Annotated in this window: 108 protein-coding genes and 1 other RNA gene (2 of these 109 cut by a window edge); 41 read left to right on the forward strand and 68 right to left on the reverse strand. The window is 60.6% G+C overall.

Annotation, left to right across the window (positions count from 1 at the left end):
* A protein-coding gene (locus tag CKW29_RS13560; RefSeq protein ID WP_095145969.1) for a DUF6436 domain-containing protein crosses the window boundary here: on the forward strand, window positions 1-532 show its 3' portion. The gene continues 47 nt to the left of window position 1, outside the view; only the last 532 of its 579 coding nucleotides appear in the window; its start codon lies beyond the left edge, outside the window; the stop codon is at window positions 530-532.
* Window positions 533-635: 103 nt separating this feature from the next.
* Window positions 636-3047 (forward strand): penicillin acylase family protein, encoded by a 2412-nt coding sequence (locus tag CKW29_RS13565; protein WP_095148650.1) that lies wholly within the window; start codon window positions 636-638, stop codon window positions 3045-3047.
* Between the two features lie 101 nt (window positions 3048-3148).
* Here the strand turns inward: CKW29_RS13565 and CKW29_RS13570 are convergent, their stop codons facing one another.
* The 8 genes from CKW29_RS13570 to CKW29_RS13605 all read right to left on the reverse strand — a co-directional run bounded on the left by CKW29_RS13570 (window position 3149) and on the right by CKW29_RS13605 (window position 12343).
* Window positions 3149-4039: an ABC transporter permease subunit gene (locus CKW29_RS13570; protein WP_095081811.1), complete on the reverse strand. Its 891-nt coding sequence runs from the start codon at window positions 4037-4039 to the stop codon at window positions 3149-3151.
* Window positions 4036-4956: an ABC transporter permease subunit gene (locus CKW29_RS13575; protein ID WP_095145965.1), complete on the reverse strand. Its 921-nt coding sequence runs from the start codon at window positions 4954-4956 to the stop codon at window positions 4036-4038. The genes CKW29_RS13570 and CKW29_RS13575 overlap by 4 nt, the downstream gene beginning before the upstream one ends.
* Entirely contained in the window at window positions 4953-6095 is a 1143-nt protein-coding gene (locus CKW29_RS13580; RefSeq protein ID WP_095145963.1) for an ABC transporter ATP-binding protein, read from the reverse strand. The genes CKW29_RS13575 and CKW29_RS13580 overlap by 4 nt, the downstream gene beginning before the upstream one ends.
* A 74-nt stretch (window positions 6096-6169) precedes the next feature.
* Window positions 6170-7264 carry a polyamine ABC transporter substrate-binding protein gene (locus CKW29_RS13585; RefSeq protein ID WP_095148651.1) on the reverse strand — a complete coding sequence of 365 codons (1095 nt, stop codon included), beginning with the start codon at window positions 7262-7264 and terminating at the stop codon, window positions 6170-6172.
* Between the two features lie 187 nt (window positions 7265-7451).
* A complete protein-coding gene (locus CKW29_RS13590; RefSeq protein ID WP_095145959.1) occupies window positions 7452-8564 on the reverse strand; it encodes a polyamine ABC transporter substrate-binding protein in 1113 nt (370 codons plus the stop codon).
* A gap of 172 nt (window positions 8565-8736) precedes the next feature.
* Window positions 8737-10101: an aspartate aminotransferase family protein gene (locus CKW29_RS13595; protein ID WP_095148652.1), complete on the reverse strand. Its 1365-nt coding sequence runs from the start codon at window positions 10099-10101 to the stop codon at window positions 8737-8739.
* 53 nt (window positions 10102-10154) lie between these two features.
* Complete coding sequence (locus CKW29_RS13600) at window positions 10155-11513, reverse strand: glutamine synthetase family protein (protein ID WP_095145956.1); 1359 nt, start codon at window positions 11511-11513, stop codon at window positions 10155-10157.
* Between the two features lie 38 nt (window positions 11514-11551).
* Window positions 11552-12343: a gamma-glutamyl-gamma-aminobutyrate hydrolase family protein gene (locus CKW29_RS13605; protein WP_095148653.1), complete on the reverse strand. Its 792-nt coding sequence runs from the start codon at window positions 12341-12343 to the stop codon at window positions 11552-11554.
* Window positions 12344-12621: 278 nt separating this feature from the next.
* Between CKW29_RS13605 and CKW29_RS13610 the strand changes: the two genes are divergently transcribed.
* The 3 genes from CKW29_RS13610 (at window position 12622) to CKW29_RS13620 (ending at window position 15687) form a co-directional block, all read left to right on the forward strand.
* Complete coding sequence (locus CKW29_RS13610) at window positions 12622-13998, forward strand: glutamine synthetase family protein (RefSeq protein WP_095148654.1); 1377 nt, start codon at window positions 12622-12624, stop codon at window positions 13996-13998.
* Between the two features lie 206 nt (window positions 13999-14204).
* Window positions 14205-14957 (forward strand): carbonic anhydrase, encoded by a 753-nt coding sequence (locus CKW29_RS13615; RefSeq protein WP_095148655.1) that lies wholly within the window; start codon window positions 14205-14207, stop codon window positions 14955-14957.
* A 91-nt stretch (window positions 14958-15048) separates the two neighbouring features.
* On the forward strand, window positions 15049-15687 hold the full coding sequence (locus tag CKW29_RS13620; RefSeq protein ID WP_095148656.1) for a TetR/AcrR family transcriptional regulator: 639 nt from the start codon (window positions 15049-15051) through the stop codon (window positions 15685-15687).
* A gap of 197 nt (window positions 15688-15884) precedes the next feature.
* Here the strand turns inward: CKW29_RS13620 and CKW29_RS13625 are convergent, their stop codons facing one another.
* The 10 genes from CKW29_RS13625 to argE all read right to left on the reverse strand — a co-directional run bounded on the left by CKW29_RS13625 (window position 15885) and on the right by argE (window position 26290).
* Entirely contained in the window at window positions 15885-16100 is a 216-nt protein-coding gene (locus CKW29_RS13625; protein ID WP_003213899.1) for a molybdopterin-binding protein, read from the reverse strand.
* Window positions 16101-16134: 34 nt separating this feature from the next.
* Complete coding sequence (gene ssuB, locus CKW29_RS13630) at window positions 16135-16941, reverse strand: aliphatic sulfonates ABC transporter ATP-binding protein (RefSeq protein WP_095148657.1); 807 nt, start codon at window positions 16939-16941, stop codon at window positions 16135-16137.
* Complete coding sequence (gene ssuC / locus CKW29_RS13635) at window positions 16938-17726, reverse strand: aliphatic sulfonate ABC transporter permease SsuC (RefSeq protein ID WP_095148658.1); 789 nt, start codon at window positions 17724-17726, stop codon at window positions 16938-16940. The genes ssuB and ssuC overlap by 4 nt, the downstream gene beginning before the upstream one ends.
* Before the next feature lie 8 nt (window positions 17727-17734).
* Window positions 17735-18883 (reverse strand): FMNH2-dependent alkanesulfonate monooxygenase, encoded by a 1149-nt coding sequence (gene ssuD, locus CKW29_RS13640; RefSeq protein WP_095148659.1) that lies wholly within the window; start codon window positions 18881-18883, stop codon window positions 17735-17737.
* A 25-nt stretch (window positions 18884-18908) separates the two neighbouring features.
* Window positions 18909-19874: a sulfonate ABC transporter substrate-binding protein gene (locus CKW29_RS13645; protein ID WP_095148660.1), complete on the reverse strand. Its 966-nt coding sequence runs from the start codon at window positions 19872-19874 to the stop codon at window positions 18909-18911.
* Between the two features lie 91 nt (window positions 19875-19965).
* Window positions 19966-20559, reverse strand: coding sequence for an NADPH-dependent FMN reductase (gene ssuE, locus CKW29_RS13650; RefSeq protein WP_095148661.1), 594 nt, complete (start codon window positions 20557-20559; stop codon window positions 19966-19968).
* Window positions 20560-20915: 356 nt separating this feature from the next.
* A complete protein-coding gene (locus tag CKW29_RS13655; protein ID WP_095148662.1) occupies window positions 20916-21554 on the reverse strand; it encodes a peroxiredoxin in 639 nt (212 codons plus the stop codon).
* A gap of 284 nt (window positions 21555-21838) precedes the next feature.
* Complete coding sequence (locus CKW29_RS13660) at window positions 21839-23212, reverse strand: OprD family porin (RefSeq protein ID WP_095148663.1); 1374 nt, start codon at window positions 23210-23212, stop codon at window positions 21839-21841.
* Window positions 23213-23708: 496 nt separating this feature from the next.
* Window positions 23709-25007 (reverse strand): amino-acid N-acetyltransferase, encoded by a 1299-nt coding sequence (argA, locus tag CKW29_RS13665; protein ID WP_095148664.1) that lies wholly within the window; start codon window positions 25005-25007, stop codon window positions 23709-23711.
* A 134-nt stretch (window positions 25008-25141) separates the two neighbouring features.
* Entirely contained in the window at window positions 25142-26290 is a 1149-nt protein-coding gene (gene argE, locus CKW29_RS13670; RefSeq protein WP_095148665.1) for an acetylornithine deacetylase, read from the reverse strand.
* A gap of 156 nt (window positions 26291-26446) precedes the next feature.
* On the opposite strand from argE, the gene CKW29_RS13675 reads away from it, so the two are divergent.
* Window positions 26447-27814: an inorganic triphosphatase gene (locus CKW29_RS13675; protein ID WP_095145935.1), complete on the forward strand. Its 1368-nt coding sequence runs from the start codon at window positions 26447-26449 to the stop codon at window positions 27812-27814.
* A 52-nt stretch (window positions 27815-27866) separates the two neighbouring features.
* Here the strand turns inward: CKW29_RS13675 and CKW29_RS13680 are convergent, their stop codons facing one another.
* Window positions 27867-28337, reverse strand: coding sequence for an Lrp/AsnC family transcriptional regulator (locus CKW29_RS13680; protein WP_095081839.1), 471 nt, complete (start codon window positions 28335-28337; stop codon window positions 27867-27869).
* Window positions 28338-28462: 125 nt separating this feature from the next.
* On the opposite strand from CKW29_RS13680, the gene CKW29_RS13685 reads away from it, so the two are divergent.
* The 5 genes from CKW29_RS13685 to CKW29_RS13705 all read left to right on the forward strand — a co-directional run bounded on the left by CKW29_RS13685 (window position 28463) and on the right by CKW29_RS13705 (window position 32559).
* On the forward strand, window positions 28463-28801 hold the full coding sequence (locus CKW29_RS13685; protein ID WP_095148666.1) for a hypothetical protein: 339 nt from the start codon (window positions 28463-28465) through the stop codon (window positions 28799-28801).
* A 141-nt stretch (window positions 28802-28942) separates the two neighbouring features.
* Window positions 28943-30724, forward strand: coding sequence for a GspE/PulE family protein (locus CKW29_RS13690; RefSeq protein ID WP_095148667.1), 1782 nt, complete (start codon window positions 28943-28945; stop codon window positions 30722-30724).
* 70 nt (window positions 30725-30794) lie between these two features.
* Window positions 30795-31715, forward strand: a complete 921-nt coding sequence (locus CKW29_RS13695; RefSeq protein WP_095145929.1) for an SPFH domain-containing protein — start codon at window positions 30795-30797, stop codon at window positions 31713-31715.
* Between the two features lie 10 nt (window positions 31716-31725).
* Window positions 31726-32175, forward strand: a complete 450-nt coding sequence (locus CKW29_RS13700) for an NfeD family protein (protein WP_095145927.1) — start codon at window positions 31726-31728, stop codon at window positions 32173-32175.
* 66 nt (window positions 32176-32241) lie between these two features.
* Window positions 32242-32559, forward strand: coding sequence for a DUF2388 domain-containing protein (locus tag CKW29_RS13705; RefSeq protein ID WP_095145925.1), 318 nt, complete (start codon window positions 32242-32244; stop codon window positions 32557-32559).
* Between the two features lie 127 nt (window positions 32560-32686).
* Here the strand turns inward: CKW29_RS13705 and gcvP are convergent, their stop codons facing one another.
* Window positions 32687-35560, reverse strand: coding sequence for an aminomethyl-transferring glycine dehydrogenase (gene gcvP / locus CKW29_RS13710; RefSeq protein WP_095145923.1), 2874 nt, complete (start codon window positions 35558-35560; stop codon window positions 32687-32689).
* Window positions 35561-35714: 154 nt separating this feature from the next.
* Here gcvP and CKW29_RS13715 point away from each other — a divergent pair, with 154 nt between their 5' ends.
* The 3 genes from CKW29_RS13715 (at window position 35715) to CKW29_RS13725 (ending at window position 38822) form a co-directional block, all read left to right on the forward strand.
* On the forward strand, window positions 35715-36857 hold the full coding sequence (locus CKW29_RS13715) for a DegT/DnrJ/EryC1/StrS aminotransferase family protein (protein WP_095145921.1): 1143 nt from the start codon (window positions 35715-35717) through the stop codon (window positions 36855-36857).
* A gap of 370 nt (window positions 36858-37227) precedes the next feature.
* Window positions 37228-37914, forward strand: coding sequence for a hypothetical protein (locus tag CKW29_RS13720; protein ID WP_095148668.1), 687 nt, complete (start codon window positions 37228-37230; stop codon window positions 37912-37914).
* A gap of 206 nt (window positions 37915-38120) precedes the next feature.
* Window positions 38121-38822: a hypothetical protein gene (locus CKW29_RS13725; RefSeq protein ID WP_095148669.1), complete on the forward strand. Its 702-nt coding sequence runs from the start codon at window positions 38121-38123 to the stop codon at window positions 38820-38822.
* Between the two features lie 112 nt (window positions 38823-38934).
* Here CKW29_RS13725 and gcvH read toward each other — a convergent pair whose 3' ends face one another.
* The 8 genes from gcvH to CKW29_RS13765 all read right to left on the reverse strand — a co-directional run bounded on the left by gcvH (window position 38935) and on the right by CKW29_RS13765 (window position 47929).
* Window positions 38935-39318, reverse strand: coding sequence for a glycine cleavage system protein GcvH (gene gcvH, locus CKW29_RS13730; RefSeq protein ID WP_095145915.1), 384 nt, complete (start codon window positions 39316-39318; stop codon window positions 38935-38937).
* Window positions 39319-39367: 49 nt separating this feature from the next.
* Entirely contained in the window at window positions 39368-40450 is a 1083-nt protein-coding gene (gcvT, locus tag CKW29_RS13735; RefSeq protein WP_095148670.1) for a glycine cleavage system aminomethyltransferase GcvT, read from the reverse strand.
* 155 nt (window positions 40451-40605) lie between these two features.
* Window positions 40606-42222, reverse strand: a complete 1617-nt coding sequence (locus tag CKW29_RS13740) for an iron ABC transporter permease (protein ID WP_095145911.1) — start codon at window positions 42220-42222, stop codon at window positions 40606-40608.
* A 199-nt stretch (window positions 42223-42421) separates the two neighbouring features.
* Window positions 42422-43423, reverse strand: coding sequence for an extracellular solute-binding protein (locus CKW29_RS13745; RefSeq protein WP_095145909.1), 1002 nt, complete (start codon window positions 43421-43423; stop codon window positions 42422-42424).
* A gap of 131 nt (window positions 43424-43554) precedes the next feature.
* Window positions 43555-44772 (reverse strand): 2-octaprenyl-3-methyl-6-methoxy-1,4-benzoquinol hydroxylase, encoded by a 1218-nt coding sequence (locus CKW29_RS13750; protein WP_176465330.1) that lies wholly within the window; start codon window positions 44770-44772, stop codon window positions 43555-43557.
* A gap of 55 nt (window positions 44773-44827) precedes the next feature.
* On the reverse strand, window positions 44828-46015 hold the full coding sequence (ubiH, locus tag CKW29_RS13755; RefSeq protein WP_095145906.1) for a 2-octaprenyl-6-methoxyphenyl hydroxylase: 1188 nt from the start codon (window positions 46013-46015) through the stop codon (window positions 44828-44830).
* Window positions 46012-47346, reverse strand: a complete 1335-nt coding sequence (gene pepP / locus CKW29_RS13760) for a Xaa-Pro aminopeptidase (protein ID WP_095148671.1) — start codon at window positions 47344-47346, stop codon at window positions 46012-46014. Before pepP ends, ubiH begins: the two co-directional genes overlap by 4 nt.
* 28 nt (window positions 47347-47374) lie before the next feature.
* Window positions 47375-47929, reverse strand: coding sequence for a YecA family protein (locus tag CKW29_RS13765; protein ID WP_095145902.1), 555 nt, complete (start codon window positions 47927-47929; stop codon window positions 47375-47377).
* Window positions 47930-48056: 127 nt separating this feature from the next.
* Between CKW29_RS13765 and CKW29_RS13770 the strand changes: the two genes are divergently transcribed.
* The 4 genes from CKW29_RS13770 (at window position 48057) to CKW29_RS13785 (ending at window position 49515) form a co-directional block, all read left to right on the forward strand.
* Window positions 48057-48266 carry a TIGR02449 family protein gene (locus tag CKW29_RS13770; protein ID WP_007982902.1) on the forward strand — a complete coding sequence of 70 codons (210 nt, stop codon included), beginning with the start codon at window positions 48057-48059 and terminating at the stop codon, window positions 48264-48266.
* A complete protein-coding gene (locus tag CKW29_RS13775; RefSeq protein ID WP_095081860.1) occupies window positions 48263-48580 on the forward strand; it encodes a cell division protein ZapA in 318 nt (105 codons plus the stop codon). The genes CKW29_RS13770 and CKW29_RS13775 overlap by 4 nt, the downstream gene beginning before the upstream one ends.
* Window positions 48581-48610: 30 nt before the next feature.
* Window positions 48611-48789, forward strand: a non-coding RNA gene (ssrS, locus tag CKW29_RS13780) — 6S RNA.
* Between the two features lie 87 nt (window positions 48790-48876).
* On the forward strand, window positions 48877-49515 hold the full coding sequence (locus CKW29_RS13785) for a 5-formyltetrahydrofolate cyclo-ligase (RefSeq protein WP_095146165.1): 639 nt from the start codon (window positions 48877-48879) through the stop codon (window positions 49513-49515).
* A 3-nt stretch (window positions 49516-49518) separates the two neighbouring features.
* On the opposite strand, the gene CKW29_RS25795 is transcribed toward CKW29_RS13785, so the two are convergent.
* Complete coding sequence (locus tag CKW29_RS25795; RefSeq protein WP_095148672.1) at window positions 49519-49665, reverse strand: hypothetical protein; 147 nt, start codon at window positions 49663-49665, stop codon at window positions 49519-49521.
* Window positions 49666-49862: 197 nt separating this feature from the next.
* Between CKW29_RS25795 and CKW29_RS13795 the strand changes: the two genes are divergently transcribed.
* Window positions 49863-50315 (forward strand): EVE domain-containing protein, encoded by a 453-nt coding sequence (locus CKW29_RS13795; protein ID WP_095145898.1) that lies wholly within the window; start codon window positions 49863-49865, stop codon window positions 50313-50315.
* A gap of 46 nt (window positions 50316-50361) precedes the next feature.
* On the opposite strand, the gene CKW29_RS13800 is transcribed toward CKW29_RS13795, so the two are convergent.
* Window positions 50362-50769: a flagellar basal body-associated protein FliL gene (locus tag CKW29_RS13800; protein ID WP_095145896.1), complete on the reverse strand. Its 408-nt coding sequence runs from the start codon at window positions 50767-50769 to the stop codon at window positions 50362-50364.
* Window positions 50770-50927: 158 nt separating this feature from the next.
* On the opposite strand from CKW29_RS13800, the gene CKW29_RS13805 reads away from it, so the two are divergent.
* Window positions 50928-51905: an NADPH:quinone oxidoreductase family protein gene (locus CKW29_RS13805; RefSeq protein ID WP_095145894.1), complete on the forward strand. Its 978-nt coding sequence runs from the start codon at window positions 50928-50930 to the stop codon at window positions 51903-51905.
* A gap of 58 nt (window positions 51906-51963) precedes the next feature.
* Here CKW29_RS13805 and CKW29_RS13810 read toward each other — a convergent pair whose 3' ends face one another.
* Window positions 51964-52578, reverse strand: a complete 615-nt coding sequence (locus CKW29_RS13810; protein ID WP_095145893.1) for an energy transducer TonB — start codon at window positions 52576-52578, stop codon at window positions 51964-51966.
* 326 nt (window positions 52579-52904) lie between these two features.
* Between CKW29_RS13810 and glpT the strand changes: the two genes are divergently transcribed.
* The gene (gene glpT, locus CKW29_RS13815; protein ID WP_095145891.1) at window positions 52905-54254 is read left to right on the forward strand and encodes a glycerol-3-phosphate transporter; all 1350 of its coding nucleotides are present in this window, start codon (window positions 52905-52907) and stop codon (window positions 54252-54254) included.
* Here glpT and CKW29_RS13820 read toward each other — a convergent pair.
* From CKW29_RS13820 to trxA, 5 genes are all read right to left on the reverse strand, one after another.
* Window positions 54230-54898: a gamma-glutamylcyclotransferase gene (locus CKW29_RS13820; protein ID WP_095148673.1), complete on the reverse strand. Its 669-nt coding sequence runs from the start codon at window positions 54896-54898 to the stop codon at window positions 54230-54232. The genes glpT and CKW29_RS13820 overlap by 25 nt on opposite strands.
* Window positions 54899-55131: 233 nt before the next feature.
* Window positions 55132-56100 carry a CDP-6-deoxy-delta-3,4-glucoseen reductase gene (locus CKW29_RS13825; protein WP_095145888.1) on the reverse strand — a complete coding sequence of 323 codons (969 nt, stop codon included), beginning with the start codon at window positions 56098-56100 and terminating at the stop codon, window positions 55132-55134.
* The gene (gene ubiD, locus CKW29_RS13830; protein WP_095081871.1) at window positions 56100-57566 is read right to left on the reverse strand and encodes a 4-hydroxy-3-polyprenylbenzoate decarboxylase; all 1467 of its coding nucleotides are present in this window, start codon (window positions 57564-57566) and stop codon (window positions 56100-56102) included. Before ubiD ends, CKW29_RS13825 begins: the two co-directional genes overlap by 1 nt.
* Before the next feature lie 143 nt (window positions 57567-57709).
* Complete coding sequence (rho, locus tag CKW29_RS13835) at window positions 57710-58969, reverse strand: transcription termination factor Rho (RefSeq protein WP_095145886.1); 1260 nt, start codon at window positions 58967-58969, stop codon at window positions 57710-57712.
* Between the two features lie 247 nt (window positions 58970-59216).
* Window positions 59217-59546: a thioredoxin TrxA gene (gene trxA / locus CKW29_RS13840; RefSeq protein WP_003206727.1), complete on the reverse strand. Its 330-nt coding sequence runs from the start codon at window positions 59544-59546 to the stop codon at window positions 59217-59219.
* A 243-nt stretch (window positions 59547-59789) separates the two neighbouring features.
* Here trxA and ppx point away from each other — a divergent pair, with 243 nt between their 5' ends.
* A complete protein-coding gene (gene ppx, locus CKW29_RS13845) occupies window positions 59790-61292 on the forward strand; it encodes an exopolyphosphatase (protein WP_095148674.1) in 1503 nt (500 codons plus the stop codon).
* Between the two features lie 54 nt (window positions 61293-61346).
* Here ppx and ppk1 read toward each other — a convergent pair whose 3' ends face one another.
* Both ppk1 and hemB read right to left on the reverse strand, forming a co-directional pair.
* Entirely contained in the window at window positions 61347-63572 is a 2226-nt protein-coding gene (gene ppk1, locus CKW29_RS13850; protein ID WP_095145882.1) for a polyphosphate kinase 1, read from the reverse strand.
* Window positions 63573-63590: 18 nt separating this feature from the next.
* The gene (gene hemB / locus CKW29_RS13855) at window positions 63591-64604 is read right to left on the reverse strand and encodes a porphobilinogen synthase (protein ID WP_095145880.1); all 1014 of its coding nucleotides are present in this window, start codon (window positions 64602-64604) and stop codon (window positions 63591-63593) included.
* A gap of 207 nt (window positions 64605-64811) precedes the next feature.
* Between hemB and CKW29_RS13860 the strand changes: the two genes are divergently transcribed.
* A complete protein-coding gene (locus tag CKW29_RS13860; RefSeq protein WP_095081876.1) occupies window positions 64812-65444 on the forward strand; it encodes a DedA family protein in 633 nt (210 codons plus the stop codon).
* On the opposite strand, the gene CKW29_RS13865 is transcribed toward CKW29_RS13860, so the two are convergent.
* Window positions 65425-66660: a sterol desaturase family protein gene (locus tag CKW29_RS13865; RefSeq protein WP_095148675.1), complete on the reverse strand. Its 1236-nt coding sequence runs from the start codon at window positions 66658-66660 to the stop codon at window positions 65425-65427. The genes CKW29_RS13860 and CKW29_RS13865 overlap by 20 nt on opposite strands.
* A 115-nt stretch (window positions 66661-66775) precedes the next feature.
* Here CKW29_RS13865 and elbB point away from each other — a divergent pair, with 115 nt between their 5' ends.
* Entirely contained in the window at window positions 66776-67444 is a 669-nt protein-coding gene (gene elbB, locus CKW29_RS13870) for an isoprenoid biosynthesis glyoxalase ElbB (RefSeq protein WP_095145876.1), read from the forward strand.
* Between the two features lie 144 nt (window positions 67445-67588).
* Here the strand turns inward: elbB and CKW29_RS13875 are convergent, their stop codons facing one another.
* From CKW29_RS13875 to CKW29_RS13895, 5 genes are all read right to left on the reverse strand, one after another.
* Complete coding sequence (locus CKW29_RS13875) at window positions 67589-68044, reverse strand: YaiI/YqxD family protein (protein ID WP_095148676.1); 456 nt, start codon at window positions 68042-68044, stop codon at window positions 67589-67591.
* A 130-nt stretch (window positions 68045-68174) separates the two neighbouring features.
* On the reverse strand, window positions 68175-70073 hold the full coding sequence (locus CKW29_RS13880; RefSeq protein WP_095148677.1) for an FTR1 family protein: 1899 nt from the start codon (window positions 70071-70073) through the stop codon (window positions 68175-68177).
* Window positions 70074-70221: 148 nt separating this feature from the next.
* Window positions 70222-70854, reverse strand: coding sequence for a LysE family transporter (locus tag CKW29_RS13885; protein ID WP_095145870.1), 633 nt, complete (start codon window positions 70852-70854; stop codon window positions 70222-70224).
* Between the two features lie 115 nt (window positions 70855-70969).
* Window positions 70970-71551: a mechanosensitive ion channel family protein gene (locus CKW29_RS13890; protein WP_095081887.1), complete on the reverse strand. Its 582-nt coding sequence runs from the start codon at window positions 71549-71551 to the stop codon at window positions 70970-70972.
* The gene (locus CKW29_RS13895; protein ID WP_095148678.1) at window positions 71551-73461 is read right to left on the reverse strand and encodes an ATP-binding cassette domain-containing protein; all 1911 of its coding nucleotides are present in this window, start codon (window positions 73459-73461) and stop codon (window positions 71551-71553) included. Before CKW29_RS13895 ends, CKW29_RS13890 begins: the two co-directional genes overlap by 1 nt.
* Before the next feature lie 50 nt (window positions 73462-73511).
* Between CKW29_RS13895 and CKW29_RS13900 the strand changes: the two genes are divergently transcribed.
* Window positions 73512-73976 carry a TIGR02444 family protein gene (locus CKW29_RS13900; protein WP_095145864.1) on the forward strand — a complete coding sequence of 155 codons (465 nt, stop codon included), beginning with the start codon at window positions 73512-73514 and terminating at the stop codon, window positions 73974-73976.
* On the opposite strand, the gene CKW29_RS13905 is transcribed toward CKW29_RS13900, so the two are convergent.
* A complete protein-coding gene (locus CKW29_RS13905) occupies window positions 73973-74932 on the reverse strand; it encodes an AlgP family protein (protein WP_095148679.1) in 960 nt (319 codons plus the stop codon). The genes CKW29_RS13900 and CKW29_RS13905 overlap by 4 nt on opposite strands.
* Window positions 74933-75124: 192 nt before the next feature.
* On the opposite strand from CKW29_RS13905, the gene CKW29_RS13910 reads away from it, so the two are divergent.
* A complete protein-coding gene (locus tag CKW29_RS13910) occupies window positions 75125-75790 on the forward strand; it encodes an FKBP-type peptidyl-prolyl cis-trans isomerase (RefSeq protein ID WP_095148680.1) in 666 nt (221 codons plus the stop codon).
* Between the two features lie 66 nt (window positions 75791-75856).
* Here CKW29_RS13910 and rsd read toward each other — a convergent pair whose 3' ends face one another.
* From rsd to CKW29_RS13945, 7 genes are all read right to left on the reverse strand, one after another.
* Window positions 75857-76315 (reverse strand): sigma D regulator, encoded by a 459-nt coding sequence (rsd, locus tag CKW29_RS13915; RefSeq protein ID WP_095145859.1) that lies wholly within the window; start codon window positions 76313-76315, stop codon window positions 75857-75859.
* Window positions 76316-76493: 178 nt separating this feature from the next.
* The gene (locus tag CKW29_RS13920) at window positions 76494-77045 is read right to left on the reverse strand and encodes a disulfide bond formation protein B (protein ID WP_095148681.1); all 552 of its coding nucleotides are present in this window, start codon (window positions 77043-77045) and stop codon (window positions 76494-76496) included.
* A gap of 229 nt (window positions 77046-77274) precedes the next feature.
* A complete protein-coding gene (locus CKW29_RS13925) occupies window positions 77275-78513 on the reverse strand; it encodes a heme biosynthesis protein HemY (RefSeq protein WP_095148682.1) in 1239 nt (412 codons plus the stop codon).
* Window positions 78510-79649 (reverse strand): uroporphyrinogen-III C-methyltransferase, encoded by a 1140-nt coding sequence (locus tag CKW29_RS13930; protein WP_095148683.1) that lies wholly within the window; start codon window positions 79647-79649, stop codon window positions 78510-78512. Before CKW29_RS13930 ends, CKW29_RS13925 begins: the two co-directional genes overlap by 4 nt.
* A gap of 16 nt (window positions 79650-79665) precedes the next feature.
* Entirely contained in the window at window positions 79666-80430 is a 765-nt protein-coding gene (locus CKW29_RS13935; protein ID WP_095145851.1) for a uroporphyrinogen-III synthase, read from the reverse strand.
* Window positions 80427-81368, reverse strand: coding sequence for a hydroxymethylbilane synthase (gene hemC / locus CKW29_RS13940; protein WP_095145849.1), 942 nt, complete (start codon window positions 81366-81368; stop codon window positions 80427-80429). Before hemC ends, CKW29_RS13935 begins: the two co-directional genes overlap by 4 nt.
* Before the next feature lie 137 nt (window positions 81369-81505).
* Complete coding sequence (locus CKW29_RS13945; protein WP_095148684.1) at window positions 81506-82252, reverse strand: LytTR family DNA-binding domain-containing protein; 747 nt, start codon at window positions 82250-82252, stop codon at window positions 81506-81508.
* A gap of 477 nt (window positions 82253-82729) precedes the next feature.
* Between CKW29_RS13945 and argH the strand changes: the two genes are divergently transcribed.
* Window positions 82730-84124, forward strand: coding sequence for an argininosuccinate lyase (gene argH, locus CKW29_RS13950; protein WP_095145837.1), 1395 nt, complete (start codon window positions 82730-82732; stop codon window positions 84122-84124).
* Window positions 84125-84190: 66 nt separating this feature from the next.
* On the opposite strand, the gene CKW29_RS13955 is transcribed toward argH, so the two are convergent.
* Window positions 84191-84850, reverse strand: a complete 660-nt coding sequence (locus tag CKW29_RS13955; RefSeq protein WP_095145835.1) for a glutathione S-transferase family protein — start codon at window positions 84848-84850, stop codon at window positions 84191-84193.
* A gap of 126 nt (window positions 84851-84976) precedes the next feature.
* Between CKW29_RS13955 and CKW29_RS13960 the strand changes: the two genes are divergently transcribed.
* The 3 genes from CKW29_RS13960 (at window position 84977) to CKW29_RS13970 (ending at window position 88733) form a co-directional block, all read left to right on the forward strand.
* The gene (locus CKW29_RS13960) at window positions 84977-85276 is read left to right on the forward strand and encodes a hypothetical protein (protein ID WP_095145833.1); all 300 of its coding nucleotides are present in this window, start codon (window positions 84977-84979) and stop codon (window positions 85274-85276) included.
* A gap of 178 nt (window positions 85277-85454) precedes the next feature.
* Window positions 85455-85700, forward strand: coding sequence for a TIGR02647 family protein (locus CKW29_RS13965; RefSeq protein WP_095145831.1), 246 nt, complete (start codon window positions 85455-85457; stop codon window positions 85698-85700).
* A gap of 183 nt (window positions 85701-85883) precedes the next feature.
* Window positions 85884-88733, forward strand: coding sequence for a class I adenylate cyclase (locus tag CKW29_RS13970; protein WP_095148685.1), 2850 nt, complete (start codon window positions 85884-85886; stop codon window positions 88731-88733).
* A gap of 7 nt (window positions 88734-88740) precedes the next feature.
* Here the strand turns inward: CKW29_RS13970 and rnk are convergent, their stop codons facing one another.
* The 3 genes from rnk to cyaY form a co-directional block, all read right to left on the reverse strand.
* Window positions 88741-89151, reverse strand: a complete 411-nt coding sequence (gene rnk / locus CKW29_RS13975) for a nucleoside diphosphate kinase regulator (RefSeq protein WP_095081924.1) — start codon at window positions 89149-89151, stop codon at window positions 88741-88743.
* Window positions 89152-89302: 151 nt separating this feature from the next.
* On the reverse strand, window positions 89303-89521 hold the full coding sequence (locus tag CKW29_RS13980) for a DUF1289 domain-containing protein (protein ID WP_095145828.1): 219 nt from the start codon (window positions 89519-89521) through the stop codon (window positions 89303-89305).
* Between the two features lie 4 nt (window positions 89522-89525).
* The gene (gene cyaY, locus CKW29_RS13985) at window positions 89526-89858 is read right to left on the reverse strand and encodes an iron donor protein CyaY (RefSeq protein WP_095081928.1); all 333 of its coding nucleotides are present in this window, start codon (window positions 89856-89858) and stop codon (window positions 89526-89528) included.
* Window positions 89859-90098: 240 nt separating this feature from the next.
* Between cyaY and CKW29_RS13990 the strand changes: the two genes are divergently transcribed.
* The 6 genes from CKW29_RS13990 to CKW29_RS14015 are packed head-to-tail and all read left to right on the forward strand — an operon-like array spanning window position 90099 to window position 94721.
* Window positions 90099-90287 carry a lipoprotein gene (locus tag CKW29_RS13990; RefSeq protein WP_095145827.1) on the forward strand — a complete coding sequence of 63 codons (189 nt, stop codon included), beginning with the start codon at window positions 90099-90101 and terminating at the stop codon, window positions 90285-90287.
* A 9-nt stretch (window positions 90288-90296) separates the two neighbouring features.
* Window positions 90297-91544: a diaminopimelate decarboxylase gene (gene lysA / locus CKW29_RS13995; RefSeq protein ID WP_095145825.1), complete on the forward strand. Its 1248-nt coding sequence runs from the start codon at window positions 90297-90299 to the stop codon at window positions 91542-91544.
* Window positions 91545-91548: 4 nt separating this feature from the next.
* Window positions 91549-92379, forward strand: coding sequence for a diaminopimelate epimerase (gene dapF / locus CKW29_RS14000; protein WP_095145823.1), 831 nt, complete (start codon window positions 91549-91551; stop codon window positions 92377-92379).
* A gap of 13 nt (window positions 92380-92392) precedes the next feature.
* Window positions 92393-93112: a DUF484 family protein gene (locus CKW29_RS14005; protein ID WP_095145821.1), complete on the forward strand. Its 720-nt coding sequence runs from the start codon at window positions 92393-92395 to the stop codon at window positions 93110-93112.
* 2 nt (window positions 93113-93114) lie between these two features.
* Window positions 93115-94014, forward strand: coding sequence for a tyrosine recombinase XerC (gene xerC / locus CKW29_RS14010; RefSeq protein WP_095145819.1), 900 nt, complete (start codon window positions 93115-93117; stop codon window positions 94012-94014).
* The gene (locus CKW29_RS14015; protein WP_095148686.1) at window positions 94011-94721 is read left to right on the forward strand and encodes an HAD family hydrolase; all 711 of its coding nucleotides are present in this window, start codon (window positions 94011-94013) and stop codon (window positions 94719-94721) included. The genes xerC and CKW29_RS14015 overlap by 4 nt, the downstream gene beginning before the upstream one ends.
* Before the next feature lie 234 nt (window positions 94722-94955).
* Here the strand turns inward: CKW29_RS14015 and CKW29_RS14020 are convergent, their stop codons facing one another.
* The 5 genes from CKW29_RS14020 to glnK form a co-directional block, all read right to left on the reverse strand.
* A complete protein-coding gene (locus CKW29_RS14020) occupies window positions 94956-95996 on the reverse strand; it encodes an RHS repeat-associated core domain-containing protein (protein WP_095148687.1) in 1041 nt (346 codons plus the stop codon).
* 291 nt (window positions 95997-96287) lie between these two features.
* Entirely contained in the window at window positions 96288-96614 is a 327-nt protein-coding gene (gene sutA / locus CKW29_RS14025) for a transcriptional regulator SutA (protein ID WP_095145814.1), read from the reverse strand.
* A 102-nt stretch (window positions 96615-96716) separates the two neighbouring features.
* On the reverse strand, window positions 96717-97142 hold the full coding sequence (locus CKW29_RS14030) for a secondary thiamine-phosphate synthase enzyme YjbQ (protein WP_095145812.1): 426 nt from the start codon (window positions 97140-97142) through the stop codon (window positions 96717-96719).
* A gap of 212 nt (window positions 97143-97354) precedes the next feature.
* A complete protein-coding gene (locus tag CKW29_RS14035) occupies window positions 97355-98692 on the reverse strand; it encodes an ammonium transporter (protein ID WP_095148688.1) in 1338 nt (445 codons plus the stop codon).
* Between the two features lie 34 nt (window positions 98693-98726).
* Entirely contained in the window at window positions 98727-99065 is a 339-nt protein-coding gene (gene glnK, locus CKW29_RS14040) for a P-II family nitrogen regulator (protein ID WP_002555808.1), read from the reverse strand.
* A 415-nt stretch (window positions 99066-99480) separates the two neighbouring features.
* Between glnK and CKW29_RS14045 the strand changes: the two genes are divergently transcribed.
* Window positions 99481-99741 (forward strand): accessory factor UbiK family protein, encoded by a 261-nt coding sequence (locus tag CKW29_RS14045; RefSeq protein ID WP_095081948.1) that lies wholly within the window; start codon window positions 99481-99483, stop codon window positions 99739-99741.
* A 244-nt stretch (window positions 99742-99985) separates the two neighbouring features.
* A complete protein-coding gene (locus CKW29_RS14050) occupies window positions 99986-101479 on the forward strand; it encodes a YifB family Mg chelatase-like AAA ATPase (RefSeq protein ID WP_095145808.1) in 1494 nt (497 codons plus the stop codon).
* A gap of 13 nt (window positions 101480-101492) precedes the next feature.
* Here the strand turns inward: CKW29_RS14050 and CKW29_RS14055 are convergent, their stop codons facing one another.
* A complete protein-coding gene (locus CKW29_RS14055) occupies window positions 101493-102413 on the reverse strand; it encodes a LysR substrate-binding domain-containing protein (protein WP_095145806.1) in 921 nt (306 codons plus the stop codon).
* 158 nt (window positions 102414-102571) lie between these two features.
* Here CKW29_RS14055 and CKW29_RS14060 point away from each other — a divergent pair, with 158 nt between their 5' ends.
* Window positions 102572-103969, forward strand: coding sequence for a NorM family multidrug efflux MATE transporter (locus tag CKW29_RS14060; RefSeq protein ID WP_095148699.1), 1398 nt, complete (start codon window positions 102572-102574; stop codon window positions 103967-103969).
* A 60-nt stretch (window positions 103970-104029) separates the two neighbouring features.
* Here the strand turns inward: CKW29_RS14060 and CKW29_RS14065 are convergent, their stop codons facing one another.
* The gene (locus CKW29_RS14065) at window positions 104030-105703 is read right to left on the reverse strand and encodes a bifunctional diguanylate cyclase/phosphodiesterase (RefSeq protein WP_095145805.1); all 1674 of its coding nucleotides are present in this window, start codon (window positions 105701-105703) and stop codon (window positions 104030-104032) included.
* A 265-nt stretch (window positions 105704-105968) separates the two neighbouring features.
* Here CKW29_RS14065 and rep point away from each other — a divergent pair, with 265 nt between their 5' ends.
* Together rep and CKW29_RS14075 are read left to right on the forward strand one after the other, a co-directional pair.
* On the forward strand, window positions 105969-107978 hold the full coding sequence (rep, locus tag CKW29_RS14070; protein WP_095148689.1) for a DNA helicase Rep: 2010 nt from the start codon (window positions 105969-105971) through the stop codon (window positions 107976-107978).
* Window positions 107979-108189: 211 nt separating this feature from the next.
* Window positions 108190-108762: a xanthine phosphoribosyltransferase gene (locus CKW29_RS14075; protein WP_095081958.1), complete on the forward strand. Its 573-nt coding sequence runs from the start codon at window positions 108190-108192 to the stop codon at window positions 108760-108762.
* Window positions 108763-108856: 94 nt separating this feature from the next.
* Here the strand turns inward: CKW29_RS14075 and CKW29_RS14080 are convergent, their stop codons facing one another.
* The 5 genes from CKW29_RS14080 to alr all read right to left on the reverse strand — a co-directional run.
* Window positions 108857-110779 (reverse strand): acetyl-CoA hydrolase/transferase C-terminal domain-containing protein, encoded by a 1923-nt coding sequence (locus CKW29_RS14080; protein ID WP_095145802.1) that lies wholly within the window; start codon window positions 110777-110779, stop codon window positions 108857-108859.
* Window positions 110780-111132: 353 nt separating this feature from the next.
* Complete coding sequence (locus CKW29_RS14085) at window positions 111133-112158, reverse strand: IS110 family transposase (RefSeq protein WP_095148690.1); 1026 nt, start codon at window positions 112156-112158, stop codon at window positions 111133-111135.
* Between the two features lie 111 nt (window positions 112159-112269).
* Window positions 112270-112683, reverse strand: coding sequence for a cytochrome c5 family protein (locus tag CKW29_RS14090; RefSeq protein WP_095146323.1), 414 nt, complete (start codon window positions 112681-112683; stop codon window positions 112270-112272).
* Between the two features lie 182 nt (window positions 112684-112865).
* Window positions 112866-113414: a cupin domain-containing protein gene (locus CKW29_RS14095; RefSeq protein WP_019694258.1), complete on the reverse strand. Its 549-nt coding sequence runs from the start codon at window positions 113412-113414 to the stop codon at window positions 112866-112868.
* 128 nt (window positions 113415-113542) lie between these two features.
* Window positions 113543-113853, reverse strand: the end of a protein-coding gene (gene alr / locus CKW29_RS14100; RefSeq protein ID WP_095148691.1) for an alanine racemase. 763 nt of this gene lie beyond the right edge of the window; only the last 311 of its 1074 coding nucleotides appear in the window; the start codon falls outside the window, past its right edge; its stop codon occupies window positions 113543-113545.

A 113853-nucleotide genomic window follows, 5' to 3' on the forward strand; every position in this document is an offset into this window, starting at 1 on the left:
GATATGCGCCGGCGTGCTGTGGGCGGCGTACGACTGGTTTCAGGGGCGCTACCTGCGGGCATTCAGCTCGCACACGGCGGTGTTTTCCGGCGACCCCTTGCGTCTTCCCGAGCACCTGGCCGGCCCCGGCGCGATTCGCGTCGTGCACTTCTGGGACCCGGCGTGCCCATGCAACGTCGGCAATCAACAGCACCTGGCCGAGCTGCTGACGCACTACGCCCCCCAAGGCGTGCAGTTCTACGCGGTCCAGAAACCCGGCAGCCAGGGGCAGTTGCCCGGCACCCTGAGCGGCCTGAAAACCCTGGAAATCCTCCCAGGCTCGGAACAGATCCCCGCCAGCCCGGCGGTGGCGATCTGGGATCGCAGCGGCAAACTGGCGTACTTCGGGCCTTACAGCGAAGGCCTGACGTGCAACTCGAGCAACAGCTTTATCGAACCCATCCTGCAAGCCCTCAGCGAAGACCGTCCCGTCAGCGCCACCCACACCCTGGCGGTGGGCTGCTATTGCCCGTGGGCCAGTGAACCGCAGTAGGGCATTCAGGACTTTTCAAGGTAGGTGATGCCCGACGCACAAGGTCTGTGCTAAATGTGATCGCCCTGGCTGGCGGCACCCATAAAAAGAACAAGGAGTTCCCATGAAACGCGTCCTGACCCTACTGGCTGTACTGCTTGCGGCCCTCATCGTCGGCGCTGGCTGGTACGTGTACAGCAAACAGCCTTCGCGCCAGGGCCTGGTGCAGTTGCAGCATCTGGAAGGGTCGGTGACGGTGCGTTACGACGAGCGCGGCGTGCCGCACATTCGCGCCGAAAGCGAACTCGACCTGTACCGCACCCTCGGCTATGTGCAGGCCCAGGACCGACTGTTCCAGATGGAAGCCATGCGCCGCCTGTCCCGGGGCGAACTGGCCGAAGTACTGGGTCCCAAGCTGCTCGACACCGACAAGCTGTTTCGCAGCCTGCGCATCCGTGAGCGCGCCGACAGCTATGTGGCCGCGCTCGACAAGCAATCCCCGGCGTGGAAGGCCCTGCAAGCCTACCTGGACGGGATCAACCAGTATCAGGACACTCACGCCGCACCGGTGGAGTTCGACGTGCTGGGCATCCGCAAGCGCCCGTTCACCGCGCAGGACAGCGTCAGCGTCGCCGGCTACATGGCCTACAGCTTTGCCGCGGCCTTTCGCACCGAACCGATACTGACCTACGTGCGTGATCAGTTGGGCCACGACTACCTGAATATCTTCGACCTCGACTGGCAGCCCAAGGGTGTGCTGGCCCAGCAGCACACCCCCAATGCCCCAGCCCTCAGCACCAGTGACTGGCAAGACCTCAATGCCATTGCCCGCCTGAGCGAGCAAGCGCTGGCCGACAACGGCCTGCCGCAATTCGAAGGCAGCAACGCCTGGGTGATTGCCGGCAACCACACCAAGAGTGGCAAGCCCTTGCTGGCCGGTGACCCGCACATTCGTTTCTCGACGCCGGCGGTGTGGTACGAGGCCCAGCTGTCGGCACCGGGCCTGGAACTCTACGGCCACCATCAGGCACTGGTGCCCTTCGCATTCCTGGGTCACAACCTGGACTTCGGCTGGAGCCTGACGATGTTCCAGAACGATGACCTCGACCTGATCGCCGAGAAGGTCAACCCGGACAATCCCAATCAGGTCTGGTACCACGACAAGTGGGTCGACCTGGTCACGACCGAGCAGCAGATTGCCGTGAAGGGCCAGGCGCCGGTCAACTTCACCCTGCGTCAGTCGCCCCACGGGCCGATCATCAACGACGTGCTCGGCGCCAACGCCGGCAAGACCCCGATCGCCATGTGGTGGGCGTTCCTCGACACCCAGAACCCGATCCTCGAAGGCTTCTACCAGCTCAATCGCGCCGACACCCTGGCCAAGGCCCGCGCCGCGTCCGCCAAGGTGCAGGCACCCGGGCTGAATATCGTCTGGGCCAACGCCAAGGGCGATATCGGTTGGTGGGCCGCGGCACAACTGCCCAAGCGTCCGGCCGGGGTCAAGCCAGGCTTCATCCTCGACGGCAGCACCCACCAGGCCGACAAAGAAGGCTTCTACCCGTTCAGCGCCAACCCGCAGGAAGAAAACCCGGCGCGCGGCTACATCGTCTCGGCCAACTTCCAGCCGGTCTCGCCGACAGGCATGGAGATTCCTGGTTACTACAACCTGGCCGACCGTGGCCAGCAGCTCAACCTTCAGCTCAGCGACAAGAACCTGAAGTGGGACATCGACGCCACCCAGAAACTGCAACTGGGCACCACCACTGGCTACGGCCCTCGCCTCCTGGCACCGCTGTTGCCGGTATTGCGTGACGTGGTCAGCGACCCGCAGGAGCGCAAATGGGTGGAACAACTGGCACTGTGGAAAGGCGACTACCCGCTGGAGTCCATCAGCGCCACGCTGTTCAACCAGTTCCTGTTCAACCTGGCCGACGGCGCACTGCATGACGAACTCGGCGACAGCTTTTTCGGCACCCTGCTCTCGACCCGGGTGATCGATGCCGCGCTGCCACGGTTGGCGGCGAACGCGGATTCGCCGTGGTGGGACAACCGCGCCACACCGGTCAGGGAAACCCGTGCCGACGTGGTCAAGGCCGCCTGGAATGCCAGCCTGGCGCACCTGAAAACCACCCTCGGCCCGGATGCCTCCCAATGGCAATGGGGCAAGGCCCATACCCTGACCCATAACCATCCGCTGGGCACGCAAAAGCCCCTGGAGCGCATCTTCGACGTCGGCCCGTTCGAGGCTCCCGGCACCCATGAGGTGCCGAACAACCTCTCGGCCAAGATCGGCCCCGCGCCGTGGCTCGTGACCTACGGCCCGTCGACCCGACGCATCATCGATTTCGCCGACCCCGCCCACGGCCTGACCATCAACCCGGTCGGCCAGAGCGGCGTGCCGTTCGACCCGCACTACGCCGACCAGGCCGAAGCCTATGTCGAAGGTATCTACCATCAAGCGCACTTCAGCGAAGAAGAAGTGACCGCCAATACCCGCAGCACCTTGAAACTGCTGCCGGCGCGGGGCGCGCAGTAGCGACTGAAAACCTGCAATCCCATGACATCGGATACGCCAGACCGAAGGCATAAAAAAACCTCGCTCCCGATGCCGGGAGCGAGGTTTTTTGTACAGCGGGCTTAAGCCGCTTCCGGTGCCTGGGCCCGGCGCACGTCCGGTTGTTTCCAGGAATCGGCGGCACTTTCCTCGATGGCTTGCTGAATTGCACGCTTGCGGTTTTCTTCGGCGCGACGGCTGAAGAACCAGACCAGGAAGGTCACGATCGATACCGCCAGCAGGATCAGGCTGGCCACGGCGTTGATCTCGGGCTTCACGCCCAGGCGCACCGCCGAGAACACTTCCATCGGCAGGGTGGTGGAACCTGGGCCGGAGACGAAGCTGGCGAGCACCAGGTCATCCAGGGACAACGCAAAGGACATCATGCCGCCCGCCGCCAGCGACGGCGCGATCATCGGGATGGTGATCAGGAAGAACACCTTCCACGGCTTCGCACCCAGATCCATGGCCGCCTCTTCGATGGACAGGTCCAGCTCGCGCAACCGCGCCGACACCACCACCGCCACATAGGCGGCGCAGAACGTGGTGTGGGCGATCCAGATGGTGACGATGCCACGCTCCTGCGGCCAGCCGATCATCTGCGCCATGGCCACGAACAGCAGCAGCAGCGACAGACCGGTGATCACTTCCGGCATTACCAGCGGCGCGGTCACCAGGCCACCGAACAGCGTGCGGCCCTTGAAGTGGGTAATCCGGGTCAGCACGAAGGCCGCCAGGGTGCCCAGGGCAACCGCTGCAATCGCGGTGTAGCAGGCGATTTCCAGCGAGCGCACCACCGAACCCATCAGCTGGGAGTTGTCCAGCAGGCCGACGTACCACTTGATCGACCAGCCGCCCCAGACCGTTACCAGTTTCGAGGCGTTGAACGAGTAGATCACCAAGATCAGCATCGGCAGGTAGATGAACAACAGGCCCAGCACCAGCATCAGGCTGGAGAAACGAAAGCGCTTCATTCTCTACCCTCCATTTCCTTGGCCTGACTGCGGTTGAACAGAATGATCGGCACAATCAGGATTGCCAGCATCACCACAGCCAAGGCAGACGCCACCGGCCAGTCACGGTTGTTGAAGAACTCTTGCCACAGCACTTTACCGATCATCAGGGTTTCCGGACCGCCCAGCAGTTCCGGGATCACGAACTCACCCACCACCGGGATGAACACCAGCATGCAGCCGGCAATGATGCCGTTTTTCGACAGCGGCACGGTGATCTTCCAAAAGCTGTTGAAGGTGCTCGAACCCAAGTCGGACGCGGCTTCCAGCAAGCTGGTGTCGTGCTTCACCAGGTTGGCGTAGAGCGGCAGGATCATGAACGGCAGGTAGGAATAGACCACGCCGATATAGACCGCCAGGTTGGTATTGAGGATCTGCAGCGGTTCGTCGATCCAGCCCATGGTCATCAGGAAGCCATTGAGCAGCCCGTTGTTGCTGAGGATGCCCATCCACGCGTACACGCGGATCAGGATCGCGGTCCAGGTCGGCATCATGATCAGCAGCACCAGCACGGTCTGCATTTCCTTGCGCGCACTGGCAATGGCATAGGCCATCGGGTAGCCGATCAGCAAACAGAGGATGGTGCTGATCAGCGCCATCTTCAACGAGCCGAGGTAAGCGGCGATGTACAGCTCATCCTCGCTGAGCATCACGTAGTTGCCGAGGTTGAGCAGCAGCTGCAGCTTCTGCTCAACGAAGCTGTAGATCTCGGTGTACGGTGGAATGGCCACGTCCGCTTCGGCGAAGCTGATCTTCAACACGATGAAGAACGGCAACATGAAGAACAGGAACAGCCAGAGGAACGGAACCCCGATGACCAGCTGACGGCCACCGGGAATTATTCGACTGAGTCGACGCTTGAGCTTTCGCATGTTCATGAGCGCAGTACCACGCCGCTGTCATCTTCCCACCAGACGTAGACCTGGTCGCCCCAGGTCGGACGCTGCCCGCGACGTTCGGCGTTGGCCACGAACGACTGCACCAGCTTGCCGCTCGGCAGCTCGACGTAGAACACCGAGTGGCCGCCCAGGTAGGCAATGTCATGCACCTTACCGCTCGACCAGTTGTGTTCGCAGGTCGGCATTTCTGCGGTGACCAGCAGTTTTTCCGGGCGAATCGCGTAGGTCACCGACTTGTCCTGCACCGAGGTGCTGATGCCGTGCCCCACGTAGATGTTGCGATCCAGGTCCTTGCAGGTGATCAGCGCATGGCCCTCGGCGTCGTCCACCACTTCACCTTCGAAGATGTTGACGTTGCCGATGAACTCGCAGACCAGGCGGCTGGTCGGGGTTTCGTAGATGTCGATCGGGCTGCCGATCTGGGCGATCCAGCCCAGGTGCATGATCGCGATGCGCTCGGCCATGGTCATGGCCTCTTCCTGATCGTGGGTCACCATGACGCAGGTCACGCCCACACGCTCGATGATTTCCACCAGCTCCAGTTGCATCTGCGAGCGCAGTTTCTTGTCCAGCGCACCCATCGGTTCGTCGAGCAGCAACAGCTTCGGGCGCTTGGCCAGGGATCGGGCCAGGGCCACACGCTGGCGCTGACCACCGGAGAGCTGGTGCGGCTTACGTTTGGCGTACTGGCTCATCTGCACCAGCTTGAGCATCTCGGCCACTCGGGCGTCGACCTCGGCCGTCGGGATCTTGTCCTGCTTGAGGCCGAAGGCAATGTTCTGCGCTACCGTCATGTGCGGGAACAGGGCGTAGGACTGGAACATCATGTTGATCGGGCGCTCGTACGGCGGCATGTCCGTGATGTCCACGCCGTCGAGGAAAATGCGTCCCTCCGTAGGCCGTTCGAACCCTGCGAGCATGCGCAGCAAGGTCGATTTGCCCGATCCCGAACCGCCGAGCAGGGCGAAGATCTCGCCTTTCTTGATTTCCAGGGACACATCGTCCACGGCAATCGTCTCGTCGAACTTCTTCGTGACCCGGTCGATTTTGACCAGCACCTGCTTAGGTGTCTGGTCGCCCTCGAGGGCTTTCTTATAGGCGCCGGAGGCAACTGCCATTTACGAAACTCCCAACAAAAAGAGTGCAGTTCGCCCAATACGGGCGAAACCTTGGATAGGTTGAGCCTTTGTCACTATTTACCCGACTTGACCTTGGTCCAGCTGCGGGTCATCAAGCGTTGAATGTTCGGTGGCAGCTCGATCGACACGTAGGTCTTGTCGAGGACCACTTGTGGTGGATACACCGACTCGTCTTCGCGAATCGACTGATCCATCAGCTTGTCCGACGCAGGGTTCGGGTTGGCATAGCCGACATAATCGCTGACCTGGGCAATCACCTCAGGCTTGAGCAAGTAGTTGATGAACGCATTGGCTTGCTTGACGTTGGACGAGTCCTTGGGAATCGCCAGCATGTCGAACCACAACGCGCCGCCTTCTTTCGGAATCGAGTACGCGATGTTCACGCCCTTGCCAGCTTCGGCTGCACGCGCCTTGGCCTGGAAGATGTCGCCGGAGAAACCGATCGCCACGCAAATGTCGCCGTTGGCCAGGTCTGCAATGTATTTGGAGGAATGGAAGTAAGTCACGTAAGGCCGTACCGCGAGCAGCTTGGCTTCCGCCTTCTTGTAATCCTCAGGGTTGGTGCTGTTGGCATTCAGGCCCATGTAGTTGAGGACCGTCGGCATCATTTCATCGGCGGAATCCAGGAAGGCTACGCCACAGCTTTGCAGCTTCTTGATGTTTTCCGGTTCGAACAGCACGCCCCAGGAGTCGATCTTGTCGACGCCCAGTACGGCCTTGACCTTGTCGACGTTGTAACCGATGCCGTTGGTGCCCCACAGATACGGCACGGCATACAGGTTGCCCGGGTCGTTTTGTTCGAGGCGCTTGAGCAGCACCGGATCAAGGTTGGCGTAGTTGGGCAGCTGCGACTTGTCGAGCTTCTGGAATGCCCCGGCCTTGATCTGTTTGCCCAGGAAGTGGTTGGACGGCACGACCACGTCATAACCGGTACGCCCGGCCAGCAACTTGCCTTCCAGGGTTTCATTGGAATCAAACACGTCATACACCGGCTTGATGCCCGTGGCTTTTTCGAAGTCCGCCAGGGTGTTTTCGCCGATGTAGTCCGACCAGTTATAAATATGCACGGTGGGTGCGGCTTGCACACTGACGGCGAGTGTCAGGCCGGCGCCAACCAGCATGGCTTTGCGAAACAAAGAAATAGGCAAGTGGTGGTCCTCTTAAATAGTTGGGCCCAAGTTGCCCAGCGTTACATGACAGCCGTGGCTGCCTGGCAACAAAACCGGCGCGCAACTTACCCTCGATAAACCGATCCAGCAAAACTTTCTGTCATTTAATTGTTCCTGATGCCGCCGTCAGCACGACGACGGCAACAGGACAGTGCTTCAAACCGGCTTATTTACCGGATTTGATCTTGGTCCAGCTACGGGTCAGGATCCGCTGGGTAGCGGCCGGCAAGTCGGCAATCGCATACAGCTTGGCCAGAACATCCGCCGGCGGATAAACACCCGGGTCGCTGGTGATGTCTTTGTCGACCAGTGCCGTGGCTGCCGCGTTACCGTTCGGGAAACGTACGGCGTTGGTGATTTCAGCCATGATTTCCGGCTTCATCAGGAAGGTCATGAACTTGTAGGCGCCCTCGACGTTCTCGGCATCCTTGGGGATGGCGACCATGTCGTAGAAGCTGCCTGCACCTTCTTTCGGAATGTTGTAGCTGACCTTGACCTTGTCACCGGCTTCAGCCGCGCGGGCCTTGGCCTGGTAGATGTCACCCGAGTAACCCACGGCCACGCAGATGTTGCCGTTGGCCAGGTCGGAGATGTACTTGGACGAGTGGAAGTAGCCCACCGAAGGACGGATCTTCAGGAACAGCGCTTCGGCTTCGGCCAGTTGTTTCTTGTCCTGGCTGTCGGTCGGATAGCCCAGGTAGTGCAGCGCCACCGGGATCATCTCGGTAGGCGAGTCGAGGAAACTGATGCCACAGGATTTCAGCTTGGCCGCGTTTTCCGGCTTGAACAGCAGGTCCCAGGAGTTGGTCGGTGCATCGGCACCCAGGGCGGCCTTGACCTTGTCGGCATTGAAACCGATACCGATCGAGCCCCACATGTACGGGAAGGCATGTTCGTTGCCCGGGTCGCTGACCGAGACGGCTTTGAGCAGCTCAGGGTTCAGGTTCTTCCAGTTGGGCAGCTTGGACTTGTCCAGCTTCTGGTAGACGCCGGCCTTGATTTGCTTGGCCAGGAAGTTGTTCGAGGGTACGACGATGTCGTAGCCGGACTTGCCCGCCAGCAACTTGGCTTCCAGGGTCTCGTTGCTGTCGAAGACGTCATAGACAACTTTGATGCCCGACTCGTCTTCGAACTTCTTGACGGTGTCCGGTGCGATGTAGTCAGACCAGTTGTAAACGTGCAGTACCTTGTCATCAGCCTGGACCGCGCCAGCCATCAGCCCCAGCAGGGACATGGCGAGCAGTGTCTTGCCACCGAGCTTTTTACCTAGTGCCTTCATGCGTAATGCTCCAAATTGTTCTTTTTTGAACCACTTGTTCCGCGGCCGAACCCGGGCAACTGGAACTATGGCTAGTCTGGCAAGTTCAGTGGCGGTCTTTCAAGGAAAGGCCAAGCTTTCTGATCTCCCTGAGCGAAAGGGCCTGTATTCCCCTTCGCTCAGAGCCTAGCACTTAGCGTTGCAATGCACTCAGGGTCAAGTCCAGGCACTGACGCGCCTTGGCCACCAGCTCGTCGATTTCCGCCGGTGTAATCACCAGGGGCGGCGAGATGATCATGGTGTCCCCCACTGCGCGCATGATCAGGCCGTTGTCGAAGCAGAACTGCCGGCAAATCATGCCTACGCCCTTACCCTCGTAACGCTTGCGCGTGGCCTTGTCCTGAACCAGTTCAATGGCACCCAACAGGCCGACGCCACGGACTTCGCCCACCAACGGGTGATCGTTCAGTTCCCGTAGACGCTTTTGCAAATACGGTGCCGTTTCTGCATGAACGCGCTCGATAATTTTCTCTTCGCGCAGAATGCGGATGTTCTCCAGCGCCACTGCCGCGGCAACCGGGTGGCCGGAGTAAGTGAAGCCGTGGTTGAAATCGCCGCCTTCGTTCAGCACCTCGACCACTTCATCGCGCACGATCAGGCCACCCATCGGGATGTAGCCGGAGGTCAGGCCCTTGGCGATGGTCATCATGTCGGGCTTGAGGTCGTAGAAATCGCTACCGAACCACTCACCGGTACGGCCGAAACCACAGATCACTTCGTCGGCGACGAACAGGATGTCGTACTTGGCGAGGATTTCCTTGATACGCGGCCAGTAGCTTTCTGGCGGAACGATCACGCCGCCGGCACCCTGGATCGGCTCGGCGATGAAGGCGCCAACGTTGTCGACGCCGACTTCGAGAATCTTTGCTTCCAGCTGGTTGGCCGCCCAGATACCGAACTCATCCGGTGTCATGTCGCCGCCTTCACCGAACCAGTACGGTTGCGGGATGTGCACGATGCCCGGGATCGGCAAGTCGCCCTGTTCGTGCATATAGGTCATGCCGCCCAGGCTGGCGCCGGCCACGGTCGAACCGTGGTAACCGTTTTTACGGCTGATGATGACCTTCTTGTTCGGCTGGCCCTTGATCGCCCAATAGTGGCGAACCATGCGCAGCATGGTGTCGTTGCCTTCGGAACCGGAACCGGTGAAGAACACGTGGTTCATGCCTTCTGGTGCGATGTCGGCGATGGCCTTGGCCAGTTCCAGCACCGGCGGGTGAGCGGTCTGGAAGAACAGGTTGTAGTACGGCAGCTCACGCATCTGCTTGCTGGCGGCATCGGCCAGCTCGTCGCGACCGTAACCGATGGCCACGCACCACAGGCCGGCCATGCCGTCGAGGATCTTGTTGCCTTCGCTGTCCCACAGGTAAACGCCCTTGGCGTGGGTGATGATGCGCGGGCCTTTCTCTTTAAGCTGCTTGAAATCGCTGAACGGCGCCAGGTGGTGATCGTTGCTCAGAATTTGCCATTCACGGGTTTGCGGGTTGTGGCTGGTCATAAAGCTCTCCTAGTGAGGTGAGAGTGCGGCTTCTGAGGGCCGCACCCGGCGTATCAGACGGCGAACAACAGGAACTCCCGTTCCCACGAACTGATCACGCGCTTGAAGTTTTCATGCTCGGCCCGCTTGACCGCGACGTAGCCAGTGATGAATTTATTGCCCAGGTACTTCTCGATGGTGGCACTGTTTTCCATGCGCTCCAGTGCGTCTTCGATGGTCAGCGGCAGACGCAGGTTGCGCCGCTCGTAACCCCGTCCAACCACCGGTGCACTTGGGTTGATGCCTTCGACCATGCCGATGTAGCCGCAGAGCAGGCTTGCGGCAATCGCCAGGTACGGGTTGGCGTCGGCGCCCGGCAGACGGTTTTCCACCCGACGGTTTTGCGGCCCGGCATCCGGAACCCGCAGGCCCACGGTACGGTTCTCTTCGCCCCACTCCACGTTCACCGGTGCGGAGGTGTCCGGCAGGAAGCGGCGGAACGAGTTGACGTTGGGCGCGAACAGCGGCAGCAACTCAGGGATGAACTTCTGCAGGCCACCAATGTGATGCAGGAACAATTGGCTCATGGTCCCGTCTTCATTGGAGAAGACGTTCTTGCCGGTCTCGAGGTCGATGATGCTCTGGTGCAGGTGCATGGCACTGCCGGGCTCACCGGTCATGGGCTTGGCCATGAAGGTCGCCGCCACGTCGTGCTTGAGCGCCGCCTCACGCATGGTGCGCTTGAACACCAGGATCTGGTCGGCCAGGGACAGCGCGTCACCGTGACGGAAGTTGATTTCCATCTGCGCCGTGCCGTCTTCGTGGATCAGGGTGTCCAGGTCCAGCTCTTGCAGTTCACACCAGTCGTAGACGTCTTCGAACAACGGGTCGAATTCGTTGGCCGCTTCAATGGAGAACGACTGGCGACCGATCTCCGGACGCCCGGAACGGCCAATGGGCGGTTGCAGTGGATAGTCCGGGTCGTCACTGCGCTTGGTCAGGTAAAACTCCATTTCCGGCGCCACGATTGGCTGCCAGCCCTTGTCGGAATAGAGCTTGAGTACCTTCTTGAGCACGTTGCGCGGCGACAGCTCGATCGGGTTGCCTTGCTTGTCGTAGGTGTCGTGAATCACCTGGGCGGTCGGTTCGATGGCCCACGGCACGAGGAATACGGCGTTTTCGTCCGGACGGCAGATCATGTCGATGTCGGCCGGGTCGAGCAGTTCGTAATAGATGTCGTCTTCGACATAGTCGCCCGTCACTGTTTGCAGCAACACACTCTCGGGCAGGCGCATGCCTTTTTCGGCAATGAACTTGTTGGTTGGCGAAATCTTGCCACGGGTGATCCCCGTCAAGTCGCCAATCATGCATTCGACTTCTGTGATCTTGTGGTCTTTCAACCAATCGGTGAGCTGGTCGAGGTTGTTACTCATAAATGCCTCTGGGCTGGGTTTCCTGACCTCATTAAGAGTCAGGCGTTGTTTGACGCGTGGGCGTCGCGTTGTATTGCCCGCTTGCGACAGGCATCGCCAAATGCCTGGAAGATGGCAAGGTAGTGAGGGTTGGAGCTTACCTGCCATTCGGGGTGCCATTGCACCCCCAAAGCAAAAGCCTGGTCTCCCTCGATCTCTGCGTCCTTGACAGACAGCGCCTCGATCAATCCGTCGGGCGCCAACGCCTCGATGTGCAGGCCCGGCGCCAGACGTTCAACGCCCTGACCATGAATCGAATTGACTGAAATCACGCTCGGCAGGCCCAGGCTCGCGAGCACGCCACCGGGCTGAATATGCATCGGGTGGCTGGGGGCGTACTGCCCTTCCAGCGGCAGGCTGTCGTCTTCACGGTGATCCATGAAGGGACCGGCCTCGTGGACGCTCTGGTGCAGGCTGCCACCGAATGCGACGTTCATTTCCTGAAAGCCACGACAGATCCCCAGTACCGGGATGCCAGCAGCCACCGCGGCGCGAATCAGCGGCAGGGTGGTGGCATCGCGTGCAGGATCATGGGCGGTTCCCGGCGCACTTGCAGGACCGCTATAGTGAAAAGGTTCTACATTGGAAGGTGAACCGGTAAACAGGATGCCATCCAGACCGTCCAGAATATCGGACGGGGACAGCAACTCCGGCAGCAACGGCACAATTACCGGCAAGCCTCTGGCTGCCGTGGCCACTGCACGAACGTACTTGTCGCCACTGATGTGATAAGCATGCAGACCGATCTGCCTGGAGCAGGCGGTGACGCCGATTAACGGCAGGCGAGACATGAAGCACCCCGGTATTATTGCTGTTATGGGTTTGATTCGAGCTTAGCCTTGTTCATTTTTTTACACAACACCCCCGTAAAAAATACAACACGGCCCGCTCAAACATGCTGTAGCAAAAGAAGTGAAAGGCATAAAAACGCCCCAAACCGCCCCAAAAATGCCATTCGAGCGCTTTTTTAGGGCAATTAAGGCCTCGCTTGACTTCGGCATGCCGTTGGGGTTGACTGGAATCTGAAAAGATCAATGATTGATATTTTTAACAACAAAGGTGTTGCATCATGTCGGTACCCCCGCGTGCCGTTCAGCTTAACGAAGCGAACGCGTTCCTTAAGGAACATCCTGAGGTTCTGTACGTTGACCTTCTGATTGCGGATATGAATGGTGTGGTGCGCGGCAAGCGCATCGAACGCACCAGCCTCCACAAGGTTTACGAGAAAGGCATCAACCTGCCGGCCTCTCTATTTGCTCTGGATATCAATGGCTCGACGGTGGAAAGCACCGGCCTGGGCCTGGACATCGGCGATGCTGACCGAATCTGCTATCCAATCCCTGACACCCTGTGCAATGAGCCTTGGCAGAAGCGCCCTACCGCGCAACTGTTGATGACCATGCACGAACTCGAAGGTGAGCCATTCTTCGCCGACCCGCGTGAAGTGCTGGCCAATGTAGTGCGCAAGTTCGACGAAATGGGCCTGACCATCTGCGCCGCCTTCGAACTGGAGTTCTACCTGATCGACCAGGAGAACGTGAACGGTCGCCCGCAACCCCCTCGCTCGCCGGTTTCCGGCAAACGCCCGCACTCGACACAGGTCTACCTGATCGACGACCTCGACGAATACGTCGACTGCCTCCAGGACATTCTGGAAGGTGCGAAAGAGCAAGGCATCCCTGCCGACGCCATCGTCAAGGAAAGTGCTCCGGCGCAGTTCGAAGTGAACCTGCACCACGTTGCCGACCCGATCAAGGCCTGCGACTACGCGGTACTGCTCAAGCGTCTGATCAAAAACATCGCCTACGACCATGAGATGGACACCACCTTCATGGCCAAGCCTTACCCAGGCCAGGCGGGTAACGGTCTGCACGTCCACATCTCGATCCTTGATAAAGACGGCAAGAATATTTTTGCCAGTGAGGATCCCGAGCAGAACGCCGCACTGCGTCACGCGATCGGCGGTGTGCTCGAGACCCTACCGGCGCAGATGGCTTTCCTCTGCCCGAACGTCAACTCCTACCGTCGTTTCGGCGCACAGTTCTACGTGCCGAACTCGCCATGCTGGGGCCTGGACAACCGTACCGTGGCCCTGCGTGTTCCCACCGGTTCCGCCGATGCGGTCCGCCTGGAACACCGGGTTGCCGGTGCCGACGCCAACCCGTACCTGCTGATGGCTTCGGTCCTGGCGGGTGTGCATCACGGCCTGGTGAACAAGATCGAGCCGGGCGCTCCGGTCGAAGGCAACAGCTACGAGCAGAACGAGCAAAGCCTGCCGAACAACCTGCGCGATGCACTGCGTGAGCTGGACGACAGCGAAGTCATGGCCAAGTACATCGATCCGAAATACATCGATATCTTCGTGGCCTGTAAAGAGAGCGAGCTGGAGGAGTTCGAACACTCCATCTCCGACCTCGAATACAACTGGTACCTGCATACCGTGTAAGCGGGCTGCAGTAAAAAAAGAACGTCGCCAGCCTTGCAGCTGGCGGCGTTTTTTTGTGCCCGCCATCCATTGTTTATTCTTGCAATCATTCTCGGTGATTTGTCTTACGGAACTGTCAGGCCCAGATTACATCGATTGCCTACCCGCCAGTTCACACTTCAGAGTTCCGGAATTTGACCGGTTTCCTACCTGCGAGAACAACAAGCATGACAAAACAACTGCTAGGCACAGCCATGACCCTGATCGCCGCCGGTTTGTGTACCACCGCCTGGGCCAACACCGCCGACACTGCCGAATGGGGCTACACCGCACCCACCGGCCCGGAAAGCTGGAGCGAACTGAAGAGCGAATTCAGACTCTGCACGTCCGGTAAAGAACAGTCGCCAATCGATATTCATGACGCGGTGAAGGCTGGAGTCGAGCCCCCGGCCTTCACTTATCGCCCAAGCACAGCCGCCGTGCTGAACAACGGTCATACGATCCAGGTATCGCCGACGGACTCAGGCGGTATCACCCTGACCTCCGGTGCCTATTCGCTCGTGCAATTGCACTTCCATACGCCCAGTGAGGAAAAGATCCAGGGCCGCTCCTATCCACTGAGTGCGCATCTGGTTCATCGCAACACCGCGGGCGAACTGGCCGTTGTGGCCTTGCTGTTTGAAGAGGGCGCACATAACCCAACGCTGGAGCCGATCCTGGCAGCCATGCCAAAAGACGCGGGTGGCACGGCGACCCTGGAGACACTGAACATTGCCGATTTATTGCCCGCCACCCACAACGCCTATTCCTACATGGGTTCTCTGACAACCCCACCCTGTACTGAAGGCGTGCGCTGGAATGTGCTGACCACTGCGGTGCAGATATCCCGGGCGCAACTGGAGGCATTCCAGGCGCTGTATCCGATGAACGCACGTCCGGTCCAACCCTTGAACGGTCGGAGCGTGCAGGTCGACGGCTAAGCCACCCTGGCGGCCAAGCGGCGCAGTGGGCCTGTACAGACAAGGGGTGAGACGCCTCGTACAATGCCCACTGCCCTCGCAGGAGACTTCAATGACCCGGCCCGCCACTCTTCGTAAACCCCGCGCCCGCAGCCAAGCGCGAATCGACTCGATACTCGATGCCGCCCGCACCCTGCTGGCCGCCGAGGGCGTGGCCAGTTTGTCGATCTACAGTGTCGCCGAGCGCGCGGAGATCCCGCCCTCCTCCGTCTACCATTTCTTTGCCAGCGTCCCGACCCTGCTCGAAGCCCTGACGGCCGACGTCCACGCCGCGTTCCGCGCCTGCCTGCAAGCGCCTATCGACCACGGCACCCTCAGTGGCTGGCGTGACCTGTCGCGGCTGGTGGAACAGCGCATGCTCGCGATCTACAGCGAAGATGCCGCCGCCCGCCAACTGATCCTCGCCCAGCATGGCCTGACCGAGGTCACCCAGGCCGACCGTCAGCACGACATCGAACTGGGGGACCTGATGCACAAACTCTTCGACCACCACTTCGAGCTGCCGGCATTGCCTAGGGACGTCGACGTGTTTGCCCTGGCCATGGAACTGGGCGACCGTGTTTACGCACGCTCAGTGCAGCAGCACGGGCAGATCACCCCGCGCATGGCCGAGGAAGGGATGCGGGTGTTCGATGCGTACCTTGGGTTGTATCTGCCGCCGTATTTGCCAAAGCGTGTAGTTCCAGCCTGATTTCTGTGCTGGCTTCACTGCACTCTTCGCGGGCAAGCCCGCTCCCACATTGGGCCCCCAGTAAATGTCAGGCCTGTGCGCGACGCCGCTCAAAGGCGGCAACGGGCTTGCCCGTGAAGGGCTCACCACCACACTGACTCACACGCACACAACCCCGAAGGGCTCACACCCTTCGGGGTTGCTCGTGGCGCACGCGCTTACAACTTGGCGATCGACACCTCGGTGGATTTCACGAAGGCGATGACTTCACTGCCAATCACCAACTCCAGCTCTTTGACCGAGCGCGTGGTGATCACCGAGGTGACGATGCCGGAGGCTGTCTGTACGTCGATTTCCGAGAGCACGTCGCCTTCGACGATTTCCTTGATGGTGCCTTTGAACTGGTTGCGAACGTTGATGGCCTTGATTGTCATGATGGTGATTCCTGTCGTTGGGATAAAACTGCAGTTATTGAGCCCAGCGCAATTGCGTGGGCAAGGGTGAAACAGGTTCAGGTTCCGGTGGCTGGCCAGGCAGTGACAGCACACGGGTGAGGACTTCGGTTTCCAGTGCCGCCAGTCGATGGGAGCCGCGCGCCCGAGGGCGCGGCAAGTCGACGTGCAGGTCCAGGCCAATCTCGCCCTCTTCGATCAGCAGCACCCGGTCGGCAATCGCCACCGCTTCACTGACGTCATGGGTCACCAGCAACACGGTGAAGCCGTGCTGTTGCCAGAGCCGCTCGATCAGTTGCTGCATTTCAATGCGGGTCAGGGCATCCAGGGCGCCCAGCGGCTCATCCAGCAACAGCAAGCGCGGTTGGTGGATCAGCGCCCGGGCCAGAGCCACCCGTTGTTTCTGTCCGCCGGACAACGCCGCCGGCCATTCATTGGCGCGATCCGCCAGCCCTACGGCGTCCAGAGCGTCCAGCGCTCTCTGGCGCCAGTCGCCCTTGAGGCCGAGGCCAACGTTGTCGATCACTTTCTTCCAGGGCAGCAGACGCGCTTCCTGAAACATCAGGCGGGTGTCTTTCCGCGCCTGGCTGAGCGCCGCGGATCCGGCCAACAGCACGCCATCCGTCGGTTGATCGAGGCCGGCGAGCAAGCGCAGCAATGTGCTTTTACCGCAGCCGCTACGCCCCACCACCGCGACGAATTGACCGGCAGGAATGTGCACATCGATGTCCCGCAGTACGTGCCGCGCACCAAAGGTTTTTCGCAGCTTGCGCACCGCCAGTGGAATCCCGCGCAGCAGGCGCGGTGGTTGCTGAGCCGTCATGCCGCACCTCCCTTGGCCACTTGATAGGCCGGATGCCAACGCAACCACACGCGCTCCAGCCCACGGGCGGCGAGGTCGGCCAGCTTGCCGAGCAGCGCATACAAAACTATCGCCAGCACCACCACATCGGTCTGCAGGAACTCCCGGGCGTTCATCGCCAGGTAACCGATACCGGAGCTGGCGGAGATGGTTTCAGCAACGATCAGGGTCAACCACATGAAGCCCAGGGCAAACCGCACCCCCACCAGGATCGATGGCAGCGCGCCCGGCAGAATCACTTGGCGGAACAGGCTCAAACCACTCAAGCCATAACTGCGCGCCATCTCCACCAGAGCCGGGTCGACATTGCGGATGCCGTGGTAGGTGTTGAGGTAGATCGGGAACAAGGTGCCCAGGGCCACCAGGAAAATCTTCGCCGACTCATCAATGCCGAACCACAGGATCACCAGTGGAATCAGCGCCAGGTGCGGCACGTTGCGGATCATCTGCACCGAACTGTCGAGCAGGCGTTCGCCCCACTTCGACAGCCCGGTGATAAACCCTAGCGCCAAGCCAAGGCCACCGCCGATCAGAAAGCCGATGCCGGCACGCCAGCCGCTGATCGCCAGGTGTTTCCAGATGTCGCCACTGCGCACCAGGCCTACACCTGCCTCGATGACCGCGCTGGGCGCCGGCAGTATCCGCGTCGACAGCCAGCCCGCCGACACCGATAACTGCCATACCGCCAACAACAGCACCGGCAGTGCCCAGGGTGCGAGGCTGTGGATAAAGGTTCTCCTCTTCATGGCGCGCCTCAGCTCTGGGACACGGCTTTGGGAAGGATGTCGTTGGCCACCATTTCGCCAAACGGGCTGACGTAGCCACCGCTTTTTGGCAGCTCCGGGCGCTCGACGTCCAGGTGCGGGAACAACAATTCAGCCACCCGGTACGACTCTTCCAGATGGGGGTAACCGGAGAAAATGAAGGTGTCGATGCCCAGCGCCGCATACTCCTTGACCCGTGCCGCCACGGTCGGACCGTCGCCGACCAGCGCCGTCCCCGCCCCCCCACGCACCAGGCCCACGCCGGCCCACAGGTTCGGGCTGACTTCCAGGTTGTCGCGGCTGCCGCCATGCAGGGCCGCCATGCGCTGCTGGCCCACCGAATCAAAGCGCGCCAGCGAGGCTTGAGCGCGGGCAATGGTGTCGTCGTCCAGGTGGGAGATCAGGCGATCCGCCGCTTGCCAGGCTTCGGCAGTGGTTTCACGCACAATCACATGCAGGCGAATCCCAAAGCGCACGGTGCGTCCCAGCTTCGCGGCCTTGTCCCGGACCTGCTGGATTTTTTCGGCCACCGCAGCTGGCGGCTCGCCCCAGGTCAGGACCATCTCGACCTGTTCGGCGGCCAGATCCTGGGCCGCCTCCGAGGATCCTCCGAAATACAGCGGCGGACGTGGCTGCTGGATCGGCGGATAGAGTAGTTTTGCGCCCTTCACACTGATGTGCTGACCGTCGTAGTCCACCGTCTCGCCCTCCAGCACTCGACGCCAGATCCGGGTGAATTCCACCGACGCCTGATAGCGCTCCTCATGACTGAGGAACAAGCCATCACCGGCCAATTCTTCCGGGTCGCCCCCCGTCACCAGGTTGAACAGCGCCCGGCCACCGGACAACCGATCCAGGGTCGCGGCCTGACGCGCCGCCACCGTCGGGGAAATGATCCCGGGACGTAGCGCGACCAGAAACTTCAGGCGCTGGGTGACGGGGATCAGCGAGGCAGCCACCAGCCAGGAGTCTTCGCAGGAGCGCCCGGTGGGAATCAGCACCCCGCCAAAGCCCAGGCGATCTGCCGCCTGGGCGACTTGCTGCAGGTATCCGTGATCGACGGTGCGGGCGCCTTCGGCGGTGCCAAGGTAATGGCCGTCGCCATGGGTGGGCAGGAACCAGAAAATATTGAGGCTCATGGAGTGGTCTCCTTGGGAAATGGAATTACTGCGCGTTGGCAACAGTCGCCGGTGGTGTCCAGATCACGTCTTTGATGCTCAAGGGCTTGGGGATCAACTTGAGCTGGTAGAAGCTGTCGGCGATTTTCTGCTGCGCCGCGACGACGTCCGGGGCAAGGAAGTGCGCGCCAAAGCCCTGGCGCTTCATGGAAGTCAGGGTGATGTCCGCCGGCAAGCCGATCAGTGGCGAGACCTGCCTGGTCACGTCCTCAGGGTTGGCTTTGGACCACTCGCCGATGGCGCGAACCTGCTCCACCAGGGTCTTGATCACGACCGGGTGCTGCTCGGCATAGGGCCTGGTCGCCAGATAGAACTGGTGGTTGTCGACGATGCCCTGGCCATCGCGCAGGGTGCGTGCTTGCAGTTGCTGTTCGGCAGCCGCCTGGTACGGGTCCCAGATCACCCAGGCATCGACGCTGCCGCGCTCGAAGGCGGCGCGGGCATCGGCCGGTGGCAGGAAGACGGTCTGGATGTCGGTGTACTTGAGGCCGGCGTCTTCCAGGGCGCGCACCAACAGGTAGTGCACGTTGGAGCCTTTGTTGAGCACGACTTTCTTGCCCTTGAGATCCTGCACCGACGTGATCGGGGAGTCCTTGGGCACCAGGATCGCTTCACTGTGGGGCGCGGGCGGTTCGTAGGCGACGTAGAGCAGGTCCGCGCCGGCGGCCTGGGCGAACACCGGTGGCGTTTCGCCGGTCACACCGAAATCGATGGAGCCGACGTTCAAGCCCTCAAGCAACTGCGGGCCACCGGGAAACTCCGTCCATTGCACGTCGACGCCTTGGGCGGCGAGGCTTTTTTCCAGAGTGCCGCGGGCTTTGAGCAGCACCAGGGTGCCGTACTTCTGATAGCCGATTCGTAAGGTCTCGGCCTGGGCTTGAGTAATGGCGCCGAAGGACACAGCCGCAGCAAACAGAGCGACCAGACCGCGACGCAAAATGACAGGGCGCATGGCGCTCTCCTTTTTGCAGTGGGGGTTATGGCTGCACCTGCTTGCCCGTTAGCGGGCGAGTAAGGCCAGTACTTCTACTTTCGGGTAAGGCTTAGATGCTCCAGCGAGCACTTAACAGACGAGCATTGAGCAGGCTCGGATCCAGCGGCTTCGGCCGACGGGCCATGGCGCTGAAAAACTGCTCCAGCGCTTCATGCAGACGCTGCTCCAGTGCCGGTGTCAGCTGCGCCTGGGCGTTGCCCTGGCCGTATGCGATCTGACTGTCCTCGGCGAAGATGCCGTGGAGCATCTCCTGCGCCTTGAGCGCCGACAGCACCGGCTTGAGCGCGTAATCCACCGCCAACATGTGGGCAATGCTGCCACCGGTAGCCATCGGCAATACGACCTTGTGGCTCAAGGCACGCTCGGGCAACAGGTCCAGCAGGGTTTTCAGCGCGCCGGAGAAAGACGCCTTGTAGACCGGCGTGGCAATCAACAGGCCATCGGCGTTTTCAATCTGTTGCAGCAGGTCGATCACCTTCGGGCTATCGAAGCGGGCGTGCAGCAAGTCTTCGGCCGGGAAGTCCCGTACCTGATAACTCACCACTTCCACTCCTTGTTGTTGCAACCAGCGTTGGGAGCGATCCAGCAGCACCCCGGAACGGGAGCGTTGGCTGGGACTTCCTCCGAGTGAGACGACCAGCATCGGGTTGATTCCTTGCGTGTTATGGACGATTCGCGGCTTGCGATCTCGCTTCGATTGAGGTGACCTTAACAGCTGATTTATATATCTATAAATCATATTTATTCATTTGTTTATTCTATAAAAGAATATGGTGACAGACTTTCCGCAGACCAAAAAAAAGGCCGTCGAAACGGCCTGAAAAACCCTGCTTTGTGAATCGGGTTTGCTCTGAATCCTGTGGTGCCTTGAACGTCGCCATCGCGGGTAAGCCCGAACCATGTGTGCGTACGCACATGCAGAGCGCTCGCCACGGTGTACGGTGCTGTCCTGTGTGGTGAGAACAAGTCATGCGATCAAGACCGCATCCCGCAAATGAACTACCGGTTGGGCTGTGGCGTCAGGCGCAGGTATGGCTTCACGGCGCGGTAGCCTTTGGGGAAGCGTCTGTTGATTTCGTCTTCATCCTTGAGCGACGGCACGATCACCACCTCGTCACCGTCCTGCCAGTTCGCCGGTGTGGCCACCTTGTAGCGGTCGGTGAGTTGCAGAGAGTCGATCACCCGCAGGATCTCGTGGAAGTTGCGTCCGGTACTGGCCGGATAGGTGATGGTCAGCCGGACCTTTTTGCTCGGATCGATGACGAACAGCGAACGCACGGTCAGGGTGTCGTTGGCATTCGGATGGATCAGGTCGTAGAGGTCAGACACCTTGCGGTCGGCATCCGCCAGGATCGGGAAGTTGACCAGGGTGTCCTGGGTTTCGTTGATGTCTTCAATCCATCGGTGGTGCGAGTCCACCGGGTCGACCGACAACGCAATGGCCTTGACCCCACGCCGGGCGAAGTCTTCCTTGAGCCTGGCGGTAAACCCCAGCTCCGTGGTGCACACCGGGGTGAAGTCCGCCGGATGGGAAAACAGCACGCCCCAGCTGTCGCCTAGCCACTCGTGGAAACGAATGGTACCGGCGCTGGAATCCTGTTCGAAATCGGGGGCGATGTCGCCCAGTCTGAGGCTCATGGTGCTGCTCCTGGTCAGTGCGTGATGAGCCTACTGTGCCCGTCGCTCCTCTACATTAAAAAGAATAAATAATGATTTATTTAGATCATTAGGAGATATTAAAAATCTCTTCATTGGACGCACCCGCGCACAACGGCCACGCTGCGCCCCAGGTTCGAGAAGGCCTGAGTTGCTGTAGAGAGGGAAGTAAGGGAGGGTCTACGGGGGTAGACCTTTCTGAAACACAAAAGCCCCGCCAGGCTCACGCCTGGCGGGGCTTTTTTTACAGCTGACGAAGCGCGCTGTTACAACAGCGGAATCGAGTAGCTGACGATCAGGCGGTTTTCATCCTGGTCGCGTTGACCCGGGATGTCGTTGCGCCACATCGCGTTCTTCCAGGTCAGGCCCAGGTTTTTCAGCGGACCTTGCGGAATCACGTACGCCACGGTCAGGTCACGTTCCCACTCGCTCGCGCCAGTGGCGTTGACTTTGGTCTGTGGCGTGGTGGTACCCACCTTACCCGAGGTGTCGATATTGTCACCACGCAGGTAGACCACACCGGCGGTCAGGCCTGGTGCACCCAGTTTGGCGAAGTCATAGGTGTAGCGAGCTTGCCAGGTACGCTCTCCGGCACGGGCGAACTTGGAGATTTGCGAGTCGGTGGTCAGGTAAGCCGACGAGCCATCACCCTGGTTCAGCCAAGGGAAATCGCTGTCACCGTTACTGACCTGGTAACCGCCACCGAAGGTGTGGCCGGAAACGCTGTACAGGAACAGGCCGCTGAACAGGTTGTTGTCAACCTTGCCCTTGGTGATGCCCGTGCCGTAGTCACCGGTGGTGTAGTAGGCCGGATCATGGCCGTTGGCACCGTCATCGCCGCTGTTGAAGTAACGCAAGTCCGACTTCAATACGCCCGGACCGATCGACCAGTTGTGTACCAGGCCCAGGAAGTGTTGCTTGTAGAAGTCTTCCAGGTTGCCGTAGTAGTACTGCGCGGTCAGGTCCTTGGTGATCTTGTAGTCACCGCCGCCGTAGATGAACTTGTTGCTGTCGCGGCCCGAAGCGGTAGGGCTGTTGGCGCCTGCGATGGACAACTCTTCGTTGTTGCTGGAGTTACGGCCTTTGGCCTGCTCGATCTGGCCACCGATCAGGGTCAGGTCCTTGATGTCGTTGGTGCTGACCTGGCCGCCCTGGAAGGTTTGCGGCAGCAGGCGACCGTCGTTGGTCACGATCACCGGCAGTTTTGGCTGCAGGGTGCCGAGCTTCAGTTCGGTCTGGGAAATCTTGGCCTTGGCCGTCAGGCCCAGGCTCGAGAAGTTATCAACGGCTTCACCGTTGGACTTGCTCGGGAACACAGTACCGCCGTACGAGGTAGCGGTCGCGCCGTTGGTGCCACCACCGGAATCCAGTTTCACGCCCAGCAGGCCAATGGCATCAAGACCAAAACCAACGGTGCCTTGGGTGTAACCCGAGGTGAAGCGCAGATCGAAGCCTTGGCCCCATTCTTCCTGCTTGTTCTGTGCACCGGCAGCCTTAGTGTTGTTGTCGCGGTTATCGGTGTTGATGTAGAAGTTACGCAGCCCCAGGGTGGCCTTGCTGTCTTCGATAAAACCAGCGGCGCCTGCCTGCTGCGCGACAACCCCTACGGCCACTGCCAGGGCCAAGGTGGACTTGTTCATGTTTCACTCCTCTCGTTTCTAATTTTTGTGTTTCTTTGGTCCAGGGTCTAACGCCCCGGATCCACAGCTGCGCGATTAGCGCCAGACCGTGACTGCCAAGTCAATCGTAACGAGGTGTGTCTACGACCATGGTCTAACCGCACTCATTGGGTCCGTTCAGGTTAATGAGTTTTCCATAAACCTAAAAAGAATTATTTCGTAGTTTTTCATGCGATTCGGAAATATACAAATCCATCTCAAGCAAACCGGATGCAGGGTATCGGCAACCCAGCTAATTCCTAAATGGTATTTGTTTATGTTTTTTTAGATCGTTTGATGAAATCTGTCATTGATATTCGTCAAGGCCGATCAAAAAAGCGACGCTCGTTTGCCGAGCGCGCATCTTCCGGGGCAATTGTTACAGTTTGTGTATCGATTCGGACTTTTCTGACATCCAGGCGAACGAACGCCGTCGGCCTTCACCTTTGAGGCAAAGGCGAAGGCTGCAGCGATCCGTTCAGAGGGCTTTTTCGAAGATCTTCGAGTTGCGCTGGTAGTTGTACAGCGAGGCCCGCGCCGATGGCAGGCGCTCTACGCTGCTCGGCACAAAGCCGCGCTCGCGGAACCAGTGCGCGGTGCGCGTGGTGAGGACAAACAGGGTTTTGAGACCTTGGGCGCGAGCCCGGCTTTCGATCCGTTCCAACAGTTCATCGCCGCGACGACCGTGACGGTATTCCGGGTTCACGGCCAGGCAGGCCAGTTCACCGGCGTCCGAATCGGCGATCTGGTACAGCGCCGCACAGGCAATGATCATCCCTTCACGCTCGACCACGCTGAACTGCTCGATTTCGCGCTCCAGCACTTCACGCGAGCGGCGCACCAGAATCCCCTGCTCTTCCAGCGGACTGATCAGATCCAGCAAACCGCCAACGTCTTCGATGGCCGCCTCGCGCAGCAATTCGAATTGCTCCTGGGCCACCAGCGTACCGCCGCCGTCACGGGTGAACAGCTCGGTCAGTAGCGCGCCGTTTTCGGCATAACTGACAATGTGGCTACGGCCAACACCGCCCCGGCAGGCTTCGGCGGCGGCATCCAGCAGTTCGGCCTGATAGTTGGCACCCAGGCGCTGCAAGTGGGCCGGCACCTGTTGCGGACGCAGCTCGCGGACCAGACGTCCGCTCTCGTCGATCAGGCCCCTCTCGGCGCCAAACAGCAGCAATTTGTCGGCCCCCAGGTCGATGGCGGCGCGGGTGGCGACGTCTTCGCAGGCCAGGTTGAAGATTTCCCCGGTGGGCGAGTAGCCCAACGGCGACAACAGTACGATGGAGCGTTCGTCCAGCAGGCGGTTGATGCCCTTGCGGTCGACCCGGCGCACTTCACCGGTGTGGTGATAATCGACGCCTTCCAGCACACCAATCGGCCGTGCCGTGACCAGATTGCCGCTGGCCACCCGCAGACGCGAACCCTGCATCGGTGAGGACGCCATGTCCATCGACAGGCGGGCTTCGATGGCAATCCGCAGTTGACCCACCGCATCGATCACGCACTCCAGGGTGGCGGCATCGGTGATGCGCATCCCGTGGTGATAGTGCGGGGTCAGGCCGCGCGCGGCGAGACGGGTTTCGATTTGCGGGCGCGAACCGTGGACCAGCACCAGCCGCACCCCCAGGCTGTGCAACAGCACCAGGTCGTGGACGATGTTGCCAAAGTTCGGATGCTCGACGCCGTCGCCAGGCAGCATGACGACGAACGTGCAATCGCGGTGAGCATTGATGTAAGGGGACGCGTGACGAAGCCAGTTGACGTATTCGGGCATAACACCTGCACCTGTAATAAATAGCAGCCGAAAAAAAGACGAAGCAAGACGCACAGCGGGCTGATGGTTATCGTCGGAACAGGTTTGGCGACACGCGCGCTCTCCTCATGAATACGGGTGGATTGCCCCGGGATTTAAGCCGGGGTCAGGCAGTAATGTTCGATCAGTTGACGTAATAGATGCACGGTAGGCTGCAAACGTGACATTTCAAGGAATTCTCCCGGCTGGTGAGCGCAGGCGATATCGCCCGGGCCCAGCACCACGGTTTCGCAGCCAAGGCGCTGAAGATAAGGCGCTTCGGTGCCGAACGCCACTGCTTCGGCACTGTGGCCGGTCAATCGTTCGGCCACCCGCACCAATTCGCTGTCTTCGGACTGCTCGAATGGCGGCACTTCGGGGAACAGCGGCGCGTAGTCGATCTTCACCTGGTGGCGCTCGGCAATCGGCTCAAGCTTCTGCCGGATCGCCGCACGCAACGCCTGCGGGTCCATGCCCGGCAACGGTCGCAGGTCGAATTCCAGCGAGCACTGACCGCAGATCCGGTTCGGGTTGTCGCCGCCGTGGATACAGCCGAAGTTCAGCGTCGGTTGTGGCACGCCGAATTGCGGGTTATTGAACTCGCGTTGCCAGAGCAACCGCAGTCCACGCAATTCACCCATCGCATCATGCATGGCCTCCAGTGCGCTGTGGCCCAGTCGGGGGTCAGAGGAATGGCCACTTTGGCCAAGGATGTCGATACGCTCCATCATCACGCCCTTGTGCAGGCGGATCGGCTTGAGCCCCGTCGGCTCGCCGATCACCGCCGCCCTGCCCAACGGCCGGCCGGCCGCCGCCAGGGCCCGGGCACCGGACATCGAGCTTTCCTCGTCACAGGTGGCGAGAATCATCAGCGGTTGTTTGAACGGCTTGTCCAGCAAGGGCAGCACGGCTTCGATGGCGAGGGCGAAAAAGCCCTTCATGTCACAGCTGCCCAGGCCGATCCAGCGCCCGTCGACTTCGGTCAGTTTCAGCGGGTCGGTCTGCCACAGGGCACCATCGAATGGCACGGTGTCGCTGTGCCCGGCCAGTACCAGGCCACCAGGACCGGAACCGAAGCTGGCGAGCAAGTTGAATTTGCCGGGGCTGACCTGCTGGATCTCACAGGCAAAACCCAGGTCACCGAGCCAGGTGGCCAGCAAATCGATGACCGGACGGTTGGATTGGTCCAGATGGGCTTGGGTGCAACTGACGGACGGCGTGGCGATCAGTGCAGCGAACTGGTCTTTCATGGACGGCAAAGGCATCGCTGACTCCAACTCCCGAAGTGAAGTCCATCATAGAACCATCCGGTGACAGGAATAAACCGTCGCGGCGCGTAGCCCGGGTGAGTGCTGTACACTGCACGGCCTTGGCAGCCACACATTCCCCCGGCTGCGCTCCCGATCCTGGATTTTCCGGCCATGCAGAAAGAAACCGAAATCAAACTCCGCGTCAGCCGCGAAACCCTCGCTGCCCTGCGCGAGCATCCATTACTGAAGAAACGCAACAAAAGTGGCTGGGAACGCCGTGAGTTGATGAACCAGTACTTCGACACGCCAGAGCGTGACCTGGCCCTGGCCAAGGTTGCCCTGCGCCTGCGCCGTGACGGCGAAGACGTGATTCAGACCCTCAAGACCCGCGGCCAGAGTGTCGCCGGCCTGTCCGAGCGGAACGAGCACAACTGGAACCTGCCCAAAGCCAAGCTCGACGTGAAGAAACTTGACGGCGAATGCTGGCCTGAAGAACTGGCCGAACTGGACAAAAAGACCCTCAAGCCGATCTTCACCACCGATTTCGTGCGCGAATACGCTGAAATTGCATGGGGCCGTGGCAAGGCCAAAGTCGTCATCGAAGCCGCTCTGGACCTGGGCCACGTGGTGGCGGGCAAGCAGAAGGAAGAGATCTGCGAGCTGGAACTGGAACTGCGCGAAGGCGAGCCGGCGGCGTTGCTGGAGCTGGCCGCCGAGCTGGCCGCGACCCTCGCGCTGATGCCGTGTGACATCAGCAAGGCCGAACGCGGTTATCGCCTGTTTGATGCCAACAGCTACTCGCTGAGCCTGCCGGCGCCGGAACTGAGTTTCGAGATGCCACTGGACGACGCCTTCGCCGCCCTGAGCTGGCACTTGCTGGGCAGCAGCCAGCGCCTGGCCGAGCAATATCGCTTCAACGGCCACTGGCGCCTGCTGCTGGACTGGGTGGAACACCTCGCCGAACTGCGCGCGTTGATCGCCAGCCTCGGCCAGGCGGCACCGCGCCAGTCGACCCACGACTTGCGCGTCGCTCTGGATGCCTTGCTCGAAGACTGGCGTCCGCTGGTTCAAGCCGGCATGGACGATGAAGACGTGCGCAAGGCCGCGCCGGAGCAGTTCCTCGAAGAGCTCGAAGACCCACGCTGGGGCCAGTTCTCGCTGAACGCCTCGCGCTGGTTGCTGGCCCGCACCTGGACTGCCGACCGCAACACCCGTGGCAATCGCCAGGGCGCCGCGCAACTGGGCAACTGGCTGCCACGCCTGCTGGGCGAAGAAGCCACCTCGCTGCAACTGCAACGCTACCAGCAACAGCCAGAAGACCTGGCCGAGCAACTGCCACGTATCGAGCGCATCCAGGCCTGGCTGCACCACGCCCGTGGCGTGCTGGACATCCCGGAAATGGACCGCCTGTACGGTGAACTGAACAAGCTGGCGCACCTGGCCAACGAGTCGATCACCGACGAGGTCCTCGATGCCCGCAAGCAGCAGGCGATCGCGGTGTACCAGAACCGCGCATGGAAGACCTTGTTGCGTCTGTAATCATTCAGCACCACCTGTGGCGAGGGAGCCTGCTCCCTCGCCACAAAAGCAATCAACGCACTACCGGCAGACTCGTCGTGGACTTGATTTCGGACAAGGCCACGATCGAGTTGACCTCCTGGATCCCCGGCACCATCGACAGCTTCTCGAAGAAGAAGCGCTCATAGGCCTCGATGTCCGCCGTCACGATCCGCAGCAGAAAATCCACCGCGCCCATCAGCACATAACACTCCAGCACTTCCGGAAAACCGCGTATCGCATCGGTGAATTCGGTGAAGTTCGAACGCCCGTGGGCGTTGAGTTTGACCTCGGCGAAGATCTGCGTGTTGAGGCCGATTTTCTTGCGGTCGAGCAAGGTCACCTGCCCACGAATCACACCCTCGTCCTTCATCCGCTGGATGCGCCGCCAGCACGGCGATTGCGATAGCCCGACCTGCTCGGCAATCTGCGCGCTGGACAGCGAAGCGTCCTCTTGCAGCAGTGCCAGAATCTTGCGGTCGTACGTATCCAGCTCGCTATGCATAAAAAACCCTCAAGATCAGTGACAGGCGAATCGAACAATTCTATAAATCAGCAATAACGCCCATCATAGATAAGAAATACCCAGCACCGAATGTAAAAATTTCTCCATTGATCTGGAGAAAAACCATGCCCCCGCTCGAAGCCGTCAGCCCTTGCTCCCCCCGTGCCGACGTCTGGAACGTCAACAACGCCCACTGCCGCGTGCACTACCAATTGCTCGCCGAAGCCGAACCGGACCTGCTGTGCCGGGCATTGAACCTGTTTGCGCTGCAGTTCCTGGTGCCACAAGCGGTCAACGTAGAGCGCCGGGACGACCTGCTGGCACTCGATATCGTCATGGATGGCTTGAGCTGGCACCGCGCCCAGGTGATCGCGGAAAAACTGCGTAACCTGATCAGTGTGTGCTCGGTAGACCTGCAAGCGGCCGACTCACCCTGGGCGCAGCCCGTGCAGGCGGCGGGCTGAAACACGCCGGCAAAATCCCGCAATGCTTGTTTGGGCAGCGGCCGAACGGTCGGTACCGACGGGGACTATTCTTGGCAATCCGTGGTCAGAGACGCACCCCTCTACACCACAGGTGCAGGATCGTTTCTCTAAGGAGTCCGGATGTCCGTTCAACTCGCCACTCAGGATCGCTGGCTGGATCTCAATGACCTGCTGCGCGACCTGGTCGCCCAGGGTTTCATCAGTCAGGACACCGCCGAACAGGCGCTCGGCGCTCGACGCAACGCCGCCAACAGCCAGCTGCACCCGCTGGAATTTCTCGCCAGCCAACACTTCAACGACCTGCACCGCCCCGGCAAGCGCCTGGACCTGGAAAGCCTGACCCTGTGGCTGTCGCAACAGGCCGGCCAGCCGTACCTGCGTATCGACCCGCTGAAAATCAACGTCGCGCAAATCACCCCGCTGATGTCCTACGCCTTTGCCCAGCGACACAAAATTCTGGCCGTCGCCATCGACCGCGACGCCGTGGTCGTGGCCAGTGCGCAGCCTTATGTACGCGGCTGGGAAGCCGACCTGATCCACGTGCTGCAGCGCCCGATCAAACGCGTGGTGGCGAGCCCGACCGACATCCAGCGCTATTGCGTGGAGTTTTATCGCCTGGCCAAATCGGTCAGTGGCGCCAGCCACACCGACCAGCAGGCCAACAGCCTGGGCAACTTCGAACAGCTGCTCAAGCTCGGCGCCAGCGACCAGGAGCCGGACGCCAACGATGCGCACATCGTCAACATCGTCGACTGGCTGTTCCAATATGCGTTCGGCCAGCGCGCCAGCGATATCCACATCGAACCCCGGCGCGAGCAAGGCACCGTGCGCTTTCGCATCGACGGCGTACTGCATAACGTCTATCAGTTCCCGCCACAGGTCACCGTGGCCATGGTCAGCCGCCTGAAAAGCCTGGGGCGAATGAATGTCGCCGAGAAACGCAAACCCCAGGACGGCCGGGTCAAGACCAGGACCCCGGACGGCGGTGAAGTGGAACTGCGGCTGTCGACACTGCCCACCGCCTTCGGGGAAAAGCTGGTCATGCGGATCTTCGACCCACAGGTGCTGCTCAAGGATTTCGACCAACTGGGGTTTTCCGTCGACGACCTGCGCCGCTGGCAGGACATGACTCGCCAGCCCAACGGCATCATTCTGGTCACCGGCCCCACCGGCTCAGGCAAGACCACCACGCTCTACACCACCCTGAAGAAACTCGCGACGCCAGAGGTCAACCTGTGCACCATCGAGGACCCGATCGAGATGGTGGAACCTGCGTTCAATCAGATGCAGGTCCAGCACAACATTGACCTGACCTTTGCCAGCGGCGTGCGCGCCCTGATGCGGCAGGATCCGGACATCATCATGATTGGCGAGATCCGTGACCTGGAAACCGCTGAAATGGCCATACAGGCGGCACTCACCGGTCACCTGGTGCTCTCGACCCTGCACACCAATGACGCCCCGGGCGCCATCAGTCGCCTGCTGGAGCTGGGCATACCGCACTACCTGATCAAGGCCACCGTGCTCGGGGTCATGGCCCAGCGCCTGGTACGAACCTTATGCCCGCACTGCAAAGCCCCCTTGAGCCTCACCGAAGACGACTGGCACACCCTGACGCGCCCCTGGCAAGCGCCCTTGCCCAGCAACGCCCAGCGCGCCGTCGGCTGCCTGGAATGCCGCGACACCGGCTATCGCGGCCGCGCCGGGGTCTACGAAATCATGCCACTGACCGACGCCCTCAAAGCCCTGGTCACCCCGGACACCGACCTGCTGGCCATCCGTCGCCAGGCGTATCAGGACGGCATGCGCAGCCTGCGGCTGTCCGGTGCGCAGAAAGTGGCGGCGGGGCTGACGACGGTTGAAGAAGTGCTGCGGGTAACGCAACAAAGTGAACAGAAGTAATAGGTCCCAACTGGCCATCACGCCGCTACACTCAGGCCTACCCCTTCATTGACTTGAACAAGGACTTTTCATGCAGATCGGTAGTGTACTTTTGCTGTTCCTCGCCCTGGTGGTCGCCATCCTGCTCATGGGCTTCAAGGTCGTGCCCCAGGGCTTTCAATGGACGGTCGAACGATTCGGCCGCTATACCACCACCCTCAACCCCGGCCTGAACGTCATCATCCCGGTGATGGACCGCATCGGGCGCAAGATCAACATGATGGAGAGCGTGCTGGACATCCCGCCGCAGGAAGTCATCACCGCCGACAACGCCACGGTGCAGATCGATGCCGTGTGCTTCTTCCAGGTGGTCAATACCGCGCAGGCCGCCTATGAGGTGAACAACCTCGAACACGCGGTACGCAACCTGCTGCAAACCAACATCCGTACCGTGCTCGGCTCGATGGAGCTGGATGCGATGCTCAGTCAGCGTGACGCCATCAACGAACGACTGCTGCGCACGGTCGACGAAGCCACCGCACCGTGGGGTATCAAGATTACCCGGATCGAGATCAAGGACATCAGCCCGCCCGCCGACCTGATGGCGGCAATGTCCGGGCAGATGAAAGCCGAGCGGATCAAGCGCGCGCAAATCCTCGAAGCCGAAGGCCTGCGAGCCTCGGCCATCCTGACCGCCGAGGGCAAGAAGCAGGCGCAGATCCTCGAAGCCGAAGGCAGCCGTCAGGCGGCGTTCCTGGAGTCCGAGGCCCGTGAGCGTCAGGCCGAAGCGGAAGCCAAGGCGACCCGGGTGGTGTCCGAAGCGATTGCCACCGGCAACGTGCAGGCGGTGAACTACTTCGTCGCACAGAAGTACATCGATGCCCTGGGCCAACTGGCCTCGGCCAACAACAGCAAAGTGATCCTGATGCCACTCGAAGCCAGCCAGGTGATTGGCGCGGTAGGTGGTATCGGCGAGATCGTCAAAGCCACGTTCGACAGCAAAAAAGCCTGAGGCACGCGTTATGTGGGCATTTCTACAACACCTGTCGTATTGGGACTGGCTGGCGCTGGGCACGCTCCTGCTGATCCTGGAAGTGTTCGGTGCCGGCGGTTACCTGCTGTGGATCGGGCTCGCCGCAGCGGCAGTGGGTGTGTTGACCTTTGTCATGCCCCAGCTGTCCTGGGAATTGCAGTTCCTGCTGTTCGGCATGCTGTCGATCCTGACCGCCCTGTACTGGTGGCGCCGCCAGCACAGTGTGGTTCGGGTCAGCGATCAACCCCACCTCAACCTGCGCGGCCAGGAGTTGGTCGGCAACGTCTTTGTGGTGCATGAGGCGATCGTCGACGGCCGCGGCAAGATCAAGGTGGCGGATGGTGTCTGGATGGCCAAGGGGCCTGATTCACCCGCAGGCACCAGGGTTCGGGTGGTGGGTCTGGAGGGGGTGATGCTCAAGGTTGAACACGCCGATTGAAGGCACGGAACTCGTTTGGGGTAACTGCAATCAAAGCCGCCAGTTAACCCAAACTGGAGTCACCCCATGCGTTTCAAACTGGCCACTGCCACCCTCGCCTTGCTATCCCTGTCTGCAGGGTCTGCAATGGCTGATAGCTTCTGGCAGGAAGTCATTTCCTCCGGTGCGACCACTGCGTCCACCTACCTGACCTTCAAGGATCACAAGATGATCGTCGCCGCCCAGGACGATGCCGGTAGCTTTGTCGCCAGTGACGGCAACATTCGCGGGCCGTTCCTGGAGTCCGCGATGCAGAAAGTGCGCGCCGACAACCCGGGCCTGAAGGCCACCGACATGGAGTTGGCCAACGCGATCCTGGCGAAGAGCGCCGTCGCACAGCAGTGATTCATTGATGCAATACAGAATGCCGCTCACATGAGCGGCATTTTTTCATCCGCTGAAATCGACTTCAGACCATGGCGAGGGCGCTTGCTCGCTCGCCACAGGGTACGTGTTCGGCACCCCGTGCCATTCAGCGGTACTCATCCACCGGCACACAGGCACAGAACAGATTGCGATCGCCGTAGACGTTGTCCACCCGGTTCACCGTCGGCCAATACTTGTGGGCCCTGGTGTGCGCATCCGGGGTCACTGCCTGTTCGATACTGTAGGGCCGATCCCAGACACCGATGAGGTCCGCCAGGGTATGGGGCGCACGTTTGAGCGGGTTGTCTTCGGCGGACCAGTTGCCGTTCTGCACCTCGGAGATTTCCGCCCGAATGCTCAGCATCGCACCGATAAAGCGATCCAGTTCCGCCTTGGATTCGCTCTCGGTGGGTTCGACCATCAAGGTGCCCGGCACCGGAAAGGACATGGTCGGCGCGTGGAAGCCGTAATCCATCAAGCGCTTGGCCACGTCTTCTTCACTGATCCCGGTCAGCGTCTTGAGCGGTCGCAGGTCGAGGATGCATTCATGGGCTACCCGCCCGTTACGTCCGCTGAAGAGTACCGGGAACGCCCCGGACAAGTGTTCTGCCAGGTAGTTGGCCGAGAGAATCGCCACTTCGCTGGCATCGGCCAGTTGCGGGCCCATCATTGCGATGTACATCCAGCTGATCGGCAGAATGCTCGCACTGCCCCAGGGCGCGGCACTTACCGCACTATTTTGCGGATCCGGCCCTTCGATCGGCACCACCGGGTGATTGGCCACGAAGGGCGCCAGGTGCGCGCGGACACCGATCGGTCCCATGCCCGGCCCCCCGCCCCCGTGAGGAATGCAGAAGGTCTTGTGCAGATTCATGTGGGAAACGTCGGCGCCGATGTCCGCCGGACGCGCCAGCCCCACCTGGGCATTGAGATTGGCGCCATCCATGTACACCTGGCCGCCATGGCTGTGGATCACTTCGCAGATTTCGCTGATGCCTTCTTCGTATACGCCATGGGTCGAGGGGTACGTGGCCATCAGGCAGGCAAGCTTGTCGCCGGCCTCCATCGCCTTGGCTTTCAAGTCCTCGAGGTCGACGTTGCCCGCCTCGTCGCAATCGACAATCACCACCTGCATGCCGGCCATCTGCGCCGACGCCGGGTTGGTGCCGTGGGCTGAAGCCGGGATCAGACAGATATCCCGCGAACCTTGTTGACGACTTTCATGGTACTTGCGGATCGCCAGCAACCCGGCGTATTCACCCTGGGCGCCAGAGTTGGGCTGCATGCAGATCGCGTCGAAACCGGTGATCGCACACAACCAACGCTCCAACTCCTCGATCAGCAACCCGTAGCCCAACGCCTGCTCCTTGGGTGCAAAGGGATGCAGGTTGGCGAATTCGGGCCAGGTGATGGGGATCATTTCGCTGGTGGCGTTGAGTTTCATGGTGCAGGAGCCCAGCGGGATCATCGACTGGTTGAGCGCCAGATCCTTGTTCTCCAGCTGTTTGAGGTAACGCAGCATCTCGGTTTCGCTGTGATGGGCGTTGAACACCGGATGACGCAAATACGGCGTCGTGCGCATCAACCCCTGGGGAATCCCGGACGGCAGCGGCTCGCTATCCAGCTCGGCCACCTCCAGCCCATGATCAGCCCCGAGGAACACATCGAACAACTTCGCCACGGTGTTTTCATCACACTGCTCGTCGAGGCTCAAGCCGATCTGCCCGCGCCCGAGAATGCGCAGGTTGATCTGCGCGGCCTTGGCGCTTTCGATGATTGCGGTCTGGCTGCCACCGACCTCCAGGGTCAGGGTGTCGAAGAACTGCGGGTTGAGCCGGCTTACACCTTTGCGCTCAAGTCCCGCAGCGAGGATGCAGGTGAGCCGATGGACCCGCTGCGCGATGCGCTTGAGCCCCTGCGGGCCATGGTAGACCGCGTAGAAACTGGCGATATTGGCCAACAGCACCTGTGCGGTGCAGATGTTCGAGTTGGCTTTCTCGCGGCGAATGTGTTGTTCACGAGTTTGCAGGGCCATGCGTAGCGCAACGTTGCCACGGGCGTCTTTCGAGACGCCGATAATCCGCCCGGGGATCGCCCGCTTGTACTCATCACGGCTGGCAAAGAACGCCGCGTGCGGACCGCCATAGCCCATTGGCACGCCAAACCGCTGGGACGAGCCGAACACCACGTCCGCGCCCATTTCACCCGGCGGCGTCAGCAACAGCAGGCTCAACAAGTCAGCCGCCACGCAGGCCAATGCCTGCTGAGCGTGCAGGTGATCGATCAAGGGGCGCAGGTCACGGATCTCGCCGTGGGTATCGGGGTACTGCAGCAGCGCACCGAATACCTGGTGCTGCTTGAGGTTATCCACCGAGTCGACGATCAGTTCGAAGCCAAAGCCTTCAGCTCGGGTCCGCACCACGGAGATGGTCTGCGGATGGCAGTGTTCGTCGACGAAGAACAGATTGCTTTTCGACTTGGCCACGCGCTTGGCCAGTGCCATGGCCTCGGCCGCCGCCGTGGCTTCATCGAGCAACGATGCGTTGGCCAGCTCCAGCCCCGTCAGGTCGATAGTCAACTGCTGGAAATTGAGCAGGGCTTCGAGTCGCCCTTGGGCGATCTCCGGTTGGTACGGGGTGTAGGCGGTGTACCAGCCCGGATTTTCCAGCACGTTGCGCAAGATTACCGCGGGCGTCAGGGTGCCGTGGTAGCCCATGCCGATCAGGCTGGTCCAGACCTGGTTCTGATCGGCATAGCCGCGCAGTTTTGCCAGCGCGGCCTCTTCATCCAGCGCTGGCGGCAACTCCAGTTCGCGATTCAGGAGAATACCCGGCGGTACGGTCTGCTCGATCAGCTCGATCCGGCTACCAAGCCCCAGGCTGTCGAGCATCGCCTGCTGTTCGGCGGTGTCCGGCCCAAGGTGGCGTCGCAGAAAGACATTGGGGTCGCGTAACTGGCTCAAAGTGGGCAACTGGGACATGACGGGCTCTCTCTTGATTGGCGCTCTGCGTCGATGCGATACGATCAAAGCAGCATAGCTCTCCCTGCGCGCGGGGCATGGCGTCTTTACCACTCGCGGCTCATCATGGGCCACGCGTTTCACTACCGTTCGTCACTCGGATCCACAGATCTTCATGAGCCAACTGCCTTTTCTGCCCTTTTCCAAACCTGTCATCGATGAAGCCACCATCAGCGCCGTCGGTGATGTACTGCGCTCTGGCTGGATTACCAGCGGTCCCAGGGTTCAGGCCTTCGAAGCCCAATTGTCGGAGTTTTTTGGCGGGCGCCCGGTGCGCACGTTCAACTCGGGCACCTGCACCATGGAGATCGCCCTGCGCATCGCCGGGATCGGTGCCGGTGACGAAGTGATCACCACGCCCATATCCTGGGTAGCCACCGCCAATGTCATCCTCGAAGTAGGCGCCACCCCGGTGTTTGCCGACATCGACCCAATCACCCGCAATATTGATCTGGACAGGCTCGAAGCGGCCATTACCCCGCGCACCCGGGCCATCATTCCGGTTTACCTGGCCGGGTTGCCGCTGGACATGGAGCGTTTGTACGGGATCGCCAGGAAACATGGTCTGCGCGTCGTCGAAGATGCCGCCCAGGCATTGGGCTCAAGCTGGAACGGCCAGCGCATTGGCGCCACGGGCGACTTTGTGTCGTTCAGCTTCCAGGCCAACAAGAACGTCACCTGCTCGGAGGGCGGTTGCCTGGTGCTGAACAACGCGGATGAAGTGCGACTGGCGGAGAAGTATCGCCTGCAAGGCGTGACCCGCAACGGCTTCGATGGACTGGACGTGGATGTACTGGGCGGCAAGTTCAACATGACCGATGTCGCGGCAGCCATCGGACTGGGCCAGTTCGCCCACATTGACACCATCACTACCCACCGTCGTGAGCTGGCCAGGTACTACTTTGACTGCTTTGGCAGCGATTTCGAGGCCCGGTACGGCGCGCAGCTACCACCTGCTGACTTCACCCAAAGCAACTGGCATCTGTTCCAGCTGGTGCTACCGGAACGCAAGGATGGCAAACCGGCCCGCGCCACGTTCATGGAGCAGATGCAGGCACTGGGCATTGGCATCGGTTACCACTACCCGCCGATCCACCTGCTGAGCCTGTACCGCGAACGCGGTTTCAAGGAAGGCATGTTTCCGGTGGCCGAGCGCGTCGGTCGGCTGATCGTTTCACTGCCGATGTTTTCCACCATGAGCAACGACGATGTCGAGCGTTCGGTGGCTGCGGTAAAAGCTGTTTTACAGGACACATGATCCTGCCCTGAAAAACTTGAAACCAGAAACGCCCATGCCCTGCATTGGGCGTTTTTTTGTTGCAGCGATAGGCACAGTTACCAATAGTTATAAATAGAGAGTACGGCGCTTATCACTTTGCGCCAAAAACTAAACTCTCCCGCACAGCGAGCCCCATTAACACTGGCAAACATGTGATAAGTAAACACTAATCAACACACCCGGCCTTTATCAAAAAGCAATCGCGATAGATAAAAAGTGGCAATAGCCAATAATTCTATAGGTGAAAATTCCGCATGCTATGTTTGTTCATGGCTGGGCAGCGGCAACGAAAAGCCACTAAACAGCCACCCAAAACCCACGTTTAAAATCTATCGAAATGGAGTTCAACATGAGCAGCCAGCAAATAATTGCATACATCGAAGAAGAACAGCTGAAAGCGCAAAAAAACAACAACTATAGTTTCTATCTTGCAAAGAAAGTAAATAATGACTTCACTGTCATCTGGCAATCGAAAGGTCCCGTCGCCACCGTCAACAACCCCAGTTATCAATACAAAAACACGTTCGACATCACGACTCCGTCCTTCATGGTCAACTACACGAACGACCCGGTGACAACCGGCAATGTCACCTTCACGTCCGGTGGGAAAAACCGAGCCATCAGCACAGGGCAGTCAACCATACTGGATGCAAACGGTACATTCTCACCGCCGAAAAATGATGCCAAGGTATCCGATATCTTGATCAGCAACCAGTTGCAGGCCAATCCACATGAAATTTTGCTGGATGCCAAAGGCAATAATATCTGGGTGAACCGGCAGAGCGGCATGAACATTGGCACCGCAACCCTGACACCAAAAAGTGAATACCAACTGTGGTTTGGCAATCTTCAGGAAACCGGCTCACTCATTGCCCAAAACGTGTCTTACTCGACCGTCGTGTCCATGGTCGATGGGCAAACAGTGATCATCACCTATACCAACGCCGGTGTCTGGGTTCCGGGTGAGCCCGCCGACCGTCTCAGTGACAAGGAAGTGGCGGCACTTCACGCCAGGCTCGGGATCAAGGCCGCATAACCAGCCTCGCCTGCGCAATGGAGTATGAAGACTGTGCATGTCGTTGACCGTCTTTAGAGTCCGGGTGTTTCGTGGCCCTCTAAAAACCCTGTACATCGAGGATCTACAGGGTTTTTTGTTGAGACTGACGAAGCCGAAGTCGAACCAGGCCTGGTGTATTCGGAACGCGGCATGAAATCACCCACAGGATGAATGGGAGATCGGCCATGAGCAATCAACAGATCGTGATTTATATAGAAGAAGATCAACTGGTCGCACAAAAAAACAATAACTACAGCCTCTATCTGGCAAAAAAGGTAAACGATAGCTTCACCGTCATATGGCTTTCAAAACTTCCATTCGCCACACTCGGCCAACCCAGCTATCAATACAAAAATATCTTTGACATGACTAACACCTCCTACATGGTAAATTTTACAAACACTCCACTTCAAGAGGGGGATATCAACTTCACGTCAGGGGGGAAAAACCTGCCTATTTATACCGGCCAAACAACGACATTGAATAAGTATGGCGTGTTCAGTCCCGCAACGAATGGCAGTACATCGGGGGTCGTCTCAATTATCAACCAGCTCCCAGCCAATCCACGGGAAATATTACTGGACTCCACTGGGCGGAGCCTCTGGGTGAATTGTTCAGGAGGCATGGGTATTGGTACAGCGACCATGACGCCGAAAAACGAGTTCCAGCTATGGTTTGGCGCGCCCCAGGCTAACGGTTCGTTAATCCCAGGTGGTCTTTCCAACGTTTACGTCGCAACCGTAAACGATGGGGAATCCCAAACAATCACTTTCAACAACAGTGGCGCCTGGGTTCCTGGTGAACCGGCAGCGCATCTGACAGCAGATGAGGTCATGGCCCTGAATGCCAGGGTGAACAACGTTCTGGCCATCGGAAGAAAACGTTAGGCCTGCCAGCACCAGGCTACAGATGCCTTATGCATGGCATTGAACGAAAAACACCGCGTTCCCTGGCCAGGGATACGCGGCGCTCTTGCAGAGAATTCGCTGACGGCGGTGATTACTCGCCGATAGCGCTCTTGTAGGCAGTGGGGTCGAGCAACTTGTCCAGCTCAGTGGTATCACTTGGCTCGAGCTTGAAGAACCAGCTGTCATAGGGTGCGCTGTTGACCAGTTCCGGGTTATCGGCCAACGCTTCGTTAATGGCAATGACTGTACCGGAGACGGGCGAGTAGATATCCGAAGCGGCCTTGACCGACTCGACTACACCCGCAGCATCGCCGGCGGCGAACACTTTGCCGATTTCCGGCAACTCGACGAACACGACATCACCCAAGGCTTCCTGAGCATGGTCTGAAATCCCCACTTTCACGCCGCCATCCTCATCCAGGCGGGCCCATTCGTGACTTTCGGCATAACGCAGGTCGGTTGGGATATCGCTCATGTTCTGTGTCCTCAAAAAAATGTCAGCGGTCGTTGCCCGCCAGAAAAGGTTAGATCAAGGTTTTGCCATGACGCACGAAGGTCGGTTTGACCACCCGGACCGGGTACCACTTGCCACGGATTTCCACTTCTGCCCGGTCGGCAGTTGCCATCGGCACCCGCGCCAGGGCGATCGATTTGCTCAGCGTAGGAGAGAAACTACCACTGGTGATCTCCCCTTCGCCAACATCGGCGATACGAACCACCTGATGCGCACGCAAAACCCCACGCTCTTCGAGCACCAGACCCACCAGTTTTTGCTGCACACCAGCGGCCTCTTCGGCTTCCAGCGCGGCGCGACCGATGAACTGACGAGTGGTCGGCTCCCAGGCGATGCTCCAGGCCATGTTGGAGGCCAGCGGTGAAACATCCTGGTGAATGTCCTGACCGTACAGGTTCATGCCGGCCTCAAGACGCAGTGTGTCACGGGCACCGAGGCCAATCGGCGAGATACCGGCACCCACCAGGTCGTTGAAGAACGCGGGCGCCTGGTCGGCTGGCAGAGCGATTTCCAGGCCGTCTTCACCGGTGTAACCGGTACGGGCAATGAACCAGTCACCGTCGCACTGGCCTTCGAAGGGTTTGAGTTGCTGGATCAGTGCGCCACGTGACTGGGTCACCAGTTCGGCGATCTTTTGCCGGGCGTGCGGGCCTTGGATCGCCAGCATTGCCAGTTCGCTGCGCTCGTGCAGTTGCACGGGAAAGTCGCCGAGCTGGGCGTGCATCCAGGCCAGGTCCTGATCGCGGGTGGCAGCGTTCACCACCAGGCGGTAAGTGTCTTCCAGGCGATAGACGATCATGTCGTCGACCACCCCGCCGCGCTCATTGAGCATGGTGCTGTACAAGGCACGGCCATTGCTGTGCAGGCGTTCGACATCATTGGCCAGCAAATGCTGGAGCCAGGCCTTGGCCTGGGGGCCGCTGACATCGATCACGGTCATATGGGATACATCGAAAACCCCGCAATCGCGGCGCACCTGATGGTGCTCCTCGACCTGCGAGCCGTAATGCAGTGGCATATCCCAACCGCCAAAATCGACCATCTTCGCGCCGAGTGCGAGATGAAGGTCATACAGAGGCGTACGCTGTCCCATGGGTTTCTCCTTCCGGGCTTGGCGAAGGTGCGGACAGGCACTGCGTGAGTGAAAGCCTTGAAATATAAGGCTTTCAGCCAGTTTCAGTTACCCGGTCTGAAGGACGATCCGCACCGAATGCCGCGCATTGTAGCCGCAAGGTGTAGGACTGGCACCTAACCGATGCGATGAGCCGAGCGACGGATCAAGCCGATGACCGGTAACAGGCCCACCAGAATCAGGGTCAAGGCCGGTAATGAAGCCCGCGCCCACTCGCCTTCACTGGTCATTTCAAAGACCCGTACCGCCAGCGTGTCCCAGCCAAACGGGCGCATCAGCAAGGTGGCAGGCATTTCCTTGAGCACATCGACAAACACCAGCAACGCTGCACTCAAGGTGCCCGGCAGCAACAACGGCAGATACACTTTGAAAAACAGTCGCGGTCCGCTGACCCCCAGACTGCGAGCCGCTTCAGGCAGCGACGGTCGGATCCGCGCCAGGCTGTTTTCCAGCGGCCCATAGGCCACTGCAATGAACCGCACCAGATAGGCCAGCAGCAGCGCCGACAGGCTGCCGAGCAGCAGCGGCTTGCCTGCACCGCCCAGCCAGCCCGACAGCGGCACCACCAGTTCGCGGTCCAGATAACTGAACGCGAGCATGATTGAGACCGCCAGCACCGAACCGGGCAAGGCGTAGCCGATGTTGGCCACGCTGATCCCGGAGCGAATCGTCCGGGTTGGCGCCAGGCGCCGGGCAAACGCCAGCAACAACGCCACGCAGACCGTGATCAGCGCGGCCATGGCCCCTAGGTATAAGGTGTGCAGGATTAGCCCGGCATACCGTTCGTCGAGGTCGAAACGACCGCGCTGCCAGAACCACGCCAACAGTTGCAGCAGCGGAATCACGAACGCACAGGCAAACACCAGGCCGCACCAGGTGGTCGCGGCCAGCGCCTTGAGCCCGCGCAGGTGATAGAGCGCCTGACCTCGCGGACGCTCATTGGTGGCCCGCGCAGCCCCCCGGGCACGGCGCTCGCCATACAACAGCACCATCACCACCAACAGCAACAGGCTGGCCAGTTGCGCCGCGCTCGACAGGCTGAAGAAGCCGTACCAGGTCTTGTAGATCGCAGTGGTGAAAGTGTCGAAGTTGAACACCGATACCGCACCGAAGTCCGCCAGCGTCTCCATCAAGGCCAGGGCCACGCCCGCGCCGATGGCCGGGCGCGCCATGGGCAGGGCCACGCGCCAGAACGCCTGCCACGGCGATTGGCCCAACACCCGCGCCGCTTCCATCAGGCCCTTGCCCTGGGCCAGGAACGCCGTGCGCGCCAACAGGTAGACATAGGGATAGAACACCAGCACCAGCACCAGGATCACGCCACCGGTGGAACGCACCCGTGGCAGCCGCAAGCCACTGCCAAACCATTCCCGCAGCAGGGTTTGCACCGGTCCGGAAAAATCCAGCAAGCCGACAAAGACGAACGCCAGTACGTAGGCCGGGATCGCAAACGGCAGCATCAGCGCCCAATCCAGCCAGCGGCGTCCGGGAAACTCGCACAGGCTGGTCAGCCACGCCAGGCTCACCCCCAGCAGCGTGACACCCACGCCGACGCCGAGGATCAGGGTCAGGGTGTTGCCCAGCAACCGTGGCATCTGGGTGTCCCACAGGTGGGACCAGATTTGCAGGTCGACGGTTTGCCACGACAGCAGCAACACGCTCAGCGGTAGCAGGACCAACGCGGCGATGGCGAAGACCAGGGGGTACCAGCGGCGTTGGGCGGGATGGGCCAAAAAACTGTCTCTCAAATGATTGTGCCCACGCTCTGCGTGGGCACATGGCCGGTGACGCTCGGCGTCACGCTTGAAAGGGTTGGATGCGAAGCATCCGGGGCGACGTTCCTTTGTTGCGCGTAGGAACGATCAATTCGGGGGCGCTTCACCCCCATGCGGGAGCAAGCCCCCTCGCCACACGCGCAGTATACCGGGTGACTCAGTTCCAGCCAGCGCGGTCCATCAAACGAATGGCTTCGGCCTGGCGCAGACCAGCCACTTCAACCGGCAAGGTATCGGGGATGAACTTGCCCCAGGCTTCGACTTCCGCCGATGGCTTCACGCTCGGGTTGGCCGGGAATTCCTGGTTGACGTCGGCGAAGATCTTTTGCGCTTCAGGCGTGGTCATCCACTCCACCAGGGCCTTGGCGGCTTCCGGGTGCGGCGCATACTTGGTCAGGCCGATGCCCGACAGGTTCACGTGGACACCACGGTCGGCCTGGTTCGGCCAGAACAGTTTGACCGGCAGGGCTGGCTTCTGCTTGTGCAGACGACCGTAGTAGTAAGTGTTGACGATTCCGACGTCACACTGCCCGGCGGCGATGGCTTCCAGCACGGCGGTGTCATCGGAGAATACGTCCGTAGCGAGGTTGTTGACCCAGCCCTTGATGATTTCTTCGGTCTTGGCCGCGCCATGGGTTTCGATCAGGGTGGCGGTCAACGACTGGTTGTAGACCTTCTTCGCGGTGCGCAGGCACAGACGGCCTTCCCACTGCTTGTCCGCCAGCGCTTCGTAGGTGGTCATTTCCGAAGGTTTTACCCGCTCGGTGGAGTAGGCCAGGGTACGGGCGCGCAGGCTCAAACCGGTCCAGGCATGGGACGCGGCGCGGTATTGCAGCGGGATGTTGGCGTCGATGACCTTGGAGGTAAATGGCTGCAGGATGCCCATTTGCTCGGCCTGCCACAGGTTGCCAGCATCGACGGTCAGCAGCAGGTCGGCGGTGGCGTTTTCACCTTCGGCCTTGATGCGCTGCATCAGTGGCGCTTCCTTGTCGGTGATGAACTTCACCTTCACACCGGTTTTCTCGGTGTAGGCATCGAAGACGGGCTTGATCAGCTCATCGATACGCGAGGAGTAGACCACTACCTCGTCGGCGGCCTGCGCCGCAGTACCAATCAGGGTCAGGGCAATGGCTGTCAGTAGACGCTTCGGTGCCAACATGGGAGCGGTCTCTCGATATTTGAAGTGAGTCGAAATGATAAGGACTCACATTTGCCTTCTCAACCGATCCCTCTGCGCAGGCGTTACCAAATGTTGCGCGACAGACGTGTCGTGATGAATGTTCCGCCGCCTCAGGCCTTGGCCAGCTCCGGCAGGTCACCGCTCAACCCCAGCGCCTGGCGCACGAACAGCGCCTTGGCTTCGGGCATCTGGTCGACCACTTTCAAGCCAGTATTGCGCAACCAGCGCAGCGGCAGCGGGTCGGCCTGGAACAAGCGCTCGAACCCTTCCATCGCCGCCATCAGCGCCAAATTGTGGGGCATGCGCCGACGCTCATAGCGACTGAGGACTTTAACATCCGCCAGGCGCTCGCCACGGCTGGCCGCTTGCAACAACACCTCAGCCAGCACCGCCGCATCGAGGAAGCCCAGGTTGACGCCTTGCCCGGCCAGCGGGTGGATGGTGTGGGCCGCATCGCCGATCAGGGCCAGGCCCTCGGCCACATAGCGTTTGGCGTGGCGCTGACGCAACGGCACACAGAGGCGCGGGTCGGCACTCAGCACCGTACCCAGGCGGCCCTCGAAGGCACGCTCCAGCTCGCGGCAGAAGCCTTGGTCATCCAGCGCCATCAAGCGCTCGGCTTCGTCCGGGGTGGTCGACCAGACGATCGAGCACCAATCCTGTTGTCCATCACGCTCCAGGGGCAGGAACGCCAGCGGACCGTGATCGGTAAAGCGTTGCCATGCCGTCATCTGGTGCGGCAACGAACTGCGAACGCTGGTAACGATGGCATGATGCAGGTAATCCCACTCCCGGGTCGCGACGCCGGTCAGGCGACGCACCGCCGAGTTGGCGCCATCCGCCGCGATCACCAGCGGAGCGCGCAGCGTGCGACCGTCGGCCAGGGTCAGCAGCCAGTCATCACCGGAACGGCGCATCTGCTCCAGACGGGCATTGGCCAGCAGGCCCAGGTCGCAGTCGTGCAGGCGCTCGAGCAACGCATCCTGAACCACCCGATTCTCGACGATATGCCCCAGGGCTTGGGCATGAACGCTGGCGGCCGAGAAATGGATCTGCCCGGTGCCACTGCCGTCCCAGACCTGCATGTCCGAGTAAGGGCTGCAGCGGCGTTTGACGACGCCTTCCCACACGCCCAGACGCTCAAGGATCCGCTGGCTGGCAGCCGACAAGGCGCTCACCCGCGGCTCGAACGGCGACTGCGCATCGAATGGCTTGACGCTCAGGGGGCTGCCATCGAGCAGCAGGACTTCCAGCCCGCTGTTCTGTAACGCCAGCGCCAAGGCACTCCCGACCATTCCGGCCCCGACAATCAGCAGATCTGCGCGCATGTCCATGCTTTAAGCCTGTCTCGCTTGCGGCTTGAGCCGCACGTAAAGGGTTTTCTTAAACATCGGAACGTGTTCCCAGGCCCATGGCCTGCCGGGCGAACCAGCGTTTGGCCGGCGGCAACAGGTCCAGGCCCAGCAGGCCGATGTTACGGCCCAGGGACACCAGCGGCTGAGTGCTGCCGAACAAGCGGGTCACCTGATCGGAGAAACCCACGGTCAGGTTCTGGTCCAGCCGCTGGCGTTCGCGATAGGCCTGCAACGTAGCGAAATCGCCCGGGGAGCCCGGGTTGGCGAGCAAGGCTTCAGCCAGCGCCTGGGCATCGCGCAACGACAGGTTGAACCCTTGGCCGGCAATCGGGTGCAGGCTGTGGGCGGCATTGCCCAGCACAGCCAGATGCGGACGCACCTGCTCTTCGGCCTCGATCAGCGACAAGGGATACAGATGCCGGGCACCCACCTGTTTCAACGAGCCCAGGCGATAGCCGAACACACCCTGCAGTTCGCTAAGGAAACTGCGCTCATCCAGGTCGGCCAAGCGCTGCGCGTCCATGCCCTGACGGGTCCAGACTAGCGCGCAGCGGTTTTCCGGCAGCGGCAACAGGGCCATCGGGCCGTCATCGGTGAAGCGTTCGAAGGCCATGCCGTTGTGCGCTTCGCTCGGGGTGATGTTGGCAATCAACGCACTCTGGTTATACGGGCGTTTCTTGACGCCGATCCCCAGTTGCTCACGCAGCCCCGAACGGCCGCCATCGGCCAATACCGCGAGGTCGCATTCAAGGCAGGTTTCATCGTTGAGGGTCAGGCGATAGCCGTCTTCCAGCGGTTCCATGCGCGTGACTTCGGCTGGGCAGCGCCAGCTGATCACGTCCTTGTCCAGACCTTGCCAGAGGCATTGACCCAGCCAGGCGTTTTCCACCACGTAACCGAGAGCCGGAACGCCCTCTTCCATGGCCGACAGCCGCGCGGTCGAAAAACGTCCACGGTCGGAAACATGGATTTGCTTGATCGGCTCGGCGCGACGGGAAATTTCCTGCCACAGGCCCAGCCGTTGATAAATCTGCCGGGCGCCAAACGACAACGCCGACGAGCGTGCGTCATAGCTGGGCTGGTAGCTGTCGCCGGGCGCAAAGGGTTCGATCAGCACGATCTTCCAGCCACGGCTCTTGGCCCCGGCCTGCAAGGCCAGCGCCAGGCTGGCACCGACCAGGCCGCCACCAATGATTGCCAGATTGACGCGGCTCATGCGGCTTGGGTCCGTGCCGCGGCCATCAGGGCCTCGATCTCGGCGACCGTTTTCGGCACACCCCGGGTCAGGATTTCACAGCCTTGTCTGGTTACCACCACATCATCCTCGATGCGCACGCCAATGCCGCGCCATTTCTTCGCCACGTTCAGGTTGTTCGGGGCAATGTAGATGCCCGGTTCGACGGTCAAGGCCATGCCGACTTCCAGCACCCGCCATTCACCGCCGACCTTGTACTCGCCAACATCATGGACATCCATGCCCAGCCAATGGCCGGCGCGATGCATGTAAAACGCCTTGTAGGCTTCGCTGGCGATCAACTCGTCGACATCGCCGTGCAACAGACCGAGCCGCACCAGGCCGGCCGTAATCACTTGAACCGTCGCCTCGTGCGCCTGGTTCCAGTGTTTGTTCGGTGCAATCTGGGCGAATGCGGCTTCCTGCGATGCCAGCACCAGCTCGTAGATCGCTTTCTGCTCTGCTGAAAACTTGCCGTTGACCGGCCAGGTGCGGGTGATATCGCTGGCGTAGCAGTCGATCTCGCAACCGGCGTCGATCAGCACCAGATCCCCGTCCTTGAGCAGTGCGTCATTGCTCTGGTAATGCAGGATGCAGGTGTTGCGCCCGCTGGCGACGATCGAGCCATAGGCCGGCATTTTCGCCCCGCCCTTGCGGAACTCGTAGTCGAGCTCCGCTTCCAGGCTGAACTCGTACAAACCGGCACGGCTGGCCTGCATCGCACGGATATGCGCCTGCGCGGAAATCCGCGCGGCTTCGCGCATCACCTTCACTTCTGCCGCCGATTTATACAGGCGCATGTCGTGCAGCAGATGATCCAGGGCAACGAATTCGTTCGGCGGCTGGGCACCCAGGTGCGCTTTAGAGCGGATCACGTTGATCCAGTCCATCAGGTGCCGGTCGAACTCCGGGTTGCTACCCATGGCCGAATACACCCGGTCACGGCCTTCGATCAGGCCCGGCAGGATGTCGTCGATGTCGGTAATCGGGAAGGCATCGTCGGCACCGTACTCACGGATGGCGCCTTCCTGTCCGGCCCGCAGGCCGTCCCACAGTTCGCGCTCGGCGTTGCGTTCGCGGCAGAACAGAATGTATTCACCATGTTCCCGGCCAGGCATCAGGACGATGACGGCCTGAGGCTCGGGAAAACCGCTGAGGTATTGAAAGTCGCTGTCCTGCCGGTAGACGTGCTCGACGTCGCGATTGCGGATCGCCACGGCGGCGGCCGGCAGGATTGCGATACTGTTGGGTTCCATCTGCGCCATCAGCGCCTTGCGGCGACGGGTGTATTCCAATTTCGGGATATGGATCATGGGCAGGTGGAGGTCCCTTGCAGGCGGATCAGTGCAGAGAAGGCTTGGCAGCGGGTGCCGCCTTGCTGGTCTCGGTGAACAGCAGCAATGGGGCAACCCGCAGGTACTCCATGACTTCCATGTAGTCGCTTTCGCCGTCGTCGGACTCTTCCAGGGCGTCTTGCACCTGAGCGATGGCCGCCAGGTCCTGCAACACTTCGCTGGCTTCGGTGCTCAGCGCGCTGCTGTCACGGCAGTTCAGGCCAAACCCGCTGAGGAAGCCCTGGCACCACTGGCCCAGTGCGGCCGCGCGCTCAGTGAGTGGCGCGTCGTCGGATGGCAGCAGCAGAACGACGGTCATGTCGTCGCCGGTCAGCTCGCCCTTGACCATCTCCTGCAGGCCGATCAGGGCGTTGCGAACGTTGTCTTGTGGTTCACCTTCGAGCAGTTCGGCGGCATCGACCAGCCAGCCGTCCACTTCGAAGCCGGCGCCGGCGCAGCTGCGACCGAGCAACAGGCCGTGCAGTTCGGCGGGCGAGACGGGATGACCGCTGGAACTCAGCAGGGTGGCGAAGGCTTGATACGGAGAATTCTGAATGGGCATGGGCAGCTAGGCGCCAAGCGGCGCTATGTCTAGAATGAAGCCCTGTATCCTACATCGACAGACACGCCAAGACTATTAAAGGCTGACCGCCAGTTACCGCCCATCAGACAAATCCTGTGGAACACGTATGGAAGACACCGACCTGCAAGCGCTGATGGCCAGACTCGAACTGCTAATTACTCGAGTCGAGCAACTTAAGAGTCAAAACGGACTCTTACTAGCTCAGGAAAAAACCTGGCGCGAGGAACGCGCGCACCTCATTGAAAAAAATGAAATCGCCCGGCGTAAGGTCGAATCGATGATTTCGCGCCTCAAGGCCCTGGAGCAAGACTCATGAGTTCAAGCAATAGCGTCACCGTGCAGATCCTCGACAAAGAATACTCGATCATTTGCCCCCAGGAAGAGCGCAGCAATCTGGTGAGCGCCGCCCGTTACCTGGACGGCAAGATGCGCGAAATCCGCAGCAGCGGCAAAGTCATCGGGGCCGACCGCATTGCCGTGATGGCCGCGCTGAACATCACTCACGACCTGCTGCACAGCCAGGAGCGACCGGACGTGCAGGCCAGCGCCTCGACCCGCGAGCAAGTGCGCGACCTGCTCGATCGCGTGGACCTGGCGCTGTCCAGCGATACGGATGTCAGCAAAGGCTGATTCCTGAGGGTGGTTGCGGTATACTCGCGCCACTCCCTGGGGTTCTTGCCAGTTGACGATGTCCCTGAGCCGATTCGCACTACCCTGGAGGTTGCACGTTGGGCTGGTGTGCATGTCCGCTAGACGGAAAGCCTTAAAGCCTACTGCATCTTCCACCTTGAACTTTCGGGTTCAAGGGCCAAGTTGACAGCGGTTCATCCGGGGAGCCTGATTCAAGCCGATGCTGGTTATTGCCAACATCGGCTTTTTACGACGTCACCGTCCTGGTGCCCTCGACACTCGAACAGCCCATGACGATGACCGAACCTGCGCCGCTTTCCCGCCCGCAACTTCGACGCATGCTGCGCACGGCCCGCCGCGCCCTGTCGCGCAGTGAGCAACGCCAGGCCGCCCGCGGGCTATATCAGCAGTTGGCGCAACAACCACTGTTTCGTCGAGCCAGACATATTTCCCTGTACCTGCCCACCGACGGTGAAATCGATCCGCGCTTGCTGCTGCGCGAAGCACAACGCCGGGGCAAGGCGACCTACCTGCCGGTGCTCAGCGCCTGGCCGCGAACCAAAATGGTTTTCCAGCGTGTTCGTCCCGGCGAAAAGCTGCGGCCCAACCGCTTCCGCATCCCCGAGCCTCGGATCAACCCGGCCCGGCAACGCAAGGTCTGGGCGCTGGATCTGGTGTTGTTGCCGTTGGTCGGTTTTGACGAAAGCGGTGGACGGCTGGGGATGGGCGGTGGCTTCTATGACCGCAGCCTGGCCTATCTGGCGCGCCGCAAGAATTGGCGCAAGCCGACCCTGCTGGGGCTGGCCCATGAATGCCAGAAAGTCGAAAAACTGGCTCAAGCAAGCTGGGATGTACCCTTGCAGGCAACAGTGACTGACAGACGATGGTATTTTGCAGACCAGGCGCCACCGAAGGCAGCGACACCTGTTAGTTGAGCATCAGCGCTTGAAGGGTGGTACCTGTTGCGCGACTTCGATCGGTGCATCGGTCTTGTTCGCCCATAGGCTCTGCGCGTAACCGGTGGTCACGACGCCCAAACCGAACACAATCACCAAAACCCATAGTAAATCCGGTTTGCGTTTCATCGATTGCCCCCCTCAAGGCATATCACACACGATGTCAGCAGCGGTGTCCGTTACAGGCCGTGCTTGCCGCGTCTTGCTTAAAAGTCCGGCATTCTGCGGTAACGTGCAGCGACACGCAAACGCTGGCGCCAACCGACTGTCGGTTTGTCATAAAATGGCCGAACGACTTTCCCAGCGCCCTTTTCGGAGCATAAAAGATGGCCTATTGGCTGATGAAATCCGAGCCCGACGAGCTCTCGATCAAAGGTCTTGAAAAGCTCGGCGAAGCCCGCTGGGACGGCGTTCGCAACTACCAGGCACGCAACTTCCTGCGGGCCATGGCGGTTGGCGACGAGTTTTTCTTTTACCACTCCAGCTGCCCCGAACCCGGGATTGCCGGGATCGGCCGGATTGTCGAAGCCGCCTATCCGGACCCGACGGCGCTTGAGCCTGAAAGCCATTACCACGACCCAAAAGCCACGCCCGAAAAAAACGCCTGGAGCGCGATCAATGTCACGCACGTCGAGACGTTTCCCCGCGTGCTCAAACTCGACCACCTCAAACAACAAACCGCACTGGCCGACATGCCACTGGTACAGAAAGGCTCACGGCTGTCGGTGATGCCCGTGACAGCCGAGCAGTGGGCGGCAGTGTTGGCGCTGCGTTCGTAAGCCATGCGGCGATTGCACACAGGCAGTCGCCGGCAAGCAGCACGCCTTACTGAATAATCAGGTTGTTGAACAGCAGATCCTCGACCACCGGTTTACCGGTTTCGTCGCTCATCACCTGCTGGGTCTGCTTCAAGGCTTCCTGGCGCAGCTTCTCTTTGGCTTCGACATTGTTCATGGTCTCGGTGGTTTGCTGAGCGAACAGCGCGACCAATTGGTTGCGGATCAACGGTTCGTTGGCCTTCACTGCCTTGGCCGCTTCATCACCCGTCACCCGCAGTGCCACGTCGGCCTTGTAGACCTTGAGCCTGGGCGTGCCATCCAGGCCGTAGTTACCCACGAACGGCGGGCTCAGGCTGATGTAGCTGACTTTCGGCGCCTCGCCCTCTTTGGCTTCTTCGGCCATCGCTGCCACAGGCAGAGACAGGGCCAGCAACAACATGATCCACGCTCTCACAATTCGCTCCTTATCCGGTTTGCGGCCCAGCATAGCGACCCGCCCCTACAAGCCCAAGCGCAAAGCTTATGGCTGGCTATCAGGGCGGGGCATGCTCGTTGACCGCTTGACTCACACACCTACACTTATCGGCCATCACTCCCAAAGGAATAGCCCTGATGAAAGCCGTGCTGTGCAAAGCCTTCGGCCCCGCCGAATCGCTGGTGCTGGAAGAAGTCGCCAGTCCTGTCGCCAAGAAGAACGAAATCCTGCTGGACGTGCACGCCGCCGGGGTCAACTTCCCGGACACGCTGATCATCGAGGGCAAGTACCAGTTCAAGCCGCCCTTCCCGTTTTCCCCGGGCGGTGAGGCGGCAGGTGTGGTCAGCGCGGTCGGCGAAAAGGTCAGCCACCTCAAGGTAGGCGACCGGGTCATGGCGCTGACCGGCTGGGGCAGCTTTGCCGAGCAGGTGGCAGTGCCGGGCTACAACGTGTTGCCGATCCCGCCATCCATGGACTTCAACACCGCCGCAGCCTTCAGCATGACCTACGGCACCTCGATGCATGCCCTGAAACAGCGTGGCCAGTTGCAACCCGGGGAAACCTTGCTGGTGCTGGGCGCGTCCGGTGGCGTGGGCCTGGCCGCCGTGGAAATCGGCAAGGCCATGGGCGCCCGGGTCATCGCCGCGGCGAGCAGCGCCGAGAAACTTGCCGTGGCCAAGGCCGCCGGTGCCGATGAGCTGATCAACTACAGCGAAAACAGCCTCAAGGACGAAATAAAGCGCCTGACCGATGGCCAGGGTGCCGACGTGATCTACGACCCGGTCGGCGGCGACCTGTTCGACCAGGCGGTTCGCGCCATCGCCTGGAACGGTCGCCTGCTGGTGGTGGGCTTTGCCAGCGGCCGCATCCCGGAACTGCCCGTGAACCTGGCCCTGCTCAAAGGCGCAGCCGTGGTGGGGGTGTTCTGGGGCTCGTTCGCCCAGCGCCAGCCACACGACAACGCGGCGAACTTCCAGCAGTTGTTCAACTGGTTTGCCGAAGGCAAGTTGAAGCCACTGGTGTCCCAGGTGTATCCGCTCAGCAATGCTGCGCAAGCCATCAACGATCTAGGCCAGCGCAAGGCGGTCGGGAAGGTGGTGGTACAGGTCCGCTAGATCGCACCCACGGCCTGAATACCGGCAGAGGGTGTTCAGGTCGCTCTCGCCCCTTCCTCTATAACAACTTGCGAATTTCTGCTGGGACCACTCGTTTGTACTTGAGCGATGGATTCTCGCGGCAGCGATCAACAATGTCCGGCACGCTGGCGTTGAGCGTGGCTATCAACGCCAGTCGCTCGGTTTCGGGTAACTGCCCTCGGTGAAACACGTTTGACAGATACCCTCGGGTGTAATGAAAGGGTGTCGTGTCCACCCAACTCGAACGTGGCGTATTGACCGTGTATTGAGTGATTTCCCGACACAGCAATCGACTCAACCACTGGTTAACGTCCAAAGGCAAATCCAGATCCAGACTGAAACGCATCGGCGCGATCACCTCCACTTCAGCCTGGGTGTCGGCATCGACGGCCCAGGACTTGAAGCGCCACTGACTGATAACCGCCTTGGCTGCCTCGGCAAAACCCGGATGGGTGCTTTCCAGCACCCTCACCTGGCTGACCGAGCCATCGGCGAGGATGGTCAAGCCAATTTGCACTTCGCCGGAAATTCCCGCCCGTTGAAGTTCCCTGGGGTACTTCGGCTTGGGATTGTAATCCGGGACCAGGTACAGAGCCCCGGCCACCCCATCACCTGCGACACACAACAGTAAAACCAGACCAAGCCAGCGCATGACGCCCCTCCACGATCGATGTACCAGGTTTGGCACCCGCGCTAAAGGTTAAAACTCACGCTCCGGCAACCCCATCCCCCCACTTCCGATCCAGACGCGGGAAACCTCCCAAAACGTCGCCCTTCTTTATGCGTAGATCTCGTTGATATCAGCCGAAGTAAAACGCCCTACGCCGTCGCCTACTTATATCTGAGCGACATGTTCATAAAAGAATGTGCGACTTTGTTCATTTACGCCTTTTTAACAGATGAGAAGCAGTGCTATTTTCGGTAACGAAACTGTAACATTCGCATCCGCAGTCAAAACAAGAATTCTGGAGCTCTTGAATGTTTGCTTTCTTTCGCCCTGCCGCACATCAGGCGCCATTGCCTGAAGAAGACGTAGACAGCACGTACCGGCGCCTACGCTGGCAAATCTTCGCCGGGATATTCATTGGGTATGCGGGTTACTACCTGCTGCGCAAGAACTTCTCCCTGGCCATGCCCTACCTGATTGAAGAAGGCTATACCCGCGGTCAGCTGGGTCTGGCGATGTCGGCGATCGCGATTTCCTATGGCCTGTCGAAGTTCCTGATGGGCCTGGTGTCCGACCGCTCCAACCCACGTTACTTCCTGCCATTTGGCCTGCTGGTGTCGGCCGGAGTGATGTTCGTATTCGGTTTCGCACCCTGGGCGACGTCCAGTGTGACCATGATGTTCATCCTGCTGTTCATCAACGGCTGGGCCCAGGGCATGGGCTGGCCGCCGAGCGGGCGGACCATGGTGCACTGGTGGTCGCAGAAGGAACGCGGTGGCGTGGTGTCGGTATGGAACGTCGCGCACAACGTCGGCGGCGGCCTGATTGGCCCGCTGTTCCTGATCGGCATGGGCCTGTTCAACGACTGGCATGCGGCGTTCTACGTACCTGCCGCCGTGGCGCTGCTGGTCGCGGTGTTCGCCTTTATCGTGATGCGCGACACCCCGCAGTCGGTGGGCCTGCCGCCGATCGAGAAGTACAAGAACGACTACCCGCACGGCTACGATGCCAGCCACGAAGAAGAATTCAGCGCCAAGGACATCTTCGTCAAGTACGTGCTGCGCAACAAAATGCTGTGGTACATCGCCCTGGCCAACGTATTCGTCTACCTGCTGCGCTACGGCGTACTGGACTGGGCACCGACCTACCTCAAGGAAGCCAAGCACTTCACCGTCGACAAGACGTCATGGGCGTACTTCCTCTACGAGTGGGCCGGTATCCCGGGCACCCTGCTCTGCGGCTGGCTGTCGGACAAGGTGTTCCGTGGCAATCGCGGCCTGACCGGCATGGTGTTCATGGCGCTGGTGACCGTCGCCACCCTGGTTTACTGGCTGAACCCGGCCGGCAACCCGACAGTCGACATGATCGCACTGGTGTCGATCGGCTTCCTGATCTACGGCCCGGTGATGCTGATCGGCCTGCAGGCGCTGGAACTCGCGCCGAAGAAAGCCGCTGGCACGGCGGCAGGCTTCACCGGTCTGTTTGGCTACCTGGGCGGCTCGGTCGCGGCCAGTGCCGCCATGGGCTACACCGTGGACCACTTCGGCTGGGATGGCGGTTTCGTGCTGCTGATCGGCGCATGCCTGCTGGCCATGGCATTCCTGGCGCCGACCCTGTGGCACAAGCAAGTAGCTAGTCAGGGCCGTGAAGCGATCGCTTGATCCTTCGATGACCCGCAACGCTTGAGCCGCGCCTCCAGATTCCGATCTGGCATGGCGTGGCTACGCAGGGCGCTGGCGGTCTGCTCGACATAATCGCGAGTGGTGCCGTAGCGCCCGCAAGCGTTTTCGAACACCTGGCTCAGTACATGATCCGGCAAGTTGCCGGCATAACTGGGCAAGTGTCGCTCCAATACAAATCCCAATGCCTGAACCTTGCTGCCATCCGCCAACCGGCAGGTGAGCCAGTGCGGGCGATAGGAGGGGACTGGCATTTCGCGCTGCCAAAGGGCATAGAGCGAAGCCTCCAGCTGCTCTTCGGGCAGACGGTAGGCAAAGCCACTGCATGAACCGCCCCGATCCAGGCCAAACACCAGGCCCGGCAACTCCGGCGTGCCACGGTGTTCGTGGGACCACAGGTACAAGCCGCGATGGTAGCCATGCACACGTGCGCGCACCCGCTCGACCGCCGTGCATTCCGGGCGCCAGATCAATGAGCCGTAGGCGAACAACCACACCGGTCCGCCCTTGTGTCGGGCCAGGGTGCTTTGCATGGAGTGAAGCAATTGCTCGTGCGTCAGTTGCGGCCCCAGATCGAGCCGCGGAGGGTAAGCCAGATTCAAGAAAGCAGATTCAATGGCTGTCATGGCGAATAGCGTTCAGCTCCCCGCGGGTAAACAATTACTCAATAGAACGCACCGGCGTAACAATAAGGCACATTTGTTTCAAGGCAACTTAAGTGCCATGGCATGGTTCTGAAGGGGGTGTCTGAATGACATATAGCCGATCGGTATTTATCCAACTGGATAAATACCGAAGGGATATATAGAGAGTTACAACGATGGCATTTCGATTAACGAATGCGGATCAAGATCGCGGCTCAAGAGCGCGGCGCATATGCAAATACGTCGGCGCGCATTTGATGGGCGTCCATCCCGGCGTCGACCAGTGCATCCAGCGTGCCGTAGACCATCGCGGGCGAGCCGCTGGCGTAGACATGCAGGGCCTTGAGATCAGGGAAATCCTGGCAGACCGCCTCGTGCAACATGCCGCAGCGCCCTTCCCAGCCGCACAGGTCGCTGACAACCTGATGCAGAAACAGGTTGGGCAGTTTCATCCATTCATCCCAGTGTTCCATCTGGTAAAAATCTTCAGGACGGCGCACGCCCCAATACAGATGAACCGGATACTTGAAACCTTTGGCCCGGCAATGCTCGAGCAGGCTGTGGATCTGCCCCATACCGGTGCCTGCGGCGATCAATACCAGCGGCCCCTCCGGCAGCTCCGCCAGGTGGGTGTCACCGAACGGTAACTGGACCCGCGCCATGCGATTGCGCTGCAATTGCTCGATCAGACGCAGTGCGCTGGCTTCGCGCGCCAGTACATGAATCTCCAGGTCGCGTCCGGAATGGGGAGCCGAGGCCAGGGAAAAGGCCGATTTCTCGCCATTCTCACGCTCGATCATCAGGTACTGGCCGGCGTGATAGCGTGGCGGTTTGCCGGCCGGTGCCCGCAGGCGAACCCGCCAGGTGTCCCCGCCAACGTCCTTGCACTCAATGACCTGACACGACAAGGTGCGCACCGGCAACTCTCCCAGCGCAAGGACGCCATCCCACAATACGATGCAGTCTTCCAGCGGCTCTGCAATGCAAGTGTAGAACTCGCCGTGGTCGCGTACATCGCCGGACTGCTCGACTCGACCTTCGACCAGCAGCGCCGCACAGACGTGACAATTACCGTTACGGCAGCTTTGCGGGCATTCATAGCCCAGGCGCCGCGCCCCATCGAGAATCCGCTCGCCGGGCAGTATCTCTAGCACTGCTCCTGACGGCTGCAAGGTTACACGCATCAATCTATTCCTAATTGATTCCAAATGGCATCGATCCGGCGTGTCACCGCCTCATCCTTGACGATTACCCGGCCCCACTCGCGGGTGGTTTCACCAGGCCACTTATGCGTGGCATCGAGCCCCATCTTCGACCCCAGACCGGAAATCGGCGAGGCGAAGTCGAGGTAGTCGATTGGCGTGTTATCGATCATCACCGTGTCGCGCTTGGGGTCCATGCGCGTGGTGATGGCCCAGATCACGTCGTTCCAGTCGCGGGCGTTGATATCGTCGTCTGTGACGATAACGAACTTGGTGTACATGAACTGTCGTAAAAACGACCAGACACCCAGCATTACTCGCTTCGCGTGCCCCGGGTACTGCTTCTTCATGGTCACGATGGCCATGCGGTACGAGCAGCCCTCGGGCGGCAGGTAGAAGTCGGTGATCTCCGGGAACTGCTTTTGCAGGATCGGCACGAACACTTCGTTCAATGCCACACCGAGGATCGCCGGTTCATCTGGTGGACGGCCGGTGTAGGTGCTGTGGTAGATCGGCTTGATGCGATGGGTGATGCGCTCGACGGTGAACACCGGGAAGCTGTCGACTTCGTTGTAATAGCCGGTGTGGTCCCCGTAAGGGCCTTCGTCGGCCATCTCGCCCGGATGGATCACGCCTTCCAGGATGATCTCGGCAGTGGCCGGTACTTGCAGGTCGTTGCCACGGCACTTCACCAGCTCGGTGCGGTTGCCGCGCAAGAGGCCGGCGAAGGCGTACTCGGACAGGCTGTCCGGCACGGGCGTCACGGCCCCCAGAATGGTTGCCGGGTCAGCGCCCAGGGCCACGGACACCGGGAACGGCTGGCCCGGGTGCTTCTCGCACCACTCGCGGTAGTCCAGTGCGCCACCACGGTGACTCAACCAGCGCATGATGACCTTGTTGCGGCCAATCACCTGCTGACGATAAATGCCGAGGTTCTGCCGGTCCTTGTTCGGCCCCTTGGTCACCGTCAGGCCCCAGGTGATCAGCGGGCCGACATCGCCCGGCCAGCAGGTTTGCACCGGCAGCATCGCCAGGTCGACGTCGTCGCCTTCGATGACCACCTCCTGGCAGACCGCGTCTTTGACGACCTTGGGCGCCATCGAGATGATCTTGCGGAAGATCGGCAGCTTGGACCAGGCGTCTTTCAGGCCCTTGGGCGGCTCGGGTTCCTTGAGGAAGGCCAGCAGCTTGCCAATCTCGCGCAGCTCGCTAACCGCTTCGGCCCCCATGCCCAGGGCCACGCGTTCTGGCGTGCCGAACAGGTTGCCAAGCACCGGGATGTCATAGCCGGTGGGGTTCTCGAACAGCAGCGCCGGGCCTTTGGCCCGCAAGGTGCGGTCGCAGACCTCGGTCATTTCCAGCACTGGGGACACCGGAACCTGGATGCGCTTGAGTTCGCCGCGCTGTTCCAGACCGCTGATAAAGTCGCGCAAGTCGCGATACTGCATGCGTGAGCCTCGTATTGGCCGTGGCGTTCGGGGCTGGCAGTTTAGCGCCGAACCCCGGGGTTCAGAACACTGAACTGCCAGTTCATCAATAATCAGATAACAAAAAGCCGGGTTTCCCCGGCTTTTTGTTGAGTCTTGTCGATTTACTTGCGTTTCATCGACAGGAAGAACTCATCGTTGGTCTTGGTCTGTTTCAGCTTGTCGACCAGGAACTCGATGGCTGCCACTTCATCCATAGGATGCAGGAGTTTGCGCAGGATCCACATGCGCTGCAACTCGTCGTCAGCCGTCAGCAACTCTTCACGGCGGGTGCCGGAACGGTTGATGTTGATGGCCGGGAAGACGCGTTTTTCAGCGATACGGCGATCCAGCGGCAGTTCCATGTTGCCGGTGCCCTTGAATTCCTCGTAGATCACTTCGTCCATCTTCGAGCCGGTTTCAACCAGCGCGGTGGCGATGATGGTCAGCGAGCCGCCTTCTTCGATGTTCCGTGCAGCACCGAAGAAACGCTTTGGTTTCTCCAGGGCGTGAGCATCGACACCACCGGTCAGTACCTTGCCGGAGCTTGGGATCACGGTGTTGTAGGCACGTGCCAGACGAGTGATGGAGTCGAGCAGGATGACCACGTCTTTCTTGTGCTCAACCAGGCGCTTGGCCTTCTCGATCACCATTTCGGCAACCTGCACGTGACGGGTTGGTGGCTCGTCGAACGTCGAGGCAACCACTTCGCCGCGCACGGTGCGCTGCATTTCCGTCACTTCTTCAGGACGCTCGTCGATCAACAGCACGATCAGATGAACTTCCGGGTTGTTACGGGTGATATTGGCTGCGATGTTCTGCAGCATGATCGTTTTACCGGCCTTTGGCGGTGCAACGATCAGACCACGCTGGCCTTTGCCGATAGGTGCGCACAGGTCGATGACACGACCGGTCAAGTCTTCGGTGGAACCGTTGCCGGCTTCCATCTTCATGCGCACGGTCGGGAACAGCGGGGTCAGGTTCTCGAAGAGAATCTTGTTCTTCGCGTTCTCGGGACGATCGTAGTTGATCGTGTCGACCTTGAGCAGTGCGAAGTAACGCTCGCCTTCTTTCGGCGGGCGGATCTTGCCAACGATGGTGTCACCGGTGCGCAAGTTGAAGCGACGGATCTGGCTTGGCGAGACGTAGATATCGTCCGGGCCGGCCAGGTAGGAAGCGTCCGAGGAGCGCAGGAAGCCGAAGCCGTCCTGGAGGATCTCCAGCACGCCATCACCGGAGATTTCCTCGCCGCTTTTCGCGTGCTTTTTGAGCAAGGAGAAAATCACGTCCTGCTTGCGCGAACGGGCCATATTTTCTATGCCCATCTGTTCGGCCAATTCGAGCAGTTCGGTAATCGGCTTTTGCTTGAGTTCAGTCAGATTCATATAGGAATGACGTAATCATTTATGGAGGGGGGAAATTAAGCTTTCGGCTTAATGAGGCCGCGCCGCGGAGAAGGCGACAGGATCGCGTACTTATTCGAAAAGGAGAGCGTCGGCGACGGCTTGCAGGGGGCACTGGAGGAACCGGTGCGGGACCGAATGTAACACCTGAGTTTAGGAGCGTCTAGCCCTGAATAACGAAAAAGCCCCGCAATTTGCGGGGCTTTTTGGGTGACACTTGCAACGACGCTTAGATGTTGGCGTCGAGGAAGGCAGCCAGTTGCGACTTCGACAGCGCACCGACCTTGGTGGCTTCGACGTTGCCGTTCTTGAACAGCATCAGCGTCGGGATACCACGCACGCCGTGCTTGGCCGGGGTTTCCTGGTTCTCGTCGATGTTCAGCTTGGCAACGGTCAGCTTGCCTTTGTAGGTCTCAGCGATTTCGTCCAGGACCGGAGCGATCATCTTGCATGGACCGCACCACTCAGCCCAGTAGTCGACCAGTACAGCACCTTCGGCCTTGAGTACGTCAGCTTCGAAGCTAGCGTCGCTAACGTGTTTGATAAGATCGCTGCTCATGGAAGTCTCCAGGTTGTAAGCAAAAAAACGTGGCCCATCATAGCTGCCCTTCCCTCGTTCAGGAAGCCGCAGATGATTGAGTCTCGCTATGGTGGCCCATGACTTTGGGTATAGCTCAAGTCAAGTGATGGCGCGCGCCCCTCGTCACAGACGTTGTCTGGATCAAGGCATTCAGCGCTGCGCGTTGGCGGCGGCGGTTGATCGTGGCACGATGGGCGGGTTATCGACCGAGACCCCCAGACCATGCCCCAATCCCAAGCCAAGAATCTGTCCCTGATCGCCGCTATCGACCTGGGCTCCAACAGCTTTCATATGGTCGTGGCCAAAGCTCACCACAATGAAATCCGGATACTCGAGCGGCTTGGCGAGAAGGTTCAACTGGCTGCCGGGATCGACGAAGAGCGCCAGCTCAGCGAAGAGTCCATGCAGCGCGGGCTCGATTGCCTGAAGCGCTTTGCCCAACTGATCAACGGTTTGCCCCAGGGCGCCGTGCGGATCGTGGGCACCAACGCCCTGCGCGAAGCGCGCAACCGTGCCGAATTCATCCGTCGTGCCGAAGAAATCCTCGGCCACCCGGTAGAAGTCATCTCCGGCCGTGAAGAAGCACGCCTGATCTACCTGGGTGTCTCCCACACGCTCGCCGACACCCCGGGCAAGCGCCTGGTGGCCGACATTGGCGGTGGCAGCACCGAATTCATCATCGGCCAGCGCTTTGAACCGCTGCTGCGCGAAAGCCTGCAAATGGGCTGCGTAAGCTACACCCAGCGCTATTTCAAGGACGGCAAGATCACCCCGGCCCGCTACGCCCAGGCGTACACCGCGGCACGGCTGGAGATCATGAGCATCGAACACGCCCTGCACCGCCTGACCTGGGATGAAGCCATCGGTTCCTCGGGCACTATCCGCGCCATTGGCCTGGCACTGAAAGCAGGCGGCCATGGCACCGGCGAGGTCAACGCCGAAGGGCTGGCCTGGCTCAAGCGCAAGCTGTTCAAACTCGGCGACGCCGAGAAAATCGACTTTGAAGGCATCAAGCCTGACCGTCGCGCCATCTTCCCCGCCGGCCTGGCGATCCTCGAAGCGATTTTCGACGCGCTTGAGCTGCAACGCATGGACCACTGTGAAGGCGCCCTGCGCGAAGGCGTGCTCTACGACCTGCTGGGCCGTCATCACCATGAAGACGTCCGTGAGCGCACCCTGGGCTCGCTCATGGAGCGCTACCATGCCGACCTGGGGCAAGCCGCACGCGTCGAGCGCAAGGCCCTGCATGCGTTCGACCAGGTGGCAGCGGATTGGGACCTGGACGACGGTGTCTGGCGCGAATTGCTGGGCTGGGCGGCCAAGGTCCATGAAGTCGGGCTGGACATCGCTCACTACCAGTACCACAAGCACGGCGCCTACCTGATCGAGCACTCCGACCTCGCCGGCTTCTCCCGTGAAGACCAGCTGATGCTGGCACTGCTGGTGCGCGGCCACCGCCGCAACATCCCCAAGGACAAGTTCGCCGAGTTCGGCGATGACGGCATCAAGCTGATTCGCCTGTGCGTGCTCTTGCGCTTTGCGATTCTGTTTCATCACATCCGTGGTACCCAGGCGATGCCCCAAGTCACGCTGCATGCCAACGGCGACAACCTGGATGTGCAGTTCCCGGAGCACTGGCTGGACGAAAACCAGCTGACCCAGGCCGACTTCGCACTGGAGGCGGAGTGGCTGACCCGGGTGGGCGTGGTGCTGAACGTTCGCTGAAAACAAAAATGGCGATCCACACGGATCGCCATTTTTTTGCCCGATGCCAGCGCGTTAGTTGCTGACGGTCAGGATCGGACTGCCCAATCGCTCCAGCAGGGTCGCCTGGGCGCTGCGTGGGTTCTGGTTGCCGGTCGGCGTGTTGCGCACGTAACGACCGTCCGACTGCAGGCTCCAGCTGTGGGTGTTATCGGTCAGATACAGCTCCAGCTCTTTCTTGACCCGCGTGATCAGCTTCTTGCCTTCCACCGGGAAACAGGTCTCGACGCGCTTGTCGAGGTTGCGCTCCATCCAGTCGGCACTGGACAGGAACATCTGCTCTTCGCCGCCATTGAGGAAGTAGAAGACCCGCGTGTGCTCCAGGAAGCGACCGATGATCGAGCGTACATGAATATTGTGCGAAACCCCGGCGATGCCTGGGCGCAGGCAGCACATGCCACGCACCACCAGGTCGATACGCACCCCTGACTGGCTGGCCTTGTACAGCGCGCGAATGATCTTCGGATCGGTCAGCGAGTTGAACTTGGCAATGATGTGCGCCGGCTTGCCCTCGACGGCGAACTGGGTTTCGCGGGCAATCATGTCGAGCATGCCCTTTTTCAGGGTAAAGGGCGCATGCAGCAGCTTTTTCATGCGCAGGGTCTTGCCCATGCCGATCAACTGACTGAACAGTTTGCCAACGTCTTCGCACAGGGCGTCGTCGGAGGTCAGCAGGCTGTAGTCGGTGTACAGGCGGGCGTTGCCGGCGTGGTAGTTGCCGGTACCCAGGTGCGCGTAACGCACAATCTCGCCGGCCTCGCGACGCAGGATCAGCATCATCTTGGCGTGGGTCTTGAAGCCAACCACGCCATAGATCACCACGGCACCTGCCGCTTGCAGACGGCTGGCCAGTTGCAGGTTGGACTCTTCGTCAAACCGGGCGCGCAATTCGATCACCGCGGTGACTTCCTTGCCGTTACGCGCTGCGTCGACCAGTGCATCGACGATCTCCGAGTTCGCGCCGCTGCGGTACAGGGTCTGACGGACCGCCAGCACATGGGGGTCTTTCGCGGCCTGACGCAGCAGGTCGACCACCGGCGTGAACGACTCGAACGGGTGCAGCAGCAAGATGTCCTGCTTGCTGACCACGCTGAAAACGTTTTCGCTGTTTTGCAGCAGTTTCGGGATCTGTGGGGTAAACGGCGTGTATTGCAGCTCCGGATGGCTATCCAGCCCGGTGATACTGAACAGGCGCGTCAGGTTGACCGGGCCATTGACCTGATACAACTCGGTCTCGCTCAGGTTGAACTGCTTGAGCAGGTAGTCGGACAGCTGTTTCGGACAGGTGTCGGCCACTTCCAGGCGCACCGCGTCCCCGTAACGACGGGAGAACAGTTCGCCGCGCAGGGCGCGCGCCAGGTCTTCGACGTCTTCGGTGTCCACCGCCAGGTCGGCGTTCCGGGTCAGGCGGAACTGGTAGCAGCCCTTGACCTTCATGCCCTGGAACAGGTCATCGGCGTGCGCGTGGATCATCGACGACAGGAACACATAGTTGTCCCCCGTGCCGCCGACTTCTTCCGGCACCTTGATGACGCGTGGCAGCAGGCGTGGCGCCGGGATGATCGCCAGGCCGGAATCGCGACCGAAGGCATCGATACCTTCAAGCTCGACGATGAAGTTCAGGCTTTTGTTCACCAGCAACGGGAACGGGTGCGTCGGGTCGAGACCGATCGGGGTAATGATCGGGGCAATCTCGTCACGGAAATAGCGGCGCACCCAGGTCTTGATCTTGGTGGTCCAGTGGCGCCGACGAATGAAGCGCACCTGATGCTTTTCCAGCTCCGGCAACAGGATGTCGTTGAGGATCGCGTACTGGCGATCAACCTGGCCATGCACCAGGTCGCTGATGCGTGCCAGTGCCTGATGCGGTTGCAGGCCATCGGCACCGGCCTGTTCACGAGCGAAGGTGATCTGTTTTTTCAGCCCGGCCACACGAATCTCGAAGAACTCGTCCAGGTTGCTGGAGAAGATCAGCAGGAACTTCAGCCGCTCCAGCAATGGATAGGACTCGTCCAGCGCCTGCTCCAGCACGCGGATGTTGAACTGCAGTTGCGACAGCTCGCGATGGATGTACAGGCTGCTGTCATCCAGACCGGGAATAGCGATCGCCGGTACCACGGGTGCCACGTCGACCACCACCGCGGGCGGAGCAGGCTCCATCTCCAGCGGGGGTTCGACGACTGGCTCGACCACGGGTTGAGCTTCTTTTACGGCAACTTCAGTGAGGCCTTCGGTATTCATCGAATGTTCCTGGGAGGGCTATTTTTGCTCTCGTAACAATTGGGCGGCACGTACGGCAAAGTAAGTGAGGATGCCATCAGCACCGGCACGTTTAAAAGCGGTCAGGGACTCAAGAATAACCCCTTCGCTCAACCAGCCATTCTGGATAGCCGCCATGTGCATGGCGTATTCACCGCTGACCTGATAGACAAAGGTCGGCACTTTGAATTCTTCTTTTACCCGGTAAAGAATGTCCAGGTATGGCATGCCTGGCTTGACCATGACCATATCCGCACCTTCTGACAAGTCGCTAGCCACTTCGTGCAACGCTTCGTTGCCGTTGGCCGGGTCCATTTGATAGGACGCCTTGTTCGCCTTGCCCAGGTTCAGCGCCGAACCGACGGCATCGCGGAACGGGCCGTAGTAGGCACTGGCGTACTTGGCCGAGTAGGCCATGATTCGCACGTTGACATGACCTGCCAGCTCCAGCGCTTCACGGATTGCCTGGATGCGGCCGTCCATCATGTCTGACGGGGCGACCACCTGGGCACCGGCAGCGGCATGGGACAGGGCTTGCTTGACCAGTGCATCGACGGTGATGTCGTTCTGCACATAGCCTTCTTCATCCAGAATACCGTCCTGGCCGTGAGTGGTGAACGGGTCCAGCGCGACGTCGGTGATCACCCCCAGCTCCGGGAAACGTGCACGCAGGGCACGCGTGGCGCGCTGGGCTATACCGTCCGGGCTCCAGGCTTGCGCCGCGTCGAGGGACTTGAGTTCGGGCGGCGTCACCGGAAACAGGGCGACGGCCGGAATACCCAGCTCGACCCAACCGGCCGCCTCTTCCAGCAACAGGTCGATGGTCAGGCGCTCGACGCCAGGCATCGAGGCCACCGCTTCGCGACGGTTCTCACCGTCCAGCACAAATACCGGCAGAATCAGGTCATTGGTGGTCAGGACGTTTTCACGTACCAGACGACGCGAAAACTCGTCACGACGATTGCGACGCAGGCGAGTTGCAGGAAACAAACGGTTGGCGGGGGTAAAGCTCACGACAGACTCCTGAGCCCGCATTGGCAGGCGAGCGTGACAGTTATAAGCATCCATTATGACCAACAGATTACAGTTATGTGCACCCCCGCGACTGGTAGTCGCATCCATTGTCCTTGTAGGAAATGTTCACGTCGAGACACATTTGGATACTTTCCTCCATGGGCCTGAAGGGTTAGGCTGCGCGTTCATTTCGCCAGCACCCAGACAATGCTCCAACAATTCCTGAATGATTTTGGCTACTTTGCCCTCTTTCTCGGCACGTTCTTCGAAGGCGAAACCATTCTGGTGCTCGCCGGCTTCCTTGCGTTCCGTGGGTACATGGACATCAACATCGTGGTGGTCGTGGCCTTCCTCGGCAGCTATGCCGGCGATCAACTGTGGTACTTCCTGGGGCGCAAGCACGGCCGCAAATTGCTGGCACGCAAGCCACGCTGGCAATTGATGGGCGACCGGGCGCTGGAGCACATTCGCAAGCATCCGGACATCTGGGTGCTGAGCTTTCGCTTCGTCTACGGTTTGCGCACGGTCATGCCCGTGGCCATTGGCCTTTCGGGTTATCCGCCAGGCCGCTACCTGCTGCTCAACGGTATCGGTGCCGCCATCTGGGCCACCGCGCTGGCAGCGGCCGCCTATCACTTCGGCGCCGTGCTCGAGGGCATGCTGGGCAGCGTCAAGAAGTACGAGCTGTGGGTACTGGGCGCGCTGCTGGTGCTGGGTCTCATCCTGTGGCTGCGTCGGCGCTTCAAGAACGCTCGCCTGGCCAAGAAGATTTATGCCGACGAACAAGCCTTGAAGGCCGAAAAGGCCAAGGCTGGCGAACCTACGACGCCAGCCGAGTGATGCGGCTTGCGCAGCAGTAGAGGCCGATCCCGCTGAGCACGCTGTAACCGAGCAGGCCAACCCAGCCTGCCGTGCTGGCCGGCCATAGCCCGACCAGCGGTGCCAGCCCCGCCAGCGGCAGGTTCGACGCCAGCCGCAACACCTCCAGCCTGAACGCTTGCGGGCGATTCTCCAACATCGCCCCCAGCACAAACAGACCCCATGCCACCGCTCCCCAGCCCACTACCAGGGCGGCCGTCGGCAGGTCGTGCTCCAGGCTCATCAGGTAACTGCCCAGCGCGATGTACAGGCAAAACTGCACCGCGACATACCCTTGCAGACGGCCGTCCAACAGCACTTCGAATTTGCGGAACCGGCTCAGGTCCGGCTTGTTCATGGGGTACTTCGCCGCCACGTCCGCCGGGCGCCAACCCGTGCGCATAAACCAGATTCGCAGTTTGTCCCAGCCTCTCTGGGCGCGACGTGCATCCGCCCACAGCTGTGCATAGAACTGCACATTCGCCCATAACGGGTTCCAACTCGCCAGGGGCGTGGTCACGCCGAAAATCACCGGCTCGTTGTCATCCTCTTCCTGAAACGTACCGAACAGACGGTCCCAGATGATGAACACCCCACCGTAGTTGCGATCCATATAAAGAGCGTTCTGCGCATGGTGGGCCCGATGATTGGACGGCGTCACGAAGCACCATTCGAACCAGCCCAGCTTGGGAATATGCTTGGTGTGCACCCAGAACTGATAGAGCAGGTTCAACGCCGCGACACTCACGAACACCAGCAGCGGCACGCCGAGCACGGCCATCGGCAGGTAGAAAATCCAGCCCAGCAAGAAGCCGGTACTGGTCTGGCGCAGCGCGGTGGAGAGGTTGTAGTCCTCGCTTTGATGGTGCACCGAGTGCGCCGCCCACAGGATGTTGCGTTCATGACCCATGCGGTGCAGCCAGTAATAGCAAAAATCATAGAGCACAAAGGCAAGCACCCACACCCACAGGCGCTCGGCCGGCAACTCGAACAGCGCCAGGTGCTTGAGGGCGAATGCGTACGTCACCAGCCCGACACCCTTGGTCAGCAGCCCCGTGGTGGTCGACAACACACCCGCGCTGAGGCTGTTGATGGCATCCGCCACCCGGTAATTGCTCACCCCGCGCCAGCGGTCCGCCAACAACTCGATGGCGATCAGCACAAAGAAAAACGGCACGGCATACAAAACGAAATTCATGACCCGGCCCGCGCGCAATGGATTGTCAAAAGATTAGGCGCAACCGCCAGACTCCCCTATGGCAACGCGTGACAAATTAGTGGACATTTAACGCCATGTATCTGGAGAAGAACCCATGAGCAAAAAAGTTGCAGTGATACTTTCCGGCTGTGGCGTCTATGACGGTGCCGAGATCCATGAAAGCGTGATTACCCTGCTGCGCCTCGGCCAGCGTGGCGCGCAGGTCCAGTGCTTTGCCCCTGACATCGCGCAAATGCATGTGGTCAACCACCTGACGGGCGAAGAGATGCCCGAGTCGCGCAACGTGCTGGTGGAGTCGGCACGCATTGCCCGGGGGAACATCAAGGACATCCGCGAAGCGAATGTCGAAGACTTCGACGCCCTGATCGTGCCTGGTGGTTTTGGCGCCGCCAAGAACCTGTCCAACTTTGCCGTCGAAGGCGCCGCCTGCACCGTGCAACCGGACGTTCTGGCCCTGACTGAAGCCTTTGCCGAAGCGGGCAAGCCGGTTGGCCTGATCTGCATCTCACCAGCCCTGGCCGCGAAGATCTATGGCCCGGGCGTGACCTGCACCATCGGCAACGACGCCGACACCGCCGCTGCCATGGACAAGATGGGCGCTATCCACGCGGACTGTGCCGTGACCGAGATCGTTGAGGACAAGGCGCGCAAACTGGTCAGCACCCCCGCCTACATGCTGGCGCAGTCGATCAGTGAAGCGGCTTCGGGGATCAACAAGCTGGTTGACCGGGTACTGGAGTTGACCCACGAAAACGATGCGTGACACTGGCTGACGGCCCTGATCGCTCCCCACGCGCTGCGTGGGAATGATCAAACCTGATCTACCTGAAAAACCGAATCAGATGGCCTTGGGGTCGCTCCGCAACCCAGCGAGAGCAAGCGCCCTCGCCACAGGAAGGTGTACGTCTCAGGGCTTGCGGGACAACCGCGCCAGTATCCGGTCCAGCGCATTGGCAAACGCCTGCTTGTCACGCTCGCCAAACGGCGCGGGACCGCCACCCGCCTGGCCCTGTTCACGCAAATCGGTGAACAGGTTACGCACCGCCAGGCGATCGCCCATGTTCTGCATGTCGAACTCCTTGCCCCGAGGGTCCAGCGCCGCGACCCCCTTCTTCACCAGACGGTCGGCCAGCGGCACATCGCTGCAGATCACCAGCTCACCCGGTACCGCATGCTCCACCAGGTAATCGTCGGCCGCATCCGGACCGCTGGGCACCACGATCAGTTTCACCAGGGCCAGGCCCGGCTTGATCTGTGGTTGACCGGCCACCAGCACCACCTCGAACTGACGCTTGAGGGCGAACTTCACCACCAGGTCCTTCGCGGCCCTCGGACAGGCGTCGGCATCGATCCATACGCGCATTACATTTCCTCTTTTAGAAGCACCGTCGGATCACCGCCCGGAGCGAACCCACCCCCACAGGTTTGGCGTCAACCTTATGGGAGTGGGTCGGGTGGCGCTGCGCGTCCGTAAATGAGCGCAGCGAACAGGGTCAAGCGGCTGGCACCCGGCGCTTCTCGGCCATGCGACTGCGACTGTACAGCACGATGATCGCCAGGATCGCCACCACCTGCGCACTCAGCGAGTAGGCGTCGGCATGAATCCCCAGCCAGTCGAAATCAAAGAACGGCACCGGCCGTGTGCCAAAGATCCCGGCTTCCTGCAAGGCTTTCACCCCATGCCCGGCGAACACTACCGACAATGCGCACAGCAAGCCTGCGTTGATGCTGAAGAACAGGGCCAGAGGCAGTTTCGCCGAACCGCGCAAAATCACCCAGGCCAGACCCACCAGCAGCACCAGTGCCGTCGCGCCGCCCGCCAGTACCGCCTGATGACCCGCCGGACCGGCTTGCAGCCACAGGGTTTCGTAGAACAGGATCACTTCGAACAGCTCACGGTACACCGAGAAGAACGCCAGGATCGCAAACCCGAATCGCCCACCGCCGCCCACCAGGCTGCTCTTGATGTAATCCTGCCAGGCTGCCGCATGGCGCCGGTCGTGCATCCATACCCCAAGCCACAGCACCATGACGCTGGCAAACAGCGCCGTCGCACCTTCCAGCAGCTCTCGCTGGGAACCGCTAACGTCGATCACGTACGCCGCGAGCGCCCAGGTACCCAGGCCGGCCAGCAGCGCCAGCCCCCATCCGACGTTGACACTGCGCACCGCCGATTGCTGACCGGTATTGCGCAGGAACGCAAGGATCGCCGCCAGCACCAAGATCGCTTCCAGGCCTTCGCGCAGCAGAATCAACAGACCCGAGATGTAACTCAGGGACCAGCTGAGACCATCGCTGCCCAACAGGCCGGCGGACTCCTTCAGTTTCGCCTTGGCCACGTCCAGTCGCTGTTCAGCCTGCTCGACCGGTAAACCGTCCTGCAACGCCTGACGGTAGGCCATCAGGGATTTTTCAGTGTCTTTGCGCACCACCGCGTCAACGTTGTCGAGGGAGCTCTCAACCAGTTCGAAGCCTTCCAGATACGCGGCCACCGACAGGTCGTAGGCCTGATCGTGCTCACCGGCTCGATACGCGGCGATGCTCTTGTCCAGTGTCGCGGCGGTGTAATCGAGCAGTTGCGCCGGCCCTCGCTTGACCTGCGGTGGCTGGGCACGCTGCGCACGGAAGGTTGCCGCCGCCTCGGGACCTTCGGCCGCCAGCACCTCGGCCGGCGTCTGGCGTGCCAGGTCGGCGAGGTTGTAGGTCTTCTCGCTCTTTGCCGCTGCCGGATCGGCACTGAAACTGGCGATGTAGGTGGCCAGGTCCCAACGTTGCCGCTCGTCGAGCTGATCAGCGAACGATGGCATGTCTGTGCCTTCAACGCCCTGCCCAAGGGTGCTGTAGATCGCGTAGAGGCTCAGGCGGTCCTGGCGTGCGCTATCACGCAGGTTCGCGGGCGCAGGCTCCAGGCCAACGCCTGCAGGGCCATCGCCAGCGCCGCTGTCGCCGTGGCACACCGAGCAGTGCTGTGCATACAGCGGTACGCCCCGCGCGGGGTCCGGGGTAATGATCGGGGCCTGGCTGACCTCGTAGGCCACTGCCAGTTTCGCCCCCAGCTGTCGTGCCTGACGGGCGACGCTCGCACCGTCCTGGCGTTCGTCGACAGCCTTGCGCAGGGCCGATACGCCCTGCTCCAGCTCAGCCTTCTGCGGCTTGGCCGGCAGCGACGCGACAAAGCCTTGCAGCGCCTTTAAAAACTCAACCTGCTCCTGGTACTCGGCCGCATCGATCACCTTGCCCGCCGCTACCGTAGCCGGGTAATCCGCACCCACGTAGTCGAGTACATGCAGGGCTTGAGGGGCGCCTTCCACGGTGTCGGCCAGCAGGTTGGAACTGCACAGTGCAAACAACGGAAAGACCAACCAGGCCAGAAAACGGGACGGCGCAGTCATGAATGAGTCTCAAATGGAAATACGAAGTTACACATTGTTCACTCTCAATGCCCTTCGCTCAAGCTTTGTCGTCTTTGTGTTCAGGATTTCAGTGCGCACAAACAAAAAAGGCGACCTGATCAGGTCGCCTTGATTAACCGCTGACGGCTTACACCGCGGCCTTGCGAATGGTTGCCAGCAAACCGGCTGCACCGACAAACAAACCGGCGAACGCGCGGTTCATCCGGCGCTGTTGCTTGGGCGTGCGCAGCAGACGCAGGACCTTGGAGGCCAGGCCCGTGTAGCCGGCCATGACGATCAGGTCGACGCAGATCATGGTCACGCCCAGGATCAGGTACTGCGCCACCAGCGGTGCGTGGGGGTCAATGAACTGCGGCAACACGGCCAGCATGAACACCAGCGCCTTGGGGTTGCTGACGTTGACCAGGAAGCCGCGGAACACCAAGGCCAGTGGCTTGCCGATCGGGCGGATGGCGGCGTCATCACTCAGGTCGCTGGGCAGCGCACGCCATTGCTTGACCGCCAGATAGATCAGGTAGGCCACGCCGAACCATTTGATCGCGTAGAACGCCGTGGACGAAGCAGCGAGGATCGCACCGACGCCGGCGGCGACAATCGCAATCTGCATCGCCAGCCCCAATTGCAGGCCAAGGGCGTTCCAGTAGCCACGCCAAAAACCGTACTGCAGGCCGCAGGACATCGACGCAATGGCGCCGGCACCCGGGGAAAGACTGATCACCCAGCAGGCGGCAAAAAACGCCAGCCATGTCTCAAGCACCATTGCACACCTCGACTCAGACTCGTGTTAGGCGTCTAAGCTAATGCGCCGGCCAGCGAATGACTATCGATTTTTTGCAGGAAATGACCGCTGCCGACCAGCGTTGTCGCCCACCCGGTTATTTTTCAAAGCCGCTGGAAGGCAAGACGTCGCTGCCGCGCCAGCGTCGAACCGAGCGCTGGAAGAACAGGCTGTTCGGCACTTGCACCATGGCGCTGCCGGTACCCAGTTCTTCGGCCTCGATCAGCGTGGTGTACAGCAGGTTGATCGCCACGACCCGACCTTTGACGCCGGGCTTGTCGGTGGTGTCCACCAACTCGACCACGTCGCCAAGCCGGAACGGGCCGACCGTGAAGATCAGGATCGCGCATAGCAGGTTGGACAGCACGCTCCACATGGCGAAGAACGCCACGGCGGCCACCGCCACAAAGCCGGACAGGGCTGTCCACAGTACCGTGGCGGAAACACCCAGGCGCTCCAGCACAAAGATCAGTGCACTGCCCATGATCAGCCAGCGCAGACCACCTCGCAGCGGCATCAGCAACTGCGGCGGGAACGGATAGCGCTCGCCCAAGCGGGTCAGGCCCTTGGCCACGAAGCGTTGGGTCAGGTAACCCGCCAACAGGATCAGCAGAATCTGCACGCCGAGCCAGATCGGCTCGACCCACACCGCCGGCAGCGGCAGCTTGAAGGCCTCCATCAGGACAGCGCCTCCAGCTCCGCCTGCATGTTCTCCAGAAGTTCCAGCGCTTCCATCCAGGCCTCTTCCAGCTCGACTTCCCGGACCTTCAGCTTCGCTTGCTCGGCCAGCAGATCACGCAGTTCGTTCTTGCGCGCCGGTTCGTAAACATCGCTGTCGCCCAGGCTGGCATCAACCTTCGCCAGCTTCTCGTGCAGCTTGCCCAACTCGCTTTCCAACTTGTCGGCCTCGCGCTTGTGCGGTGCCAGTTGCTGACGCAACGCGGCAGCGGCCTGGCGCTGGGCTTTCTTGTCGGTCTTGTCCGGATTGACCGGCGTGGTGCTCACCGGCGCGTTGCGCTGACGGTACTCGACCAGCCAACGGGCGTAGTCTTCCAGGTCGCCGTCGAACTCTTCGACCTTGCCATCGGCCACCAGGAAGAAGTTATCGGTGGTGCTTTTGAGCAAGTGACGGTCGTGGGAAACCACCAGTACCGCGCCACTGAACTCTTGCAGGGCCATGGTCAGCGCCAGGCGCATTTCCAGGTCCAGGTGGTTGGTCGGTTCGTCGAGCAGCAACAGGTTCGGGCGGTCCCAGGCGATCAACGCCAGAGCCAGGCGAGCCTTTTCGCCCCCCGAGAAATTCAGCACCGGCTCATCGATCCGTGCACCGCGGAAATCGAATCCACCAAGGAAGTCGCGCAGGGTCTGTTCACGCTCGGTCGGTGCCAGGCGCTGCAAATGCAGCAACGGGCTGGCTTTCGAATCCAGCGAGTCCAGCTGATGCTGGGCAAAGTAGCCCACCACCGTGTTCTCGCCACGGGTCAAGCGGCCGGCCAAAGGCTCCAGCTCACCGGAGAGGTTTTTGATCAGGGTCGATTTGCCCGCACCGTTAGGACCGAGCAGGCCGATCCGCGCACCCGGGGTCAGTTGCAGCTTGACCTTCTCCAGCACGGTTTTCTCGCCATAGCCCAGACGGGCGTCGGACAGGTCGATCAGCGGGCTGGAAATCTTCGTCGACTCACGGAAGACGAAATCGAACGGCGAATCGACGTGGGCGGCGGACAGCTCTTCCATCCGCTCCAGCGCCTTGATCCGGCTCTGGGCCTGGCGGGCCTTGGTGGCCTGGGCCTTGAAGCGGGCGATGTAGCTTTCCATGTGCGCACGTTGCGCCTGCTGCTTCTCGTAGGCCTGTTGCTGCTGGGCCAGACGCTCGGCACGGGCCCGCTCGAACGCCGAGTAGCCACCGCGGTACAGCGTAATCTTGCGTTGATCGACGTGAGCCACGTGATCGACCACGGCATCGAGGAAATCCCGGTCGTGGGAAATCAGCAGCAAGGTCCCCGGGTAGCTCTTGAGCCACTCTTCCAGCCAGATAATGGCATCGAGGTCCAAGTGGTTGGTCGGCTCGTCGAGCAGCAACAGGTCCGACGGACACATCAATGCCTGTGCCAGGTTCAGACGCATCCGCCAGCCACCGGAGAAATCTCCGACCTGACGATCCATCTGTTCATTCGTGAACCCCAACCCCGCGAGCAGCTTGCGGGCGCGAGCGTCGGCCGTATAGCCATCGGCGCTGTCGAGCTCCGAATGCAGGCGCGCCTGGGCGGCACCGTCATGGGCTGCTTCGGCCGCGGCGAGGTCACGTTGCACCTCACGCAGGCGCAGGTCGCCATCGAGCACGTAGTCGACCGCCAGGCGTTCGAGCGTGTCGACCTCCTGGCGCATGTGGGCAATACGCCAATCGGCCGGCAGGAAGCAGTCACCCGAGTCCGGGTGCAGTTCACCCCGCAACAGGGCAAACAGGCTGGATTTGCCGGCGCCGTTGGCACCGATCAGGCCGGCTTTGTGGCCGGCGTGCAGGGTCAGCTCGGCGTCTTCTAGCAGACGTTGCGGGCCACGCTGTAAAGTCAGGTTCTGAAGTCGAATCATAATGGCGGCGGAGTCTACCAGCTTCGCTCGCAACTGGCGCGAGTAGCACTATGTCCTCTGACCTGTGGAGCTTTTCCCTCAGCACTTACGCCCGCCCGGGTGTAGAAGAAGCCTGCCTGGCGCTGCAAGCGGCGGGCGCCAACGTGTGCCTGCTGCTCTGCGCCTGCTGGCTCGGCGAACGCGGCGTGGCGTGCAACCCGCAACGCCTGCAACAGCTCATGCAACTGGCTGGGCCCTGGGACTCACAGGTCGTGCAGCCACTACGACAGCTACGCCTGCAGTGGAAAGCCGCTGCGGCTTCGGACGCACAACTCGGCATCCTGCGAGCGCAAGTCAAGGCACTGGAGTTGGAGGCCGAGCGGCAATTGCTGTTGCGACTGGAACAGTCGGCGCGGGAGTGGCCGACGGGTCAAGCGAACGACTTGGCCGCGTGGCAGGAAGGATTGGCGGCAAGCACCGCCAACCTGAGCCGCGACGCGCTGCATCAGCTGCGCGTCGCGATGACCGATGCTTAGGAAGCGCTGGTCGGGGTGCTGATTGCAGCTGCCGGTGCTGGCGAAGCTGCCGGAGTGCTCACCGCCGGGGTAGGTGCCGCAGGTTTCGCAGCCACTGGTGTGGCAGCGGGTTTGGCAGCAGCAGGCTTGGCCGCGACAGGCTTTTTCACCGCAGGCTTCGCAGCCGGTCTCGCTGCAACAGGTTTCGCAACCGGTTTGGCGGCGCTGGCGGCGGCAGGTTCAGCAGTGGTCGCAGGCTTGGCTGCGGGTCTGGCGGCCGCCTTGACGGGCGCTTTGGCGACTGGCTTGGCGGCGACTTTAGCGGCAGCAGGTTTAGCCGCTGCAGGTTTGGCAGCCGGCTTGGCGGCGGCTGTTTTAGCAACAGGCTTGGCGGCGGGTCTGGCCGCAGCCGGTTTCGCGGCGCTGGCGGCAACCGGTTTTTTCGCGGCTGGCTTGGCGGCTGTCTTGGCAGGTGCCTTGGCAACAGGTTTGGCGGCGGCTTTCACGGGCGCCTTGGCAGCAGCCGGTTTGGCCGCTGGTTTTTTTGTGGCCGTCGCGGTAGCGGCAGGCTTGGCCGAACGCTGGGTCAGCACCTTGCCAACAGCTTCCTTCACACGACCAACACCCTGGGCCAGTTTCAGGCTTTCCTGGGCGTCGCGCTTGAGTTGCAGAATGTAGTTGCGCGTCTCGGACTGACGATCCTTGAGTGCGTCGAGCAGTTCTTCAAGTTCTTGTACCGCACCTTTGGCCTTGGCCTGTGCCTTGGCTTTGCCGGCCGCGGCAGCGTCCTGCAATTTGGTGCGAGATTTGTGCAGTTTTTCCTGTGCTTTTCCGCGCTGCTTTTCCAGTTTGGCGAGCAGTTTTTCAGCATCAGCCAAGGCTTGGGAGCAAGCATTTTCCAAATGCTCGAGCAGGCTGCCCGTGAGATTCTGGAGTAAGTGCAACGGAGTATTTACAGGCTTCTTATTGGCCGACATGGTTTACCTCCTGGCTGACGTGGGTGCGGCTCATACTAGACCTCTGCTGCTACCGCCGCTAGGGCATGTTGACAGTATCGATGGCCGTGCGTTGCACCAAACTGAAAATGTTCTGCACGCCTCTCAAAGCAGTTCACCGGCCATGCCATTCTCGCTGGCATAATCCACCGCATTCCAGACTGGAGAGCGCCCATGTCGCGTTACCTGTTGTTGCCCTTGTGCGTGGTATTTTCGACGGTGTATGCCACTGACAAAAACCCGAATAATGACGCCCACGATCTTGCCTACAGCCTCGGTGCAAGCCTGGGCGAGCGCTTGCGCCAGGAAGTGCCGCAGCTGCAGATTCAAGCACTGGTAGAAGGCCTGCAACAGGCCTACCAGGGTAAGCCACTGGCGCTCAAGGACGAGCGAATCGAACAGATCCTGGCCGAGCACGAAGCACAGATTGCCGAGCAGCCCGCGCTGCCACAAAGCGAGATAGCCCTGGAAAAAGAGCGCCGTTTCTTGACCACTGAAAAAGCCAGGCCCGGCGTCCGGGAACTGGCCGATGGCATCCTGCTGACCGAGCTGGTTGCAGGTAACGGGACCAAGGCCGGACCCAGTGGCAAGGTACAGGTTCGCTACATCGGCAGCCTGCCCGACGGCACGGTGTTCGATCGGAATGATCAGGCCCAATGGTTCAGCCTCGACAGCGTGATCAACGGCTGGCGCAGCGCATTGCAGCAAATGCCGGTCGGGGCAAAATGGCGCCTGGTAATCCCGTCGGCACAGGCCTACGGTGCCGACGGCGCGGGTGACCTGATCGCACCGTTCACGCCGCTGGTGTTTGAAGTGGAACTGCTCGGGGCAACAGGCTGAACAAACAGCCCAAACGAAAAACGGTGCGCAGAGCGCACCGTTTTGCTGTGTGCAAACGATCGAGGTTCAGGCTTGTGCGGGCACTTCTTCCTTGTGAGCCGTGTGCAGCACTTCGATCAGGCAGTCTTCAAGTTCGAAGCGCTCATGCAGCAAACCACCCAGCTCCTTGAACTTCTCGGCAACACACTTGCCGGCATCGCACAGGTCGTTGAACGCCAGTAGCTTTTCCGTGATGACGTCGATGCGCGGGTAAATCGTATCAGCCAGTTCCAGCCCGCGTTTGTCACCGAACGCCTTGGCTTCACCGGTGAGTTGCTCATAGATCTCGAAATGACCGGCAGACACGTAGTCGACCAGGACACCACAGAACTCCTGCAATGGCTTTCGGTTTTCGCCCAGAGCCTCAGGCTTGGCGCCGAGAGCATCATAGGCTCGAACCAGTTCGTGACGCTCCTGCAACCAACGATCGATCAGCAGATGCACTCCACCCCAGCGTTCCTGAGCATTCTGACAACTTTCGAGCATGGTGATCTCTCTTCCCTTATGGGTGATGTCGCCCGCACTCGCCGAAAGACGTGAAGCCTCAGGATCCGGCCAGGCAAAGCACCATCGAGCAACATAAATCCAATGATCCGTGCGGGCCAGATTATGCTCGCACGCCAATGGCTTCAAGGTACGCAGGAGACAAAGTTCATACAAGTGTTTAATCGCCTCCCGCCCCCCGGTGCGACGACTCGCCGCTGGACGGTCGCTCAATGGCGTACCAGACGAGTCGCAGGATCTGATAGCCCGCGAGAATCATGACCGCCACAAAGAACAGCAGGCTCCACTCGGGGATGCTCAGATCAAGCAGCGACCAGGAAATTTGCGCACAGACTTCCGTGCCATCAAACGCCCGTTTCAGGAGGCACAGCAACGGCAGGCTTGCGGGCTCCTCCTGCGCGCCAGGATCGCAGGCCACCAATTGTTGCACCGGATCGCTTTGCAGCATCACCTGTCGCCAGGCGAGGGCCATGCCAGCAACGGCCCAGGCCAGGCTCAACAGCCAGTACAGAAAGCAGCCCACCCGTTGCGGGCCATGCAGTGAGGCGACCATGCATACGACGGTGAACAGCATCAGGAAAAAACGCTGCAACATGCACAAGCCGCAGAGCGTGAGTCCGATGGCGTACTCCAGATAATACGACGCACCCAACGCCACGGCACCCGCAATAAAAGCCATGAAAAACAGGGAGCGAGAGCAGGCCAGGAACATGGCTTATCCGTAAAAAAGAGACCGGTATTTACGGTAGAGGAAAGCGCTGGAGTCTTACAAGACGGGCCAGTGGAGAGACTTCGCCGCAGCCGTAAGGAATTCCCGACAGAAGAGACGGGACCGAGCGTAGTCACCTGTAGGATGATGCCTACGCCAAGCCTTTCAGATGAGTATCCGGCGTTACCAACAGCAGGCCCTTCCCCCACGGAAGAGCCTGCAAGCCGTGAGCTTAAGCGCGTGTCGGCACTGGTAACGGTGAAGCCAACAGACGCTCGTCCAGAAGGCCCAAACCCTCCTGAAACAGCTGATTGCTACGCTCGGTATCGCCCAGTTGGGCGAGCAAGCGGGCAAGCTCGGCACAGGCTTCAGGATTACGCTCAACCCTGAGGCTGCTCTCCAGATAATCCCGCGCCTTGCCCCACAGACTGGCTTGCAAACACAGACGCCCCAGGGTCAGCAGCAAGCTCGGGTCGTTGGGATGGGCCTTCAACCAGCCCTCGGCGGTTTGCAGTTGACGCGACGGATCACTGCCGCGCAGCAACCCATACAACCGTGCAAGATGGCTGTCGTATTGACGCTTGAGCGCTGCACGCAGGACCTCTTCAGCCTCGACTTCCGCACCGAGCTGACGCAACTGTTCGGCGTAGGCCAATACCAGTTGCGGCTCCTGACGCTGAGCGGATGTCAGTTGTTGCCAGGCGCGATTGAGCGACTGCAGGCCCACCGCTTCGCCCTCCTCCTGGCGGGCCGCCAGCGTCAGGTTTTCACCCCAGGCCCGACGCTCCAGTTCAGTCAGCTCGCTGGCTGGCAGCGCCTTGTCCTTGCGCAGTTCCGGCAACAGGCGAATCACCGAGGACCAGTCACCACGCTGCTGATACAAACGCTGCAACTGACGCAGCACCTGGACACTGTGGGGATGCCGTTCGCGCATGGCCGAAAGCGTGGTCAGTGCACCGTCGGTATCGCCTCGGTCGGTCTGCAATTGTGCATGACTCAAGGCAATCGCCAACTCGGCCTGCGGCTGGCGCTCCAGCGCACGCTCCAACAGGCTGTCGCATTCGTCGTAGTGCCCTTGCTCATTCGCCGCACGGGCCGCGCCCAGGTAGTAGAGCAGCGGTTGGCGTTCAGCTTCGGCGGCACGCTGCAGGTGACGCTGGGCACTGGCCCAACGACCTTCCGCGAGATCCAGCTGGCCGTGCTCGATTGCGACCTGAACCCGCCGGCTGCGATTGCGGTTCGACCATGGGTTGACCACCCCGCTGGAGACCGCGACCAGCTCGATCAAGGCCTTGATCCCCCACAACACCAACCAGATCACGGCCACCAGCAGCAGCGTCGCCCATAGGCTCGATTCATAGCGGAAGGTCTTGTAGGCGATCAACACGTAACCCGAGTGCTGGGCAATCGCCAGCCCCAATGCACCAGCAGCGGCGATGACCAGAAACACAATCACATAGAGTCGCTTCATGGGCTGGTCTCCGGTGTGGTGCCAGCGCCCACCTTGACGGCAGGCTTGACCGACTCCTCGGCATTGACGTTACGTCGTTCCAGATAGCCCTGCACCACACTCAAGGTCATCGCCAGGTCGGGCGTCACCACAGTGACCGGTTGCTTGCTCAACTCGGCCAATTGCTCAAGCATGACTTTGCTTTGCGGGTTGTCCTGGTTGAAGCTGCCCTGGAGTACATCCCGCGCCTCATCCAGCGCCTGGGTATACACCGGCGCCTGGCCATTGAGCGCAGCCCATTGAGCCTGCTCGAGTGCCAGGCTCAGGGCCAGGCGTACCTGCGTCAGGCTCTGCCCGGCAAGCAGTGGGCGGATGTTTTTATCGGCATCGAAGTCAATGCGGATGTAGCGCGAAATCTGCTCCCACCATTGCGCCCAGCGACTGGCACCATCACCATCGGCGGTCAGCCTTTGCAGGGAGTCGCCACGCGCATGAAACTCGGGAGCCAGCTCAGTGAGTTCGGCCACTTGATCGCGCAAGGCGCCTAGCTGCAGGAACAGCCCGGTACGGTCCGGTTGTTCAGTGCTGCGCAATGCCGCCAGCGTCTTGGCAATTTGCTCGCGGGCAGCGAAGGCGCCAGGGTCATTCTGCTCGCGCAGAATTTCGTCGGCGCCTTGCACCAGGGCCTGGGCGCTGCTGATGTCTTGCAGCGCAGAAAGACGCAGGCTGGCCAGACGCAACAAGTGCTCGGCTTCGGCCAGACGCCAGTCCTTGCGGCTGGCACCCAGGACAGTTTCCAACCGCTGGTTCAAGCGCTGCTGATCGCCCTGCAACTGGGCCACCAGACGTCGGCGCTCCTCCAGTTCTTCGGCTGCCGGCAATTGTTCAAGCCGCGCCGTCAGACGCTGTTCATTGAGCTTGAGGCTTTGCGCCTGATCGCCCAGCGCCTGCAACTGTCCCATCTGCTGCTGAGTGCTGGCCTGCAGGGTGCGCACCTGCCAGATACCCCAGCCGCCGACGGCAACACCGGCGGCACCGACCAGCAGTGCAAAAATCGCCAGCCCGTTGCCCCGGCGCGGTTCTGGGTTGCTTACAGTTTCAACCGGCGCATCGAGCACAGGCTGGACGTCATCTTTAGGCAAGGCTGTTTCGCTCACGTATCCATCCTTTGCATCAGAAAGCGGGGCGGGTTTCCCGCAACGCCGCTAGCAAAGCCGTGGCACTGGCACCACGACAATCCACAACTGTTTGGGCGCCTGCCGCCAGCGCCATCTCGGCGACCCGAGGGCTTGGCACAAACAAGGGCAACCGCGCCAACTCAGGCCAGGCATTGCCGGCCAACTGGCGCAGGTGCTCAAACCCCTGTCCACTGCTGACCACCAGGCCGTTCAAGCGTTCCGCTTCAATCCGCTCAGGCAAGGCGTCCTCGGCATACTGCGGCAAGCCGCGGCGGTACACCTCCAGATACTCGACACTAGCACCTTGCTCGCGCAAGCGCTCAGCCAGCAGCTCACGCCCACCCTCGCCACGCAGGATCAACACGCGCGCGTCGGGCCGCGCGATAGCCTCGCGCAACGGTGCCAGCCCAAGCAAGGCTTCGCTGTCATCGCCGCATTCCGGGAAGCTGACATCCAGCCCGTGCTCCTGGAGGATCTGCGCCGTTGCCGCGCCCACACTGAACCACTTCAAACCCGGCGATTGCGACCCATACCGCTCGACCAGACCCATGCCGATCCGGGCGGCCGGCTTGCTGACCACGATCACCGCGCAGTAGCGATCCAGCCCCTGGATCACCTCGCGCATGGTCTCAGAGTCAGGGATCGGCTCTATTTCCAAAAGCGGCAAGCAGCTGCTGAAAACCCCCTGTTCGGCCAAAAAAACCGCCAGTGCCGCCGAGTCGTCCAGTGGTCGCGTCAGCAGCAAGCGCCACCCAGTCACTCGTGACCTGCCTCGCCGTAGACCGCCTTCAGAATCGTGTCGGCGCCCTGGCGCAGAAGGTCTTCGGCCACTTGCACACCCAAAGCCTCGGCGTCGCTGCGCGGCGCACGCGCCTGGGCACTGAGCAGCAGGCCGCCGCTCGGATCACCCACCAGGCCACGCAACCAGAGCTGATCACCTTCCAGCACCGCATAACAGGCGATCGGTACCTGGCAGCCGCCATTGAGATGCTTGTTCAGCGCGCGCTCGGCCGTGACCCGCGTGGCGGTGTCCTGATGATGCAGCGGTGCCAGCAATGCGTGAATTTCGTTGTCGGCGCTGCGGCATTCGATACCGACCGCCCCCTGGCCACCTGCCGGCAGGCTGTCGTCGACGCTGATCGAGGAGCTGATGCGATCCTCGAAACCCAGGCGAATCAAACCGGCCGCCGCGAGGATGATCGCGTCGTACTCACCGGCATCCAGCTTGGCCAGGCGGGTGTTGACGTTGCCACGCAGGAAGCGGATTTGCAGGTCCGGGCGACGGCTCAGCAGTTGCGCCTGGCGGCGCAGGCTGGAAGTGCCGACCACACTGCCCTGAGGCAGCGCATCAAGGCTGGAGTAGGTGTTGGACACAAAGGCATCGCGCGGGTCTTCGCGCTCACAGATACAGAACAGGCCCAGGCCTTGCGGGAAGTCCATGGGCACGTCTTTCATGGAGTGCACGGCGATGTCGGCTTCGTTTTCCAGCAACGCGGTTTCCAGTTCTTTGACGAACAGGCCCTTGCCACCGATTTTCGAAAGCGGGGAGTCAAGCAGCTTGTCGCCACGGCTGACCATGGGCACCAGCGTCACGACCAGACCCGGATGGGCCTGCTCCAGACGAGCCTTGACGTATTCGGCCTGCCACAAGGCCAGGGCACTTTTGCGGGTAGCGATGCGAATTTCGCGAGGAGACATGGATCAATCCGTACTGAATAGATATGACGGATAATAACAGCTCAGCCAAATCCGCTTTGACTTGTATCAGAAACAGCGTGGCCTCCCTGGCCTCACCTGCCCGGCAAAGGGGCGTTGAGTCCGTAGCGAACAGCCTACTAGAGCTGTTGCATCATCTTGCGCACACCCGCGACGTGACGCCTGCTGACAATCAGTGCATCTCCGTTCAGACCTTTGAGAAACAACTGGAAGTGCCCAAGCGGTGTGCGCTGCAGGCGCTCGATGCGCTCGCGAGCCACCAATGCATTGCGATGGATCCGCACGAATCGGTCGCCGAATTCGTCCTCGAGGGCTTTCAACGGCTCATCCAGCAGGACTTCGCCACCTTCGTGGCGCAAGGTCACGTACTTGTGGTCGGCAATGAAGTAGACCACCTGGGCCAATGGAATCAGTTCAATGCCTTTGCGGGTGCGGGCGCTGATATGGCTGCGTGGACCGCTGCCGCTTTCGGCCGCCGGCCGGGTCAGGGCGGCGAGCTGTACACGATTGGGGCGTTCGGCCTTTTTCAAGGCCTCGTGCAGCAGTTCGGCACGTACCGGCTTGACCAGATAGCCCACGGAGCTGGCCTGCAAGGCCTCTATGGCAAATTCATCCTGGGCCGCACAAAACACCACGGCGGGCGGGGTTTCACGCTCACACAACCGGGCGGCGACCTGTAAACCATCCAGGCCGGGCATACGGATATCGATCAGCACGATATCGGGTTTCAGGCTGTCGATCAGAGTCAACGCCTCATCGCCATTGGTGGCGCTGGGCTCCAGGATATTGTACCCCTCGAGCTCGCCGACCATACGGCTCAGGCGCTCGCGAGCTAGGGGTTCGTCATCAACGATCAGGACATTCATATTGCACTGGCTTCCTGCGTGAGTCTCGCACAAGGATAGCGTAGACAGGTGAAGTGACGTCCGTCACCGCGATCCACGCTAAGACTAGCGCGAGGGCGAAAAAGTGCCGCACGTCGGACTGCAATATTTATCGGTACCGGCACCGCTGCCTGCGAAGACTGGCCTGGCGAGGCGTCACCGTAAGCAAAGCTGATATCCAATATGAACACTCCGCTCTTTTGTAGTCGGCGTCGAGGCTGACCGTATCACGCCTTGATTGGACATTTGCGCAGCCCCTAACGTCCAACTGTAGACGCTCGCTGCGCCAAAAGTGCTCATTTGACAAATATCGTTGCGTAAACGCAGGGACAGCCCTGGAGTATGGCCTTGTAAACAGCAAAAACGTATCGACCAGCGACACCGACTCGATTGGCAACCCTGTTATTATCCACGGCAGGTTTTTACGCCATCTTCCTTCAGCCGATCACGAGCGATTTCATGAGCACTGACAAGACCAATCAGTCCTGGGGCGGCCGCTTCAGTGAACCCGTCGACGCCTTCGTCGCCCGCTTCACCGCCTCCGTCACTTTCGACCAGCGCCTGTATCGCCACGACATCATGGGCTCTATCGCCCACGCCACCATGCTGGCCAAGGTCGGCGTGCTGACCGATGCCGAGCGCGACAGCATCATCGATGGCCTGACCATCATTCAGGGCGAGATCGAGGCCGGTACCTTCGACTGGCGCATCGACCTTGAAGACGTGCACATGAACATCGAAGCGCGCCTGACCGACCGCATCGGCGTCACCGGCAAGAAGCTGCACACCGGTCGTAGCCGTAACGACCAGGTGGCCACCGATATCCGCCTGTGGCTGCGCGACGAGATCGACCTGATCCTGGGTGAAATCACTCGCCTGCAAAAAGGCCTGCTGGAACAGGCAGAGCGCGAATCCGACAGCATCATGCCGGGCTTCACCCACCTGCAAACCGCACAGCCGGTGACCTTCGGTCATCACATGCTGGCCTGGTTCGAAATGCTCAGCCGCGACTACGAGCGCCTGGTCGACTGCCGCAAGCGTACCAACCGCATGCCATTGGGCAGCGCCGCGCTGGCCGGCACCACCTACCCGATCGATCGCGAGCTGACCGCGCAACTGCTGGGCTTCGACGCCGTGGGCGGCAACTCGCTGGACAACGTGTCTGATCGCGATTTCGCCATTGAATTCTGCTCGGCCGCCAGCATCGCGATGATGCACCTGTCGCGCTTCTCCGAAGAGCTGGTGCTGTGGACCAGTGCTCAGTTCCAGTTCATCGATTTGCCTGACCGTTTCTGCACCGGCAGCTCGATCATGCCGCAAAAGAAAAACCCTGACGTTCCGGAACTGGTTCGCGGCAAAAGCGGCCGGGTCTTCGGCGCGCTGATGGGCCTGCTGACCCTGATGAAAGGCCAGCCGCTGGCCTACAACAAGGACAACCAGGAAGACAAGGAACCGCTGTTCGACGCCGCCGACACCTTGCGCGACTCGCTGCGGGCATTTGCCGACATGATCCCGGCCATTAAGCCAAAGCACGCCATCATGCGTGAAGCGGCCCTGCGCGGTTTCTCCACCGCCACTGACCTGGCGGACTACCTGGTTCGCCGCGGCCTGCCGTTCCGTGACTGCCACGAAATCGTCGGCCACGCCGTGAAGTACGGTGTGGAAAGCGGCAAGGACCTGGCGGAGATGAGCCTGCAAGAGCTGCGTCAGTTCAGCGACCAGATCGAGCAGGACGTGTTTGCCGTGCTGACGCTGGAAGGTTCGGTCAATGCCCGCAACCACATCGGCGGCACGGCACCGGCCCAGGTCAAGGCGGCGGTGATTCGCGGCCAGGCGCTGTTAGCCTCCCGCTAAACCGTTGAATGCATCGCGGGCAACAGCCAGTTGCCCGCGAATGCAGGGATGAGAAACACTACATACCTACTGCCTGGACGCGATCATCGCCAGAAACGCTGGCATTGCCTCATCCTTGTCGGCCGCAATACGCCTGGCAATGGGTGCCTGCTCCAACCGCTCCAGCAATGCCCTGGCCGCCGGCAGTTCCGCCAACAGATCCAGATCGAAGAGCTTCTTGCCGACCGCGCACGCCAGGCTGACGCTGTACAGGAAGTACAGATCCGCCACGCTCAGACTATCGCCCGCCACGTACGGTGCAAACTTGCCGTGACGCCCCAGGGACGCAAACCCCAGCAACAGCTCGGCCTTGGCTTTCTCCTTGATCGCTTCCGGCACCTGCATGCCGAAAAACGCTTCAGCAAAACAGGTCCGCGCCGGCAGCTCGATATACAGCTCGATTTCCTTGGCCAGTGCCAGCACCTGAGCACGCTCGAATGGCGTCTTGGGCAGCAGTGGCGTGCCTGTCTGGGTGTCTTCGATGTATTGCAGGATCACACCGGTTTCGTTGACAAAACCTTGCTCGACACCCAGCACCGGGACCTTTCCGCGAGGGCTGATAGCCAGTGCCTCGGGGCTTTGGCCGGCGTAGAATGGCACTTCCTCGAAAGGCACCCCTTTCTCCATCAGCGCGTGTTTGACCATGTTGTAGTAGTTGCTGACTGCAAATCCATAAAGCTTGAGCATCACGAAGCCTCCAGGCCGCTCAGGGGGTTGGCGAGGGTGTGTTATAGAACGTCTGGGCCACTCTCGCCAGCAGCATCACGGCGTTGAATGCAGGTAAACTGACCACCTTTCCTACAGGAGCCTGCCATGAGCGAGCCAACCCCCGGCACCCACGACAACGACGACAACGACGAAGAAGCGTTCGCCGAAACCACCCTGATCGAAGCGATCGAAAACCAGATCGAGAGCGACAACCCGCCAGCGGCCAAGGCGACCTTCAACAAGTTGACCCTGGTGGGTTACGAGCGTGAAGAAATCCTCAACCTGATGGCCCACGTGCTGGCCGTTGAAATCGACGCAATCCTCGAAGAAGACCGCGCGTTCGACACACAATGGTATGAAGCCGCACTGCGCGCCCTGCCCGAGTTGCCGCCAGAAAAGAAGTAAGCAACCCCTTTTACGGGCGAGCTGCAACGGGAAGGGGGCTCTCTCCCCTCCCCACAGGGTTTTACATCGCCAATCCTGCCCGGGACCAAAAAGCCTGCTGCGAGCACTGGACATGCCGGCCGAGTGCGTTCACCTTAGGGACGCTATCGTCCCAATTCCTAGAAAGTCTGGAGTCCCTATGTCGCTTACCCCTGAGTTGGTTGCCGAACTGGAAATCCTTGCACTCTTCAACCTGGACAGTTCCCAGGAAGGTTTGAAAATTCATCAGACCGCAGCCCCGAAAGCCATTGCCGCGGCACAACGCCTGTTCGAAAAAGAACTGATCGACCAACCCGATGGCGGTTACCTGACCAGCCTGGGTCGTGATGCCGCGCAGCACGTGCAAAGCCTGCTGACCATCCTGTCCGTCGAAGAAACCGCATAACCCCCTCTGTATCGCCCACGGAAACCCCTCTACGGGATTTCCGCGGGCAAGCTGTCGCCCGTCGATAGTAATTTGACGCCAGAAACCAACAATCAGCTTAAAAGTCATGGGCGCGAGGCTGTAAACTGGCCCTCGACCTGAGACTTCCCCACGTTCGTTCACTGCGAGCCGGTTTGAGCTGACATGACCCGCACCCATGAAATTCGCCCCGATCTGGACGAGGGAATCGACCGCAAGGTTCTCAGCCAATTACGCGCGCGCTTTCTGAAACTCAATGCCGGCCGCCTGGCCCGCGCCATGGAAGGGCTGACGCCGCGCCAGCAAACGGTGCTGACGCTGTTGCCGCTGTTTTTCCACGTCAATCATCCCCTGTTACCCGGCTACGTTTCCGGCAGCACGCCCGCGGGTTTGTCGAATTACGAGCCTGACGCTCCAGTCCTCGCCGAAGCGCAACGCCTGACCCGTTCCTTCTCTTACAAGGCCCGGCACGGCAACCCGCCACGCCCCATTCACGGCCTGTTCCTGATGGGCAGCCTCGGCACACTGGCCCAGGCGGATCAGAGCGACATGGACCTGTGGGTCTGCCACGCCCCGGACCTGAGCGAAAGCGAACTCGCGGAGCTGGGTAAAAAGTGCCAATTACTGGAAGCCTGGGCCGCCAGCCAAGGCGCCGAAGCGCATTTCTTTCTGATCGACCCACAGCGCTTCGTGCGCGGTGAACGGGACAAGCCACTCAGCTCCGAAGACTGTGGCACCACCCAGCACTATCTGTTGCTGGACGAGTTCTACCGCACCGCGATCTGGCTGGCCGGGCGCACGCCCATCTGGTGGCTGGTGCCAGTGTACGAAGAAGCCGGTTACGACCTGTACACCCACACCCTGCTGTCCAAGCGTTTTATCCGTGCCGATGAAGTCCTCGACCTTGGCCATCTGGCGCATATTCCGCCCGGCGAGTTCATCGGTGCCGGCCTCTGGCAGTTGTTCAAAGGCATCGAGTCGCCCTACAAGTCAGTACTCAAATTGCTGCTGACCGAGGTCTACGCCAGTGAACACCCACACGTCGAATGCCTGAGCCTGCGCTTCAAGCAGGCGGTGTTCGCCAATCGCCTGGACCTGGATGAGCTGGACCCGTACATCGTGGTCTATCGCCGGATCGAGGAATACCTCGCGTCCCGCGGCGAGCCGGAGCGCCTTGAGCTGGTCCGGCGTGCCCTGTACCTCAAGGTCAACCGCAAGCTCACCGGCAATAATGGCCAACGCAACAGCAGCTGGCAGCGCCTGTTGCTGGAGAAACTCGCCCACGAATGGGGCTGGGATCACCGACAGCTGGCGATGCTCGACAGTCGCAGCCAATGGAAGGTCCGCCAGGTAGCCGCCGAGCGCCGCGCACTGGTGAACGAACTCAACTACAGCTACCGCTTCCTGACCCAGTTCGCCCGCACCGAACAGAGTGTCAGCCTGATCAACAAACGCGACCTCAATGTCTTGGGCCGCAGGCTGTATGCCGCCTTCGAACGCAAGGCCGACAAGATTGAGTTCATCAACCCGGGCATCGCCCCTGACCTGGCCGAAGACACCCTGACGCTGGTCCAGTCCGCGAACAAAAAAGAGCCCGGACAGACCCATTGGGGCCTGTACAACGGCAACCTGAGCAACCTGGAGTGGGAGCATTTCGCGCCGATCAAGCGCTGTCGCGAACTGCTTGAATTGCTGACCTGGTGCCACCGCAATGGCGTGATCGACAGCAGCACCCGCCTGGCGTTGCACCCCGGCAGCAGTGACCTGAGTGAATTCGAACTGTTCAATCTGCTGGGCAGCGTGCAGCAGACCATCACCCTGCCGCTGACCGACGTCAGCGAAGAGCAACTGCTGCGCGCCAGCGTGCCGAGTGAAGTGCTGATCCTGGTGAATGTGGGCATCGATCCGCTCAAGCATCACCGCGACCTGAACATTCTGATGACCACTGAACGCACCGACTCACTGAGCTATGCGGGCGTGCGCGAAAACCTGGTGCTGACCCTCGATCAGGTCACGCTCAACAGCTGGAACGAAGTGTTGGTCAACCGCTACGACGGTGCTCACGCCCTGCTCGACTGCCTGCGCGACTACCTCAACGCCCTGCCCAACGGCCCTCGGCAACCACAACTGCGGGTGCATTGCTTCTGTCACAACCGCGCGCAGTTCATCGCCCGGCGCGTGGAAGACATCCTCGATACTGCGCAGAATCTGTTACTCAGCCACCTCAATCATCGCTACCTGATCCAGGTCCAGCAGCATTACCACGTGCTGGAACTGGTGCCCGGCCAGGTCCGCCACGTGGCGCTGAACAACCTGTCGACGCTGCTGGATTACCTGGGCAAGGAGCGGACCGACTACAGCCCGTTGCACCTTGACCCGATGGCACTGGAAGACCAGGACCTGGCACTGATCCTGCCCATGGGTCAGCCCGGCTGCATTCAGGTGTTCTACCGCACCCTCGACACCGACGCCGAACTCTACGTGCTGGATGAGTTCAACGCCCTGTGGCAACAGCGCCAGCCCTATCACGATGAGCAAAGCCTGTTGGTGCCACTGCAACGCTTCCTGCAGTCGATCCTGTATCGCCGTGAGGCGTTACTGCCCATGGACACCGCGCAACCGATGGCCCCGCTGGAGGTGGTGTACTGCCAACTGTTGCCATCAGGCAGCGGACGGGCACGCCGGGTCGAACCACGGCCAGCGCCCCGGACACCCGTGGACAAAGCCTTCTATGATGTCCAGGCGATCATCGGCAAAGCCGCTCCCGGGAAGGTGCAGGTCACTCTGTATTGCAATCAGCGGGAGTTCAGCGAACTGGAACACGGCGACCAACTCTATGCCGTGGTGGCGCAGGAGATTGTCGGGCAACGCCGAGAGACCCAACGCTATCGTTGCTACATCACCGACCTGGACCTGTTGGGTGTACTCGGCGATGACCAGGGCTCAAGCAATCTTTACCTGCGCTACAAGGCAGACCTGGAGCGCGCTTTGAACAAGGCGCTCGGACAGGCCTGAGGAAACGTCAGACCGGGAAATCACCGCCATTGGCCGGCTGCGACTCGACTTCCAGCAGGGTCAGCTTCAGGGTCTTGCCACCCGGTGCCGGCCAGTCGATGTGCTGCCCCACCCGCAGGCCCAACAGGGCGCTGCCGACCGGTGCAAGAATGGAAATCCGGCCTTCGTCGGCATTGGCATCCTTGGGATAAACCAGGGTCAGGTGATAGTCCTTGCCACTGCTTTCTTCACGGCAATGAACGCGCGAGTTCATGGTCACGACATCGGCAGGCACTTCATCGTGACCGACCAGGGTGTCGGCGCGATCCAGTTCGGTTTGCAGCGCGATAACGCCCGGCAACGAATCGTCCAGGGTCTCGATCAACCGCTCCAGACGTTGCACGTCAAGGCGGGTAAGGATGATGGAAGGTGCGGTCATGATTCAGGCAGACTCCTTTCTTCTGCACAAAAAAGCAAAACCCCGCCAAAAATAGACGGGGTTTTCACGCGCCTCGATGGGTTGAGGCGTAACCGGACACTATCACAGCTCAAAAAATATACAAGCCATGGACACCAGGCCCAATGCCTGGTCAGAGTGAGGATTTGCGCCGAGCCGCCTCAGCACAAATCACCCGGCGGCGCTCGTCGTCGGCTGAACGCCACTCGCGAATGTCTTCGACATGACGAAAACAGCCCAGGCAAACCTTGTGCTCATCCAGCCGGCAAACGCCGGAGCACGGCGACGGCACCGCCCCGCTGACGTTGCTGTACAGCGGCTTGGGTGGGCGAACGGGGACGGGCTGGGTCACGGAATCACAGGCCTTCGAAATCGAGCTTGGTGCCGGCTTGCTCCCAGACGATGCGCTCAAGCATTTCACCCAGCTGCTCTTCAGACTTGTCGCACATCCAGCGCTCGCTTTCTTCGTCGTAGTCGAAGTGGAAGCCACCGGAGACTGCCGCCAGCCACAGCTGACGCAAGGGTTCCTGACGACTGAAAATCAACTGGCTGCCGCCTTCGAACTTGACGGTGAGTACACCGGCCGAGCTTTCCAGATCTACATCCAGGCCACTCTCGTCGAAAACATCCTCCAGCGTCTGCTGGGTAGCATCGACCAGATCGTGGAAACGGGCTTCAGTCAAACTCATTGCGGCAACCTCAAAAAGTGTCTACTTACGCTCAAGCGCCGCAAGATACGGGCGCGCCCGGGTGATTGCAAAGGATACCGACCAAGCGCCGAACGCAATGAGGGGAAAACCCGGGCACCACCTGCCAATAGATTAGACGCCTCTGGCAAAGCCCCGCCGGACGGGTGGCCCGTCGCATAGGCAAGCTGCCGGGTGGCCGGTATACTCCGGCGCAATTAACGCATTTTCAAGGATTTCGCCATGAAGCGCCTGATCTCTTCCCTTGCTGCGCTCGCTTCGCTCGTCGCTTTTACCTGCTTGTTATCGGCCTGTGGTCAAAAAGGTCCGCTGTATCTGCCCGATGACAGCCAGTCCCCTGAAGAGCAGGCGAAGTCGTCGCAGTCCAAAGCGCACCAGCACGACACCACGAACAGCACCAGCACCTACTAAGGGAACATCATGGACGCTTTTAACTACCGTGACGGGGAGCTGTTCGCGGAAGGTGTTGCCTTGTCCGCCATCGCCGAGCGTTTTGGCACGCCTACCTACGTTTACTCCCGCGCGCACATCGAAGCCCAGTACCTGGCCTACGCCGATGCGCTGGCGGGCACGCAGCACCTGGTCTGCTTCGCGGTCAAGGCCAACTCCAACCTGGGTGTACTGAATGTCCTGGCGCGCCTGGGCGCCGGTTTCGACATCGTCTCCCGTGGAGAGCTGGAGCGCGTGCTGGCCGCAGGCGGTTCGGCGGACAAGATTGTGTTCTCCGGCGTCGGCAAGACCCGCGACGACATGCGTCGCGCCCTGGAAGTCGGCGTGCACTGCTTCAACGTCGAATCCACCGACGAACTGGAGCGCCTGCAAGTAGTCGCCGCCGAACTGGGTGTTCGCGCACCGGTTTCGCTGCGCGTGAATCCGGATGTCGATGCCGGTACCCACCCGTACATTTCCACCGGTTTGAAAGAGAACAAGTTCGGCATCGCCATCGCTGATGCCGAAGACGTCTACGTGCGCGCCGCGCAACTGCCGAACCTGGAAGTGATCGGCGTCGATTGCCACATCGGCTCGCAGCTGACCACCCTGCCGCCATTCATTGATGCCCTCGACCGCCTGCTGGCGCTGGTCGATCGCCTGAGCGATTGCGGTATCTACCTGCGCCACATCGACCTCGGTGGTGGCCTGGGCGTGCGTTATCGCGACGAAGAGCCGCCTTTGGCTGCCGACTACATCAAGGCCGTACGCGAGCGTCTCGACGGTCGCGACCTGGCATTGGTGTTCGAGCCGGGCCGCTTCATTGTCGCCAACGCTGGCGTACTGCTGACCCAGGTCGAGTACCTCAAGCACACCGAACACAAAGACTTCGCCATTGTCGACGCGGCCATGAACGACCTGATCCGCCCGGCCCTGTACCAGGCCTGGATGGACGTCACCGCCGTGCGCCCTCGCGAGACGGCGGCCCGTGCCTACGACATCGTCGGCCCGATCTGCGAAACCGGCGATTTCCTGGCCAAGGACCGTCAGCTGGCGCTTGAAGAAGGCGACCTGCTGGCCGTGCATTCGGCCGGTGCCTACGGGTTTGTCATGAGCTCCAACTACAACACGCGCGGCCGTTGCGCCGAAGTACTGGTAGATGGCGACCAGGCAGTTGAAGTGCGTCGCCGCGAGACGGTAGCCGAGTTGTTTGCTGGCGAAAGCCTGCTGCCGGAGTAATCCCATGCTGCTGCGTTTTACCAAGATGCACGGCCTGGGCAATGACTTCATGGTCCTCGACCTGGTCAGCCAGCACGCGCACATCCTGCCCAAGCACGCCAAGCAATGGGGCGACCGGCACACGGGTGTCGGTTTCGACCAGCTGCTGATCGTCGAGGCACCGAGCAACCCGGACGTGGACTTCCGTTACAGGATCTTCAATTCCGATGGCTCGGAAGTCGAGCAATGCGGCAACGGCGCGCGCTGCTTCGCGCGCTTTGTGCTGGACAAGCGCCTGACGGCCAAACGGCAGATTCGTGTCGAGACCAAGAGCGGCATCATCGAACTCGATATCCGCAACGACGGTCAGATCAGCGTCAACATGGGCGCCCCGCGCCTGGTGCCGGCCGAGATCCCGTTCCAGGCCGACGCGCAAGCGACAAGCTACAAGGTCGAGGTCGACGGCCAGACCGTCGAACTGGCCGCCGTTTCCATGGGCAACCCCCATGCCGTATTGCGCGTGAACGACATCAACAACGCGCCGGTGCATGAGCTGGGACCGAAAATCGAACATCACCCGCGCTTCCCGGCCCGGGTCAACGTCGGCTTTCTCCAGGTCATCGACCGCAACCGGGCGCAATTGCGCGTCTGGGAACGCGGTGCCGGGGAAACCCAGGCCTGCGGTACCGGTGCCTGTGCGGCAGCAGTGGCCGCGATCAGCCAGGGGTGGATGGATTCGCCGCTATTGATCGACCTGCCCGGCGGGCGCTTGTCCATTGAGTGGGCAGGCCTGGGCCAACCGGTGATGATGACCGGTCCGGCAGTACGCGTATATGAAGGACAAGTGCGTCTTTGAGTGAGCCAAATCCATGACTGATCAGCCTCAGGTTCCAGCCCCACAGCCCGACGAATCCCCTTCCGAAAGCCTGGAGGCGGCGGCGATTGCCGCGTACCTGGAGGCTCATCCGGATTTCTTCGTCGAACACGATGACCTGCTTTCGGTCTTGCGCATTCCGCACCAGCGCGGCGATACCGTCTCGCTGGTCGAGCGGCAACTGAAGATCCTGCGCGAACGCAACATCGAGATGCGCCACCGCCTCTCGCAATTGATGGATGTCGCCCGCGACAACGATCGACTGTTCGACAAGACCCGCCGCCTGATCCTTGCCCTGATGGACGCCAGTAGCCTGGATGACGTGGTCATCAGCGTCGAAGACAGTCTGCGCCAGGACTTCCAGGTACCCTTTGTCAGCCTGATCCTGTTCAGCGAAGAGCCGTTGCCGGTTGGGCGCTCGGTGACCGCGGCCGAGGCCCAGAAAGCCATCGGCGGCCTGCTCTCGGAAGACAAAAGCGTCAGTGGCAGCCTGCGTGAGCACGAACTGGACTTCCTGTTTGGCGAAGAGCAACGCAAGCAAATCGGCTCTACCGCCGTGGTTACCCTCAGCGGCGTGCAGGGCGTGCTGGCCATCGCCAGCCGTGATCCGCAGCACTACAAGAGCTCGGTGGGTACGCTGTTCCTCGGCTACATCGCTGAAGTCATGGGTCGCGTGCTGCCACGGGTCAACACCACCCTGCGCTCGGTACGCTGATCATGGAACGACAACTGGACGCCTACTGCGAGCACCTGCGCAGTGAGCGTCAGGTGTCGCCCCATACCCTTGAAGCCTATCGCCGCGACCTGAACAAGGTCCTGGCGCACTGCAACAAACAAGGCATCGGCGATTGGGCCAGCCTGGACATCCAGCGCCTGCGACACCTGATCGCGCGCCTGCACTCGCAAGGTCAGTCATCGCGCAGCCTGGCTCGCCTGCTCTCGGCGGTACGCGGCCTCTACCAGTACCTGATCCGCGAAGGCCTGTGCGACCACGACCCGGCCAACGGCCTGGCGCCCCCCAAGGGTGAACGCCGACTGCCGAAGACCCTCGACACCGACCGCACCCTGCAACTGCTCGATGGCGCCGTTGAAGACGACTTCATGGCCCGCCGCGATCAAGCCATCCTGGAGCTGCTCTACTCCTCCGGCTTGCGCCTGTCGGAGCTGACCGGACTCAATCTCGATCAGCTGGATCTGGCGGATGGCCTGGTGCAAGTGCTCGGCAAGGGCAGCAAGACCCGGGTACTGCCCATCGGCAGGAAGGCCCGCGAAGCCCTGGCGCTATGGCTGCCGCTGCGCGAACTGGCCAACCCGGTAGACGATGCGGTGTTCGTCAGCCAGAAAGGCCGGCGTATTGGCGCTCGGGCGGTCCAGGCTCGGGTCAAGGCCGCCGGCGAGCGCGAGCTGGGACAAAACCTGCACCCGCATATGCTGCGACACTCCTTCGCCAGCCATTTGCTGGAATCTTCCCAGGACCTGCGCGCCGTGCAGGAGCTGCTCGGTCACTCGGACATCAAGACCACGCAGATCTACACCCACCTGGACTTCCAGCACCTGGCCTCGGTCTACGACAGCGCCCATCCACGGGCCAAACGCATCAAAGGCGATGAGCAATGACCCTCCAACTGATCACCTTCGACCTCGACGACACCCTGTGGGACACCGCCCCGGTCATCGTCAGCGCGGAAGCCGTACTGCGCCAATGGCTGACAGAGCACGCCCCCAGCCTGGGCGCCTTGCCGGTGGACAACTTGTGGGCCATTCGCGAGCGCGTGCTGAGCAGCGAACCCCAGCTCAAGCATCGCATCAGCGCCCTGCGCCGACGGGTACTGTTCCACGCCCTGGAAGAAGCCGGCTACACCCACGAACGAGCCCTTGAGATGGCTGATCAAGGCTTCGAAGTGTTCCTGCAGGCGCGGCATCAGCTGAAGATCTTTCCCGAGGTGCAACCAACGCTGGAGATCCTGGCCAACCACTATGCCTTGGGGGTCGTCACCAACGGCAACGCCGACGTACGCCGACTGGGGCTGGCGGACTATTTCAAGTTTGCCTTGTGCGCCGAAGACATCGGCATCGCCAAGCCCGATGCACGGCTGTTCCACGAAGCCCTGAAACGGGGAGGTGCAACCGCTGCAACCGCCGTGCATATCGGCGACCACCCGGGTGATGACATTGCCGGTGCGCAGCAGGCGGGGTTGAGGGCGATCTGGTTCAACCCGGCAGGCAAGCCCTGGGAGGCCAGCCAGGCGCCGGATGCCGAGATTCGTTGCCTGACCGAATTGCCGGCGTTGTTGGCACGCTGGAACATCCGGCAACAGCCCTGAAAGTGCTGCCCTCCTAATGAAATGGCTACCCCCGCTGCCCCCTGTGAAAGCTTAGGGGGCGATCACAGGGGCGGCGAGGGTAGCCACTTCATTAAAAGATCTCGGGTGAATACAGGGTTCGTGTTCACCATAGATCAAATGTTGGAGCAAGCCTGCTTGCTATGAGGCGGGTACAGCCAGAGCTAATGGGCGTCCCCTTTTGTTTGCTTTGGTTCACCTTTGTTTCAGGTGTTTTCAGTTACCAAAACGAATGGTTTCCGCATTGGTAGATGGATAGCTAGGAGCGAAAGTTCGTTGAAAGACTGAACCATAATTCTCCGAATAGCTTAAAGAATCATTAAATGAGACTATGTGGTTTTTTGGCGGAGCAAAAAAATCAGTATGTAAAGCTCTTCTATGCAACTGCGGTCTCTGTTGGCCAGTACTAATTTTGGCGGGATTATAGCGAGGCTGAGTTGAAGAAGGCACTGTAAGTGAAACATTATTTGAAGATGAAAAATTCCTTGGCGTTGAATTATACGTTGAAATTGAATCACGCGTCGGCATTGAATTACGCGATCGTGCTGAAGAGCTAGAAGAGATCATCATGTCCACTCCCCCTCCTACTGTTAGGAATGTACCGAAACCGACCAGCGCAAGGCCAGCAACAAAAGATAGCACTGAGGGGTCTTCTTTAGACAATAGTACGGAGCCTCCAGCTATACTGCCACCCCCCCCCAAAACTAAAATAAGCCCCATAAACGAATGCCCATTTGGATCCGCTCTATTAATCGGATCCCCGCCACAATACGCATACGCATTTACCCCACCCTCCCCAAACGGACTCCAACTGTCCGGGCTGTTAAACCGCATCAACACCGGATTGAACTGCCGATACCCATTGCCCAAATGATAATTCCCGGTCACCGGGTCCGGCCGTTCGCCGTTAAACCCCAGCAAACTGAGCAAGCCATTCTCAATCGGACGATGACCGTAGGGCGAGTAGGCGAGAGGATGGGACTGGTTTGCGTCGAGTACATTCAATACCGAACGTTGTTGATCAGTCACCAGCAGCGTGGCGGACACCTTGCCGTTCTCGCGCTGCTGCTGCGCCAACAGTTGGTTGTCGTGCTGCACGATGCTGCATTGCACACCGCCTTGTGTTTCGGTAGCCAGGCGGGTTTTGCAGTAATAGCGCTGGATGGCAGATTGTTCAAAGGGGGGGCTATCGACCAAGCGATCAAGCGGATCGTAGTGGTAGCGAGCCAAGAGGGTTTCGCGAGTGGAGGTAGGCATTGACTGAGCTCCGTGCAAGGTCGAAAAAGCCGAGTCTTCAGCATCTATCCTTTTTCAGTCTTTGCCTACTATCAGAACTGCTAGTGTCCTGTCTGGTTAATTCGTTTATCTATTAAAATTATTTGAGCGCCTGTTTCCGGCTATTTTTGATTAACGAACTAACCGCCAGTGAGACTAGTCGTTCGAGCCAAAACAGCAAGAAACTTAATCGTGACTGTGTCAGGGCCTTTGTTTCACCCATGAAAAAGCCCGCAGCGACGGCGGGCTTTTTCAGCAAGCACAGGCAAGCCCTTAGATAGGACGGCTGCCGTACTTGTTATCGGGCTTCTTTGGTGGATCAGCCACCACGTTGGCCTCTACTTCCTGAACCTTGCCACCTTTGGCCAGGAACTCTTCCATCGCGCGCGCCAGGGCATCACGCTCTTTGTTCTTGGCTTCAACGCTCGGCAGTTCGTCTACCGACACAGCAGCCTTGGCCTTGCCCTTGGCTGCCGGGACCGGAGTGTCATCACCGCCATCGTCGTCAGCAACGTCTTCGGCTGCTGCTTCAAGGCCTTCTTCGGTCTCGTCTTCGTCGCCTACTTCGAGGTCGTCGTTTTCCAGATCATCGTCGCTCATGTTCTACCTCATGACTTGCGAAAAGCAGATTAGTTATAGCCCAGCTTCGTCGTCTGTCGACGACTGCCAGAAAAAATTCAACACCCGCTGGTAACCAGCGGTTTATGCCCCTTCACCGTGCACGGTGGCGAGGACTTTGCGAGCACCGCCTTGATCACGGTGCTCGCCCAGATAAACACCTTGCCAGCTACCTAACGCCAACCGGCCCGCCGTGATCGGCAAACTCAACTGACAGCCTAGCAAACTGGCCTTGAAGTGCGCCGGGAGGTCGTCCAGGCCTTCGTCGTTATGCTCATAGCCGGCTGCGCCTTGTGGGATCAGCCGGTTGAAAAACCGTTCGAAGTCACGACGTACCGCCGGATCGGCGTTCTCGTTGATGGTCAACGACGCCGAGGTATGCTGCAGCCACAAATGCAACAGACCCACCCGACATGCCCTGAGTTCAGGCAGGCCGGCGAGCAACTCGTCCGTTACCAGATGAAAGCCCCGAGGCCTTGCCCGCAGGGTAATCAGAGTCTGTTGCCACATACAGTTCTCCGCACGTTCGGGGCGCATTCTAGCGCGCTCTGGGAAAAAACAAAGACCCTAATATTCCTGCAATGCTGTAAGCCATCGACCCTACAAAATCGTTCGGCGCAAAGGCTAAAAAACACGCCTGAAAAAACCTTTCAGCCCGCTTCTCACGGTCAAACGCCAGGCAAAAAAAAGCCCGGCAAGCCGGGCGATTTCTTTGCGCTGGCTTACAAGTTGTAGCCACGCTCGTTGTGTTGTGCCAGATCGAGGCCAACGGCTTCTTCCTCTTCGGTAATCCGCAGCCCCATGACCGCATCCAGCACCTTGAGAATGATGAAGGTCGCGATGGCGGTGTAGATCACCGTGAAGCCCACGCCTTTGCACTGAATCCAGACTTGTGCGGCGATGTCGGTCACGGTGCCGAAGCCACCCAGCGAAGGGGCTGCGAATACGCCGGTAAGAATGGCGCCGAGGATACCGCCGATACCGTGCACGCCAAAGGCGTCGAGGGAGTCGTCATAGCCCAGTTTGCGTTTCAGGGTCGTGGCGCAGAAGAAGCACACCACGCCGGCTGCCAGACCGATCACCAGGGCACCCATCGGGCCCACAGTGCCAGCAGCGGGTGTAATGGCCACCAGACCGGCGACGACACCCGAGGCGATACCCAGGGCGCTGGGTTTGCCGTGGGTTAGCCATTCAGCCAGCATCCAGCCCAGGGCTGCAGCGGCGGTCGCGATCTGAGTGACCAGCATCGCCATGCCGGCGGTGCCGTTGGCCGCCAGGGCGGAGCCGGCGTTGAAGCCGAACCAGCCCACCCACAGCATCGCAGCGCCCATCAGGGTGTAGCCCAGGTTGTGCGGAGCCATGGGGGTGGTCGGGAAACCTTTGCGCTTACCCAGTACCAGGCACGCCACCAGACCGGCAATACCGGCGTTGATGTGCACCACGGTGCCGCCCGCGAAATCCAGCACGCCCCAGTCCCACATCAGGCCGCCGTTGCCCGACCAGACCATGTGGGCAATCGGTGCATAGACCAGGGTGAACCACACGCCCATGAAGATCAGCATGGCGGAGAACTTCATCCGCTCGGCAAAGGCGCCGACGATCAGCGCAGGAGTGATGATGGCGAACGTCATCTGGAAGGTGATGAACACCGCCTCAGGGAACAGTGCCGCCGGCCCTGTCACGCTCGCTGGCGTGACACCGGCGAGGAACGCCTTGCCCATGCCGCCGACGAACGAGTTGAGATTGACGACGCCCTGCTCCATGCCGGTGGTGTCGAACGCAATGCTGTAGCCATAAATGACCCACAGGATGCTGATCAGACCGGTAATGGCGAAGCACTGCATCATCACGGAAAGAATGTTTTTGGAGCGCACCATGCCGCCGTAGAACAACGCGAGGCCTGGAATGGTCATGAAAAGCACAAGGGCAGTAGCGGTCAACATCCAGGCGGTGTCGCCGGCGTTGAGGACCGGGGCCGCCACTTCGTCTGCCGCCATGACCAGGCTGGGCATTACGAAGGACAACAGGGCTCCTAGCCCTGCGATTTTACGCAGAGTCATATTGTTTTCTCCTGGGGCGTTGGGGTTTGGCGGCTTAGATTGCGTCGGTATCGGTTTCGCCGGTACGGATGCGAATAGCCTGTTCCAGATTGACCACGAAGATCTTGCCGTCACCAATCTTGCCAGTGTTGGCCGCCTTGGTTATCGCCTCGATAACCCGATCAAGATCCTTGTCGTCGATGGCGACATCGATCTTCACCTTGGGCAGGAAATCGACCACGTACTCCGCGCCACGATACAGCTCGGTGTGACCCTTCTGCCGACCGAAGCCTTTGACCTCAGTGACGGTAATGCCCTGCACGCCGATCTCGGACAACGACTCGCGCACGTCATCCAGTTTGAACGGCTTGATGATGGCAGTGACTAGCTTCATGAAAACTCTCTCCCGAATTGGTGGACTTGCCCCAGGAAAACAAACCCGTCTCAAGTCTAAGCGCAGTGCCTGGCTTTGTAACGCACCGTCGGCCCTACCTGCCCGACTGACGCCAGTTAACCGCTCCTGACGAAACTCCCCGCTCCGCCTGCCGCACTGCATTCGTCACAGCGACTGCATCAGTGCATGGGTTACTCAAGTCTTAGCAGAAAGCTTGCCATCTCCTGAAAAGTCACTGATTTCAATCCCTTGCCCGCGACCGCGAGCACTTTCCCCGATTTCCCCTCATCGATACGCACGAAAACAGTGCACCGACGGGCGGCCATGTGCGCGAAAACCGTGCGACCCGGTGCGCACAAATGACCATAGACGCTGCGTGATACACTGCCAGCCATCAGTTTTAAGGACCCTTACCATGCTCGCGCCCAAAGACCTCCTCGACGCCCTGAGCGGCCACGCCTCCCGCCTGTTCAGCGGCGAAACCCCGCTGCCGAAAAGCGAAATCGAAAGCCAGTTCAAAGCCCTGCTGCAAAGCGGCTTCAGCAAACTGGACCTGGTGAGCCGGGAAGAGTTCGACAGCCAGATGGTCGTCCTGGCGCGCACCCGGGCGCGGCTGGAGAGCCTTGAGGCAAAAGTGGCGGAACTGGAAGCGAAGCTCAACCCGCCCGCCGAATGACCCCCTTACAGTAGGGGCAGCCGCTCGATGCTCGAGCGCTCGCGCTGGGCGTCAACGATTACGCGTGCTTTCTGAATAAACGCGACGCTCTTGCGTTCATCACGAGCGCGCTCGCGCCTACAAATGCCCCCCGTCTGCAACATTCTGCGAACGTTTGCCCGCCCTTGCGCGGCGCTAAAACACCTCTATGCAACTACCCTTGAGCTACCGCAGGAAGCGGCCTTCTCTCGCTCAAGGAATGACCATGTCTCTGTCTATCGTCCACAGTCGCGCCCAGGTGGGCGTTGAGGCGCCTGCTGTTACCGTCGAAGTCCACCTGGCCAACGGCTTGCCGTCGCTGACGATGGTCGGTTTGCCCGAAGCGGCGGTGAAGGAAAGCAAGGACCGGGTGCGCAGTGCGATCATCAATTCAGGGCTGCAGTTTCCGGCGCGGCGCATCACGCTGAACCTCGCCCCCGCTGATTTGCCGAAGGATGGCGGGCGGTTCGACCTGGCGATTGCCTTGGGAATCCTGTCGGCCAGCGTGCAAGTACCGACGTTGACCCTCGATGATGTGGAGTGCCTGGGAGAGCTGGCACTTTCCGGTGAGGTGCGGGCGGTTCGCGGGGTATTGCCGGCGGCCCTCGCGGCGCGCCAGGCCGGACGCGCGCTGGTGGTGCCCTGGGCGAATGCCGAGGAGGCTTGCCTGGCCTCCGGATTGAAGGTGATTGCGGTGAATCACCTGCTGGAAGCGGTCGCGCATTTCAATGGTCACACACCCGTCGAACCCTATACCTCCGATGGTTTGCTCCATGCCAGCAAGCCCTATCCCGACCTGAATGAAGTGCAGGGCCAGATTGCGGCCAAGCGGGCGCTGCTGATTGCTGCCGCAGGAGCGCATAACCTGCTGTTCAGCGGGCCACCGGGCACGGGAAAAACCTTGTTGGCGAGTCGTTTGCCTGGGCTGTTGCCACCCCTGACAGAGAGCGAAGCACTGGAAGTGGCGGCGATTCAATCGGTCGCCAGCTGCGTGCCATTGAGTCATTGGCCGCAACGGCCCTTCAGACAACCCCATCACTCTGCTTCAGGCCCGGCGCTGGTCGGCGGCGGTTCGAAACCGCAGCCCGGCGAAATCACCCTGGCCCATCACGGCGTGCTGTTCCTCGATGAGCTTCCAGAATTCGACCGCAAGGTATTGGAGGTGTTGCGCGAACCGCTGGAATCCGGCCACATTGTGATCTCGCGTGCCCGGGATCGCGTGCGTTTCCCGGCCCGCTTCCAGTTGGTGGCGGCCATGAACCCCTGCCCCTGTGGCTACCTGGGCGACCCCAGTGGCCGCTGCTCCTGCACGCCGGACATGGTCCAGCGCTACCGCAACAAACTCTCCGGCCCCCTGCTTGACCGTATCGACCTGCACCTGACCGTCGCTCGCGAGGCCACCGCGCTCAATCCCGCCGCCCAACCCGGCGACAACACCGCCAGCGCCGCCGAGCGTGTCGCCCACGCCCGGGAGCGCCAGCACAAACGCCAGGGTTGCGCGAACGCCTTTCTCGATCTGCCCGGCCTGCGTCAGCACTGCAGACTATCCAAGGCTGACGAACACTGGCTGGAAAGCGCCTGCGAACGGTTGACCCTGTCCCTCAGGGCGGCCCATCGCTTGCTCAAGGTCTCGCGCACCCTGGCGGACCTTGAACAAGTGGAACACATCCAGCGCGACCACTTGGCCGAGGCGCTGCAATATCGACCTTCGAGCCAGTGAACAGTGCGTCGGTTCAGTCCAGGCGCTGGACGTCCGGCAACTCCATGGCCTGTACCTCACCCTGCAGGAAGTCACTCAGACGACGCAAACGCTCGCCTCCCGGACGGGTTTTCGGCCAGACCAGGTAGTAGTTCAGGCCACTGGCAACGGCGGTCGGCCACGGCAGACTCAAGCGTCCTTGAGCCACGTCCTCGGCCACCATCAGCAAGTCACCCATCGACACGCCATACCCACGGGCGGCGGCAATCATCCCCAGCTCCAGGGTGTCGAACACCTGCCCGCCCTTGAGCGACACCTGCTCGGACAGGCCCATGCGCTCCAGCCAACTGCGCCAGTCGCGGCGATCCGGGGTCGGGTGGAGCAATTCGGTGCTGGCCAGACGCTCGACGTCCCAAGGCTGATCATTCAACAGATTCGGCGCGCCCACCGGGATCAACAATTCCGGGAACAGATAACTGGCTTCCCAATCCGGCGGAAAATGCCCATTGCTCAGCAACACCGCACAGTCGAAAGGTTCGTGATTGAAGTCCACCGAGTCGACATCCATCCAGGCGCTGGTCAACTGCACCTCATTACCCGGCTGTAGATGCCGAAAGCGACTCAGGCGCGCCAGCAGCCAGCGCATGGTCAGGGTCGAAGGGGCTTTCATGCGCAAGATGTCGTCTTCGGCGCGCAAGGTATTGCAGGCCCGCTCCAATGCACCAAAACCTTCGCGTATCCCCGGCAACAGCAAGCGCGCAGCCTCGGTCAATTGCAGATGACGTCCGCTGCGTTGAAACAACCGGCAGGCAAAGTGATCTTCCAGCGTGCGTATATGTCGGCTGACGGCACTTTGGGTGATCGACAATTCTTCGGCGGCGCGGGTGAACGAGCTGTGTCGCGCGGCGGCTTCGAATGCGCGAAGGGCATACAGCGGTGGAAGACGACGAGACATCGATAGAGCTCCTGCAGCGCAATGGGCCAACCCTAGCAGAATCTCTCAAGCATGAGTTTTAATCATGCCAGCGATCGTTTTTATCCCTTTGTGCAAACACCTGGAAGCGCCGAGAATCAGCCGCTCCCACATTTTCTGACGAAACGAGCGTGATGATCATGCAGCATCCAGCAAGGACCGAACTCTGGGCTATCCTGCGGCTGGCGGGGCCGTTGATCGCCTCGCAGTTGGCACACATGCTGATGATCCTCACCGATACCCTGATGATGGCCAGGCTCAGCCCGGAGGCGTTGGCCGGTGGCGGCCTGGGCGCGGCGACCTATTCGTTCGTGTCGATTTTCTGCATCGGGGTGATCGCCGCGGTCGGTACCCTGGTGGCGATCCGTCAGGGTGCCGGCGACATCGAGGGCGCTGCACGGCTGACCCAGGCCGGACTCTGGCTGGCGTGGTTGATGGCGCTGGTGGCAGGCTTGCTGCTGTGGAACCTCAAGCCGGTGTTGCTGCTGTTTGGGCAGACAGAAACCAACGTACACATGGCCGGGCAGTTCCTGCTGCTCCTGCCGTTCGCCCTGCCCGGCTACCTGAGCTTCATGGCACTGCGCGGGTTCACCAGCGCCATCGGCCGGGCCACGCCAGTGATGGTCATCAGCGTGGTCGGCACCGTGGCCAACTTCCTGCTCAACTACGCGCTGATCACCGGCATGTTCGGCCTACCGAAAATGGGCCTGATGGGCATCGGCCTGGTTACGGCCATCGTTGCCAACTGCATGGCGCTGGGCCTGGCCTGGCATATCCGTCGGCACCCGGCATATGACGCATACCCGTTGCGCAAGGGCCTGTCACGCCCCAATCGCCAGTACCTGCGAGAGCTATGGCGACTGGGCCTGCCTATCGGCGGCACCTACGCGGTAGAAGTCGGGTTGTTTGCGTTCGCCGCGCTGTGCATGGGCACCATGGGCAGCACGCAATTGGGCGCGCATCAGATCGCCCTGCAAATCGTCTCGGTGGCGTTCATGGTGCCGGCCGGGCTGTCTTACGCAATCACGATGCGCATCGGCCAACACTACGGTGCCGGGCAATTGCTCGACGCGCGTCTGGCTGGGCGGGTCGGGATCGGATTTGGTGCGTTGGCGATGCTGGGCTTTGCCATGGTGTTCTGGCTGCTGCCCAACCAGTTGGTCGGGCTGTTCCTGGACCATGACGACCCGGCGTTCGCCGAGGTGATCGCCCTCGCGGTGAGCCTGCTGGCCGTCGCGGCCTGGTTTGAGCTGTTCGATGGCGTACAGACCATCGCCATGGGTTGCATACGCGGCCTGAAAGACGCCAAGACCACCTTCCTGGTGGGCCTGGGTTGCTACTGGCTGATCGGCGCACCCGCAGCCTGGTGGATGGCCTTCCACCTGAACTGGGGGCCGACGGGCGTCTGGTGGGGGCTTGCGTCAGGGCTGGCCTGTGCGGCGGTGAGCCTGACGCTGGCGTTTGAGTGGAAAATGAAGCGGATGATTCGCCTGGAGCCAACGCCAGAGCAGCATTTGCGGAACGCCCAGACAGATTGAGATCTCAGTGGGGGCGAGCAGGCGGAGTGCCGCCCGGCTCTCTCCCACATTGGCTCGTGGTCAGCCCACCACGTCCATGATCGCCTGCTGGCTGCAGCCGAAGGTCAGGTACTCCACCAGCTCCGCCAACGGCAGCGGTTTGCTGATCAGGTAACCCTGCACCTGGTCGCAACCAAACCCCTGCAACAATTCCAACTGCTCCGGGGTTTCAACACCCTCGGCGACCACTTCCAGATGGAGGTTGTGCGCCAGGTTGATCATGGCGTGGACCAGCTTGCGATTCTCTTCGCGCTGTTCCATGCCGCCGACAAAGCTCTTGTCGATCTTCAGCAAGGTAATCGGCAGGCTGTTGAGGTGCACGAACGATGAGAACCCGGTGCCGAAGTCATCCAGGGAAAAGCGCACACCCAGCCGTCCCAGCGCGTCCATGGTCTGCTTGACCAGGTCACTGCGGCGCATCACCGCGGTCTCGGTCAGTTCGAACTCCAGCCACTGCGCTTCGACGCCGCGCTCGGCGATCAGCCGGCTCAAGGTCGACAGCAACTGACTGTCCTGGAACTGGCGAAACGACAGATTCACCGCCATGTGCAACGCTGGCAAGCCGCGTTCACGCAGCGCCTGCATGTCACGCAGGGCCCGGGAAATGACCCAGTACCCCAATGGCACGATCAAGCCACTCTGCTCGGCCAACGGCACGAACTCGCTCGGCGGCAACAAGCCGCGCTCGGCATGCCGCCAGCGCACCAGGGCTTCGAGGCCGACAATCTGCCCGTCATCCAGGTTCAATCGCGGCTGGTAGTGCAACTCCAGCTCATCGCGACGCAAGGCGCGGCGCAATTCGCTTTCCAGGTCAGCCATGCTGCGGGCGTTGCGGTTGATACGTTCGTTGAAGATATGAAAGGTACAGCCCTGGGTACTCTTGGCCTGCTGCATCGCAATGTGTGCGTGCCACATCAGTGGGTCGGCACCGGCCTGGGCCCGGGCATGGGCAATCCCCAGGCTGGAGCCGATCAACAGGCTTTCACCGTCCACCCAGTAGGGCTCGGACAAGGCTTCGGTAATGCGCTCGGCCATCCATTCGGCGCGTTGTGGCGCGCGACGGGTGTCGATGAGCAAGGCAAATTCATCGCTGCCCAGGCGCGCCAGTTGATCGCCAGCCTCAAGCTGGCTCTTGAGCCGCGAGACCACCTGCAGGATCAACCGGTCACCGGCCTGATGGCCAAGGGCATCGTTGGCATGACGAAAATTATCGAGGTCCAGGTGCCCCAACGCCAGGCCACGGCCTTCGTTTTCCGCCAGGCGTGCCGCCAGCAGGGTCTGAAACCCCTGGCGGTTGGCGATACCGGTCAGCGGGTCCTGCTCGGCAAGACGCTGCAGGGTGCTTTCCAGCACCCCGCGCTCACGCACGTGGCGCAAGCAGCGACGCAAGGTATCGGCATCCAGGACATCGCGCACCAGCCAGTCACTGACACCAACCGGTGGCGGGGACGGTTCATGTTCAAGCAACAATACCGTCGGCAGGCTGCACCGGCCCGGCTCCGGTTGCAGAGATGGAACCGTCAGCAGCACCGCGCTGTGGCTTTCGGTGAATAGGCTGCTCACCGACTCCCAGGTCGGTGCACTGATCAGCACAGCCGAGCTCCCCATGGGAACCAGACACTCGCGCAACAACGCTGCCCACGCTGGCTCTGGTGCCAGTAGCAGCAAACGCAAGGGTTCGACAGGCGTAGACAAGCTAGCTCCCTAGACTCTGCAAAAGATGTTGGCGGCGGGCATTATGACGCGCAGATAATCAGGAGCAAATGGTATTGATTATCAAACACTGTGTTGTACCGCTCTAAATCGAACATTAGACGCAAATTCAGCACGCATCCTGCGCGAAAGTAACAAAACCGGCAAATTTAGATCGCGTGGTACGTCACAAGTCGGAGAGAGGCGGCAGAATCCGTGCATCCTGTTAAAATGCCCGCCCTTTTCGTAATCGACCCCTTTTTCCGTCATGTCCCGACTCAATCCCCGGCAGCAAGAAGCCGTGAGCTACGTCGGCGGCCCTCTTTTGGTGCTCGCCGGTGCAGGCTCCGGCAAGACCAGCGTGATCACCCGCAAAATTGCCCACCTGATCCAGAGCTGCGGCATTCGTGCGCAGTACATCGTCGCCATGACCTTTACCAACAAGGCCGCGCGCGAGATGAAGGAACGGGTCGGCACGTTGCTCAAGGGTGGCGAAGGGCGCGGCCTGACGGTCTGCACCTTCCACAACCTGGGACTGAACATCATCCGCAAGGAGCATGTGCGCCTGGGCTACAAGCCCGGTTTCTCGATTTTCGACGAGACCGACGTCAAAGCCCTGATGACCGACATCATGCAGAAGGAATACTCGGGCGACGACGGCGTCGACGAGATCAAGAACATGATCGGCGCCTGGAAGAACGACCTGATCCTGCCGCCCGAGGCGCTGGAAAACGCCCGCAATCCCAAGGAACAAACCGCCGCCATCGTCTACACCCACTACCAGCGCACGCTCAAGGCGTTCAACGCGGTGGACTTCGACGACCTGATCCTGCTGCCGGTCAAGCTGTTCCAGGAACACGCCGACATCCTCGAGAAGTGGCAGAACAAAGTCCGCTACCTGCTGGTGGACGAATACCAGGACACCAACGCCAGCCAGTATTTGCTGGTGAAACTGCTGATCGGCACGCGCAACCAGTTCACCGTGGTCGGTGACGACGACCAGTCGATCTACGCCTGGCGTGGCGCCCGCCCGGAAAACCTGATGCTGCTCAAGGACGACTACCCGTCCTTGAAAGTGGTGATGCTGGAGCAGAACTACCGCTCCACCAGCCGCATCCTGCGCTGCGCCAACGTGCTGATCTCGAACAACCCCCACGAGTTTGAAAAGCAACTGTGGAGCGAGATGGGCCATGGTGACGAAATCCGCGTCATCCGCTGCCGCAACGAAGACGCCGAAGCCGAGCGCGTGGCCGTGGAAATCCTCAGCCTGCACTTGCGCACCGACCGCCCGTACAGCGATTTCGCAATCCTCTATCGCGGCAACTACCAGGCCAAGCTGATCGAATTGAAGCTGCAACACCACCAGGTGCCCTATCGCCTGTCGGGCGGCAACAGCTTCTTCGGGCGCCAGGAAGTCAAAGACCTGATGGCCTACTTCCGTCTGATCGTGAACCCGGATGACGACAACGCTTTCCTGCGGGTGATCAACGTCCCGCGCCGGGAAATCGGCTCGACCACCCTGGAAAAGCTCGGCAACTACGCCACCGAACGCAAGGTCTCGATGTACGCCGCCACCGACGAAATCGGCCTGGGCGAACACCTGGACAGCCGCTTCACCGACCGCCTGGCGCGCTTCAAGCGCTTCATGGACAAGGTGCGCGAGCAGTGCGCCGGCGAAGACCCGATCTCGGCCCTGCGCAGCATGGTCATGGACATCGACTATGAAAACTGGCTGCGCACCAACAGCTCCAGCGACAAGGCTGCCGACTACCGCATGGGTAACGTCTGGTTCCTGATCGAGGCGTTGAAAAATACCCTGGAGAAAGATGAAGACGGTGAAATGACCGTCGAAGACGCGATCGGCAAATTGGTGCTGCGCGACATGCTCGAGCGTCAGCAGGAAGAGGAAGACGGCGCCGAGGGCGTGCAGATGATGACCCTGCATGCCTCCAAGGGCCTGGAATTCCCCTACGTGTTCATCATGGGCATGGAAGAGGAAATCCTTCCCCACCGCTCCAGCATCGAAGCCGACACCATCGAGGAAGAACGCCGCCTGGCCTATGTCGGGATCACCCGCGCGCGCCAGACCCTGGCCTTTACCTTTGCCGCCAAGCGCAAGCAGTACGGCGAGATCATCGACTGCTCCCCGAGCCGTTTTCTCGATGAGCTGCCGCCGGACGACCTGGCCTGGGAAGGCAATGACGATACCCCGACCGAAGTGAAAGCCGTGCGTGGCAATAGCGCATTGGCGGATATACGCGCGATGTTAAAGCGCTAGAATTGACTACTTTTTTAACTGAACATAGGCATGGCCAGGCGCTGTGAAAACGTAGCGAGCGAAGGTAAGACAAGGCAAAAACAGGCGAGGAACGGTTGGAGTCGCACTCGACTTTACTGGCTGTAAATGAGCATTCCGAGCCTGTTTTTAACGCAGGATTACCGAGCGCAGTAGTTTTCACAGTGCCTGGAGCGCCATCAGAGGAAGCTTCATGGAAGCACTGCACAAGAAAATTCGCGAAGAAGGCATCGTGCTTTCCGACCAGGTCCTGAAAGTCGACGCCTTTCTGAACCACCAGATCGACCCGGCCCTGATGAAGCTGATCGGCGACGAATTCGCTGCGCTGTTCAAGGACTCGGGCATCACCAAGATCGTTACCATCGAAGCCTCGGGCATTGCCCCGGCGATCATGACCGGCCTGAACCTGGGCGTTCCGGTGATCTTCGCCCGCAAGCACCAGTCCCTGACCCTGACTGAAAACCTGCTGTCGGCGACCGTGTACTCGTTCACCAAGCAGACCGAAAGCACCGTGGCGATCTCCCCGCGCCACCTGACCAGCAGCGACCGCGTGCTGATCATCGACGACTTCCTGGCCAACGGTAAGGCCTCGCAAGCGTTGATCTCGATCATCAAGCAGGCCGGCGCCACCGTGGCAGGCCTGGGGATCGTGATCGAGAAGTCGTTCCAGGGCGGCCGCGCCGAACTGGACTCGCAAGGCTACCGCGTCGAATCCCTGGCCCGGGTCAAATCCCTGGCGGGCGGCGTCGTGACTTTTATCGAATAAGGGCAGCTGCAAGCCCTGAGCGTCAAGCCGCAAGTACAAAGCAGCACCTGTGGGAGCGAGCAGGCTCACTCCCACAGGTGTTTTGTGTTGGCGGTTACTGCACAGTAGCCTTCAGCCCCGCCAGCAACAATCGCTGATACAAATCCTCCTTCAGCCCCTCAGGCTTGGCCAGTTGCATCCGCGCAAGGTGAGCCGGATACTGCGACGGCTCCGGTGCGTCCAGCGCAGCCTTGCCCAACTCGAGTATCTCGGTCAGCTTGAACTTGCTCTTGAGCCAGTTCAGCGCCCGCAACAAGTCCCGCTCCTCGCTTGTGAAATCACTGCCCAGCGGATACTCCGGAAACAATCGCGGGTGTCGCGCTGCAATCACCTGCAGGCGCTGCGGGGTGTTGTCGGTGAAGCGCGGCTCAAGGCTGAAATCCTTTGGCAGCTTGCCGACCTTCTGCGCCTGCTCGATCAGGCCCAGCTGGAAGCGCGAGTCGCTGATATTCAACAGCGCCTCGATCACCTTGGCATCGGTTTTACCCCGCAGGTCGGCGATGCCGTACTCGGTGATCACGATATCGCGCAAATGCCGCGGGATGGTGCAGTGGCCGTATTCCCAGACAATATTGGAGCTGACCTCGCCAGCCGCCTCGCGCCAGCTGCGCAGGATCAGAATCGAGCGCGCCCCCTCCAGTGCATGGCCCTGGGCAACAAAGTTGTACTGCCCGCCCACGCCACTCAACACCCGCCCATCCTCCAGTTGATCGGCCACTCCAGCCCCCATCAGCGTTACGGTGAAGGCACTGTTGATGAAGCGCGCATCCACACGCTGCAAGCGCTTGAGCGCCTCGTGACCATACAACTCGTTGATGTAACTGATGGCGGTCATGTTGAACTCGGTGAGTTTGCTGTGGGGCAAATCACGCAGCCGCTGATAGAAACTGCGCGGCCCGAGGAAGAAACCACCGTGCACCGAGACGCCGCCCTGCTGTGACGATTCGTCGAGGGTGCCGGCGTTGGCTTGCTGTTGCAGGGCGACGCTCGGATAAACCTTGCGCCGTACGATCCCGGCGTCGGACAACGCGAGCAGGCCGTTGACGAACATCTCGCTGCAACCGTAAAGCCCCTTGGCAAACGGCTCCACACCGCCTTCACGACTGATCAGCGGCGCCCAGTAGTGGACATCGAGGTCCGTCAGCAGCGCGCGATAACCGTCGTTGTCTGCCTGGCGCGCCAACAACGCAGCCGTCAGGGCATCCCCCATGGAACCGATGCCGATCTGCAGGGTGCCTCCGTCGCGCACCAGGGTGCTGGCGTGCAGGCCAATGCAGTGATCCTGCAAGCCCACTGGCATGTTCGGCGTGGAGAACAGCGTACTGCCCTCCACTTCGTCGAGCAACAGGTCAAACGCCTCGCGCCCCAATTCCGAGTCGCCGGGCATGTACGGCAGATCGCTGTGCACCTGGCCCACCAGCAAGATGGTTTCTCCTGCGGCCCGGCGCCTGGCGATCATCGGCAGCAGATCAAGGGTGATGTCCGGGTTGCAGCTCAGGCTCAGACGAGCCGGCTGCCGCGGATCATGCGCCACCAGTTGCGCCACCAAGTTCAAGCCCGCCGCATTGATGTCCCGGGCGGCATGGCTGTAGTTGCTGCTGACATAGTCTTGCTGCGCCGGCGCACTGTGCAACAAGCTGCCGGGCTGCAAGAAAAACTGCTCGATGTGAATGTTGGGTGGCAGCGAGTCGCGATGCAGGTCGGCGAGGTAATCCAGCTCGGGATAATCGCCAAACACTCGCTCAACGAAAGGTTCCAGGAAACGCCGCTGCAACCCGTCGCCCAATGACGGGCGCCCCAGGCTCAATGCGGTATAGACCGTCAGCTGCCGTTCGGGCAGTTGGGCAATGCGTTGATAAAGCGCATTGACGAAGCGGTTGGGCTTGCCCAGCCCCAGAGGCAGGCCGAGGTGAATGTGCGCAGGCAACCGCGCGAGCACATCATCGACTGCCTGTTCGATTGAAACGGACAGCACCATCAGAGCCTCCCGACCTATCCATGAGTTGAGATCGTTCGAGCTTGCCGGGTCTGGCCCGCGATGACCAGCCTCCTGATCAAATCGCGGGCACAAAAATCTATGGTCACCCCCATTTTTGCAATACTGATAAACGGGTGAAGTGGTTGGCTTGCATAAATCTATCCGGCGTCTGTTTGGGGCATGCCCCAGCGCCACGATGAGAGTCGCGCCTGACGATCCTGAAAAATCCGACGGCTTCTGAAGCCGATTTTTGTGTCAGGTTCTTCGCCAGGCCGGTGGGCCGTTCACGTCATCTGTTGTTCAGCTATCGCAAAACCTGAAAGGTGATTCGTGGCACAGCAACAACCGCAGGGTCAGGCGTTCAAGGCGTCTGGCCCTGTTTCATATTGCGTATGGTGGGCGGCTATCGCCCACGCGATCCGCGCCAGTTTGTTGGCCAAGGCGCAGGCCACCACATTCGAGTGTCGTCGCCCAAGCAATGAACGAACCCAGTCGGCCAGCGCTCCTTTTTGATGTTCCAGCCTCTGCATATAAACCCGAGCACACTGCACCAACAGTTGTCGCAGGTGCTTGTCACCGCGCTTGCTGATCCCCAGCAGGTTGGCCTTGCCGCCCGTGCTATATTGTCTGGGCACCAGGCCCACGGAGGCGGCGAAATCGCGGCTGCATTTGTACTGTTTCCCATCGCCCATCTCGACAGCCAGCAGGCTGGCGGTGATCGGACCAACACACGGCAGGCTCAGCAAACGGCTACCCAGATCATCGTCGGCCAGTTGGCCCGCCAGCTCTTTATCCAGCGCCTTGATTTGCTCATCCAGGTAACTGAAGTGCTCATACAGGCGTTGCAGCAACACCCTCAACCGAATGGGCAACTCGTGCTCGGCCAAGACACTCGCCAAACGCTTCATGATTGCCAGGCCTTTGGGCAGGCTGATACCAAACTCCAACAGGAAACCGTGCATCTGATTAGTGGTTTTGGTGCGCTCATGCACCAGCGATTCACGCAGACGGTGCAGAACAGACAGGGTTTGCTGGGCTGCGGTTTTAGGCGTAACGAAGCGCATCGATGGACGTGATGCGGCCTCGCAAATAGCTTCGGCATCCACGAAGTCGTTTTTGTTGCCTTTAACGAAGGGCCGAACGAACTGTGGAGAAATCAGCTTGGCCGTATGTCCCATCGCCGTCAGTTGGCGAGCGACAAAGTGCGCCCCGGCGCAGGCCTCCATCACTACGACGCAGCTCGGCAGGTTGCCGAAAAAATGCATCATCTGTGCTCGCGTGAGCTTCTTGTGAAACACCTCTCGGCCCGCAGTGTCTTGGCCGTGCAGGTGAAAACTGTGTTTACCGAGATCGATACCGATCAGCGCTGACTCACTCATGATGATGGCCTCCGAAAACAAAACACCCTGCGAAAGCGTAGCCCTCGCAGGGTGTGGGGGTGACCATCTCATTAAGCCGCTCGAAAGCGGCTTTTTCGCTGAAGATGAGGCTTACTTCAAGCCGGACATCTTCTGGATAGCGCCTTTCAGATCAGCGTCGGAGCAATCTGCGCAGGTGCCTTTAGGGGGCATTGCGTTGATGCCGGTAATCGCTTTTGCCAGGATGCCGTCAAGGCCGCCCTGGTGATCGGCACGTGCTTTCCAGGCAGCGGTATCACCGATTTTCGGTGCGCCCAGCAGACCCGAGCCGTGGCAAGCATTGCAGTGCTTGGCAATGATCTCGTCCGGCGTTTTCGCTCCACCGCCGCCTGCCGAAGCAGCGACTTCCATCCCTTTGCACTCTTGACCTTGCACACAGACCTGGCCGACTGGTTCAAGGCGTTTAGCAATATCGTCGGTAGTCGCAGCTTGAGCGCTGACTGCCCAAAGGGCCAATACGGTTGCTGGTGCGGCCAGCATTTTCATAATTAGGTTCACGCGTACACCCTCAATGGTGGCTAGTCACGCCCACGGCCACGGTTTCGCAGGCGGGCGCAAGTATAACGGTTAGCCCGCCACACTGAAACAACCCTAAAGTCCAAGGGGTATTAAGTAATGACGAAAAACGGCTCGGGCGGCTCGCAAAACCTCGGCGGACGCCTCTTTTCTTAAAAATTCGCGGGTGTGGCTGCGCTGATTAGTCGCGCCGGCGCATCAAACGGATTGCGGAAACGGTGTGGCTTGGTGCTTTCAAAATAGTAGCTGTCGCCAGCTTCCAGCACAAAAGTCTCCAGACCGACCACCAACTCCAGCCGTCCTTCGAGCAGGATTCCGGTTTCTTCGCCCTCATGGGTGAGCATCTCTTCCCCGGTGTCGGCACCGGGTGGATAGATCTCGTTGAGGAAGGCGATAGCGCGACTCGGATGGGCCTTGCCGACCAGTTTCATGGTCACGGCACCATCGGAGATATCAATCAGCTCGTTGGCCTTGTAGACAATCTGAGTCGGCTTTTCCTGAAGAATCTCTTCGGAAAAGAACTCGACCATGGACATGGGAATACCGCCAAGCACCTTCCTCAGCGAACTGATGGAGGGGCTGACGCTGTTTTTCTCGATCATCGAAATGGTGCTGTTGGTGACACCCGCACGCTTGGCGAGCTCACGCTGGGAAAGACCTTTCAGTTTACGGATCGATTGCAGTCGTTCACCGACGTCCAATGCATTAGCCTCCCAGGATTCAGATTGTGTGGATAGTGAACGTTATCATGGCGACAGCGTTCAGTATTTACAACACTTGAGCCTGAGTCCTGTTCGGCAAAGCGACTTCCGGTCAGCCCCGCGCCCCGTCAGTCCCCGCTATAGAGCCGTGGCACGCGACGCAGATTGCAGAATATCTGGTAAGGGATGGTGTCGGCGGCCATCGCCACATCACTGGCCAGGATGTTTTTACCCCACAATTCGACCGTCGAACCGAGGCCCGCCTGAGGCACATCGGTCAAATCGATGCACAGCATGTCCATCGACACCCGCCCCAGCAGCTGACTGCGCTGCCCGGCCACCAACACGGGCGTACCGGTAGGCGCCTGACGCGGATAACCGTCGGCATACCCCATGGCGACCACGCCAATGCGCATCGGCTTCTGGGTGATGAATCGGG

Source organism: Pseudomonas sp. Irchel s3a18 (assembly GCF_900187535.1).
Lineage (GTDB): Bacteria > Pseudomonadota > Gammaproteobacteria > Pseudomonadales > Pseudomonadaceae > Aquipseudomonas.

Excerpts from the sequence above, each read along its gene's own strand:
- CKW29_RS13565 (WP_095148650.1), top strand. The coding sequence starts at position 636 with ATGAAACGCGTCCTGACCCTACTGGCTGTACTGCTTGCGGCCCTCATC.
- CKW29_RS13570 (WP_095081811.1), bottom strand. The coding sequence starts at position 4,039 with ATGAAGCGCTTTCGTTTCTCCAGCCTGATGCTGGTGCTGGGCCTGTTG.
- CKW29_RS13575 (WP_095145965.1), bottom strand. The coding sequence starts at position 4,956 with ATGAACATGCGAAAGCTCAAGCGTCGACTCAGTCGAATAATTCCCGGT.
- CKW29_RS13580 (WP_095145963.1), bottom strand. The coding sequence starts at position 6,095 with ATGGCAGTTGCCTCCGGCGCCTATAAGAAAGCCCTCGAGGGCGACCAG.
- CKW29_RS13590 (WP_095145959.1), bottom strand. The coding sequence starts at position 8,564 with ATGAAGGCACTAGGTAAAAAGCTCGGTGGCAAGACACTGCTCGCCATG.
- CKW29_RS13595 (WP_095148652.1), bottom strand. The coding sequence starts at position 10,101 with ATGACCAGCCACAACCCGCAAACCCGTGAATGGCAAATTCTGAGCAAC.
- CKW29_RS13600 (WP_095145956.1), bottom strand. The coding sequence starts at position 11,513 with ATGAGTAACAACCTCGACCAGCTCACCGATTGGTTGAAAGACCACAAG.
- CKW29_RS13605 (WP_095148653.1), bottom strand. The coding sequence starts at position 12,343 with ATGTCTCGCCTGCCGTTAATCGGCGTCACCGCCTGCTCCAGGCAGATC.
- CKW29_RS13610 (WP_095148654.1), top strand. The coding sequence starts at position 12,622 with ATGTCGGTACCCCCGCGTGCCGTTCAGCTTAACGAAGCGAACGCGTTC.
- CKW29_RS13615 (WP_095148655.1), top strand. The coding sequence starts at position 14,205 with ATGACAAAACAACTGCTAGGCACAGCCATGACCCTGATCGCCGCCGGT.
- CKW29_RS13620 (WP_095148656.1), top strand. The coding sequence starts at position 15,049 with ATGACCCGGCCCGCCACTCTTCGTAAACCCCGCGCCCGCAGCCAAGCG.
- CKW29_RS13625 (WP_003213899.1), bottom strand. The coding sequence starts at position 16,100 with ATGACAATCAAGGCCATCAACGTTCGCAACCAGTTCAAAGGCACCATC.
- ssuB (WP_095148657.1), bottom strand. The coding sequence starts at position 16,941 with ATGACGGCTCAGCAACCACCGCGCCTGCTGCGCGGGATTCCACTGGCG.
- ssuC (WP_095148658.1), bottom strand. The coding sequence starts at position 17,726 with ATGAAGAGGAGAACCTTTATCCACAGCCTCGCACCCTGGGCACTGCCG.
- ssuD (WP_095148659.1), bottom strand. The coding sequence starts at position 18,883 with ATGAGCCTCAATATTTTCTGGTTCCTGCCCACCCATGGCGACGGCCAT.
- CKW29_RS13645 (WP_095148660.1), bottom strand. The coding sequence starts at position 19,874 with ATGCGCCCTGTCATTTTGCGTCGCGGTCTGGTCGCTCTGTTTGCTGCG.
- ssuE (WP_095148661.1), bottom strand. The coding sequence starts at position 20,559 with ATGCTGGTCGTCTCACTCGGAGGAAGTCCCAGCCAACGCTCCCGTTCC.
- CKW29_RS13655 (WP_095148662.1), bottom strand. The coding sequence starts at position 21,554 with ATGAGCCTCAGACTGGGCGACATCGCCCCCGATTTCGAACAGGATTCC.
- CKW29_RS13660 (WP_095148663.1), bottom strand. The coding sequence starts at position 23,212 with ATGAACAAGTCCACCTTGGCCCTGGCAGTGGCCGTAGGGGTTGTCGCG.
- argA (WP_095148664.1), bottom strand. The coding sequence starts at position 25,007 with ATGCCCGAATACGTCAACTGGCTTCGTCACGCGTCCCCTTACATCAAT.
- argE (WP_095148665.1), bottom strand. The coding sequence starts at position 26,290 with ATGCCTTTGCCGTCCATGAAAGACCAGTTCGCTGCACTGATCGCCACG.
- CKW29_RS13675 (WP_095145935.1), top strand. The coding sequence starts at position 26,447 with ATGCAGAAAGAAACCGAAATCAAACTCCGCGTCAGCCGCGAAACCCTC.
- CKW29_RS13680 (WP_095081839.1), bottom strand. The coding sequence starts at position 28,337 with ATGCATAGCGAGCTGGATACGTACGACCGCAAGATTCTGGCACTGCTG.
- CKW29_RS13685 (WP_095148666.1), top strand. The coding sequence starts at position 28,463 with ATGCCCCCGCTCGAAGCCGTCAGCCCTTGCTCCCCCCGTGCCGACGTC.
- CKW29_RS13690 (WP_095148667.1), top strand. The coding sequence starts at position 28,943 with ATGTCCGTTCAACTCGCCACTCAGGATCGCTGGCTGGATCTCAATGAC.
- CKW29_RS13695 (WP_095145929.1), top strand. The coding sequence starts at position 30,795 with ATGCAGATCGGTAGTGTACTTTTGCTGTTCCTCGCCCTGGTGGTCGCC.
- CKW29_RS13700 (WP_095145927.1), top strand. The coding sequence starts at position 31,726 with ATGTGGGCATTTCTACAACACCTGTCGTATTGGGACTGGCTGGCGCTG.
- CKW29_RS13705 (WP_095145925.1), top strand. The coding sequence starts at position 32,242 with ATGCGTTTCAAACTGGCCACTGCCACCCTCGCCTTGCTATCCCTGTCT.
- gcvP (WP_095145923.1), bottom strand. The coding sequence starts at position 35,560 with ATGTCCCAGTTGCCCACTTTGAGCCAGTTACGCGACCCCAATGTCTTT.
- CKW29_RS13715 (WP_095145921.1), top strand. The coding sequence starts at position 35,715 with ATGAGCCAACTGCCTTTTCTGCCCTTTTCCAAACCTGTCATCGATGAA.
- CKW29_RS13720 (WP_095148668.1), top strand. The coding sequence starts at position 37,228 with ATGAGCAGCCAGCAAATAATTGCATACATCGAAGAAGAACAGCTGAAA.
- CKW29_RS13725 (WP_095148669.1), top strand. The coding sequence starts at position 38,121 with ATGAGCAATCAACAGATCGTGATTTATATAGAAGAAGATCAACTGGTC.
- gcvH (WP_095145915.1), bottom strand. The coding sequence starts at position 39,318 with ATGAGCGATATCCCAACCGACCTGCGTTATGCCGAAAGTCACGAATGG.
- gcvT (WP_095148670.1), bottom strand. The coding sequence starts at position 40,450 with ATGGGACAGCGTACGCCTCTGTATGACCTTCATCTCGCACTCGGCGCG.
- CKW29_RS13745 (WP_095145909.1), bottom strand. The coding sequence starts at position 43,423 with ATGTTGGCACCGAAGCGTCTACTGACAGCCATTGCCCTGACCCTGATT.
- CKW29_RS13750 (WP_176465330.1), bottom strand. The coding sequence starts at position 44,772 with ATGCGCGCAGATCTGCTGATTGTCGGGGCCGGAATGGTCGGGAGTGCC.
- ubiH (WP_095145906.1), bottom strand. The coding sequence starts at position 46,015 with ATGAGCCGCGTCAATCTGGCAATCATTGGTGGCGGCCTGGTCGGTGCC.
- pepP (WP_095148671.1), bottom strand. The coding sequence starts at position 47,346 with ATGATCCATATCCCGAAATTGGAATACACCCGTCGCCGCAAGGCGCTG.
- CKW29_RS13765 (WP_095145902.1), bottom strand. The coding sequence starts at position 47,929 with ATGCCCATTCAGAATTCTCCGTATCAAGCCTTCGCCACCCTGCTGAGT.
- CKW29_RS13770 (WP_007982902.1), top strand. The coding sequence starts at position 48,057 with ATGGAAGACACCGACCTGCAAGCGCTGATGGCCAGACTCGAACTGCTA.
- CKW29_RS13775 (WP_095081860.1), top strand. The coding sequence starts at position 48,263 with ATGAGTTCAAGCAATAGCGTCACCGTGCAGATCCTCGACAAAGAATAC.
- CKW29_RS13785 (WP_095146165.1), top strand. The coding sequence starts at position 48,877 with ATGACCGAACCTGCGCCGCTTTCCCGCCCGCAACTTCGACGCATGCTG.
- CKW29_RS25795 (WP_095148672.1), bottom strand. The coding sequence starts at position 49,665 with ATGAAACGCAAACCGGATTTACTATGGGTTTTGGTGATTGTGTTCGGT.
- CKW29_RS13795 (WP_095145898.1), top strand. The coding sequence starts at position 49,863 with ATGGCCTATTGGCTGATGAAATCCGAGCCCGACGAGCTCTCGATCAAA.
- CKW29_RS13805 (WP_095145894.1), top strand. The coding sequence starts at position 50,928 with ATGAAAGCCGTGCTGTGCAAAGCCTTCGGCCCCGCCGAATCGCTGGTG.
- CKW29_RS13810 (WP_095145893.1), bottom strand. The coding sequence starts at position 52,578 with ATGCGCTGGCTTGGTCTGGTTTTACTGTTGTGTGTCGCAGGTGATGGG.
- glpT (WP_095145891.1), top strand. The coding sequence starts at position 52,905 with ATGTTTGCTTTCTTTCGCCCTGCCGCACATCAGGCGCCATTGCCTGAA.
- CKW29_RS13820 (WP_095148673.1), bottom strand. The coding sequence starts at position 54,898 with ATGACAGCCATTGAATCTGCTTTCTTGAATCTGGCTTACCCTCCGCGG.
- CKW29_RS13825 (WP_095145888.1), bottom strand. The coding sequence starts at position 56,100 with ATGCGTGTAACCTTGCAGCCGTCAGGAGCAGTGCTAGAGATACTGCCC.
- ubiD (WP_095081871.1), bottom strand. The coding sequence starts at position 57,566 with ATGCAGTATCGCGACTTGCGCGACTTTATCAGCGGTCTGGAACAGCGC.
- rho (WP_095145886.1), bottom strand. The coding sequence starts at position 58,969 with ATGAATCTGACTGAACTCAAGCAAAAGCCGATTACCGAACTGCTCGAA.
- trxA (WP_003206727.1), bottom strand. The coding sequence starts at position 59,546 with ATGAGCAGCGATCTTATCAAACACGTTAGCGACGCTAGCTTCGAAGCT.
- ppx (WP_095148674.1), top strand. The coding sequence starts at position 59,790 with ATGCCCCAATCCCAAGCCAAGAATCTGTCCCTGATCGCCGCTATCGAC.
- ppk1 (WP_095145882.1), bottom strand. The coding sequence starts at position 63,572 with ATGAATACCGAAGGCCTCACTGAAGTTGCCGTAAAAGAAGCTCAACCC.
- CKW29_RS13860 (WP_095081876.1), top strand. The coding sequence starts at position 64,812 with ATGCTCCAACAATTCCTGAATGATTTTGGCTACTTTGCCCTCTTTCTC.
- CKW29_RS13865 (WP_095148675.1), bottom strand. The coding sequence starts at position 66,660 with ATGAATTTCGTTTTGTATGCCGTGCCGTTTTTCTTTGTGCTGATCGCC.
- elbB (WP_095145876.1), top strand. The coding sequence starts at position 66,776 with ATGAGCAAAAAAGTTGCAGTGATACTTTCCGGCTGTGGCGTCTATGAC.
- CKW29_RS13875 (WP_095148676.1), bottom strand. The coding sequence starts at position 68,044 with ATGCGCGTATGGATCGATGCCGACGCCTGTCCGAGGGCCGCGAAGGAC.
- CKW29_RS13880 (WP_095148677.1), bottom strand. The coding sequence starts at position 70,073 with ATGACTGCGCCGTCCCGTTTTCTGGCCTGGTTGGTCTTTCCGTTGTTT.
- CKW29_RS13885 (WP_095145870.1), bottom strand. The coding sequence starts at position 70,854 with ATGGTGCTTGAGACATGGCTGGCGTTTTTTGCCGCCTGCTGGGTGATC.
- CKW29_RS13890 (WP_095081887.1), bottom strand. The coding sequence starts at position 71,551 with ATGGAGGCCTTCAAGCTGCCGCTGCCGGCGGTGTGGGTCGAGCCGATC.
- CKW29_RS13895 (WP_095148678.1), bottom strand. The coding sequence starts at position 73,461 with ATGATTCGACTTCAGAACCTGACTTTACAGCGTGGCCCGCAACGTCTG.
- CKW29_RS13900 (WP_095145864.1), top strand. The coding sequence starts at position 73,512 with ATGTCCTCTGACCTGTGGAGCTTTTCCCTCAGCACTTACGCCCGCCCG.
- CKW29_RS13905 (WP_095148679.1), bottom strand. The coding sequence starts at position 74,932 with ATGTCGGCCAATAAGAAGCCTGTAAATACTCCGTTGCACTTACTCCAG.
- CKW29_RS13910 (WP_095148680.1), top strand. The coding sequence starts at position 75,125 with ATGTCGCGTTACCTGTTGTTGCCCTTGTGCGTGGTATTTTCGACGGTG.
- rsd (WP_095145859.1), bottom strand. The coding sequence starts at position 76,315 with ATGCTCGAAAGTTGTCAGAATGCTCAGGAACGCTGGGGTGGAGTGCAT.
- CKW29_RS13920 (WP_095148681.1), bottom strand. The coding sequence starts at position 77,045 with ATGTTCCTGGCCTGCTCTCGCTCCCTGTTTTTCATGGCTTTTATTGCG.
- CKW29_RS13925 (WP_095148682.1), bottom strand. The coding sequence starts at position 78,513 with ATGAAGCGACTCTATGTGATTGTGTTTCTGGTCATCGCCGCTGCTGGT.
- hemC (WP_095145849.1), bottom strand. The coding sequence starts at position 81,368 with ATGTCTCCTCGCGAAATTCGCATCGCTACCCGCAAAAGTGCCCTGGCC.
- CKW29_RS13945 (WP_095148684.1), bottom strand. The coding sequence starts at position 82,252 with ATGAATGTCCTGATCGTTGATGACGAACCCCTAGCTCGCGAGCGCCTG.
- argH (WP_095145837.1), top strand. The coding sequence starts at position 82,730 with ATGAGCACTGACAAGACCAATCAGTCCTGGGGCGGCCGCTTCAGTGAA.
- CKW29_RS13955 (WP_095145835.1), bottom strand. The coding sequence starts at position 84,850 with ATGCTCAAGCTTTATGGATTTGCAGTCAGCAACTACTACAACATGGTC.
- CKW29_RS13960 (WP_095145833.1), top strand. The coding sequence starts at position 84,977 with ATGAGCGAGCCAACCCCCGGCACCCACGACAACGACGACAACGACGAA.
- CKW29_RS13965 (WP_095145831.1), top strand. The coding sequence starts at position 85,455 with ATGTCGCTTACCCCTGAGTTGGTTGCCGAACTGGAAATCCTTGCACTC.
- CKW29_RS13970 (WP_095148685.1), top strand. The coding sequence starts at position 85,884 with ATGACCCGCACCCATGAAATTCGCCCCGATCTGGACGAGGGAATCGAC.
- rnk (WP_095081924.1), bottom strand. The coding sequence starts at position 89,151 with ATGACCGCACCTTCCATCATCCTTACCCGCCTTGACGTGCAACGTCTG.
- cyaY (WP_095081928.1), bottom strand. The coding sequence starts at position 89,858 with ATGAGTTTGACTGAAGCCCGTTTCCACGATCTGGTCGATGCTACCCAG.
- CKW29_RS13990 (WP_095145827.1), top strand. The coding sequence starts at position 90,099 with ATGAAGCGCCTGATCTCTTCCCTTGCTGCGCTCGCTTCGCTCGTCGCT.
- lysA (WP_095145825.1), top strand. The coding sequence starts at position 90,297 with ATGGACGCTTTTAACTACCGTGACGGGGAGCTGTTCGCGGAAGGTGTT.
- dapF (WP_095145823.1), top strand. The coding sequence starts at position 91,549 with ATGCTGCTGCGTTTTACCAAGATGCACGGCCTGGGCAATGACTTCATG.
- CKW29_RS14005 (WP_095145821.1), top strand. The coding sequence starts at position 92,393 with ATGACTGATCAGCCTCAGGTTCCAGCCCCACAGCCCGACGAATCCCCT.
- xerC (WP_095145819.1), top strand. The coding sequence starts at position 93,115 with ATGGAACGACAACTGGACGCCTACTGCGAGCACCTGCGCAGTGAGCGT.
- CKW29_RS14015 (WP_095148686.1), top strand. The coding sequence starts at position 94,011 with ATGACCCTCCAACTGATCACCTTCGACCTCGACGACACCCTGTGGGAC.
- CKW29_RS14020 (WP_095148687.1), bottom strand. The coding sequence starts at position 95,996 with ATGCCTACCTCCACTCGCGAAACCCTCTTGGCTCGCTACCACTACGAT.
- sutA (WP_095145814.1), bottom strand. The coding sequence starts at position 96,614 with ATGAGCGACGATGATCTGGAAAACGACGACCTCGAAGTAGGCGACGAA.
- CKW29_RS14030 (WP_095145812.1), bottom strand. The coding sequence starts at position 97,142 with ATGTGGCAACAGACTCTGATTACCCTGCGGGCAAGGCCTCGGGGCTTT.
- CKW29_RS14035 (WP_095148688.1), bottom strand. The coding sequence starts at position 98,692 with ATGACTCTGCGTAAAATCGCAGGGCTAGGAGCCCTGTTGTCCTTCGTA.
- glnK (WP_002555808.1), bottom strand. The coding sequence starts at position 99,065 with ATGAAGCTAGTCACTGCCATCATCAAGCCGTTCAAACTGGATGACGTG.
- CKW29_RS14045 (WP_095081948.1), top strand. The coding sequence starts at position 99,481 with ATGCTCGCGCCCAAAGACCTCCTCGACGCCCTGAGCGGCCACGCCTCC.
- CKW29_RS14050 (WP_095145808.1), top strand. The coding sequence starts at position 99,986 with ATGTCTCTGTCTATCGTCCACAGTCGCGCCCAGGTGGGCGTTGAGGCG.
- CKW29_RS14055 (WP_095145806.1), bottom strand. The coding sequence starts at position 102,413 with ATGTCTCGTCGTCTTCCACCGCTGTATGCCCTTCGCGCATTCGAAGCC.
- CKW29_RS14060 (WP_095148699.1), top strand. The coding sequence starts at position 102,572 with ATGCAGCATCCAGCAAGGACCGAACTCTGGGCTATCCTGCGGCTGGCG.
- rep (WP_095148689.1), top strand. The coding sequence starts at position 105,969 with ATGTCCCGACTCAATCCCCGGCAGCAAGAAGCCGTGAGCTACGTCGGC.
- CKW29_RS14075 (WP_095081958.1), top strand. The coding sequence starts at position 108,190 with ATGGAAGCACTGCACAAGAAAATTCGCGAAGAAGGCATCGTGCTTTCC.
- CKW29_RS14080 (WP_095145802.1), bottom strand. The coding sequence starts at position 110,779 with ATGGTGCTGTCCGTTTCAATCGAACAGGCAGTCGATGATGTGCTCGCG.
- CKW29_RS14085 (WP_095148690.1), bottom strand. The coding sequence starts at position 112,158 with ATGAGTGAGTCAGCGCTGATCGGTATCGATCTCGGTAAACACAGTTTT.
- CKW29_RS14090 (WP_095146323.1), bottom strand. The coding sequence starts at position 112,683 with ATGAAAATGCTGGCCGCACCAGCAACCGTATTGGCCCTTTGGGCAGTC.